Origin of the sequence: Streptomyces sp. NPDC059832 (assembly GCF_042731715.1) — a bacterium.
Classification (GTDB): domain Bacteria; phylum Actinomycetota; class Actinomycetes; order Streptomycetales; family Streptomycetaceae; genus Streptomyces.
In genome coordinates this window covers 428380-512564 of sequence record NZ_JBHWIY010000003.1, presented here as the reverse complement: position 1 = coordinate 512564, position 84185 = coordinate 428380, and the positions used below count along the sequence as shown (strand labels likewise).

Annotated in this window: 80 protein-coding genes and 1 pseudogene; 44 read left to right on the top strand and 37 right to left on the bottom strand. The window is 72.0% G+C overall.

From position 1 onward, the window contains the following. Positions 1-144 precede the first annotated feature (144 nt). Positions 145-1152 (top strand): sensor histidine kinase, encoded by a 1008-nt coding sequence (locus tag ACFV8T_RS07595; RefSeq protein WP_385325469.1) that lies wholly within the window; start codon positions 145-147, stop codon positions 1150-1152. Between the two features lie 25 nt (positions 1153-1177). On the opposite strand, the gene ACFV8T_RS07590 is transcribed toward ACFV8T_RS07595, so the two are convergent. Beyond that, positions 1178-1933, bottom strand: a complete 756-nt coding sequence (locus tag ACFV8T_RS07590) for an SIS domain-containing protein (RefSeq protein WP_385325467.1) — start codon at positions 1931-1933, stop codon at positions 1178-1180. 209 nt (positions 1934-2142) lie between these two features. On the opposite strand from ACFV8T_RS07590, the gene ACFV8T_RS07585 reads away from it, so the two are divergent. Together ACFV8T_RS07585 and ACFV8T_RS07580 are read left to right on the top strand one after the other, a co-directional pair. After that, positions 2143-2835, top strand: coding sequence for a metal-dependent transcriptional regulator (locus ACFV8T_RS07585; RefSeq protein ID WP_266415810.1), 693 nt, complete (start codon positions 2143-2145; stop codon positions 2833-2835). Between the two features lie 763 nt (positions 2836-3598). Next, on the top strand, positions 3599-4492 hold the full coding sequence (locus tag ACFV8T_RS07580; protein WP_385325573.1) for an alpha/beta fold hydrolase: 894 nt from the start codon (positions 3599-3601) through the stop codon (positions 4490-4492). Positions 4493-4573: 81 nt separating this feature from the next. Here ACFV8T_RS07580 and ACFV8T_RS07575 read toward each other — a convergent pair whose 3' ends face one another. From ACFV8T_RS07575 to ACFV8T_RS07565, 3 genes are read right to left on the bottom strand one after another with little or no spacing between them, the layout of a single operon-like run. Next, positions 4574-6220 carry a transporter gene (locus ACFV8T_RS07575; protein WP_385325465.1) on the bottom strand — a complete coding sequence of 549 codons (1647 nt, stop codon included), beginning with the start codon at positions 6218-6220 and terminating at the stop codon, positions 4574-4576. Further along, positions 6217-7047, bottom strand: a complete 831-nt coding sequence (locus tag ACFV8T_RS07570) for an ABC transporter ATP-binding protein (protein WP_385325463.1) — start codon at positions 7045-7047, stop codon at positions 6217-6219. Before ACFV8T_RS07570 ends, ACFV8T_RS07575 begins: the two co-directional genes overlap by 4 nt. A gap of 38 nt (positions 7048-7085) precedes the next feature. Beyond that, positions 7086-7757 (bottom strand): bifunctional DNA primase/polymerase, encoded by a 672-nt coding sequence (locus tag ACFV8T_RS07565; protein ID WP_385325572.1) that lies wholly within the window; start codon positions 7755-7757, stop codon positions 7086-7088. Positions 7758-8110: 353 nt separating this feature from the next. On the opposite strand from ACFV8T_RS07565, the gene ACFV8T_RS07560 reads away from it, so the two are divergent. Next, positions 8111-9493, top strand: a complete 1383-nt coding sequence (locus tag ACFV8T_RS07560; RefSeq protein ID WP_385325461.1) for a transcriptional regulator — start codon at positions 8111-8113, stop codon at positions 9491-9493. Positions 9494-9692: 199 nt separating this feature from the next. Continuing rightward, a complete protein-coding gene (locus ACFV8T_RS07555) occupies positions 9693-11282 on the top strand; it encodes a hypothetical protein (RefSeq protein ID WP_385325460.1) in 1590 nt (529 codons plus the stop codon). Between the two features lie 72 nt (positions 11283-11354). Here ACFV8T_RS07555 and ACFV8T_RS07550 read toward each other — a convergent pair whose 3' ends face one another. Beyond that, positions 11355-12635, bottom strand: coding sequence for an ABC transporter substrate-binding protein (locus tag ACFV8T_RS07550; RefSeq protein ID WP_385325459.1), 1281 nt, complete (start codon positions 12633-12635; stop codon positions 11355-11357). A gap of 117 nt (positions 12636-12752) precedes the next feature. Here ACFV8T_RS07550 and ACFV8T_RS07545 point away from each other — a divergent pair, with 117 nt between their 5' ends. Both ACFV8T_RS07545 and purU read left to right on the top strand, forming a co-directional pair. After that, positions 12753-13256: a hypothetical protein gene (locus ACFV8T_RS07545; RefSeq protein WP_266415798.1), complete on the top strand. Its 504-nt coding sequence runs from the start codon at positions 12753-12755 to the stop codon at positions 13254-13256. A 28-nt stretch (positions 13257-13284) separates the two neighbouring features. Continuing rightward, a complete protein-coding gene (purU, locus tag ACFV8T_RS07540; protein ID WP_385325457.1) occupies positions 13285-14163 on the top strand; it encodes a formyltetrahydrofolate deformylase in 879 nt (292 codons plus the stop codon). 22 nt (positions 14164-14185) lie between these two features. Here purU and ACFV8T_RS07535 read toward each other — a convergent pair whose 3' ends face one another. Both ACFV8T_RS07535 and ACFV8T_RS07530 read right to left on the bottom strand, forming a co-directional pair. Next, a complete protein-coding gene (locus ACFV8T_RS07535) occupies positions 14186-15535 on the bottom strand; it encodes a zf-HC2 domain-containing protein (protein ID WP_385325456.1) in 1350 nt (449 codons plus the stop codon). Beyond that, positions 15532-16110: an RNA polymerase sigma factor gene (locus ACFV8T_RS07530; RefSeq protein ID WP_385325454.1), complete on the bottom strand. Its 579-nt coding sequence runs from the start codon at positions 16108-16110 to the stop codon at positions 15532-15534. The genes ACFV8T_RS07535 and ACFV8T_RS07530 overlap by 4 nt, the downstream gene beginning before the upstream one ends. A gap of 372 nt (positions 16111-16482) precedes the next feature. Between ACFV8T_RS07530 and ACFV8T_RS07525 the strand changes: the two genes are divergently transcribed. Next, positions 16483-16845, top strand: coding sequence for an STAS domain-containing protein (locus ACFV8T_RS07525; protein WP_385325453.1), 363 nt, complete (start codon positions 16483-16485; stop codon positions 16843-16845). 126 nt (positions 16846-16971) lie between these two features. After that, the gene (locus ACFV8T_RS07520; RefSeq protein WP_385325452.1) at positions 16972-17493 is read left to right on the top strand and encodes an EF-hand domain-containing protein; all 522 of its coding nucleotides are present in this window, start codon (positions 16972-16974) and stop codon (positions 17491-17493) included. A 48-nt stretch (positions 17494-17541) separates the two neighbouring features. Here ACFV8T_RS07520 and ACFV8T_RS07515 read toward each other — a convergent pair whose 3' ends face one another. Beyond that, positions 17542-19080, bottom strand: coding sequence for a class I adenylate-forming enzyme family protein (locus ACFV8T_RS07515; RefSeq protein ID WP_385325451.1), 1539 nt, complete (start codon positions 19078-19080; stop codon positions 17542-17544). Positions 19081-19224: 144 nt separating this feature from the next. Between ACFV8T_RS07515 and ACFV8T_RS07510 the strand changes: the two genes are divergently transcribed. The 4 genes from ACFV8T_RS07510 (at position 19225) to ACFV8T_RS07495 (ending at position 23568) form a co-directional block, all read left to right on the top strand. Continuing rightward, entirely contained in the window at positions 19225-20430 is a 1206-nt protein-coding gene (locus tag ACFV8T_RS07510; RefSeq protein WP_385325450.1) for an amidohydrolase family protein, read from the top strand. Between the two features lie 7 nt (positions 20431-20437). Further along, entirely contained in the window at positions 20438-21592 is a 1155-nt protein-coding gene (locus ACFV8T_RS07505; RefSeq protein ID WP_385325448.1) for an acyl-CoA dehydrogenase, read from the top strand. 7 nt (positions 21593-21599) lie between these two features. After that, positions 21600-22553: an acyl-CoA dehydrogenase family protein gene (locus ACFV8T_RS07500; protein WP_385325447.1), complete on the top strand. Its 954-nt coding sequence runs from the start codon at positions 21600-21602 to the stop codon at positions 22551-22553. 517 nt (positions 22554-23070) lie between these two features. Further along, entirely contained in the window at positions 23071-23568 is a 498-nt protein-coding gene (locus ACFV8T_RS07495; protein ID WP_385325446.1) for an ATP-binding protein, read from the top strand. 64 nt (positions 23569-23632) lie between these two features. Here ACFV8T_RS07495 and ACFV8T_RS07490 read toward each other — a convergent pair whose 3' ends face one another. Further along, positions 23633-24559 carry a cyclase family protein gene (locus ACFV8T_RS07490; RefSeq protein ID WP_385325444.1) on the bottom strand — a complete coding sequence of 309 codons (927 nt, stop codon included), beginning with the start codon at positions 24557-24559 and terminating at the stop codon, positions 23633-23635. Positions 24560-24642: 83 nt separating this feature from the next. On the opposite strand from ACFV8T_RS07490, the gene ACFV8T_RS07485 reads away from it, so the two are divergent. The 3 genes from ACFV8T_RS07485 (at position 24643) to ACFV8T_RS07475 (ending at position 27865) form a co-directional block, all read left to right on the top strand. Continuing rightward, positions 24643-25557, top strand: coding sequence for an SDR family oxidoreductase (locus ACFV8T_RS07485; protein WP_266415774.1), 915 nt, complete (start codon positions 24643-24645; stop codon positions 25555-25557). Between the two features lie 65 nt (positions 25558-25622). Next, the gene (locus ACFV8T_RS07480; protein ID WP_385325443.1) at positions 25623-26819 is read left to right on the top strand and encodes an acyl-CoA dehydrogenase family protein; all 1197 of its coding nucleotides are present in this window, start codon (positions 25623-25625) and stop codon (positions 26817-26819) included. Further along, entirely contained in the window at positions 26816-27865 is a 1050-nt protein-coding gene (locus tag ACFV8T_RS07475) for a Zn-dependent alcohol dehydrogenase (protein WP_385325441.1), read from the top strand. The genes ACFV8T_RS07480 and ACFV8T_RS07475 overlap by 4 nt, the downstream gene beginning before the upstream one ends. A gap of 18 nt (positions 27866-27883) precedes the next feature. Here the strand turns inward: ACFV8T_RS07475 and ACFV8T_RS07470 are convergent, their stop codons facing one another. After that, a complete protein-coding gene (locus ACFV8T_RS07470) occupies positions 27884-28867 on the bottom strand; it encodes a GlxA family transcriptional regulator (protein ID WP_385325439.1) in 984 nt (327 codons plus the stop codon). Positions 28868-28925: 58 nt separating this feature from the next. Here ACFV8T_RS07470 and ACFV8T_RS07465 point away from each other — a divergent pair, with 58 nt between their 5' ends. Both ACFV8T_RS07465 and ACFV8T_RS07460 read left to right on the top strand, forming a co-directional pair. Next, positions 28926-30263: an MFS transporter gene (locus ACFV8T_RS07465; protein ID WP_385325437.1), complete on the top strand. Its 1338-nt coding sequence runs from the start codon at positions 28926-28928 to the stop codon at positions 30261-30263. After that, positions 30260-30691: a DUF2809 domain-containing protein gene (locus ACFV8T_RS07460; protein WP_385325435.1), complete on the top strand. Its 432-nt coding sequence runs from the start codon at positions 30260-30262 to the stop codon at positions 30689-30691. The genes ACFV8T_RS07465 and ACFV8T_RS07460 overlap by 4 nt, the downstream gene beginning before the upstream one ends. On the opposite strand, the gene ACFV8T_RS07455 is transcribed toward ACFV8T_RS07460, so the two are convergent. Then, positions 30648-30980 carry a hypothetical protein gene (locus ACFV8T_RS07455; RefSeq protein ID WP_385325434.1) on the bottom strand — a complete coding sequence of 111 codons (333 nt, stop codon included), beginning with the start codon at positions 30978-30980 and terminating at the stop codon, positions 30648-30650. The two genes, ACFV8T_RS07460 and ACFV8T_RS07455, sit on opposite strands and share 44 nt — an antisense overlap. Before the next feature lie 173 nt (positions 30981-31153). On the opposite strand from ACFV8T_RS07455, the gene ACFV8T_RS07450 reads away from it, so the two are divergent. Further along, positions 31154-32497, top strand: coding sequence for an MFS transporter (locus ACFV8T_RS07450; protein WP_385325432.1), 1344 nt, complete (start codon positions 31154-31156; stop codon positions 32495-32497). Between the two features lie 11 nt (positions 32498-32508). Here the strand turns inward: ACFV8T_RS07450 and ACFV8T_RS07445 are convergent, their stop codons facing one another. Both ACFV8T_RS07445 and ACFV8T_RS07440 read right to left on the bottom strand, forming a co-directional pair. After that, positions 32509-33255 (bottom strand): DUF6585 family protein, encoded by a 747-nt coding sequence (locus tag ACFV8T_RS07445; RefSeq protein ID WP_385325431.1) that lies wholly within the window; start codon positions 33253-33255, stop codon positions 32509-32511. An 80-nt stretch (positions 33256-33335) separates the two neighbouring features. Continuing rightward, entirely contained in the window at positions 33336-34430 is a 1095-nt protein-coding gene (locus ACFV8T_RS07440; RefSeq protein WP_385325570.1) for a M20 family metallopeptidase, read from the bottom strand. A 188-nt stretch (positions 34431-34618) separates the two neighbouring features. Here ACFV8T_RS07440 and ACFV8T_RS07435 point away from each other — a divergent pair, with 188 nt between their 5' ends. Continuing rightward, positions 34619-35533, top strand: a complete 915-nt coding sequence (locus tag ACFV8T_RS07435; RefSeq protein WP_385325429.1) for a LysR family transcriptional regulator — start codon at positions 34619-34621, stop codon at positions 35531-35533. A 46-nt stretch (positions 35534-35579) separates the two neighbouring features. On the opposite strand, the gene ACFV8T_RS07430 is transcribed toward ACFV8T_RS07435, so the two are convergent. Beyond that, complete coding sequence (locus tag ACFV8T_RS07430; RefSeq protein WP_385325568.1) at positions 35580-36197, bottom strand: flavin reductase family protein; 618 nt, start codon at positions 36195-36197, stop codon at positions 35580-35582. A 109-nt stretch (positions 36198-36306) separates the two neighbouring features. On the opposite strand from ACFV8T_RS07430, the gene ACFV8T_RS07425 reads away from it, so the two are divergent. The 3 genes and pseudogenes from ACFV8T_RS07425 to ACFV8T_RS07415 all read left to right on the top strand — a co-directional run. Beyond that, positions 36307-36693, top strand: coding sequence for a PadR family transcriptional regulator (locus tag ACFV8T_RS07425; RefSeq protein WP_385325427.1), 387 nt, complete (start codon positions 36307-36309; stop codon positions 36691-36693). Next, positions 36690-37382, top strand: coding sequence for a DUF1700 domain-containing protein (locus ACFV8T_RS07420; protein WP_385325426.1), 693 nt, complete (start codon positions 36690-36692; stop codon positions 37380-37382). The genes ACFV8T_RS07425 and ACFV8T_RS07420 overlap by 4 nt, the downstream gene beginning before the upstream one ends. Before the next feature lie 127 nt (positions 37383-37509). Continuing rightward, positions 37510-38151, top strand: a pseudogene (locus ACFV8T_RS07415) (phosphatase PAP2 family protein); the annotation flags it as partial. Between the two features lie 39 nt (positions 38152-38190). On the opposite strand, the gene ACFV8T_RS07410 reads toward ACFV8T_RS07415, so the two are convergent. Both ACFV8T_RS07410 and ACFV8T_RS07405 read right to left on the bottom strand, forming a co-directional pair. Further along, a complete protein-coding gene (locus tag ACFV8T_RS07410; RefSeq protein WP_385325425.1) occupies positions 38191-38877 on the bottom strand; it encodes a response regulator in 687 nt (228 codons plus the stop codon). A gap of 34 nt (positions 38878-38911) precedes the next feature. Continuing rightward, the gene (locus ACFV8T_RS07405) at positions 38912-40399 is read right to left on the bottom strand and encodes a sensor histidine kinase (protein ID WP_385325424.1); all 1488 of its coding nucleotides are present in this window, start codon (positions 40397-40399) and stop codon (positions 38912-38914) included. Here ACFV8T_RS07405 and ACFV8T_RS07400 point away from each other — a divergent pair. Both ACFV8T_RS07400 and ACFV8T_RS07395 read left to right on the top strand, forming a co-directional pair. Further along, complete coding sequence (locus tag ACFV8T_RS07400; protein ID WP_385325423.1) at positions 40392-40562, top strand: hypothetical protein; 171 nt, start codon at positions 40392-40394, stop codon at positions 40560-40562. The genes ACFV8T_RS07405 and ACFV8T_RS07400 overlap by 8 nt on opposite strands. A 79-nt stretch (positions 40563-40641) precedes the next feature. Continuing rightward, positions 40642-41205, top strand: coding sequence for a Uma2 family endonuclease (locus tag ACFV8T_RS07395; RefSeq protein WP_385325422.1), 564 nt, complete (start codon positions 40642-40644; stop codon positions 41203-41205). A gap of 10 nt (positions 41206-41215) precedes the next feature. Here the strand turns inward: ACFV8T_RS07395 and ACFV8T_RS07390 are convergent, their stop codons facing one another. Together ACFV8T_RS07390 and ACFV8T_RS07385 are read right to left on the bottom strand one after the other, a co-directional pair. Beyond that, a complete protein-coding gene (locus ACFV8T_RS07390; protein WP_385325420.1) occupies positions 41216-42055 on the bottom strand; it encodes an enoyl-CoA hydratase/isomerase family protein in 840 nt (279 codons plus the stop codon). Between the two features lie 94 nt (positions 42056-42149). Then, positions 42150-44381, bottom strand: a complete 2232-nt coding sequence (locus tag ACFV8T_RS07385) for an acetate--CoA ligase family protein (protein WP_385325418.1) — start codon at positions 44379-44381, stop codon at positions 42150-42152. 227 nt (positions 44382-44608) lie between these two features. On the opposite strand from ACFV8T_RS07385, the gene ACFV8T_RS07380 reads away from it, so the two are divergent. Continuing rightward, the gene (locus tag ACFV8T_RS07380; RefSeq protein WP_385325417.1) at positions 44609-45991 is read left to right on the top strand and encodes a hypothetical protein; all 1383 of its coding nucleotides are present in this window, start codon (positions 44609-44611) and stop codon (positions 45989-45991) included. Positions 45992-46114: 123 nt separating this feature from the next. Here the strand turns inward: ACFV8T_RS07380 and ACFV8T_RS07375 are convergent, their stop codons facing one another. Further along, positions 46115-47302 carry a flavin-containing monooxygenase gene (locus ACFV8T_RS07375; protein WP_385325416.1) on the bottom strand — a complete coding sequence of 396 codons (1188 nt, stop codon included), beginning with the start codon at positions 47300-47302 and terminating at the stop codon, positions 46115-46117. Positions 47303-47504: 202 nt separating this feature from the next. Between ACFV8T_RS07375 and ACFV8T_RS07370 the strand changes: the two genes are divergently transcribed. Both ACFV8T_RS07370 and ACFV8T_RS07365 read left to right on the top strand, forming a co-directional pair. Next, a complete protein-coding gene (locus ACFV8T_RS07370) occupies positions 47505-47957 on the top strand; it encodes a DoxX family membrane protein (RefSeq protein WP_385325414.1) in 453 nt (150 codons plus the stop codon). Next, positions 47954-48373: a Zn-ribbon domain-containing OB-fold protein gene (locus ACFV8T_RS07365; RefSeq protein ID WP_385325413.1), complete on the top strand. Its 420-nt coding sequence runs from the start codon at positions 47954-47956 to the stop codon at positions 48371-48373. Before ACFV8T_RS07370 ends, ACFV8T_RS07365 begins: the two co-directional genes overlap by 4 nt. 25 nt (positions 48374-48398) lie before the next feature. On the opposite strand, the gene ACFV8T_RS07360 is transcribed toward ACFV8T_RS07365, so the two are convergent. The 4 genes from ACFV8T_RS07360 to htpX all read right to left on the bottom strand — a co-directional run bounded on the left by ACFV8T_RS07360 (position 48399) and on the right by htpX (position 51412). Then, positions 48399-49100, bottom strand: a complete 702-nt coding sequence (locus ACFV8T_RS07360) for a hypothetical protein (protein ID WP_385325412.1) — start codon at positions 49098-49100, stop codon at positions 48399-48401. Between the two features lie 73 nt (positions 49101-49173). Continuing rightward, positions 49174-49761 (bottom strand): DUF1707 domain-containing protein, encoded by a 588-nt coding sequence (locus tag ACFV8T_RS07355; RefSeq protein WP_385325410.1) that lies wholly within the window; start codon positions 49759-49761, stop codon positions 49174-49176. Between the two features lie 58 nt (positions 49762-49819). Further along, positions 49820-50404, bottom strand: a complete 585-nt coding sequence (locus ACFV8T_RS07350; RefSeq protein WP_266415737.1) for a hypothetical protein — start codon at positions 50402-50404, stop codon at positions 49820-49822. Positions 50405-50488: 84 nt separating this feature from the next. Further along, entirely contained in the window at positions 50489-51412 is a 924-nt protein-coding gene (gene htpX, locus ACFV8T_RS07345) for a zinc metalloprotease HtpX (protein WP_385325408.1), read from the bottom strand. A 298-nt stretch (positions 51413-51710) separates the two neighbouring features. On the opposite strand from htpX, the gene ACFV8T_RS07340 reads away from it, so the two are divergent. Continuing rightward, complete coding sequence (locus ACFV8T_RS07340; protein ID WP_385325406.1) at positions 51711-52907, top strand: cytochrome P450; 1197 nt, start codon at positions 51711-51713, stop codon at positions 52905-52907. 112 nt (positions 52908-53019) lie between these two features. Then, on the top strand, positions 53020-53208 hold the full coding sequence (locus tag ACFV8T_RS07335; RefSeq protein ID WP_385325404.1) for a ferredoxin: 189 nt from the start codon (positions 53020-53022) through the stop codon (positions 53206-53208). 64 nt (positions 53209-53272) lie between these two features. Here ACFV8T_RS07335 and ACFV8T_RS07330 read toward each other — a convergent pair whose 3' ends face one another. Both ACFV8T_RS07330 and ACFV8T_RS07325 read right to left on the bottom strand, forming a co-directional pair. Continuing rightward, positions 53273-53938 carry a pyridoxal 5'-phosphate synthase gene (locus tag ACFV8T_RS07330; protein ID WP_385325403.1) on the bottom strand — a complete coding sequence of 222 codons (666 nt, stop codon included), beginning with the start codon at positions 53936-53938 and terminating at the stop codon, positions 53273-53275. 69 nt (positions 53939-54007) lie between these two features. Continuing rightward, the gene (locus tag ACFV8T_RS07325) at positions 54008-55177 is read right to left on the bottom strand and encodes an acetyl-CoA acetyltransferase (RefSeq protein WP_266415724.1); all 1170 of its coding nucleotides are present in this window, start codon (positions 55175-55177) and stop codon (positions 54008-54010) included. A 203-nt stretch (positions 55178-55380) separates the two neighbouring features. On the opposite strand from ACFV8T_RS07325, the gene ACFV8T_RS07320 reads away from it, so the two are divergent. Both ACFV8T_RS07320 and ACFV8T_RS07315 read left to right on the top strand, forming a co-directional pair. Next, a complete protein-coding gene (locus ACFV8T_RS07320; protein ID WP_385325401.1) occupies positions 55381-56613 on the top strand; it encodes an acyl-CoA dehydrogenase family protein in 1233 nt (410 codons plus the stop codon). Next, positions 56613-57101 carry a nitroreductase family deazaflavin-dependent oxidoreductase gene (locus ACFV8T_RS07315; protein WP_385325399.1) on the top strand — a complete coding sequence of 163 codons (489 nt, stop codon included), beginning with the start codon at positions 56613-56615 and terminating at the stop codon, positions 57099-57101. Before ACFV8T_RS07320 ends, ACFV8T_RS07315 begins: the two co-directional genes overlap by 1 nt. Positions 57102-57221: 120 nt before the next feature. On the opposite strand, the gene ACFV8T_RS07310 is transcribed toward ACFV8T_RS07315, so the two are convergent. Further along, the gene (locus ACFV8T_RS07310; protein WP_124717053.1) at positions 57222-57869 is read right to left on the bottom strand and encodes a TetR family transcriptional regulator; all 648 of its coding nucleotides are present in this window, start codon (positions 57867-57869) and stop codon (positions 57222-57224) included. 323 nt (positions 57870-58192) lie between these two features. Between ACFV8T_RS07310 and ACFV8T_RS07305 the strand changes: the two genes are divergently transcribed. Together ACFV8T_RS07305 and ACFV8T_RS07300 are read left to right on the top strand one after the other, a co-directional pair. Then, positions 58193-59071 (top strand): VOC family protein, encoded by an 879-nt coding sequence (locus ACFV8T_RS07305; protein ID WP_385325397.1) that lies wholly within the window; start codon positions 58193-58195, stop codon positions 59069-59071. Between the two features lie 160 nt (positions 59072-59231). Further along, on the top strand, positions 59232-61598 hold the full coding sequence (locus tag ACFV8T_RS07300; RefSeq protein ID WP_385325395.1) for a PQQ-binding-like beta-propeller repeat protein: 2367 nt from the start codon (positions 59232-59234) through the stop codon (positions 61596-61598). 22 nt (positions 61599-61620) lie between these two features. On the opposite strand, the gene ACFV8T_RS07295 is transcribed toward ACFV8T_RS07300, so the two are convergent. Continuing rightward, positions 61621-62298, bottom strand: a complete 678-nt coding sequence (locus ACFV8T_RS07295) for a hypothetical protein (RefSeq protein ID WP_385325566.1) — start codon at positions 62296-62298, stop codon at positions 61621-61623. Between the two features lie 160 nt (positions 62299-62458). Here ACFV8T_RS07295 and ACFV8T_RS07290 point away from each other — a divergent pair, with 160 nt between their 5' ends. Next, on the top strand, positions 62459-63004 hold the full coding sequence (locus ACFV8T_RS07290) for a hypothetical protein (protein WP_385325393.1): 546 nt from the start codon (positions 62459-62461) through the stop codon (positions 63002-63004). 28 nt (positions 63005-63032) lie between these two features. Here ACFV8T_RS07290 and ACFV8T_RS07285 read toward each other — a convergent pair whose 3' ends face one another. Genes ACFV8T_RS07285 through ACFV8T_RS07275 form a run of 3 tightly spaced genes read right to left on the bottom strand, consistent with a single transcriptional unit; the run spans position 63033 to position 65416 of the window. Next, on the bottom strand, positions 63033-63806 hold the full coding sequence (locus ACFV8T_RS07285) for an enoyl-CoA hydratase/isomerase family protein (protein WP_385325392.1): 774 nt from the start codon (positions 63804-63806) through the stop codon (positions 63033-63035). A gap of 6 nt (positions 63807-63812) precedes the next feature. Then, positions 63813-64253 (bottom strand): Zn-ribbon domain-containing OB-fold protein, encoded by a 441-nt coding sequence (locus tag ACFV8T_RS07280; RefSeq protein WP_385325390.1) that lies wholly within the window; start codon positions 64251-64253, stop codon positions 63813-63815. Positions 64254-64267: 14 nt separating this feature from the next. Next, positions 64268-65416: a lipid-transfer protein gene (locus tag ACFV8T_RS07275; RefSeq protein WP_266425508.1), complete on the bottom strand. Its 1149-nt coding sequence runs from the start codon at positions 65414-65416 to the stop codon at positions 64268-64270. Positions 65417-65507: 91 nt separating this feature from the next. On the opposite strand from ACFV8T_RS07275, the gene ACFV8T_RS07270 reads away from it, so the two are divergent. Continuing rightward, positions 65508-67064: a FadD3 family acyl-CoA ligase gene (locus ACFV8T_RS07270; RefSeq protein ID WP_385325389.1), complete on the top strand. Its 1557-nt coding sequence runs from the start codon at positions 65508-65510 to the stop codon at positions 67062-67064. Positions 67065-67126: 62 nt separating this feature from the next. Here the strand turns inward: ACFV8T_RS07270 and ACFV8T_RS07265 are convergent, their stop codons facing one another. Continuing rightward, positions 67127-67732, bottom strand: coding sequence for an ABATE domain-containing protein (locus tag ACFV8T_RS07265; protein WP_385325387.1), 606 nt, complete (start codon positions 67730-67732; stop codon positions 67127-67129). 80 nt (positions 67733-67812) lie between these two features. On the opposite strand from ACFV8T_RS07265, the gene ACFV8T_RS07260 reads away from it, so the two are divergent. Then, positions 67813-68595, top strand: coding sequence for an MBL fold metallo-hydrolase (locus tag ACFV8T_RS07260; RefSeq protein ID WP_385325385.1), 783 nt, complete (start codon positions 67813-67815; stop codon positions 68593-68595). A gap of 229 nt (positions 68596-68824) precedes the next feature. On the opposite strand, the gene ACFV8T_RS07255 is transcribed toward ACFV8T_RS07260, so the two are convergent. Continuing rightward, positions 68825-69037, bottom strand: a complete 213-nt coding sequence (locus tag ACFV8T_RS07255) for a hypothetical protein (RefSeq protein WP_385325383.1) — start codon at positions 69035-69037, stop codon at positions 68825-68827. A gap of 220 nt (positions 69038-69257) precedes the next feature. Beyond that, positions 69258-72215 (bottom strand): BTAD domain-containing putative transcriptional regulator, encoded by a 2958-nt coding sequence (locus ACFV8T_RS07250; protein ID WP_385325382.1) that lies wholly within the window; start codon positions 72213-72215, stop codon positions 69258-69260. 275 nt (positions 72216-72490) lie between these two features. Here ACFV8T_RS07250 and ACFV8T_RS07245 point away from each other — a divergent pair, with 275 nt between their 5' ends. After that, positions 72491-73723, top strand: coding sequence for an amidohydrolase family protein (locus tag ACFV8T_RS07245; RefSeq protein WP_385325380.1), 1233 nt, complete (start codon positions 72491-72493; stop codon positions 73721-73723). An 85-nt stretch (positions 73724-73808) separates the two neighbouring features. On the opposite strand, the gene ACFV8T_RS07240 is transcribed toward ACFV8T_RS07245, so the two are convergent. Next, positions 73809-74636, bottom strand: a complete 828-nt coding sequence (locus ACFV8T_RS07240) for a MerR family transcriptional regulator (protein WP_385325378.1) — start codon at positions 74634-74636, stop codon at positions 73809-73811. Positions 74637-74829: 193 nt separating this feature from the next. Continuing rightward, positions 74830-75033 (bottom strand): cold-shock protein, encoded by a 204-nt coding sequence (locus ACFV8T_RS07235; protein ID WP_003967102.1) that lies wholly within the window; start codon positions 75031-75033, stop codon positions 74830-74832. Between the two features lie 417 nt (positions 75034-75450). On the opposite strand from ACFV8T_RS07235, the gene ACFV8T_RS07230 reads away from it, so the two are divergent. From ACFV8T_RS07230 to ACFV8T_RS07215, 4 genes are all read left to right on the top strand, one after another. Continuing rightward, positions 75451-76329 carry a menaquinone biosynthetic enzyme MqnA/MqnD family protein gene (locus ACFV8T_RS07230; protein ID WP_266415691.1) on the top strand — a complete coding sequence of 293 codons (879 nt, stop codon included), beginning with the start codon at positions 75451-75453 and terminating at the stop codon, positions 76327-76329. A 358-nt stretch (positions 76330-76687) separates the two neighbouring features. After that, positions 76688-78538: a serine/threonine-protein kinase gene (locus tag ACFV8T_RS07225; RefSeq protein WP_385325376.1), complete on the top strand. Its 1851-nt coding sequence runs from the start codon at positions 76688-76690 to the stop codon at positions 78536-78538. Between the two features lie 72 nt (positions 78539-78610). After that, a complete protein-coding gene (gene mqnC / locus ACFV8T_RS07220; RefSeq protein ID WP_385325375.1) occupies positions 78611-79810 on the top strand; it encodes a cyclic dehypoxanthinyl futalosine synthase in 1200 nt (399 codons plus the stop codon). A 7-nt stretch (positions 79811-79817) separates the two neighbouring features. Further along, complete coding sequence (locus ACFV8T_RS07215) at positions 79818-80444, top strand: hypothetical protein (protein ID WP_385325373.1); 627 nt, start codon at positions 79818-79820, stop codon at positions 80442-80444. 23 nt (positions 80445-80467) lie between these two features. Here ACFV8T_RS07215 and ACFV8T_RS07210 read toward each other — a convergent pair whose 3' ends face one another. Then, the gene (locus ACFV8T_RS07210) at positions 80468-81199 is read right to left on the bottom strand and encodes a DUF3152 domain-containing protein (RefSeq protein ID WP_385325371.1); all 732 of its coding nucleotides are present in this window, start codon (positions 81197-81199) and stop codon (positions 80468-80470) included. A gap of 137 nt (positions 81200-81336) precedes the next feature. Between ACFV8T_RS07210 and ACFV8T_RS07205 the strand changes: the two genes are divergently transcribed. After that, positions 81337-82029 (top strand): demethylmenaquinone methyltransferase, encoded by a 693-nt coding sequence (locus ACFV8T_RS07205; protein WP_385325370.1) that lies wholly within the window; start codon positions 81337-81339, stop codon positions 82027-82029. A 110-nt stretch (positions 82030-82139) separates the two neighbouring features. Here ACFV8T_RS07205 and ACFV8T_RS07200 read toward each other — a convergent pair whose 3' ends face one another. Next, positions 82140-82658, bottom strand: coding sequence for a GNAT family N-acetyltransferase (locus ACFV8T_RS07200; protein ID WP_385325368.1), 519 nt, complete (start codon positions 82656-82658; stop codon positions 82140-82142). Positions 82659-82755: 97 nt separating this feature from the next. Here ACFV8T_RS07200 and ACFV8T_RS07195 point away from each other — a divergent pair, with 97 nt between their 5' ends. After that, positions 82756-84042 (top strand): geranylgeranyl reductase family protein, encoded by a 1287-nt coding sequence (locus ACFV8T_RS07195; protein ID WP_385325366.1) that lies wholly within the window; start codon positions 82756-82758, stop codon positions 84040-84042. Positions 84043-84185: the final 143 nt, after the last annotated feature.

Sequence of the window (84185 nt, the reverse complement as noted above, 5' to 3'; positions counted from 1 at the left end):
GGGGGGGGGGGGGGGGGGGGGGCGGACTCCCGGGGGGGGGGGTGGGTAAGTGGGGGGGGAAGGGGGGGCCCGAAAAAAGGGGGGGGAAGGGGGGGGCCCCGGGCGCCCCCTGGGGGCCCCACCGCCTCCGCCGTCCGGTCGGGCATGGCCACCGCGCCCGCGCTGCCGTCGTCGGACTGGGCGCAGACCGTGGTCATGCAACCCGGGCAGTACGCGGTGGCGCAGAGGGTCACCACCGCGGCCGGGGACGCCGCGCTCAACCAACTGCTGACGGTCTCCGGGGTCTCCCTCGCCGTCTACTCGGCGCTCTCCGTCGCGCTCGCCTGGTGGATGGCGGGCCGGGTGCTGCGGCCGGTCGGCGTCATCACCGCCCGCGCCCGCCGGCTCTCCGGCAGCAACCTGCACGAACGCCTCGCGCTGAAGGCCCCGCCCGGCGAGCTCAAGGAACTGGCCGACACCTTCGACGGGATGCTCGACCGGATCGAGGAGCTGGTCGCCGCCCGGCAGCGGTTCGCCGCCAACGCCGCCCACGAGCTGCGCACCCCGCTCGCCGTGCAGCGGGCCGCGGCCGAGATCGGCCTCGCCGACGACCCGCCGCCCGAGAAGGTCGCCTGGATCCGGGACAAGCTCATCGACACCGCCGCCGACAGCGAGCAGCTCATCGAGGGACTGCTGCTCCTCGCGGTCTCCGACGAGGGCCTGCGGCGGCGCGAACGGGTCGAACTGGACGCGACCGCGGCCACGGTGACCGAGGCGCTGGAGGCGGAGGCGAAGGAACGGTCCATCACCGTCGAGGCGGAGGCCCGGCCGGTGTCGGTCGAGGGCGACCCGGTCCTGCTGGACCACCTCGTGCACAACCTGGTCGCCAACGCGCTGCGCCACAACCACCCCGGCGGGACGGTACGGGTCCGGGTGGGGCCGGGCGGTCTGGAGGTCGCCAACACCGGGCCGGTGGTGGACCCGGCGACCGTGCCCCTGCTGTTCGAGCCGTTCCGCCGGGCGCAGGCCCGCCGCCACGCTCCCGGTGAGGGGGCCGGTCTGGGGCTCTCCATCGTGGCGTCGATCGCGCGGGCGCACGGCGGCGAGGCGAGTGCGACGGCGAACCCGGGCGGCGGACTGACGGTCCGGGCGGTGCTGCCGACGTGCCCGTAGCGGGGCGGCCGGCGGCCCGGCGCGATCAGTGGCGGTAGAAGATCCGGTCCCGGTACTCCGTCATGACGCGGCCGTTCCACTCGTGACCGCCGTCGACGTTTCCCGACCGCAGCATCGGCGGTTCGACCCCCCGCGCCACGAGTTGCTCCACCGCGGCGGCCATCATCGCCTGCATCACCGCACTGGTGACGACCGTCGACGCGGGTGCGAACGGCGCCTCGACCCCCTCGGCGGTCAGCTCCGCGTCGCCGATGGAGATCTTGCTGTCGAGCACGATGTCGCAGTGGTCCCGCAGGAAGCCGCCGGAGCCGTGCCGGGACCGGGTGCCGTGCGCGTACGCCACCGAAGTGACGCCGATGACCTTCAGTCCGAGCGCCCGCGCGTTCATCGCCATCTCCACCGGAAGCGCGTTGCGCCCGGAGAGCGAGATGATCACGAGGACGTCGCCCGCCTTTGCGGGGCTGGAGTCGAGCACCGCGCCCGCCAGCCCGTTGACCCGCTCCAGTGCCGAGCCGAGGGGCGCCGGCATGACATCGACGCCGACGCTCCCGGGCACGGCCAGCAGGTTCATCAGGGCGAGGCCGCCCGCCCGGTAGACGACGTCCTGCGCGGCGAGGGAGGAGTGCCCGGCGCCGAAGGCGAAGAGCCTGCCGCCCGCCGCGACGGTGTCGGCGATTGCCGCACCGGCGGCCGCGATGTTGCCGGACTCCTCGTCGCGTACCCGCTCCAGCAGGCCGATCGCTGCGTCGAAGAACTGACTGGCCAGCTTGCTGTCGCTCATCGAGGAGGCCCTTTCCGGCGGGAGGAAGTGCTCACGGGTGTCCGTGCCGCGGATCACGTTGCGGTCTGGACCAGTGACATGTCAATACCGCCCATGCGGCTCCGCTGCACGGTGTTCGGCCGGTGCGGCACGGTTGTCGGCGGTATGCGTCAGAATTGAGTCAGGGCCAGCGCACGACGTTTTTCATGTCACAGCATCGAGGGGCACGAATGTCCGGACTGATCGACACCACGGAGATGTATCTCCGCACCATCCTCGAACTCGAAGAGGAAGGCGTGGTCCCCATGCGCGCCCGGATTGCGGAACGGCTGGACCAGAGCGGTCCGACGGTCAGCCAGACGGTGGCGCGCATGGAGCGTGACGGCTTGGTGCAGGTCGCGGGCGACCGGCACCTGGAGCTGACCGACGAGGGGCGCCGCCTCGCGACGCGTGTGATGCGCAAGCACCGGCTCGCCGAGTGCCTGCTCGTCGACGTGATCGGTCTGGAGTGGGAGCAGGTCCACGCCGAGGCATGCCGCTGGGAGCATGTGATGAGCGAGGCCGTGGAGCGGCGGGTGCTGGAGCTGCTGCGCCACCCGACGGAGTCCCCGTACGGGAATCCGATCCCGGGCCTGGAGGAGCTGGGCGAGAAGGCCGAGGCCGACCCGTTCCTCGAAGAAGGCATGGTGAGCCTGTCGGAGCTCGACCCGGGCGCCGAGGGCAAGACGGTGGTCGTGCGCCGGATCGGTGAGCCGATCCAGACGGACGCCCAGCTGATGTACACGCTGCGGCGCGCGGGTGTGCAGCCCGGCTCCGTGGTCAGCGTGACCCAGTCGCCCGGTGGCGTGCTGGTCGGCAGCAGCGGCGAGGCGGCGGAGCTGGACGCCGAGGTCGCCTCGCACGTGTTCGTGGGCAAGCGCTGAGCGGTACCACCGTCGGGTGGGCGCCCCTGGGCGGATGCCGCCGAGGGGCGCCCGTCCTGGCCGGATGACGCCGCTGGGGCGCCGCTTGGCGGAATGCCGTCGCCGGAGCGTCCCGGCGTGACGTCCGCTTTCCCTTTTTCCGTCCGGAATTCCAGCGCCCGGACGGATCACGTGCCAGGCTGTGCCTGAGGCATACCTGAGAGTGTCGGCCATCTGGCCGCGCGGTCGGGGAGGGAGCAGGCGCATGTGCCCGTCGTACCGGCGTGTCCGGCACGCGCACCGAAGAGTGGCTGCCACGGCCCCGGCCGTCCGCGCATCGCGCGTCGGTGCCCGGGGAAGCGCCCACGGACGTACGAGTGAATCGCGCACCACTGCCCATGGGCGTACCCGCGCCTGGCGCACCGCCGCCCGCGAGACCCGTGCCGCCGCCCGCCGATGCGCACCGGCGCCGGCGGCTCCCCGGAAGACAGAGGGCCCCGGCGCCTCGCGGCGCCGGGGCCTGTCCTCCCCTGCTTTGACCTGGAGCCCCGAGCTCTCGAGGTCAATCCCCACGGGCCCTCATCCCCGAGTGGCCCGCCTCCCGGAGAAGGTCTCCCCTCCGCTGCCGCGGTCAATCCTTGGAGGCGGTCACTCGAACGAGCGGTGTTGGATGGCGGAACCCGGTTTTCGAATACAAGTTCGATAGTCTGGCGTGACGCGACCACGCGGTGATCGAACAGTGGATCAAGCGGCGATCGAGGACCAGAAGGGGGTGCCAGGACATATGGTGCGGCGCATCGATGTGACCGGGACCGGCGGCGTACGCCTCGCGGCCTGGGAGTTCGCCGACCCGCCCAAGGGGCGCGCGGAGGGCGAGCGCGCCCCCGGGGTCTTATTGCTCCACGGCCTGATGGGCCGGGCCGCGCACTGGGCCCCGACCGCCCGCTGGCTCGCCGAGCGGCACCGGGCCGTCGGCCTCGATCAGCGCGGGCACGGCCGCAGCGACAAGCCGGCCGAAGGCCCGTACACCCGTGATGCGTACGTCGCCGACGCCGAGGCGGCGATCGAACAGCTCGGGCTCGCCCCCGTCACCCTCGTCGGGCATTCGATGGGAGCGCTCACGGCCTGGCAGCTCGCCGCGAAGCGCCCCGATCTCGTCCGGGCCCTGGTCATCTGCGACATGCGGGCCTCCGCGCTCGGCGCGGCCTCGCAGCGCGAGTGGGAGGACTGGTTCAAGACCTGGCCGGTGCCGTTCGCGACGCTCTCCGACGTACGGAAGTGGTTCGGCGAGGACGATCCCTGGGTGGAGCGGCCCAACCCGGCCCGCGGCGAGTTCTTCGCCGAGGTGATGGCCGAGCGGGCCGACGGCTGGCGCCCCGTCTTCTCCCGCCGCCAGATGCTCCAGTCCCGCGCGACCTGGGTGTTCGACGCGCACTGGGAGGAGCTGGCGCAGGTCCGCTGCCCGACCCTGGTGCTCCGCGGCCTCGACGGCGAGCTGGGCCGGGCGGAGGCTCAGGAGATGGTCCGCGTACTGCCGCGCGGGCAGTACGCGGAAGTGGCCGACGCCGGCCATCTCGTCCACTACGACCAGCCCGAGGGCTGGCGCGCGGCGGTCGAACCCTTCCTGGAGCAGTTCGCCGAGGACCCCCAGGACGACCGCGAGCCCGTCTCGACGTAACGGAGCAGCCGAGACGAAGCCGACCGGGCGACGAAGCGACGAGCAGACGGAGCGACGCGGACGGTCCTGCGGCGGCGGCCCTCAGCCCTTGCTGACCGCCGCCAGGATCTCCGGGAGCCGGTCCGCCGTGCGGGGAGCGGCGAGCCGCAGCCCCGCCCAGGAGATCAGCGCCCCGTACACACCGCCCACGGGCAGCAGCAGCCACAGCCACTGCTCCAGGTCGGCGACGTGCAACCAGATCGTCACCGCGATCACGGGCGCGCAGAGCAGCCCCGCCGAGACCATGCCGCCGAAGATCGAGATCCAGGCGAGCCCGCCCTGTCCCGGCGCCACGTTCTTGAACGCCCCGTCCTGCGGGATCGAGTACGGGAAGTTCGCCGACGCCACCGCGCCCGTCGCCAGCATCCCGCCCAGCAGGGCGAACGACAGCCCCATGACCTCCGGCAGGTCGCTCCAGTCGCCGAGCACCGCGGCGGTCACCACCGTCACCATGACCGTGTAGGGCAGCGTGATCAGCAGCAACGCCAGGGCCCGCGCCCGCAGTTCCAGATAGGCGTCACGGGTGGAGGAGATCGTCAGCGCCACCATCCAGAACGCGGAGGTGTCCTGCCCGAACTGGTTGTACATCTGGATGCCGAGCATCCCGGCGGCGAAACAGGCGAAGTACATCGAGCCGGTGCCCTGGAGCGCGTTGAGGATCGGCACGATCAGGCCGATCGCCAGCGCCGTGGTCCAGGCGGCCTTGGTCTTCGGGTCGCGTGCGATGTACCGCAGGCTGCGCTCCATCACCGGACCCGTGCGCCCCTGCGGCAGCAGCGCGGAGAGCCTGGAACCGTCCTTGCCGGCCTTCTCGCGGGCCGGCCCGGCGGCGGCCAGGGTCGAACCGTCCGGGGCCGTCATCAGCTTCACCAGGCTCCGCTGCCACAGCCACAGCAGCGCGACCAGCGCCGCGACGGACAGCAGCAGCTGTGCGAGGGCCTGTCCGTACGAGCCCCGCGACGCCGAGTCCACCGCCCCGACCGCCGAGGCGGGCGGCAGCCAGCGCACCACGTCCGCGGCCGGTTCGAGCGCGGCGAGCCCGCCCGCCTGGCCGAGCCGCTGCGCACCGAAGTTGACGACCTGGAAGCCGACCGCGATCACCAGCCCGCTGAGCACCGCGAGATCGCGGCCCTTGCGTGACGTCAGCAGCCGGGTGTTGGCCGTGGCCACGGCCCGTGTCAGCGCCACGCACACCAGCAGCGTGAGCGGCGCGGCCACCACGGCGAACACCGCGCCGGCCGCCCCGTGCGCCACCGCGAAGGCCGATCCGGCCGCCAGGCAGAGCGTGAACAGCGGGCCGATCCCGACCAGCGAGGCCGTCAGCAGCGCCCCGACCAGCGGGCGCGGCCGTAGCGGCAGCATCACCAGCCGGCTCGGGTCGAGGGTCTCGTCGCCGCTCGGGAAGAACAGCGGCATCACGGTCCAGCCGACCGCCACCACTCCCGCCAGCAGCACGACGAAGGCGCCGGCGTGGGCGTGCCCGTGCAGCGCGATCAGCCCGAGCAGCAGGCCCGCGGCGATCAGCAGGGTGACGACGACGGAGGTGACGTACGCGGCCCGCCGCCCGGCCGACTGCCGCAGCCCGTTGCGCAGCAGGGTCAGCTTCAGCCGTACGAAGACGCCGATGAGCCCCTCGCCGCCGGCGGTCGGTCCGGGGGCGGTCCCCACGGGGGCGTCGAGCACGCTCATCGCTTGCCGCCCAGCCAGTCCAGGGAGTCGCCGGTGGCACGGGAGCCCGCGCCGACGAGTTCGAGGAAGGCGTTCTGCAGCGAGGACGCCTCGCCGCGCACCTGGGCCAGGGTGCCCTGGGCCCGGATCGTGCCGGCCGCCATGACGGCCACCCAGTCGCAGAGGGACTCGACGAGCTCCATCACATGGCTGGAGAAGACGACGGTCGCCCCCGAGCCGGTGTACCGCTCCAGGACTTCGCGGATGGTCTGTGCCGAGACCGGGTCGACGCCCTCGAACGGCTCGTCCAGGAACAGCACTTCGGGGTTGTGCAGCAGCGCGGCCGCGAGCCCGATCTTCTTCCGCATGCCGGTCGAGTAGTCGACGACCAGCTTGTGCTGGGCGCCCGCCAGGTCGAGCACATCGAGGAGCTGGGTGGCCCGCTTGTCGACCTCGGCTCCCGGCAGGCCCCGCAATCTGCCGGTGTACGCGAGGAGTTCACGTCCCGAAAGGCGCTCGAAGAGCCGCAGTCCCTCCGGGAGCACGCCGATCCTGCTCTTCACCTCGACCGGGTCGCGCCACACATCGCGGCCGGCCACCTCGACGGTCCCCTGGTCGGGCCGGAGCAGCCCGGTGACCATCGACAACGTGGTGGTCTTGCCCGCGCCGTTGGGCCCGACCAGACCGATGAACTTGCCTGCGGGCAGCTCCAGATCGATCCCGGCCACCGCGGTCTGTTCCCCGAACCGCTTCCACAGCCCCTGTACGCGAACAGCGGGCGGCGGCGTGGCCGGTCCGCCCGCCTCACCCGCCCGTGCCGCTCTGTCGGTCTCTGTCCGGTCCTGCATGATGCACTGCCTTTCGTGGCCCCGTTTTCGGGACCACCCTACGAAAGGGTGCTCTGCCGGGGGCGTGTGCGTGCGTCGGCGGCTTCCCTGGCGCAGGCGTAGGCGAGCGGGCTGATGAGCTCCTCCGCGTCCGGCAGCCACCGGTTGGCGGGGGTGGGGCGGCGGGCCCACTGCACCGCCCCGCGCCCGCCGACCCGGGTCGGCGGACCGGTCACGTAGTGGCCCTCGCCGCGGCCGACCAGATCGATGGCGGCGGCCCGCCAGCCCAACTTCCGTACCAGCTCGTCCGACTTGGCCGCCGCGCCCGGCAGCACGAAGAAGGACATCCTCCGGTCGGGGCTGCAGGTGACGGGCCCGAGGGGCAGACCCATCCGCTCCATCCGGGCCAGCGCCAGGAAGCCGGCCGACTCCGGTACGTCGATCGCGTCGAAGGCGCGCCCGGTGGGCAGCAGGATCGACGCCCTCGGGTGCCCGGACCACATCCGGCGGGCCGCGGCACCGCTTCCGGTCGCCTGGCCCGCCCAGTCCGGTCCGGCGGGATGGGCTCCGGGAGCGGCACAGCCGGTGTCTCCGCAGGAGCACCGCTCGGCCCCCGCCACCGCCTCCAGCCAGGTACCCGGGCACACGTCCCAGTGCCGCTCCTCCGCGTACCGCACCGCTGCGTCGAGCAGTTGCTCGCCCCGCTGCCGGGGGACCTTCGCGGCTTCCATGACGACGACGGGCTCTTCGACTCCGATGGGCTCTTCCACGCAGAGCACAACTACGGCCAACACTCGGGGTTACGGGCGTGGCGGGTGCGGCCACGGCGTATCGATCCGGCACACGGGGCGCATGGATGCATGGGCGGGGGCGCGCGTGAGGCGGTGCCCCGCAGGGCGGGTAGCCATATACGGGCAACCGCCGGGCAGCCGATGTGCGGGTCCGGAACGGTCGGCCTCTGTCATATGCCGACATGAATGACAAGGAACACGACGCACGTGACGAACACGATGAATCTGTGCATTTTCCGCGTATTCGCCGGGCAGTGATCGGCTCAATGATCACTGCGGCCTCAGGGGGAAACATGGCAGCCAGGCCTCTCGTCGCACGCCAGCCGAACGAACGGCTCCAGGCACTCATTCAGGAAGCCGGATGCTCCAACGCCGGCCTCGCCCGCCGCGTCAACATGGTCGGCGCGGAGCGCGGGCTCGACCTGCGTTACGACAAGACGTCCGTGGCCCGTTGGCTGCGTGGACAGCAACCACGCGGCAGGGCACCGGGAATCATCGCCGAAGCGCTCGGCCGCAAGCTCGGCCGCACGGTCACGATCGACGAGATCGGCATGGCCAACGGCAAGAATCTGGCGTCCGGCGTCGGCCTGCAGTTCGCCCCGACCGTGATCGGCGCGATCGAGCAGGTCTGCGAGTTGTGGCGCAGCGATGTCGGCCGCCGCGACTTCCTGTCCGGTTCGGCGGTCGCCTCCTCCGCGCTCGTCGAACCCAGCCGCGACTGGCTGATCAGCGGAGCCGACCCGCAGGTGGCACGGGCCGCCGGGGCCCGCGTCGGGATGTCGGACGTGGCGGCGGTGCGGGCGATGACGTCCGCGCTGGTCGACCTCGACCACCGGTTCGGCAGCGGACATGTGCGGCCGGTCCTGGTGCACTACCTGAACAGCGTGGTCTCCGGGCTGCTCTCCGGGGCGTACCGCGAATCGGTCGGCCGGCAGCTGTTCGCGGCGGTCGCGCGGCTCACCGAACTCGCCGGGTACATGGCGGTCGACACCGGCCAGCCGGGGCTCGCCCAGCGCTACTACATCCAGGCGCTGCGCCTGGCCCAGGCGGCGGGCGACCGGGCGTACGGCGGTTATGTCCTGGCCGCCTCGATGAGCCATCTCGCCGCACAGCTCGGCAATCCCCGGGAGATCGCCCAGCTGGCGCGGGCCGCGCAGGAGGGCGCGCGCGGGCGCGTGACCCCGAGGGCGGAGGCGATGTTCTACGCGGCGGAGGCACGCGGACACGCCCTGCTCGGCGACGCCCGCACCTGCCAGGCGGTGACCGGCCGCGCGCTGACGGCCCTGGAGCAGGCCGAACCGGGCACGGGCGACGACCCCGACTGGATCGCCCACTTCGACCACGCCTATCTCGCGGACGAGCTGGCGCACTGTCACCGCGACCTCGGCCAGGCGGAGGCCGCCGCGCGCCGGGCGAAGGAGTCCCTGGCCGGCCACCCGGAGTCCCGGGCCCGCCGCCGCGGCATCGGTCTGGTGCTCCTGGCCACGGCCCAGGTCCAGATGCGCGAGGTGGAGCAGGCCTGCCACACGGGCACGCGGGCGATGGAGCTGCTGGGGTCGGTGCGCTCCAGCCGGGGAGCGGAGTATCTGGACGATCTCCAGCAGCGGCTGCTCCCGTACGGGGACGAGGCGGCGGTGCGCGAGTTCGGCGCGCGGCTGGAACTCCAGGCGGCCTGACCGGGGCCGTGGCCGGGGGCCGGGACCGGGGCTTGAATCCGCCGCCGTCGTTCGGTCGCCCCCTTAACTGCGTCTTGAGAGCGCTGAGCGTTACAGCGCTTGTGAAGGGCTGGTGAGTGACAACACACGCTTGGCGAACGGCGGCAACCACCCGATAGCGTGAGCCGACGATTCCGTAGGTTTACACGTAGGAGTCCCGGTGACGCAGAGCGGACAGGGTGACGAGCAGCAGCTCCCTGCTGTACGGCCCGCGCACGAAGGTGTCGTGCTGCCCGCGGGTGGCGGCGAGCCCTGGATACCAGGGGGGCCCGCGGATCAGGCCGCCCCGGCGGGCGGCCAGCCGTGGGGGCAGCCCTGGGGGCCGCAGACGGCGCACCAGGACGCCTCGCATCAGTCCCAGCCGCAGCCACAGCCCCAGGCGCACGCCCAGGGCCAGGGAGCGTACGGGCAGGGACAGTACGGTCAGGTCCAGCCGGGGCAGGGGTACGGGCAGCCGCCCGTGCAGCAGCACGCACAGATGCCGCAGGCCCAGCCGCTGCCGCCCGTCCAGCCCCAGCAACAGCTTCAGCCTCCGCACACCCAGCAGCCTCCGCATACTCAGCAGCCGCCGCACGGCCAGCAGCCCCAGCAGCAGTTTCAGCCTCTGCATACCCAGCAGCCCCCGTACGCCCAGCAGCCCCCGCAGTCGTTCGCGCAGCCGTTGCCGCCCGAGGCCGTGCCCGGGATGAGCATGGGCGGGGACGCGGAGGCCACGCAGTACATCGCGCCGGTGGCCGGTGGGCCCGCACCGGGCGGGCTGCCGCCGGAGAACCCCGCGGAGTCGACCCGGTTCCTCGGCCACGCGGCGCCGCAGCAGCAGGCGTACCCGCAGCAGCCCGGTCAGGGCGGCGAGGCCGAGGCGACCCAGTTCATCCCGCCGGTCCCCGGCGGCGCCCCGTACGGCATCAGGCCCGGAACCCCGGGTGACCGGCAGCCGCCCGCCGAGTTCGACAACCTGTTCCGCAGTGACGAGCCGGCGGGTTCCACCCAGCAGATGCCCCGGTTCGACCCCGGGCAGCAGTACCGGGGCGCCCAGCAGCCCCCGCACTCGCCGCAGGTCCCGCAGCCCCCGTACCAGCCCGTGGACGAGGAACCGCAGGGGCCGGCGGGGCCGCGCAAGAAGCGGGCGCACGTCACGCTCATCGCGGCGGTCGTGGCCGGCTGCGCGGTCGTCGGTCTCGGCGCGGGTGCGCTGCTGAGCGGCGGCGACGACAAGGGCAAGGACGACAAGCAGGCGGTCGCCGCGGCGAGTTCACCCGCCGGGGAGACCTCGAAGCAGGCCCCGGCCGATCCGGCGAAGCCGCAGGCCGAGGCGCTCGACAAGCTGCTGGCGGACAGCAACAACAGCCGTGCCGCGGTTATCGGGGCCGTCGAGAAGACCAAGAGCTGCACGGATCTGGACCAGGCCGTGACCGATCTGAAGAGTGCCGCCCAGCAGCGCCGCGATCTGGTGACCCGGCTCCAGGGGCTGTCCGTCGACAAGCTGCCGAACCACGCGCAGCTGACCTCTTCCCTCACCAAGGCCTGGCAGGCCTCCGCCGCCGCCGACGAGCACTATGCCGCATGGGCCGGGCAGGCCAAGAACGGCAAGAAGGTGTGCAAGCACGGGAAGGCGCGTACGACCTCCGAGACGCAGCAGGCCACCGTGCAGAGCGGCGAGGCGAGCAAGGCGAAGCGGCAGGCGTCGGGGCTGTGGAACTCGATCGCGTCGAAGTACGGGCTGACCCGCCGGGCGGCGACGGAGCTGTGACGGCGGGGCGGGGCGGGCCGACCGCCCCGCCCCGGGACGCCCGCGCCGCGGACGTACGCCCGAGCGCGGTGGTCAGCTCCTCGCGCTGGCGTCCGACAGCGTCTTCGTGACGTCCATGAAGCCCTTCCGGTCCGCGACGAGCCGTCCGTCGCGGACCACCTGGAACGTCACCCCGGTGTTGACGATCCGCGGATACGCGGACGAGCCCAGCACGTCCTTGAAGCCCCAGCGGAGCACCGGGGTGAGGCCGCCGGTTTCGGCCGGGGTGCCTTCGTTGAGGGCGGAGGTGAGCTTCCAGGAGGTGATCTGCGGGGAGTCGATCGCCTGCACGATCTCCTTCAGCACGGTGTACGCGATCCAGGTGGTCTGCACGCCCGTGTCGTCCGGGTCGATCCGGTTGTCGCCGAAGGCGTGCTTGCGGATCACGTTCCGCATCCCGTCCCAGCGGGCGTCGCCCGTGTCCGGGTACCAGCCGGTGATGTAGGCCCCCTCGAACGGGCTGTTCCGGCCGCCGGTGCTGTCGATCAGCGGCTGGTCGACGCTGCCGAGCACGGAGGAGATCCGGACGCTCCCGGACGACGGTTCGAGCCGCCGGAAGGAGTCGAAGAAGGTCCCCGTACGCTTCCCGAGCACCGCCGTCACGCAGCCGTCGGAGGCCCCCGCCGCCTGGAGCGCCGGTCCGGCGGCCGCGTCGTACGAAGTGGCCGACTCCGGCGCCCGGATGTCGGCGGGCGCGGGCCGGCCGGCCTCGGTGAGGCCGGTCCTGAGGAGCCAGGCCTGGTCGTCGCCGCTCAGGGTGTCGGGCCGGACCACGGACACCCGCTCGCAACTGCGGGCCAGCTGTCGGGCATTGCCCGCGAGCAGGGCCGGCTGGCCGCCGTTGACCGGATAGGAGTCGTAGCTGCTGAACTCCTCGTCGGAGGCGCCGTAACCGCCGATGTAGGGGATCTGGGCGGCCTCCAGCGGTGGCATGAACGCCGAGCCGTGCCGGCTGTACGAGCCGACGACCGCGACCGCCTTCTCCTTGACGGCCAGCCGTGCGCAGTTCCCCGCGCCGATCGAGGTGTCGTCCTCGTCGCAGGTGACGACGCGCAGCTTGTGACCGTCCAGCCCGCCGTTTCCGTTGGCCCAGCGGGCGTAGGCGCGCGCCATGGCGGTCACGCCCGCCATGTTCACCGAGTCCGGCCCCGCGACGCCGCTGGGGGCCCACGTCACCACGGTGACGGGCTCCCTGGAGCCCCCCGTGGCCCCAGGGAGTGCGCCGCAACCGGTGACCAGCAACGCCCCGGCCGCCGCCGTACTTGTGAGGAGCCTGTAGGGGCGGGGGGAGGTGGGGCGTCGCCGTCCGGTCATGGGCATGAACATTTCCGGCCCCGGGGTAACGCCGCAGTGTGCCCCGCTCAACGCTCGGTGACATCCGGGTGAATTGCGGGGGTCGGTGCGAGGGGCCGAAAAGGGAACGTACGATCGATGACCGTGCAGCAAGGTTCGGAGAACTCTTCCCGTCGCGGCCGTCGCTCCTCCACCATGGGCGGCATGCCGCTGAATGACATGCCTTGGTGGCGCTGGCGCAGCAACGTGCGCTCGGCGCTGCACATGCTCTCCGACCCCGTCTTCCACCACGAGTGCTGGCTGGCCGGCCGGGAGGGGTACGGCGACGTCACCGACGCCGTGTACCGCCTGGTCGAGGACACCTGGCTGGACAACTGGTCCGCCGAGAAGTACATCGGGACGATCTTCCGCGACACCAACGAGGCCGCCCTCGTGGACGTCGCGGTGCTCCGGGTGCTGCGGATCATGCACCAGGTCGGGGCGGACGCCCCCGTCTCGGCGTATCTGGAGCACCACGGCTGGCCGGAGGCCGTACGGGCCGCCCGCGAGGCCCATGTGCTGCTCGCCGGCAACGACGGCGAGGACCCCGATACGCCGCCGCGCTCCCTCGATGTGCTCCGCATATTGACCAGGTCGGCCTGACGGCGGGCCGGTGTGGCACGCTACGGGGATGACCGCGCCGCAGCCCGCCGAGACCGTCTCCGAGCAGTACGTCCTCACGCTCTCCTGCCCCGACAAAAAGGGCATCGTGCACGCCGTGTCGAGCTATCTCTTCATGACCGGCTGCAATATCGAGGACAGCCAGCAGTTCGGTGACCACGACACCGGCCTGTTCTTCATGCGTGTGCACTTCTCGGCCGACGCCCCGGTGACCCTGGAGAAGCTGCGGGCCAGTTTCGCCGCGGTCGGCGACTCCTTCCGGATGGACTGGCAGATCCACCGCTCCTCGGACCGGATGCGGGTCGTGCTGATGGTCAGCAAGTTCGGGCACTGCCTCAACGACCTGCTGTTCCGCTCCCGGATCGGGGCGCTGCCGATCGAGATCGCCGCCGTCGTCTCCAACCACACGGACTTCGCCGAGCTCGTCGCCTCGTACAACGTCCCCTTCCGGCACATCCCGGTGACCAAGGAGACCAAGGCCGCCGCGGAGGCGCGGCTGCTGGAGCTGGTCCGCGAGGAGAACGTCGAGCTGGTCGTCCTCGCCCGCTACATGCAGGTCCTCTCGGACGACCTCTGCAAGCAGCTGAGCGGCCGGATCATCAACATCCACCACTCCTTCCTGCCGAGCTTCAAGGGCGCGAAGCCGTACCACCAGGCGCACGCCCGTGGTGTGAAGCTGATCGGTGCGACGGCGCACTACGTGACCGCGGACCTCGACGAGGGGCCGATCATCGAGCAGGAGGTCGAGCGGGTGGGCCACGGCGTCACGCCGGACCAGTTGGTCGCCCTCGGGCGCGATGTGGAGTGCCAGGCGCTGGCGCGGGCGGTGAAGTGGCACGCGGAGCGCCGCATCCTGCTCAATGGCCGCCGTACGGTGATCTTCCCGTAGGGACCCGCTGCGGGAGGCGGCCCTACAGGCGGCTGAGCGAGGCCGCGGCGAAGAGCACGTCGCGGATCGCCTCGCGGTCGCCCTCCTGACCGGCCGCCGCCTCCACCGGTGCCACGTGCCCGGCCACCAGCTGGCAGAACTCCACGCCGTCCAGCGCGACCTGCGCCACGGTGTGCGCGGGGGAGCCGAGCGCGGCCGGGGAGTCCAGCGGGATGTACCAGTCGCCGCCGCCCGAGCCCTCGACCTCCAGATGCAGCGAACGGCCCGGTGAACCGGCCGTCACCAGATGGCGGGCGGGCCCGGCCAGCCCGGTCCTGCGGCGCTCGGCGAGGGCGGCGGGCAGCAGCCGGGCCGCCAGGTCGATCATCCGGTTGAGGTGGGCGGCGGACGGCGCCTTGTACGGATAGTCCACCGCGACCGCGATGTCGCCGCCGTGCACCCAGCATTCGAAGGCCCGGTCCAGCAGGGCATCGTGCATCGGCAGGGCGAAGTCCCCGTACGAGACGGAGAGCTCGGAGACCCCGCGGCCGGCGAAGGACACCGTGCGGATGAGCGCGTGGCTCTGCTCGCGCCACGGTTCGTGGATCCGGCGGGTGGGCGGCCGCCGGGCCGCGGACCAGTACTTCTCGGTGCGTGCGGTGGGGGAGAGCGGCCAGTCGCCGCCCCGGCCGAGGGCGCCGTCGCCGAGCGGGACTTCGAGGCCGAGGGCGGAGCCGACCAGCCCGTCGACGGACATGAGATGGCCGATGACGCCCGCGACCGTGGTCTTGCGGGTGGTCTCCTGCTCGCTCTCGAACCACTTCAGCCGCACCGGGGCGTGCCACTCCGAGTCGCCGATGTCACGGAGCAGCGCGTCGAGCCGCGCGGTCTCCGCGTCGTACGGGGCGGCCCAGTCCGGCACCGGGATATTGGCCGGCCGACGGTTCAGACAGGCGTCGATCACCCGGCTGCGCAGGGTCGGATCGAGGTCCAGGCTGCGGTCGGTGTGCAGCAGCCCGACCGCGTCGCGCAGCCGCAGGGCCTCGTCCGCACAGGCGGCGCACTCGGTCAGATGCGCCTCGACGGCCTCGGTCTCCTCCGCCGAGCAGGCCGCCAGGGCCCACGCGCCGAGGAGCGCCTTGAGGACGCGGTGCGCCGGCGGCGGAGGGTCCGATGGGGCCGGTGGTGCCACGGTGGATTCCGGTTCCGGTGTCGTCGGCGGCGGGGCCGGTCGAGGTGCCTCGGGCGGGGACGCGGGGACGGGCGGCGGCAGGGGTACGGCGGAGAGGTCGAGGTCGTCCGCGGCGGACCGCGGGCCCGGTATGCGCCGCGCGCCCCGCACCTCGTCGTTGCCTCCGCCGTCCTCGCGTCCGTCCGCGTCGTCGCCGGTCACAGGGGCCGTCCGTATCCGGGCGGCGACGTCCCTTCGAGCGGGCGGGTGTGCGCGGTGGAGAGCAGTTGCAGGCCGAGCCGGAGCCGCCGGCGGGCCTCGTCCTCGGTGACCCCGAGGTCGGCCGCGGTCTGCCGGTAGTCCCGGCGCTGGATGTACGCGAGCTCCAGCGCGGCCCGCAGCGGGGCGGGCATGGACGCGACGATGTAGTCGGCGCGGGCCGCGACCGTGGCCCGGTGCACCCGCTCCTCCGGCCCGCCGCCGTCGTCGTCGACCGGGCCGTCGCGGAGGCTGTCCTCCTCGCGCAGCCGCCGCACGGACTGGCGGTGCGTGAGCCGGGCGACCCAGGAACGCATCGAGCCCTGCTTGGGGTCGTACGCGCCGGGGTTCTCCCACACGTAGCCGAAGACCTCGCGGGTCACCAGGTCGGCGGCGGTCTCGTCGTCGAGCATCCGGTGGGCCTGGCTGTGCACGAGCGAGGCGAACCGGTCGTAGAGCTCGCCGAGAGCCGCCGCCTCACCGCGTGCCAGCCGCTGCTGCATCTTGCGGTCCCAGCGGGGTGGTGCGTTTTTAGCCATGCGACCCCCAGCCCTGTTCCCCTCGTCACACCGAATGTAGTCGGCGGCGCAGAAGATGCACGTCCCTTTGTGGCAAGTACGCCCCTGGAGAGGCCCGGGATGATAGGGAATGCATCGCCGCGCGTCGGTGGAATCGGGGCCGAAGCGATCATTTCTGCCCGAATCCGGCTGTGTCCTGACAGGTCGCTCGGTGTTTCATAGGGGTGCGGCCGGGGCAGCCGCGAGAAGGAACGGAAACTTCCGGATCGTCGGAATCCCCGGAACGAGAGGGCCAGTCACGTGAGGAAAGCCAGTCCTCCTGGAAACCACCCTCCGGCCGCGACCACCCACGCCCCCTGGCTCACCCAGGAACGTTCCCGGAACACCCTCGGCGTGGCCGAGACCGTGCAGGGTGAATGGACCGTACTGCACATACGCGGCGAACTGGATCTGCTGACGTCGCCCGCCGTGCGCCAGGCCGTCCACGACGCGGTCGCCGCCGGCCGCCACGATGTGGTGCTCGACCTCTCCGAGGTCCTGTTCTGCGATTCCAGCGGCGTCGGCGTGCTGATCGCCTCCCGCCGGCTGATGCGCTCCTGCGGGGGCCGGCTGCGGCTGATCCTGCCGGCCCGGGGCGCGGAGGAGGGCTCCCACGTCAACCGGGTGCTCGCCGCGCTCGGCGTACGCCGTCTCTTCGAGGTCTACCCCGACTGGGACGCGGCCGTCGACGAGCGGTCCCGGCCGCTCTCCGCGTGAAGCCGGTCCGGGACGCCGCGCGCGCACGGGCGCGGCGCCCCGTGGACAGGGCGCGATGACCGGGTTGTCACACCGGCAAAGCGCGTAAGTGACACGTGACGCCTTCCGGCGTCGTACGCTCCCCGCATGGACAGCGCAGAGTATGAGCGCAAGATCGCTTTCCGCTTCGCCGCCTTCGACCAGGACGGCAACGGATACATCGATCGCGCGGATTTCAGTGCCGCCGCCGCCCGTCTGCTCGCCGAATTCGGTACGACGGCGCGCTGCGACAAGGGCCAGGCGCTCTACACCGGGGCCGAGGCGTTCTGGCAGGGCATGGCGGGCATCGCCGATGTCGACGGGGACCAGCGCGTCACCCGTGAGGAGTTCGTGGGCGGGGCCGTCAAACGGCTGCGCGACAACCCCGAGCGCTTCGCGGAGATCGCCCGCCCCTTCCTGCGCGCGGCCATCGCCGTGGCGGACCGGGACGACCGGGGCGCCGCGTCCGTACCCGCCCTGGAGCGGGCGCTCCAGGTGCTGGGCGCGAGCGCCGGGGCGGCGGCGCTCGCGGCGCGGAGCCTGGACGCGGACCAGGACGGCAGGATCACGGAGGACGAGGCGGTGTCGGCGTTCGCCGGCTACTTCACGGTGTTCGCCCCGGACGCGTAGGACCACGGGGGGTGCGGGGGCCCGCCCCGCACCCCCCCCCGCAGCCCGTCAGGCGAACTGCTCGCGCAAGCGGTACTTCAGCACCTTCCGCAGGGCCTCGTTGCGCGGCAGCGCCGCCACCACCTCCAGCCGCTCCGGCAGCTTGTGCACGGAGAGCCCCTCGGCCCGCAGATACCCCGTGACCCCCGCCAGTGTCAGCGGCGCGGCGCCCGCCGGCTGCTCCACGACCGCGCAGACGAGCTCGCCGCGCTCCGGGTCCGGAAGCCCGATCACCGCCGCGTCCCCGACGTCCGGGTGCCGGTGCAGCAGGTCCTCTATCTCCTTGGCGGAGATGTTCTCGCCCTTGCGGATGATGATGTCCTTCAGCCGCCCGGTGAGCACCAGATGCCCGCTCTCCCTGACGTGGCCGACATCGCCGGTGATCAGGAAGCCCTCCGTGTCGAACGCCGCCGCGGACGCCGCCGGATCCAGATAGCCCGCGCAGACGGCCTCCCCGCGCAGCCGCACCTCGCCGTCCGTGCCGTACGGCAGCGGCTTGCCGCCCTCGTCGGTGATCCGGATCTCCATGCCCGCGGGCGGACGCCCCTCCGTCTCGGCGAGGTGTTCCACCGTGTCGTCGGGGGAGCCCATCGTGATCATGGGGACCTCGGTCATGCCGTACCCGTGGGTGAGCTGGACGCCCATCTCCCGTACCACCGCGTGGTGGATCTCCGGCGGCTTCGGCGCCCCGCCGCCCGCCAGCAGCCGCAGGGTCGGGATCACCTTTTGGCCCGGGACCTTGCGCTGCTCGGCCAGGAACATCGAGTAGAACGCCGTGGACCCGCCCGCGACCGTCACCCCGTGACGCCGGTACTCCGCCAGCGCGTCCTCCATCGCGAAGTGCTCGAACAGCACCGCGGGGAACCCGTACAGCAGCAGCATCACCGCGTAGTCCGGCCCGCCGACATGGGCGAACGGGAAGGCCACCGAACCGATGTCGTCCGCCGACAGCCGCAGCGCGTGGGCCAGGCAGGAGCCGCCCGCGATCAGGCTGCGGTCGGTGTGCAGGACCCCCTTCGGGTCGGAGGTGGTGCCCGAGGTCCAGTAGATCCAGCGCACCGCCGTACCGTCGCCGGGCGGCGGCGGGAGCACCGAGGGATCGCCGTCCGGCAGCGAGGCGTACGGCTCGAACACCACCGGCGGCCGGTCCGTCGCCAGCCGTCCGGCCATCGCCGTGTGGTCGAAGCCGCGCCAGGTGCCCGGCACCGCGAAGAACTCCGCCTTCGACTCGCGCAGCGCGAACCCCACCTCGCGGTCCCGGTAGAACGGGATGACCGGCGACTGCACCGCCCCGATCCGGGTCAGCGCGAACGACAGCAGCACCGTTTCGATCCGGGTCGGCAGCTGCCAGGCGACGACGCCGCCGGGGCGTACGCCCATCTCCCACAGCCCGGCCGCGACCCGCTCGCCGCGGGTGCGCAGCTCGCCGAAGGTCAGGGTGCGGTCGTCCTGGATCAGGAACGGGCGGTCCGGGGTCAGGCCGGCCCGGCGTTCGACGAGTTCCCAGAAGGTGCCCGATGCACCCAGGGCGTGCGCGGTCTCGGTCACGGCGAACCCCTCACAGCTGACGGACAGTCAGATAGTGCGGAGAGCGTAGAGCGCCGCGCCTTGTCGGTCCAGGGGTGCGGGGCTAGCCTGAGGACGACGTCAATCTGACGGGTCATCAGAAATGAGCGCGCCGAAGGGGACACCATGACGGAACTGCCTCGGATCGTCAGCGTCGACGACCATGTGATCGAGCCGCCGCATCTCTTCTCGACCTGGCTGCCCGCCAAGTACCGCGAGCGCGGCCCGCAGCCGCTCACCGCGGGCATCGGAGAGCTGGCGTACACGGGCGGCAAGTACGTCATCACGATGGACCCGGACGGCCCGCCGACCGACTGGTGGATCTACGAGGACCTGAAGTTCCCGTACAAGCGCAACATCGCCGCCGTCGGTTTCGACCGCGACGACATGACGCTGGAGGGGATCACCCGGGCGGAGATGCGGCCCGGCTGCTGGGACCCGGCCGAGCGGCTCAAGGACATGGACCTCAACCACGTCGAGGCGAGCCTCTGCTTCCCCACCTTCCCGCGCTTTTGCGGCCAGACCTTCGCCGAGGCGCACGACAAGGAGGTCGCGCTCGCCTGCGTCCGCGCCTACAACGACTGGATGGTGGAGGAGTGGTGCGGCGACAGCGGCGGCCGGCTGATCCCGCTCTGCATCATCCCGCTCTGGGACATCGGCCTGGCCGTCGCGGAGATCAGGCGGAACGCGGCGCGCGGGGTGCGGGCGGTGACCTTCTCGGAGATCCCCACCTACCTCGGGCTGCCGTCGATCCACACCGGCTACTGGGACCCCTTCTTCGCCGCCTGCCAGGAGACCGGCACGGTCGTGAACATGCACATCGGGTCCAGCTCGCAGATGCCCGCCGCGTCACCGGACGCCCCGCCCGCCGTCCAGGCCAGCCTCTCCTTCAACAACGCCATGGCCTCGATGATGGACTTCCTGTTCAGCGGGGTCCTGGTGAAGTTCCCCCGGCTGAAACTGGCGTACAGCGAGGGCCAGATGGGCTGGATCCCGTACGCCCTGGAGCGCGCCGACGACGTCTGGGAGGAGCACCGGGCCTGGGGCGGGGTGCGCGATCTGATCCCCGAGCCGCCGTCCACGTACTACTACCGGCAGATGTTCTGCTGCTTCTTCCGCGACAAGCACGGCGTCGCCTCGCTCGACGTCGTCGGACGGGACAACGCCACCTTCGAGACCGACTACCCGCACGTCGACTCGACCTTCCCGCACACCAAGGAGGTCGCCCTCGACCACGTCAAGGGGCTGGACGACGAGACCGTCTACAAACTGATGCGCGGAAACGCGATCCGGATGCTCGGGCTGGACCTGGACCGGGACCGCGAGAAGTAGGCGCGCGATGGACCTCGCGTACACGGAGGAGGAAGAGGAGTTCCGGGCGCAGCTGCGCGAGTGGCTGGCCGCCGTGCTCCCCCGACTGCCCGCGAAGCCCGGCCCGGACGACTGGCCGGGGCGCCGCGCGTACGACACGGCCTGGCAGCGGACGCTGTACGACGCGGGCTACGCGGGTCTGCACTGGCCCGTCGACGCGGGCGGCCGGGGCGCGACCCCGACCCAGCACCTGATCTTCCTGGAGGAGACAGAGCGGGCCGGGGCCCCGTACGTCGGCGCGAATTTCGTCGGGCTGCTGCACGCCGGGCCGACGATCGCGGCCGAGGGCACGGCCGGACAGCGGGCCCGCTGGCTGCCGCCGGTGCTGCGCGGCGACGAGATCTGGTGCCAGGGGTTCAGCGAGCCCGGAGCCGGTTCGGACCTCGCCGCGCTGCGGACCAGGGCGGTGCGCGACGGCGACCACTACGTGGTGAGCGGCAGCAAGATCTGGACCTCGCACGCGGAGGTCGCCGACTGGTGCGAGCTGCTGGTGCGTACGGACCCGGCGGCGCCCAAGCACCGGGGGATCAGCTGGCTCGCGATGGAGATGGACGCGCCCGGGGTCACCGTCCGCCCGCTGCGCACCCTCGCCGGATCCACCGAGTTCGCCGAGATGTTCCTCGACGAGGTGCGGGTGCCGGTCTCCCACCGCGTCGGCGCGGAGAACGACGGCTGGCGGGTCACCATGGTCACCCTCTCCTTCGAGCGCGGAACGGCGTTCGTCGGCGAGGTCGTCGCCTGCCGCCGCACCCTGGCGGCACTGGCGGCCGAGGCCCGGCGCGGCGGACGCTGGGACGACCCGGTCCTGCGCCGCAGGCTGGGCAGGCTGAACGCCGAATTCCGGGCGCTGTGGCGGCTCACCCAGTGGAACGTCAGCGAGGCGCAGAGCACCGGCGGCGTCCCCGGAACCGGGGGCTCGGTCTTCAAGCTGCGGTACTCGCACGCCCGCCAGGAGCTGTACGAGGCGGCTGCCGAGGTGCTCGGCGCGGACAGTGCGGATCTGGACCGGGAGTGGGTGCTGGACCGGCTCTCCTCGCTCTCGTACACCATCGCGGCCGGTACCTCGCAGATCCAGCGGAACCTTGTCGCCGAGCGGATTCTCGGCCTGCCGAAGGGGCGGTGAGCGGACTGTGGACTTCCAGCTCTCGGACGACCAGCGGGCCCTGCGGGCGGGGGTGCGGGAACTCCTCGCCGGGCGCTTCGGCAGGGACCGGATGCGGGCCGCGCTCGACGCCGGTACCGGTATCGACCGGGCGCTGTGGCGGGAGCTCGGCGAGGCCGGGTTCTTCGCGCTGCGGCTGCCGGAGGCGGAGGGGGGTGTCGGCCTGGGGCTGCCCGAATCGGTCCTCCTCTTCGAGGAGGCGGGGCGCTCGCTGCTGCCGGGGCCACTGATCGCCACCCATCTCGCGGCCGGTCCGGTGAAGGGCGCGGCGCAGGGCGAGGCGGTGGTCGCCGTGCTCGACCCGGGGCAGCCGGTGGCACACCTGGGGGAGGCGGACGCGCTGCTCGTACTCGGCCCCGGGGGCGCACCGCGGGTGTCCGGCGGCGCGCTGCGGGACGCCGCGCGGGTACGGGACGCGGCCGGCCCCGTACGTTCGCTCGACCCGTTCACGCCGCTGTGGCGGGTCGCGGGCCCCGCGGAGGCCGGCGAGCCGCTGCCCGGGGGCGAGCGGCTGCGCGACGAGGGGGCCCTGCTCGCCGCCGCCGAACAGCTCGGCAGTGCCGCCCGGACGACCGAGATGGCCGTCCAACACGCCGGTACGCGCGAACAGTTCGGATCGCCGATCGGGTCCTTCCAGGCGGTCAAACACCTGTGCGCCGGGATGCTGGTCCGCGCCGAGCTGGCCCGCTGCGCCGTGTACGCGGCGGCCGTCACCGCGGACCCGGTCGAGATCGCGGGCGCCAAGCTGCTCGCCGACGACGCGGCAGTCCGCAACGCGCGCGACTGCCTCCAGGTGCACGGCGGCATGGGCTTCACCTGGGAGTCAGATGTTCACCTGCACCTCAAACGGGCCTGGCTGCGGTCCGGGCAGTGGCTGACGGCGGCGGCGGCCGAGGAGGTGCTTGCGGGGGACCTGTGCTGAAGCCGGACGGGTTCCGTGCAGGCTTCGGGCACCCGGAAGCGGGCGAATGCCCGGTGCATGAATGTGACAGGCAGAGGCAGGAGCCTCACGCTGCGGAGTTACACAGTGCAGTCGGCGGGTGTAGGTTCCGGCCCGCGCCCTTCACGTCTTCCGTCACGGGGCGGAGTCGGCGCCGCGCTCGGGTACGCTCCGTTGGATGCGACAGGAACTGGAACCGGGCGATCCGGGTGTTGCCCGTGCGGCGACTCCGGACCGGAAGAGGTGCCCTGCTCGCGTTCCAGGCAGAAGTGCCGGGCGTGCCCGGGAGGCGGCTCCCGCGGCCTCGACGCGCCTCTGTTCGACTTCCCGCAGCGAGCGTCGCACAGTATGCACTACGCGTACTCCTTCGCGCTGGAATATGCCCGAAGCGCTTGTTGCGGTGACTGTACGTCAACCATGCTGTCTCGCAAGGGAATCACGTTCCGTGACCCTGAGGAGGCGCGAGGCGATGTGTCCGCCGGTTCGGATGGTGTGAGCGGTGCAGGTGCTTCAGGTTCAGCTGGAGGTCGGGCCGGATCCCGCGGAGGTCGGGCGGGCCCGTAGATGGGCCCGGTCGAGACTGGTCGGGTCCGGGATAAGGGACGACGAGCCGCTGGCCGAGACGCTCATCCTGCTGATCTCGGAGCTGGTCACCAACGCGGTGGTGCACACCGGGTGCCCGGCCGTGCTGCGCATGCTGTTCGGCCTGACGGGCACGGCCGGTGCGGCCGGGACCGTCCGGGTCGAGGTGGCCGACACCAGCTGTCGCCCGCCGCAGCAGCGCCACGCGGCGGGCGAGGACACCAACGGCCGGGGTCTGGAGCTGGTCGACGGCCTCGCCGACCGCTGGGGCTGGCAGCCCGAAGGTGCGGGCAAGCGCATCTGGTGCGAGGTCGACCGGGGCGCGCCGCTGATCCAGCGGCCACTGCACTCCGGCGCGAAGGGCGCGGACCGCGATGTGCGCAAGGCGTCGCAGGTCGCTACGCATCTTGCATAAAGGTTAAAGCAGTTGTTCCGGGCCGCTGTGTGGCACCGGCCGGTCCCCCCCCGGGGACGGCCGATCAGAGGATGGCGACCGGTGCGACCGGGGTGCCGGTCGCACCGACGAACGGCTCCGGCATCGCGGAGAGCAGGAAGGCGTACCGCTTCTCCTGCGCACAGGCTGTGGACAGTGCTTCCAGGTTCCAGTTCTGGCCCTGCGGCATGCCCATCTCGACCAGGTCCAGCGCGTGCACCCCCAGCCACAGGTCGTCGATCTCCGGCGGGAAGATCTCGAAGGTCAGGGTGTCATTGGCGACCGCCGCCACATCGCGCGCGCGAAACCACTCGGGCGTCCGGATCGACAGGCCGGGCGAGGGATAGCCGTACGCCTGCTTGTCGCCCGCCAGATGGACCTGCACCTGCCCGGTCCGTACGAGCACGATGTCTCCGGACCGGACCCGCACCCCCGCCAGCTCCTCGGCCGCGTCCAGGTCCTCGGGGGTGACGGCGTGGCCGCCGGGCAGCCGGTCCGTGCCGAGGGCGCGCGCCACATCTAGCAGCACCCCGCGCGAGACGATGTGCGGCGCCTTGTCGATCCCGCTGAACCGGGCGCCGTCGTGTGCGGTGATCGTCGCGGCCGGGCGGCCGTTGTAGATCTTCCCCGAGTGCGAGGCATGGGTGAGGGCGTCCCAGTGGGTGGCCGTCTGCAGGCTCAGGACCGCCGTGTCGTCGCTGGTGGCGACGGTGCCGGGGCCGAAGAGCTCCTGGTTGATCTGGACCATGGTGTGCAGCGGATTGATCCGCCCGGGGATCAGCCCGCTCTGTACGCCGTCCTGCTGGAGGGGGAGTGCGAGCGGGATCCGCACGCCGGTGCGGACGGTGGCCGCGGCTTCGCGCACCACGGCGTCGGTGATCAGGTTGAGCGTCCCGATCTCGTCGTCGGCGCCCCAGCGGCCCCAGTTGTTGACCCGCTTCGCGATGTCGTGGAACTCGGCCGGCAGTGACATGGCGCCTCCTGGGGCTTGTGCTCGTGGACCTGATGGCCCATAAAATCTAACGGTCCGTCAGAAACCGCGGGAAGGGGCCGGGCATGGGGAACTTCTTGGCAGGCAAGGTGGTGGCCGTGACGGGTGCCGGTCGCGGCATCGGGCGGGCGGTCGCGCTCGCGGCGGCGGCCGAGGGGGCGAGGGTCGTCGTCAACGACTACGGCGTCTCCATCGGGGGCGGCGAGCCGAGCAGCGAGGTGGCCGAGTCGGTCGTCAAGGAGATCGAGGCGGCGGGCGGGGAGGCGGTGGCGGTCGCCGACGACATCTCCACGATGGCGGGCGGCCAGCGCATCGTGGACACGGCGCTCGCGCGGTTCGGGCGGATCGACGGAGTCGTCTGCGTGGCCGGGATCCTGCGGGAACGGATGCTGTTCAACATGTCCGAGGAGGAGTGGGACCCGGTGGTCGCCACCCACCTCAAGGGCACCTTCACCGTCTTCCGGGCCGCCTCGGCGGTGATGCGCAAGCAGGAGGGCGGCGGCACCCTGATCGGCTTCACCAGCGGCAACCACCAGGGCAGCGTCGCCCAGGCCAACTACAGCGCCGCCAAGGGCGGGATCATCTCGCTGGTGCGCAGCGCGGCGCTCGGCCTGCACAAGTACGGCGTCACGGCCAACGCCGTCGCCCCGGTCGCCCGGACCCGGATGTCCGCCAACGTCCCCATGGAACTCAAGGAGATCGGCGAGCCGGAGGACGTGGCCGCGCTCGTCGTCTACCTGCTCAGCGAACGGGCCCGCCAGGAGAAGATCACCGGCCAGGTGTACACGGTCGCGGGGCCGAAGATCGCGGTCTGGGCCCAGCCGAGGGAGCTGCGGGCCGGTTACGTGGAGGGGGCGTGGACCCCGGAGCGGATCGCGGACTTCCTGCCGGGGACGGTGGGCACGGACCCGATGCCGATGCTGGCGCGACTGGAGGAGATGGCCGCGGCGGCCGCGGCGAAGGCGCGGCCGAACGCATGAGCCCCGCCCGCCGGGGCTCCGCCCCGGACGGGCTCGATGGTGAGCGGCAACGGTCAGGAGGCACCGTGGACTTCAGCTTCGGCCCCGACGACACCGCGTTCCGCGAGGAAGCCCGTGCCTGGCTGGAGGCACACCTCGTCGGGGCGTACGCGGCGGCGGCCGGCACCGGCGGCCCCGGCAGCGAGCACGAGGGCGTCGCGATCCGCCGGGAATGGGAGCGCGAACTCGGCCGCGACGGCTGGATCGGCCTCGGCTGGGAGAACCGCGGCGCCGGCCACGGCAACCGCCGAGCGAGCCTCACCCAGCAGGTCGTCTGGGCCGAGGAGTACGCCCGCGCCGACGCCCCCGCCCGGGTCGGCCACATCGGCGAAAACCTTCTCGCCCCGACCCTGATCGCCTACGGCAGCGAGGCACAGCAACGGCGCTTCCTGCCCGCCGTGGCACGCGGCGACGCGCTCTGGTGCCAGGGATACAGCGAGCCGGACGCCGGATCGGACCTCGCCGCGGTGCGCACGGCCGCGGTGCCCGACCGGAGCCGCGGCGGCCACCGGGTGACCGGGCAGAAGATCTGGACGTCACTGGCGAAGGAGGCCGACTGGTGCTTCGTGCTGGCCCGCACGGAGCCCGGTTCCCGCCGCCACCACGGCCTGTCGTTCCTGCTGGTGCCGATGGACCAGCCCGGCAGGATCGAGGTGCGGCCGATCCGTCAGATGTCGGGGACCAGCGAGTTCAACGAGGTCTTCTTCGACGGGGCGCACGCCGAGGAGTGCGTCGGCGGCGAGGGCAACGGCTGGACGGTCGCCATGGGCCTGCTGGCCCTGGAGCGCGGCGTCTCCACGCTCGTCCAGCAGATCGGCTTCGCCGCCGAACTGGGCCGGGTGGTCCGCGCGGCCGTCGACAGCGGCGCCGTCACCGACCCGGTCCTGCGCGAACGCCTCGTACGGCAGTGGGCCCAGCTGCGGACCATGCGCTGGAACGCCCTGCGCACCCTCGGCTCCACGGGCGACCCCGGCGCGCCCAGTGTGGCGAAACTGCTCTGGGGCGGCTGGCACCAGCGCCTGGGCGAACTGGCCGTGCAGGTCAGGGGCGCGGCGGCGGCCGTCGGCCCGGACGACTGGTCGGCGAAGGCACCGTACGGACTCGACGAGGCACAGCGCCTGTTCCTGTTCACCCGGTCCGACACCATCTACGGCGGCTCGGACGAGATCCAGCGGAACATCATCGCCGAGCGGGTGCTCGGCCTACCGAGGGAGCCGAGATGAGAGGCGTCGTCTTCGACGGCAAGCGGACCGAGGTCGTCGACGATCTGGAGATACGCGATCCGGGTCCCGGCGAGGTGCTGGTGGCGGTGGCCGCGGCCGGGCTGTGCCACAGCGACCTCTCGGTGATCGACGGGACGATCCCGTTCCCGGCGCCGGTGGTGCTCGGGCACGAGGGCGCGGGCGTGGTCGAGGCGGTCGGCGCGGGCGTCGCGCATGTGGCGCCCGGCGACCACGTATCGCTGTCCACGCTGGCCAACTGCGGGGCGTGCGCCCAGTGCGACCGGGGGCGCCCGACCATGTGCCGCAAGGCGATCGGGCGGCCGGGGCAGCCGTTCGCACGGCGCGGGAAGCCGTACTACCAGTTCGCGTCCAACTCGGCCTTCGCCGAACGGACCCTGGTCAAGGCCGTGCAGGCGGTGAAGATCCCGGCGGACATCCCGCTGACCTCCGCGGCCCTGATCGGCTGCGGGGTGCTGACGGGCGTCGGAGCCGTGCTCAACCGGGCGAAGGTCGACCGGGGCGACACGGTCGTGGTGATCGGCACCGGCGGCATCGGGCTCAACGTGATCCAGGGTGCCCGGATCGCGGGCGCGCTGACGATCGTCGCTGTCGACGCCAACCCGGCGAAGGAGGCGGCGGCCCGGCGGTTCGGCGCGACGCACTTCCTGACGTCGGCGGACGGCGTGCGGGAGATCCTGCCGACCGGCGCCGACCACGCCTTCGAGTGCGTGGGCCGTACGGAGCTGATCCGTAGCGCGATCGACCTGCTGGACCGGCACGGCCAGGCGATCCTGCTGGGCGTCCCGGCGGCGACGGCGGAGGCGTCGTTCCTCGTCTCGTCGATGTACCTGGACAAGTCGATCCTGGGCTGCCGGTACGGCTCCTCGCGCCCGCAGCGGGACATCGCGCTCTACGCGGAGCTGTACCGGGAGGGCCGGCTGCTCCTGGACGAACTCGTCACCACCACCTACCCGGTGGAGGACTTCGCCAAGGCGGCGGACGACGCGCACCACGGCCGGGTGGCACGGGGCGTGCTGGTGTTCTGACCTCCCGGACGCGCCCCCTCAGACCCTCCCGGCGCGGAAGGTGCGCCGGTACACCGTGGGGGACACCCCCAGCGCCGCCTGGAGGTGCTGCCGCAGCGACGTGGGCGTCCCGAAACCCGCCTCCCGCGCCACCTGGTCGATCGACAGGTCCGTCGACTCCAGCAGGTGCCGGGCCCGTTCGACCCGCTGCCGGGTCAGCCACTGGACGGGACTGACCCCGACCTCCTCCCGGAACCGGCGGGTGAAGGTCCGCACGCTCATCGACTCCTGCTGCGCCATGTCGCGCAGCAGGATCGGCCGTTCCAGCCGCCCGAGCGCCCAGGTGCGCGCGGTGGTCGTGGTCGCGAACCGGTTCTCGGGCACCGGGCGTTGGATGTACTGCGCCTGCCCGCCGTCCCGGTGCGGGGGCACGACCGTGCGGCGGGCGACGTCGTTGGCGACGGCGGTGCCGTGGTCGCGGCGCACGATGTGCAGGCAGAGGTCGATCCCGGCGGCGACCCCGGCGGAGGTCAGGACGTCCCCGTCGTCGATGAACAGGACGTCCGGGTCGACCCGGACCTCGGGGAAGAGCTGCTGGAAGTGGTCGGCGTGCCACCAGTGGGTGGTGGCGGGGCGCCCGTCGAGATATCCGGCGGCGGCCAGCACATAGCTGCCCGTGCAGATCGAGACCATCCGGGTCCCCGGCCTGATGTGGGCGAACGCGGCGGCCAGCTCCTCGGTGAGCCTGCCCTCCGAGTGGACCGGGCCGAGTTCGTAACTGGCGGGAATCACCACCGTGTCGGCGGTGGCCAGGGCCTCGGGCCCGCGCTCGACGGTGATCGTGAAGTCCGCGTCGGTACGGACCGGGCCCGGCGGGCGGACGGAACAGGTCACGACTTCGTACAGACTGCGGCCCTCGTTGTGCGGCTCGACGCCGAACGCGCGGCCGAAGATCCGCTGGGGGATGCCCAGTTCGAAGGGGAGCAGCCCGTCGAGGGCCAGGACGGCGATTCGGTGCGGCATTGGCGGACTCCCTTCACCCCTAGTGGTATAGACCTCAAGCCTGATACATGTCACTCCTGTGAAGGAAAAGTCAGCGGAGCACCCGCGCATTCCCGCCGTCGAACGCGATGGTGTGCAGCCCCTTTTGCCCGGTTCACCCAGTTTGCGCGCGAGGGGCGGCGGACTCGGTGACGGCCTGGGGGACGGCCTGGGCGATGGCCGGTCGGAAGGGCTCTGGAACCGTAACTTCCGGCTCTTCTTCGTCGCCCGCACCGCCGCGCTCTTCGGTGACGGCATGATCCCGGTGGCGCTCACCGCGGGACTGCTGGGGGCCGGCCGGCCGCACTCCTCGGTGGGCTTCGCGCTCGCGGCCTGGATGGGGCCGCTGGCGCTCTTCGTGCTCTTCGGCGGCGTACTGGCGGACCGGTTCACCCCCCGCCGGATGATGATCCTAGCGGATGCGCTGCGGCTGGTCGGGGCCTCGGTGCTGGCGTTCTCCTTCGCCACCGGGAACCCGCCGCTGTGGGTGGTGTACACGCTCAGTTCGGTGGCCGGGGTGGGCGCCGCGCTCTTCCAGCCGGGCGTCGCCTCGACCGTGCCCCGGGTGGCCTCGGACGTGCAGCGGGGCAACGCGGTGCTGAGGGTCTCCGAGGCGCTGATGACCATGGCGGGCCCGGCCTTCGCGGGCATGCTCGTCGGGCTGGCCAGCGCCGGGGCGGTCTACGCGGCGAACGCGTCGACGTTCCTGGTCTCCGGCCTCTGCCTGTTCCTGCTCCGGCTCGCCCCGGCCCCGTCGGACGACGCGCAGCGCGGCGGCTTCGTCGCCGAACTGGTCGACGGCTGGCGGGAGTTCCGGGCCCGCAGCTGGCTGTGGGGGGTGATCGCGATCTGGACGGTGTACGGCTTCATGGTGCTCGGCCCGATGCTGCCGCTCACCGCGGTCGAGGTCACCGAGGCGCACGGCTCGGGGACGTACGGCGTGATGATGGCGGTGAACGGCGCGGGCAGCGTCGTCGGCGGGCTGCTCGCCCTGCGCCTGAGGCCCCGCCGCCCGCTCGCGGCCGGGGCCGTCGCGCTGACCGGGGTCTGCGTGAACCTGCTGGTGCTGGGCCTCGGGCTGCCGGTGCCCGCGCTCGGGGCGGGGCAGTTCGTGGCGGGTGCGGCGTTCGCGTTCTGGCTGGTGATGTGGTCGACGACGGTCCAGACCCATGTGCCGCCCGAGGCGCTGAACCGCCTGCACGCGTACGACGTGGCGGGCTCGTTGCTGATGCTGGCGGCGGGCCGGGCACTGGCGGGACCGGTCGCGGACCAGGTGGGGGCGCCCGAGGTGCTGCTGGCCGGAGCGGTGATCAACATGGTGGTGGTGGCGGTACTGCTGGTGGCCCGGCCGATCAGCCGGCTGGAGCGGATCGCGTGACCGGGGGACCGGTGGCCGCGCCCCGGACGGGCCCGCGCGCACGCGCGGTCGCGGCCGGGGCCGCGGTCCTGACCGTCCTCGCCGGGCTCGGGGTCAGGGCACTCGCGGACGGCGCCTTCGCCAAGTACGCCGGGGACGCGCTCTACACGGTACTGATCTGCGCCCTGGCCGCCGTGATCGCGCCCGGCGCGCGGCCGGTCGTCCGGGCCGGGGCGGCGCTGGCGTTCAGCTGGGCGGTGGAGCTGCTGCAACTGACCGGGGTGCCCGCGGAGCTCTCCCGGCACAGCACGGTGGCGCGGCTGGTGCTCGGCTCGACCTTCGGCGCACCCGATCTGCTCTGGTACGCGGTGGGGGCGGGGTTCGCCTGGGCGGTGACGGCCCTGGTCACTTCTCCCGGCTGCGTTCCTCGGACTTCTGCATCTCGATGACCTCGAAGACATGGGCGCTGGTCTGCCTGCGCACACTGCCGGCGACCAGCAGTCCCGCACCGAGGACGGACAGGGGCGCGGAGATCCCCAGGACGGTCAGCTGCTTCGGCACGTCGCTCTCCACCTCGCACACCGACGACATGCCGCGGTAGCAGTACATGCCCTGCGGGTCCGCCAGCAGGAAGCCCAGCCGGACCCACAGGGCACAGGCGATGAGCAGCAGTACGGCGCCCCAGGTCTGCATCAGCGCGGAGCGGTGGTGGAAGTGCTGGCGTGCTGCCCACTGCATGGAATCCCCCGGATCGGTGCGTGACGAGGCCGGCGGGCCCGGCCCGTCGGCCGACTGGCGATCGTACGCGCACACCGGCCCGCCCGTCCGGGCCGCGGGGCGACGATCCCGGTGGCCCGATCCCTGCGAACGGTGTCCTTCCGGCCACTCGTGAGGAGAAGTGCCGCGGCCCGATGCTGAATGACGTGACCCAGACAACCGAAAGCGCCGCCCGGGACGACGACCGGCAGGCCACCCCCGCACCCCCCGGCCGCCCCTCCCGCCGACGTGTTCACCGCGCCTGGATCGTCGCCGTCGTCACCTTCGTGACGATCATCGGCGGCGCCGCCTTCAACTCCCTCCCCGGCCTCCTCATCGACCCGCTCAACACGGAGTTCGGCTGGTCACGCGGGGAGATCGGACTCGCCGTCTCCATCGACATGGCGCTGTACGGGCTCACCGCACCGTTCGCCGCCGCGCTGATGGACCGCTTCGGCATCCGCCGGGTCGTCGTCGTCGCCCTCAGCACCGTGGCGGCCGGGGCGCTGGCCAGCGTATGGATGACGGCCTCCTGGCAGCTGATGATCTACTGGGGCCTGCTCGTCGGCCTCGGCACCGGCTCCATGGCGCTGGCGTTCTCCGCCACGGTCACCAACCGCTGGTTCGTGGCCCGGCGCGGCCTGGTCACCGGCATCCTCACCGCGGCGGGCGCCTCCGGGCAGCTGGTCTTCCTGCCGCTGTGTGCCTGGATCGTCGAGGAACACGGCTGGCGCCCGGCCTCGGTGACGGTGGCGCTCGCGGCCCTGGTCGTCGTCCCGTTCGTCTGGTTCCTGCTCCGCGACCACCCGGCCGACGTGGGCCTCGCCCCGTACGGCGGCACCTACACGGAGAAGCCCGCACCCGCGCGCGGGGCGGCGCGGCGGACCGTACGCGTACTGATCGACGCGGCGCGCACCGGACCCTTCTGGCTGCTGGCCGGTACGTTCGCGATCTGCGGGGCCTCGACCAACGGTCTGATCCGTACGCACTTCGTGCCCTCGGCCCACGACCACGGCATGCCCATCACCGCCGCGGCCTCGCTGCTCGCCGTCATCGGGGTCTTCGACATTATCGGCACCGTCTTCTCCGGCTGGCTCACCGACCGCTTCGACGCCCGGCGGCTGCTCGCCGTCTACTACGCGCTGCGCGGCGTCTCGCTGCTCTTCCTGCCGATGCTGATGGCGCCGTCGGTGCATCCGCCGATGGTGTTCTTCATCGTCTTCTACGGCCTGGACTGGGTCGCCACCGTCCCGCCGACGCTGGCCCTGTGCCGTGAGCAGTACGGGGAGGACAGCGCCATCGTCTTCGGCTGGGTGCTGGCCTCCCACCAGGTGGGGGCGGCGCTGGTGGCGTTCCTGGGCGGAGTGGCGCGCGATGTGTTCGGCTCGTACGACATGGTCTGGTACGCGTCGGGGGCGCTGTGCGCGACGGCGGCGCTGATGGCGCTGGTGATCCGCCGGGTCCGGGAACCCTCGGACGCCGCCGTCGGGCTCGGCTGACGGCAGGCTCTTCAGGCTGCCGGGCCGTGGGCGGCGGAGAGGCGCTCGGCGACGGTCAGGAAGACGTGGAGGTTCGCGATGTCGCTGACCGCGACGCCGCACCAGAGGCCGGAGCCGCCGGTCCTCATGACACGGACCCGGCCCGCCGCGACCTGGATCTCCTGGACCTCGGACCAGGAGAGGTCGCCCTTCCCCCTGGCGGTCAGGCCGGTCCGGGAGAGCGACAGGTCCCCGAAGCCGACCGTCTCGCCGTCCAGGGCCGATTTCAGGACCGCCGGTCCCTGGGCGCGGAGAATGGCCTGCTGCATATGGGGTCCCCAGGTCTCGGGGTCTTCGTAGAAGTGCGTGATCCTCGCGCCGGTACGGCCCGGACCCACCGCGGAGTAGGCGTACTCGGTGGGTCCGGGGATACCGTTGATGATCTTCTGGGTGATGTCCTGGTAGAGCCGCACGGAATCCCAGCGGATGACGACCACGCCGTCACCGGACTGCGGGTGCACGATCATTCCGTTCTCGAACAGATGGAGACGCTTGGCGGCCTGTCTTCGGCTGAAGTCCGGATTCCGGCGCAGCCACCAGAAGAACAGCAGGCCGGGTATCACGAGCATCGCCAGCAGGTAGAGCGTCGTGAAGATGTAGAGGGCGAAGAGCAGTCTGTTCAGGCGCTTGGGGGCGAACGTGCCCTCCAGTGCGCCGAGTCGGTGGGTGGAGGCCAGTTCGGCGGCCTCCGCGGACAGGGCGTTCGGTGCTGCTGCCATGGACTTCTCCTTCGGGTGTGCGCCGGATGCGGTCGCGGTCCGGCCGTTTCCGCGGCCGGACCGCGTGCGGGGTGCGCGGGTCATCCCCTCGTCCGCGCGATCAGCCGGGCGAGCAGCCGGGCACGGGGGACCATCTGCCCGACCGCGACATGCTCGCTGTCCGCGTGGGCGCCGCTGCCGACGGCACCGAGGCCGTCCAGCGTCGGGACGCCCGCGCCCGCGGTGTAGTTGCCGTCCGACGCGCCGCCCACGGCGACGCCCCGCAGTGGTTCCTGCCCCAGCTCCGAGGCGATCTCGCGGGCGAGGGAGAACAGTTCGGCGGAGGAGCCCGGTTCCATCGGGGGCCGCCTCCTGCCGCCCAGTACGCGCAGCCGCGCCCCGGGTGTCCGGGCGGTCAGCCCCCGCATCAGGACGTCGATCCGGTCCTGCGCCGCCGTGGTGGGCACCCGCACGTCCACCGACACCTTCGCTCGGGCGGGCACGGTGTTGAGGGTGCTGCCGGCCGACAGCAGCGTCGGTGTGACGGTCGGGTCCCCCAGTACCGAACCGGTGGGGCCCATCGAGGCCGCGAGACCGGCGATGGCCAGGACCTGGTGGGCGGCCTCGATCGCCGCGTTGACCCCCTTCTCCGGTTCCTGACCGGCATGGGAGGCCCTTCCGTGCACCTCGACCTCGTACCGCGAAGTGCCCTTGCGGGCGGTCTTGAGGGCGCCCTCCGCATCGGCGGACGCCTCCAGCACGAAGGCCGCCGCGCAGCCGCGCGCGGATTCCTCGACCAGTTCCCTGGAGGTCGGGGAACCGACCTCCTCGTCCCCGTTGACCAGCACGCACACGCCGTCCGGGGACGGCAGGGAGGCCAGCGCGTGGAACATCTGCACCAGGCCCGCCTTCATGTCGAGGACCCCGGGGCCCCGGGCCGTCCCGTCGACCACCGACCAGGGATGTGTTTCCAGCGAACCCGTCGGCCACACGGTGTCGTGGTGCCCCAGCAGCAGCACCCGCGGTGTGCCGAAGACCCACCGCAGATGGGGCACCCCGGCGACCACGATCGTCTCCGGTGCCCGGCCCAGCAGTCTCTCGCCCTGGGCGCCGACGACCTCGGCGCTGCGGGCCAGCGCCGGGTGGTCGGACGAGAAGGACTCACAGACCACGAGCTCCTTCAGATCGGCCAGCATCGCGGACAGCGAGTCCGCGGCTCCCGCGGTCACCGGCCCCGCCCGGACCGGGTGTCAGACAGTAACGACACTTCTCCTCCTGGGAGTTGATACGGGGAAGTCCATGGGGCGGCACAGCTCTCCGGCCCCGTTCCTCGACGCTAGGGCCGGACAAGGCATTCCACCAGCGACTAGATTGCATGTGAGCCATGCATGGGGGGAATGTGTTCGAGATCGACGCACTGCGTCTGCTGGTGACGGTGGCCGACACCGGATCGTTCACGAAGGCCGCGGTCCGCCTCGACTACACGCAGTCCGCGGTGTCCCGGCGCATCGCCTCATTGGAGAAACGGGCGGGCGGTCCGCTCTTCGAACGGCTCGCCCGGGGCGTACGGCTGACCCCGGCCGGCCGGGCGCTGCACCGGCACGCGGTGGAGGTGCTCGCGCGGCTGGCGAGCGCGGAGCACGAGATGGCCGTGATCCATGCCGGGCGGGGCGGGCGGCTGCGCGTGGGGGCGTTCGCCACGGCCAACATCTCGCTGGTGCCCGCCGCGCTGCGGGCGTTCGTGCGGTCCAGGCCGGAGGTCGAGGTCGTCGCGGCCGAGGGCCGGACCGGTGAGCTGATGCGGCGCCTGGCGGAGGGGGCGCTGGACCTGGCGGTGGTCAGCGACTATCCGTCCGGTCTGCCGTCGGTCGACGCCGTCACGACGGAGGTGCTGCTGGCGGACGAGCTGTTCGTCGTCCTCCCGCGCGACCACCGCCTGGCCGGGGCCGGGACGATCGATCTGCGCGAACTGCGCGACGAGACCTGGCTCCAGGACGTGTCCGCCGACCGGCCGATGATGCTTGCCGAGGTGTGCGAGCGGGCCGGCTTCGAGCCGAAGCGGATCACCAGGATCGCCGAGTGGACCGGCAAGTTCGGCTACGCGGCGGCCGGGCTGGGGGTTGCGCTGGTCCCCTCGCTCGCCACCTGGGCGGTCCCCGCCGAACTCGCCGTCTGCCGGCTGGGCGACCTCGCCCCGCGCCGGACCGTACATGTCGCGCTGCCCGCCGTCCCGCTTCCGGCGGCACTGGCGCTGCGGGACCTGCTGCACGAAGCCGTCCCGCGCGACCCCCTCGGCTGAACAGCCGGTCCGCCGGGGCGGAACGGGGCGGAGCCGTGGTGCGCGCTCACCCGTCGAGCGGCCCGAACCGCCCGAACGCCCCCCGGTGGAACAGCAGCGGATCGGCCCCGTCCGCCGCCGCACCCAACGCCTCCACCCGGCCGACGACGATCAGATGGTCGCCCCCGGTGTGGACGGCCTGGACGCGGCAGTCGACCCAGGCCGCCACGGAGTCCAGCAGCGGCGACCCGGTCACCGGGGCGGCCTCGTACGCCACCCCCGCGAACTTGTCCGCGCCGCTCACCGCGAAGCCCCGGCACAGCGCGCCCTGGTGCGCTCCGAGGATGTTGACGCAGAAGGCCCCGGCGCGCGCGATGCGCGGCCAGGTCGTCGACGTACGGGCGACCATGAACGTGACCAGCGGCGGGTCGAGGGAGAGCGAGGCGAACGACTGGCAGGCGAAGCCCGCCGGGCCCTGCGGGTCGTCCGGGTCGTGCGCGGTGACGACGGTGACGCCGCTGGCGAAGCTCCCCAGCACGCGGCGGAATTCGCCCGGGTCGACGGGCGACCGCTCATCGGCGGCGACGGCTCGCAGATGCGGGCGCGGCAGCGCATCGACCGGTGCCGGTCCTGCGGTGGTGGCGGCGCCGACGGACCTGAGGTACCGGACGGCGATGGCGGCCATGCCTGCGTGTCCCATCACCCTTCGATTAGAGCTGACGACCCATCAGTTGGGAAGGGCCGGGGACCGGCAGCTTGGACATGCCTGTGCGCGGCAAGGTACATTGCATTGCATGGAACCAGGTGGTCCGAGCAACCGCTCTGCGAGCAAGGCCGAGAGCCAGCTCCGCAAGGGCGTGCTGGAGTACTGCGTGCTCGCCCTGATGCGTGACGGGGCGCGGTACGGGGTCGAGCTGCTGCGGGAGCTGGAGGAGACCGGGGCACTGGCGACCAGTCAGGGCACGGTGTATCCGCTGCTGTCACGGCTGCGACGGGACCAACTCGTCGTCACCACCTGGCAGGAGTCCGCCTCGGGCCCCCCGAGGCGCTACTACGAGCTGACCGAGGCCGGACGCACCGCGCTCGCGGAGTTCACGGGAACATGGCCCGCTTTCCGGAATGCCGTCGATCACCTTCTCGCGCCGAAGACGCACCCGCAGGTATCTGGAGAGACCGAATGATGAACACCGAGAAGTCGCAGAGCGTCGGGAGTGCCGGGACCGCCGGAAGCGGCGGGAGCGGCGCCGGGAGCGAATTGGTCCGGGACTACCTCGCGGCGGTCGAGCGCGAGGCGTCGGCGCTGCCGGCGGACCGCCGGCAGGAGCTCGTGGCCGATCTCGCCGAGCACATCGAGATCGCGCTCGCCGAGCGGCCCGACGGCAGTGACCGGGACGTTCTGCGTGAACTGGGCGACCCGCGCACCATCGCCGCCACCGCGCTCCAGGAGTCCGGGTTCGGCCCCGGGCCCGCTCCCGGTGCCGTCGCCGGTCCGGGTGCCGTCGCCGGTCCCGGCACCGGGGCGGGGAAGACGCCCGCGCGCCGCTCGCCCGCGTGGCTCGTGGTGCTGCTGCCGGTGCTCGCCTTCGGCCTCGGCTACCTCTGGGTGCCGCTCGGCTTCGCGCTGAAGGTCGCCGGAGCCGTCGTGCTGTTCAGATCCGGGCACTGGACGAAGAGCCAGAAGTGGACCGGCTTCGGCCTGACCGTGCTGGCGCCCTCGCTGATGAACGTCGCCTGGTTCCTCTTCAGCTACCCCAACGATCCGTCGCAGTCCGCGTACTGGACGGCGATTGCCGCGACGGCCGTCGTGACACTCGCCGGTGCGGGTTGGCTCTGGCGGGTGCGGAGCAGCGCGGACGCCGCGGCCGCGTAGTCCCGAGTGGGGCTCAGCCGTCACGGGCAGCCGTCACGGGCAGGGCCCACCCCTGACGAACGTCAGGGGTGGGCCCTGCCGTTCGGCCCGGGTCCGCGACCCCTCGCCGCTTCTAGGTTCACATCCCATGAGACGAGAAACCGGAAGCAGAACCCGGACCGGGCGGCCACTGCTCGCCTGCGTCGTCCTGGCCTCGGGGGCGGCGGCCGTCCTGGCGCTCGCCCCGGGCGGTCTGGGCTCGGCCCGTGCCGTGGAGGTGACGGACGGCGCCTCGGCGTCCCTGTACCGATCGGTGACCGGGGCGGTGGCCGAGGCGCCCTCCTGGGCGGGACCCCTGCTGGAGGCGGCCACCGACGGCACCCTGGTGGTCCTCGGCCTGCTGCTGGTGTGGGCCTGGTGGAGCGCCGAACGCCGCGGGGACACCCGGATGTCCGCGGGCACCGTGCTCACCGGCATCGGCACCGTGGCGGCGTACGCCGTCAGCGAGGCGGCGAAGCTGGTGGTGGACGAGGAACGCCCCTGCCGGGCCCTGCGCTCCATCGCGGAGACGGCCGCCGAGTGCCCGCCGCCGGGCGACTGGTCCTTCCCGAGCAACCACGCCACCCTGGCCGCCGGCCTCGCGGTGGGCCTGGCCGTGCTGCGCCCGCGCCTCGCCGCCGTCACCCTGCCGGTGGCCGTGGCGGCGGCCCTGCTGCGGGTCGTGGTGGGGGCGCACTACCCGCACGACGTGCTGGCCGGCGCGGTTCTCGGGGCCTCGGTGGTGGCGGCCGTACTGCTCGCGTTCCTGCCGCTCGCCCGGACCGCGGCGTCAGCGCTCGGGAGGCGGCTGCGGGGGCGCGGCGATCCCGGCCTCGTGGGCGACGACGGCCGCGGCGGCCCGGTTGTCCACGCCCAGCCGGGCCAGGATGGAGCTCACATGCGCCTTGACCGTCCCTTCCACCAGATGGAGCCGCCGGGCGATCTGGCCGTTGGACAGCCCGCTGCCGAGGAAGGCCAGTACGTCGCGTTCCCGGCCGGTGAGCGCGCCGACCCGTTCCCGGGCGGCGGTGCGGCGGCCGGCCAGGGCGCCCGCGCCCGTCGCCGAGAGATGGGCGACGACCCGCGCCGCGACCTTCGGTGACAGATAGGCGGCCCCGTCGGCCACCGCGCGGACCCCCGCGATCAGCTCCTCGGGCTCGCCCGACTTGATCAGGAAGCCGGCGGCGCCGCCTCCGAGCGCCTGGAGGATGTAGTCGTCCTCACCGAAGGTCGTGAGCATCACGACCCCCGTCCCCGGCGCGGTGCGCCGGATCTCGGCCGCTGCCTCGATGCCGTTCATCCCGGGCATCCGGATGTCGAGCACGGCGACGGCCGGGCGGTGGCGGCGGACCAGCTCCACGGCCTCGTGTCCGTCGGCGGCCTCGGCGACGACACCGATCTCCGGATCGGTGGACAGCACGGAGCGCACCCCCGCGCGGATCATCGGCTCGTCGTCGGCGATCAGCACCCGGATCACCGGCCGCTCACCGTTCCTTCCCCGCGTGGCGCACTCATGGGGTCAGGGCCTCCTTGGACATCAGCCGGCCGTCCCGGAAACAGAGCCGGTAGGCGTCCCCGGACCGGTCGTCGAAGCGGTCCGCCGTCATCGCGTAGTACGCGCATGTGATGCCTGCTCCCCTCGGTTCCCCGGCCACCGGCCGCTGGGTGGTCTCACGGTCGGGCAGCAGCCGCCGGACCGACTCCCGATCCTGTCCCACCCGCAGCCGGGCGTAGTCGCCCGGGTCCAGTACGGACTGCCGGGCCGAGCGGATGTCCCAGGCCATCAGGGCGGCACTCAGCACCGCCCATGCCACCAGGGGCAGTACGACCGCGAGGGCCAGCGCCCGGCGGGCGCGGCTGCGGGCGTGCCGGTGCTCCGGCGGCAGGGCCGGGGGAGCGGGCCTCGGTACGGCGGGCGGCCGGTGGGCGGGCGCGGTGTGCGGTATCCGCGCGGTGACCGCGAAGCCGCCCTCGTACGGGCCGTAGGCGAAGGTGCCGCCCGTCAGCCGTACCCGCTCGTCGAGCCCGATCAGCCCCCGCCCGGTGCCCGGGACGTCCTCGGCGCGGGACGGCGCGGGCGCGGGCCCGTTCTCCACCCGGATCGTCGTCTCCCCGGCCGTGTGCGTCACCCGTACGTCCACCCGCGCCCGCGGCGCGTGCTTGGCCGCGTTGGTCAGGGCCTCCTGGACCACCCGGTGGGCGGCCCGCGCGGCCGACGGGGGCATGGTGCCGGCGTCCCCCTCGATCCGCAGGCCGACCGCGAGCCCGGCAGCCGCGGCCTCCCCGACCAGCCGGGGAATGCCGGTGCCGGGCGGCTGCGGAGGTTCGTCGTCCGCCTCCTCGCGCAGCAGGCCGATCACCTCGCCGAGCCGCTCCACCGACGCCGCCGCGCGGGCCCGGATCTCCCCGGCCGCGGCCCGGTGCGCCTCGTCCAGGCCGGGGGCCAGTTTGAGGGCACCGGCCGACAGGGCGATGAGACTGAGGTCGTGCCCGAGGACGTCGTGCATGTCCTGGGCGATCCGGGCCCGTTCCCGGGACCGCGCCTGCTCGGCGACGAGCCGCTGTTCGCGCTCCAGCCGGCCCGCCCGTTCCCAGCCCGCCCGGACGAGCTCCTGGTACTGGCGCCAGAAGCGCCCCGCGAACCACGGCAGCATCGCGGCCACCGCCACCACCGCGACGAACCGCCCCGCCATCAGCAGCCAGGAGGGCACCAGCGCCACCGCCACCACTCCGCCGGCCACCACCGCGACGAGCACGAGGACCGGGGGCCCGGTCCTTCCCGGCTCCCGGCCCGCGAAGAACGCCGCCACGGCGGCGGGCAGGGCCCACCACGGGCTGACCGCGCTCAGCCCGACACAGACCGCCGCACCGACGGCCAGAAGATTCCCCGGCGCGACGACGGCCCGCCGGACCGCACCGCTGATCACCACTCTGTCCACCCGGACGACCGTACGCAGCCGGGGAGCGCCCCGACACTGCCGAAAGTCACCGTTGCCCATTCCCTCGCACGGGGCGCGCCGGGTCGCCCAGGCCGTGATCCCCCACCTGCGCGCGCGGGGCTCCGGGCGCCTCCTCCAGTCCGACGCCGTCCTGGCGATGGACCGGGCCCGCGAGGAGCAGTACCGCGCCTGGGAATCCCTCAGCCGCATGGCCCCGGGGTGAGCGCGAGCGACTGCGACCGCACCTGGTCGCAGGCCGCTACTCTGAGTTGTCGGACCGGCTGAGCGGGAGGACACACCCAATGACCAGTGCGCCCGACTACAGCCAGGGCATCGATTCCGAGCGCGCCCTGAAGTTCGCGGTGCAGCGGATCCGCGGGGACCGCGCCCAGATCATCGAAGGGATCATCGAGCCCGTGACGCCGACCTGGGACCACGAACGGGCGGCCCGAGTCGTCCGTCGGCAGATCGAGGACCGCGTGGACGAACTCGGCTGCGTCGAAGGCTCGGGCAATCTGGACCTGCCCGGTTCGTCGAACTGGTACGTCCCCGACATCGCCGTCGTGCCCGAGGGACTGGCGAAGGGGGGCGGGGCCCTTCTCCCCGATCAGACCCTGCTCGTCGTGGAGGTCACGTCGGAGTCGAATGCGGAAACCGACCGTGTCGTGAAGCGGCGACGCTACGCCGAGTACCGTGCCCCGCTGTATCTCCTCGTCGACCGGATCGAGGGCAGCGTGACCCTGTTCTCCGAGCCGGGTCACCTGGGCTACACCCATGTGGACGGTCCGCACCCGTTCGGTGCGGTTCTGAGGCTGCCGCACCCGTTCGACCTGGACCTGGACACCGGAGGCCTGTCGCCCGCGTGATCGCTCGGAGCTAGATCCCCCGGTACTTCGGCACTCGCCGTTCCACGAAGCTCGCCACGCCCTCGTTGGCGTCCTGCGTCGTCATGTTGATCTCCTGGGCCATGGCCTCGGCGGCGAACGCCGTCGACCGGTCGGTGTCCATCGACGCGTTGACGAGCTGCTTGGTGAGGGTGATCGCACGGGTCGGCCCCTCGGCCAGCCGTTGCGCCCACGCCCGCGCCGTCCCCGCCAACTCCTCGTCCTTCACCACCCGGTTGACCAGCCCCAGGCGTTCCGCCTCCGCCGCCGGGAGCGAGTCGCCGAAGAACATCAGCTCCTTGGCGCGCTGCGGGCCGATCAGCCGCGGCAGCAGATACGCACCGCCGCCGTCGGGCACGAGACCGCGGCGTACGAACACCTCGATGAACTTCGCCGATTCGGCCGCCAGCACCAGATCGCAGGCGAACGCGAGGTGGGCGCCGAGGCCGGCCGCCGTGCCGTTGACGGCCGCGACGACGGGCTTCTCGCAGTCCAGGACCGCGGCGATCAGACGCTGTGCGCCGAGCCGGATCGTCCGGGCCACATCGCCCGGCACCCGCTCGCCGGCCGCCGGGGCGCCGCGCAGGTCGGCGCCCGCGCAGAAACCGCGGCCGGTGGCGGTGAGGACGACCACCCGGACCGCCGGGTCGGCGGAGGCCTCGGCGAGCAGGCCGATGACGCGTTCCCGCTGCTCCCAGGTGACGGCGTTCATCGCCTCGGGCCGGTTGAGCGTGATCCAGGAGACGCCGTTGTCAGTGGCGTGGAGTACCAATGAATGGAGCGGGTCGGCGGACTCGGCGGACTCGGTGATGTCTTCGGGGGAGGACGGCATGGGGCAGCTCCTGGGCGGTCGCAGTGATGAGCGCGGTAGCGGGTGCGGCAGTGGCCGCGAGGGCGAGCGGGTCGGGCGCGGGCGGCGCGGTCGGTCAGCGGCAGACGGCGAGCGCGTCCAGCGCCACGGCGCCCTGCCCCCGCCCGAGCACCATCAGCGGGTTGATGTCCAGCTCGGTGAGGTCGTCGCCCAGCTCCAGCGCCATCCGCTGCACCCGCAGCACGACCTCGACGAGCGCGTCCACATCCACCGGCGGACCGCCGCGCACGCCTTCCAGCAGGGCCCGGCCGCGCAGTTCGCCCAGCATCGACCGCGCCTGGTCCTCGCCGAACGGCGGCACCCGTACCGCCGCGTCGTGCAGCACCTCGACCAGTACGCCGCCGAGCCCGACCGTCACCGTCGGTCCGAACAGCGCGTCCTGCGTGACGCCGACCATCATCTCGACCCCCCGCTCGACCATCTGGCAGACCAGGATCCCGTCCAGCTCGACGCCCTCGTACCGTGCGATGTCGGTCAGTTCGCGGTACGCGTCCCGCACCTGGCTCGCGGAGGTGAGCCCGACCTTGACCAGGCCCAGTTCGGTCTTGTGGGCGAGCCGGGCGCCCGACGCCTTCATGACCACCGGGTAGCCGACCAGCCCCGCGGCCCGGACGGACGCCGCGGCGCTGGTCACCAACTGCTCGCGCGGTACGCGGATTCCGTACGCCCGCAGCAGCTGCTTCGCCGCGTGCTCGCTCAGCTGGTGGCCCGGACGCATCAGTGCCTGCGCCTTGCGGAACGAGGGCGAAGGCGTGCGGGGCGCCTCGTCGAAGGGGGAGCGGTAGGAAGCGGCGAACCGGTGGTGGTCCAGGTAGGCCTTCACGGCGGTGATGCAGTTGCCGAAGGTACGGAAGGTGGCGACGCGGGACGAGCCGAGGAGCGTCGTGCGGTACGCCTCCTCCGTGCCGACGGGCGAGCCCCACACCACGCACACCAGCTTGTCCGTGGTCTCCGCCGCGTCCACCAGGTCCTGCGCGAGCTTGTCGCTCATCGGGGGGAAGGGGCCGGTGATCGGACAGATCAGCACCCCCACGCCGGGGTCGGCGAGTATCGCGTCGATGATCTTCCGGCCGCGCCAGTCGCCCACCGGATGGCCCCCGTTGTCGACCGGGTTCGCCACGTTCAGGTAACCGGGGATCCACTCGTGCAGTTCGCGCTGCTTCGCCTCGGACAGGGTGGGCAGGCTCAGCCCGGCGCCGGTGGCCAGGTCCGAGAAGTGCGCGCCCGTGCCGCCCGAGATCGAATACACGACGACCCCTTCGGCCTGCGGTTTCCGTGCCCGTGCGAGCAGGGCCGCGGTGTCCTGGAGCTCGTCGAGCCCGTCGACCCGGATCACGCCGAACTGCCGCATCGCCGCGTCCACCACCTGGTCGGCGCCGGTCAGCTTGCCGGTGTGTGACGCGGCCGTTCTGGCCCCCGTCTCCGTACGCCCCACCTTGACCGCCACGACCGGAACCCCGGCCCGTGCCGCCCGGTCCGCGGCCAGCAGAAAGGAGCGCCCGTCCTTGAGCCCCTCCACATAACAGGCGATGGCCCCGACCTCGGGACGCTGCGAGAAGTACGAGATGAAGTCGGCGGTCTCCAGATCCGCCTCGTTGCCCGTGGGCGCCCAGTGCGAGAGCCGCACGCCCAGCTCCTGAAGGGTGTAGACGGGGCGGCCCTGGTGACCGGACTGGGTGATCAGCGCGATGGCCGGCCCGTCCAGATCGTCCCGGAACTTCTCGAAGGCGTTGAGGTTGGTGTTCGGCCCGAGCAGCCGCAGCCCGGACCGCTCCACCGCCGCGGCCAGCCGTGCCTGCGCGGCGGCACCCTCCTCGCCGGTCTCGGCGAACCCGGAGGCGAAGGCGACGGCGAACCGCACCTTGGCCTGCGCGAGTTCCTCGATCACCGGGAGCGGATCGCCGACCAGCAGCACGGCCAGATCGACCTGCTCCGGCAGCTGTGCGACGGAAGGAGAACAGGCCCGCCCGAACACGGACTTCCTGGTGGGGTGCACGGGATACAGCCGAGCCCCGACCCGCTCGGCCCAGCCGATCAGCTGCCGGGTGATGCCGGTGTTGGGCCGTCCCTCGGTGTCGGAGGCGCCGATGACGGCCACGGAACCGGGCCGGAAGAACCGGTCCAGATCCGGCACGGCCGCGTGCAGCGGCCGACCGCTGACGTCCAGGACGCACTCCGTGGCGGCGTCGACCGTCATGCTGTGGACGGCGGCATGCGGCTCTTCGCCGCAGGCCACCACCCTGGCGCGGAAGTCGGTGGTGAGGGTGCCGTGAGTCGATCCAAGCATCGTTCCGCCCACTCCTGCTCGAGGTCCGTCGGGTGATCGTGCCCGGCCAGCCCAAAGCTGACGCTCTGTCAGGTTACTGAACTGACGGCTCGTCAGGAATGGGTGTGCAGGCAAAGGCTGGACGAGGGCCGGCCGCCGTACAACCTCCGGGCGATCTTGGGAGTCGAACGGGCTGGCCGGACGCACCGGCCGTCGTTCGCCATCCACGGCTCACCCCTGGGGAAAACATGAGACCTGTCGGACCCGTCAGACCCGTCTCCGCCCGGCGCACCGTACGCCTCGGTGTCCGTGCCGCCGCGGCTGCCGCGGCCGCCGGACTGCTGACTGCCGGACTCGCGGCCCCCGCGTTCGCGCAGGAGCAGTCCGACCAGCTCTGGATACAGGCGCCCAGCGAGCAGAAGCTGCTGCTCGGTGACGGTGCGTCGCAGGGCAGCCCGCTCGACATCGGGCTGTACCACGACAACGACAACTTCGCCGTCACCGACGGCCGGCTCTCGGTCGACATCTCCGGTGTCGCCGGGGTGGCCGATGTGACCTGGCCCGACAACTGCGCCCCGACCGGGACCACGGCCGTGTGCACCGTCCCCGAGGTGCCCGTCATCGGTGACGCGTACAGCCCGCAGGTCCACCTCACGGTCCGCGCCGCCGACGGTGCCGCGCTCGGCGCCCAGGGCCGGATCACCTACGCCGCCGTGGCCACCGGCGGCCCCGACGGCACCCTGGAGGCCCCGCACGACTCCTTCGACACCATGGTCACGGTCGGCTCGGGCCCCGACCTGTCCCTCGGCGAGATCGCCCCGGTGAAGGGGCTCCGGCCGGGCGCCGTCCGGACCGTCCCGTTCGCGGTGACGAACAAGGGCAGCGAGCGGTCCGAGGGCCTCACCGCCACCTTCACCGCTTCGTACGGACTCGGCTTCCTCAACAAGTACACCGAGTGCACGTACGGGACGACCGGCGGCGACTACGCCCCGATGAACCAGGCCACCTGCTCCTTCGACCAGGTGATCGAGCCGGGTGACTCCTTCACGCTGCCCGCGCCGATGCGGGTGGCCCTCGCCGCGCACGCGTACGGCGAGCGGCTGGACATCAGCGTCGAGCCCGGCAACGGAGCCACCGACCTCGCGGACGAGGACAACTACACCATCGCCGGTTTCACCGCGGTGAACACCGCGGACTTCGCCGCGCAGGGCGCCCGGGTCACGGGCGGCGCCGGTGAGACCGTCACCGCCGAACTCGGCTTCCGCAACAACGGACCGGCCTGGATCGGCAACCTCGGCTCCGGCGACCCGGTCGCGGCCGTCGACTTCACCGTCCCCGAGGGCGCCACCGTCGTCTCCGCCCCCGCCGACTGCGTACCGCGCACCCTGAGCGGCGGCTACTACCCGCAGCGGACCGGCGCCCCGCGCTACAGCTGCGAGCTGCCGTACTGGACCCTGCCGGACACCACACGTTCCTTCCCGTTCCAGCTGCGCATCGACCGCGTCGTCCCCGACGCCACCGGCCGGGTCATGCTCACCACCGGTGGATCCGGCGCCGCGTCCTTCCCGTTCGACCCGCAGCCCGCCAACAACACGACCCAGCTCGTACTGAACGCCACGCCCGGGGCCTGACCGGCACCCCCGAAGCAGGAGTGCGGGGCGCGGCCGGTCCTCCCGGGCGCGCCCCGCGCGGGATCACCAGCCGACGTGTGCGTCGATGCACCGGCCCAGGCCGTCTTCGTCGCCCGCGCGGTCTCAGCCCCTGCGTGCCGCCCTCTTCGCGATCTTCCGTGCGTCCAGGGCCAGTTCGCGCAGCATGCCGCTGATCGGGTTGGTGAAGCCGGTGAAGTACAGGCCGGGTGCCCGCTTGGGGGTGCGGCCGCCGTGGACCACCGGCCGGCCCCGGGCGTCCAGCACGTCGAGGTGGCCGACCAGTCCTTCCAGGCCCCGCCGGTAGCCGGTCGCCGCGATCACCGCGTCCGGGGTGATCCGGTCGCCGTCGGCCAGTACCACCGCGTCCCCGTCGAAGGACTCGACGGCCGCCACCGGCACCACCCGGCCGCGCTTCACCGCGTCGGTCAGCCCCACGTCCTGCACCGGGACGGCGCCGTCCTTGACCCGTGAGTACAGGCCCGTGTCCGGGCGCGGCAGGCCCTGCGCGGCGAGGTCGGGCACGGAGATCCGGCACATCAGGCCCGCGGCCCGGTCGACCAGCCGGACCGGCAGCCTGCGTACCAGGACGGCGGTCGACTGGGCGGGCCAGCCCGCGGTGGAGCGGCGCACGATGTGCGGCACGGTGCGCACGGCGATCCGTACCCGGGACGCCCCGCCCTCGACCAGGTCGACGGCGATCTCCGCGCCCGTGTTGCCGATCCCGACGACCAGGACGTCCTTGCCGGCGTACGGGGCCGGGTTGCGGTAGTCGGAGGCGTGGACCAGATCGCCGGTGAAGGTGTCGAGGCCGGACCAGTCGGGGATGCGCGGGGTGTGGTTGAAGCCGGTGGCGACGACGACGGCCCGGCCGGTCAGCACCCGGCCACCGGTCGCGGTCAACTGCCAGTCCCTGCCGTCCGGGGCGCGGTCGATCCGGGACACCTCGACGCCCGTCACCACCTCCAGCTCATGGTGCTCGGCGTACTTGTCCAGATAGCGCACCACATCGTCCCTGGACACCCAGCGTCCGAACCGGCGCGGCATCGCGAGCCCCGGCAGCGCCGAGCGGCGCCGGGTCGTGTGGAGGTGCAGCCGGTCGTAGTGACGGCGCCAGGACGCTCCCACGTTCCCGGACTTCTCCAGCACGACCGCCCGTACGCCCTGCTCACGCAGGGCCGCCGCGGCGGCGAGACCGCCCGGACCGCCACCGATGACGTATACGGGCCGGTCCTCGGTGAGGTCGGTCTGGGCCGATATGGAGCTACCGGCGGTAGGCGAGCTGTCGGGCATGGTTCGGAGCGTAATCGCGCACCCGGTTGATGGGTCTCGGTCAAGACCGGAATCGATTGCGAATTGATCACGAGCGTACGTCTGTTGTCCGTTTTCCGCTCACCTTCTGCGCACTCCTTGCGCGCCTCTTGCGCGAGTTGCCCGCCATCAGGTGAACTGACGTACCGTCAGATTCAGTGAACGGGAGGCCACGGGAGGCCCCATGCAGACGATCTGGCTCGGCGGAGCCGAGTGGCTCGCCGTTCTCCGGATAGGCCTCGGCCTGTGGTGGCTGGAGAGCTGGCGACACAAGGACAAGAAGGGCTGGTTCGAACGCGGTACGGGCATCGCCTGGGCCGCGGACGTCGCGGGCAAGCACCGGTGGCCGGCCGTGCGCACCGGCTTCCGGAGGGTCGTCGCCCCACGACCCAAGGTCATGGCCTACGTCGTCGTGTACGCCGAACTCGCCCTGGGGCTCGGCCTGATCGCCGGATTCCTCACCCCCGTCGCGCTGGCCGCGGGGCTCCTCCTCAACCTTCTCTATCTCGTGCTGATGATCCACGACTGGGCCGAGCAGGGGCAGAACGCCATGATGGCGCTCATCTCGTTCGTCGCGCTGTTCGCGATGTCCTGGCAGACCTGGTCCCTCGACGCGGCGATCGGACTCTTCCCGTGACCGAGGCCCCCGTACGTTTCGACCTTCCCGAACCCGACGCCTTCACCCGCCCGTACTGGGACGCCGCCGCCCGGGGGCAGTTGCTGCTGCGCCGCTGCCGCGCCTGCGGGCGCGCGCACCACTACCCGCGCGAGTTCTGCCCGCACTGCTGGAGCGAGGACGTCACCTGGGAGCGGGCGAGCGGAGACGCCACGCTCTACACCTGGTCCGTCGTGCACCGCAACGACCTGCCACCGTTCGGCGCCCGCGTCCCGTACGTCGCCGCCGTGGTCGACCTGGCCGAGGGCCCGCGGATGATGACGGAGATCCTGGGGTGCGAGGAGTCCGCTCTCGCCATCGGCATGGCGCTGCGGGTGGCCTTCCGGCGGGAGGAGGGGAAGGAGGCCGTTCCGGTCTTCCACCCCGGAGACTGCTGAGTGCGCTCCGCCGGACAGGTCCGCCCTACTTCCGCAGCGCGGGCCCGAGAGCGGGCGGCGTCCGGTCGACCTCTGCGGGGCCGGAATCGCCGCCCTTCCACTCGGGGTCGTAGGCGCAGGGCACGGAGGCGCGGCCGATGAAGTACTCCCGGTCCTGGTACCAGGTGAAGGACATGCTCTCGGCCCCGTTGTCCCGCTGGACGTACAGGTCCCAGGACTGGCTCTTTCCGCCCTCACGGTAGGACGTGACCTCCCAGCCGTCGTCCTTGAGTTGCCGGTGCAGCCTGCCGAGGCCGGAGACGGCCTGGCTCGCGGGCACGTGGTCCAGCGCCCAGACGTGGCTCATCTGATAGGCGCCGTCGATGGTCTTGTCCTCCAGCCCGAGCAGGCCTCCGCCCCAGCAGTAGCCTGAGTCCAGGGTGTTCTCCGTGCTGACGCCGATCTTCTCGACCCCCGGTTCCACGGTGCGTTTGAACCCCATGAGGTCGTACGCCTCCTGGGAGCGCTGGAAGGCGCGGTCCGCCATCTCCTCGGGCGCGACCCGGGGCGTGTCCGTCGACCCGGACAGGAACCATGCGAGCAGGGCGACCAGAGCGATAACGGGTACGACGACGAGCGCGACGCAGCCGCATCCGAGGGCCCCGAGGACGGATGAGGGGGACCTGGACCCGGTCGGGGCGGGGGTCGGAGCGGGCGTGGTGTCGGTGGGTGCGGTCTCCTCGGGCATACGAGGGACGGTATGCCGCCGGGGGAACGCGCCGGATGGGCGAGGTCACCCGGCAAGGACTAGGTAGGCGTACTCAGGACTCGATGCCGCGCAGCTTGCGCCGCTCGCGGAAGTTCGGGTGGCGTACGACCACGCCGCCCATGCCGCAGGAGCCGGTCAGCCGCAGGAGCGGGGCGCCGGGGGTCCGCTCGTCGGTGGTCCGGTCCTTCAGGCCGCCGAGGCCCTGATCCAGGCTGTCCGTGTGTACGGTCCAGCCCTCCGGGATCACGATCTTCACCCCGGCCATCTCCCCGCGCACTTCCAGCGCGATCTCACGCAGTCGGCACTCGGCGCGGGTGAAGTCGATCCGGACGCCGCCGATGCCGCCCTGGGCGCGTATCACCGGGGGCACCTTCCAGACGCCCGAGCGCGTCACGCCGTGCATGCCGCCCTTGAGGACCAGCGGCTCGCCCTTCGCCACCTCGATGGGGACCAGGTCCTCGGTGAGGGGCGCCAGTTCGGCGTAGGTCTTGGCGGAGAGCGCCTGCCCGAGCCGGGTGTCCAGCTCGTCCATGTCGATGCGGCCCTCGGCCGCCGCCTCCCGCAACTGCTCGACCACCGCCTCGCGATCGGCATCCGAAGCGCGCATACGGTCGGCGGAACGGGCGGGCTCAGCAGTCATGGAAACGATGATACGGGCGGGTGCGCCGCCGGGCCCCCTGTCATCGGAGCTCCCCGCGTCACAGCCCCGGCGCCCCCCACACCGGGAACCAGCGGGCCAGGTCCTTCTCCATCCTCAGATCGTCCCCGAGTACCGCTCTGACCTGCAACTCCAGCTGGTTGTCCCGCTTCTCGGCGCCGCCGGGCACGGGGGCGAAGGGGTAGAACGTGCCGCGCTTGTAGAGGTAGACCAGGGCCAGCGGACGGTCCCGCTCGTCCCGGAAGCCGATCAGGGAGCAGAGCAGGTGCGGCCCGAACCCGCCGTCCTGGAGCAGGGTGTTGACCGCGTGCAGGTCGTTGACCAGCGTGGCGGTGTCGTCGGCCGGGCGGCGGGAGAGCAGCCAGGTGTAGCCGTACGTGTCCTGGCTGAACTCCACGGGGATTCCGCCGCGGCCGGTGTCGGCGTCGAGCAGTTCGCGTACGTCCTGCTGGAGGCGGGCGAAGGTGCCGCCCTCGACGCCCGCGAAGCAGACCGAGCCGAGACCGGTCGGTGTGAAGCCCGCGCCCGCCTGGAGGGTGAGGGCGGCGGAGGGGACGGCGAAGAGCTGGTCGAGGTCGGGGCGGACCGGCTTGCTGCGGCCGAGGATGGTGTCGAGAAGACCCATGGGCGTGCCTCCGGGCGTTGCTTGTCGGGGTGTTCCTCCGGGTGTTCCTTCGGGTGCCGCTTCGGGTGTCGCCTCGGGCGTTCCTCACGGACGGGCGAGGTCGGCGGAGATACGGGCCAGCTGGTCGAGGCGCTGTTCGAGGGTCGGGTGGGAGGAGAGCAGCCGGCTCAGGCTCTCCTTGGAGGAGAACGCGGGGACGAAGTAGAAGGCGTTGTACGGCTCCGCCTTGCGCAGGTCCTCGGTCGGGATGCGGGCCATCTGGCCGCTCACCTTGGTGAGGGCGGAGGCGAGCGCGGAGGGGCGGCCGGTGAGCAGCGCGGCGGTGCGGTCGGCGGAGAGCTCGCGGTAGCGGGAGAGCAGCCGGGTCAGCAGGAAGCTCAGGGCGTACACGACCGCGCTGACCAGCGGGATCAGCATGATCGCGATGCCGATGGGGTCATTGCTCCGGCTGTTGCGGGAGAGCCCGCCCCACAGGGCGACCCGGGTGATGATGCCGGCGAGCACGCCGAGGAACGAGGCGATCGTCATGACGGCGACATCGCGGTGCGCGACATGCGACATCTCGTGCGCGAGCACACCCTCCAGCTCCGCGGGTTCCAGTCTGCGCAGGAGCCCGGTGGTGGCGCAGACGAGAGCGGTCTTCTCGCTGCGGCCGGTCGCGAAGGCGTTCGGCACGTCGCTCTGGGCGATGGCCACGCGCGGTTTCTGCATATCGGCAAGAGCGCAAATCCGGTCGACGGCGCCGTGCAGCTCCGGCGCCTCCTCCGGGGTGACTTCACGGGCTCCCATGCTGAACGCCGCGATGCGGTCGCTGAACCAGAACTGCGCGATGAACATGCCACCGACGAGAATCAGAATGATCGGCCAGGCGCCGCGCAGCACGGCGAGCAGTACGCCGACCAGGACCACGTACAACAGGCCGATCAGGAACATGGTGCCGACCATGCGTGTGGTCAACCCGCTGTCCGGGGCGTAACGGGAACGGGTTCGGGAACGGGTTCGGCTCATCGTCGCCTCCAGTCGCCCTAGTGCCTTCCATCTTGCCCCTTTCGTATGGAAAGCGGAGATAAGAGATGCGGGGAGATGCGCGGGGGAGGCGCGGGGGCGCGGCGGGGCGGAGATTCCGTGCGGTGGCTCGGTATGTGCCAGGCGAATGGGTGTCTCGAAATGCCCGCTCGGCCCGACGGACGGAGAATGGAGTCTCTCCGAGGACATTTGGCCGAACAACACCTAGACCCATTAGGTGCCTGAGGCATCTAGTGGTCGGAGATCGGTAGGACTCCCCCATCTCTTTGCGAGGTCCGCCATGGCAGACGCCGAGACTGTCTCCTTTCCGCAGAACCGCACCTGTCCTTATAACCCGCCGACGGGATATCGCAGTGAGCACCGGGGGCAGCAGCCGGTGTCCCCCGCTCGGCTCTTCGACGGCCGTACGGTGTGGCTGGTGACCGGGCACGCCGAGGCACGTTCGCTCCTGGTGGACCAGAGGCTGTCGTCCAACCGGGAGAACCCCGCGTTTCCTTTCTTCGCCGAGCGGCTGGCCGGGACCACCCTGCGGCGCGTCGAACTGCTCGGCGTCGACGATCCGGAGCACAACGTCCAGCGCCGGATGCTGATCCCGAGCTTCACGGTCAGGCGGACGGCCGCGCTCCGGCCGCAGATCCAGGAGACCGTGGACCGGCTGCTCGACACGATGGTCGAGCAGGGCCCGCCGACCGATCTGGTCGAGGCCTTCGCCCTGCCCGTGCCCTCCATGGTCATCTGCGCGCTGCTCGGGGTGCCCTACGACGACCACGAGTTCTTCCAGGCACAGTCGCGCAAGCTGCTCCGCGGCCCGGCGTCCTCGGACGTCGAATCGGCTCGGGAAGCGCTCGACGAGTACTTCCGTGTGCTGATCGAGAAGAAGCGGGCCACCCCCGGCGAAGGGCTGCTCGACGAGCTCATCGTCCAGCAGCTGGAGACCGGGGCCGTGGACCACGACGAGCTGGTGCGGCTGGCCCAGATCCTGCTCATCGCCGGGCACGAGACGACCGCGAACATGATCTCGCTCGGTACGTTCACGCTGCTCCAGCATCCCGACCAGCTGGCCCGGATGCGCGAATCCGACAGCCTGATGCCTTCCGCGGTCGAGGAACTGCTCCGGTTCCTGTCGATAGCCGACGGGATTTCGCGGGTGGCCGTTCAGGACATCGAAGTGGGCGGGGTGACCATCCGTGCGGGGGACGGCGTCATCCTGACCACGGCAGTGATCAACCGGGACGAGACCGTGTATCAGTCACCGGACGAGCTGGACCTCGGCCGGAACGCGCGCAATCACGTCGCTTTCGGGTTCGGAGTTCACCAGTGCCTGGGTCAGAATCTGGCACGGGCCGAGCTGGAGATCGCGCTGCCCGCGCTTTTCGACCGCCTTCCCGATCTGCGGCTGGCGGTACCCGCCGAGGAAATCCCGTTCAAACCGGGTGACACCATCCAGGGCCTGCTCGAACTGCCCGTGACCTGGTGATCGGAAACCTGGTGATCGAAACACCGTGATCGAAACGCGGTGTCGAAACGCGGTGTCGGAACATGGTGATCGGAACATGGTGATCGAAATGCGACCGGAAGGTTCTGCTGGGATGCAGATCAGTATCGACAGGGACCGGTGCATCGGCGCCGGCCAGTGCGCGCTCACCGCGCCGAAGGTGTTCACCCAGGACGACGACGGGTTCAGCGAGCTGCTGCCCGGCTACGAAGCGGCTCTCGACGGCGCCACGGTGAAGGAGGCCGTCCGCGTCTGCCCGGTACAGGCGATCTCCCTCGACTGACGGGCCGCCGGACCGTGCCCGTACGGCCGGGGCCGCGCGGGCACGGGCGGGGCGGGGACAGGCCTCAGGGCCAGAGCAGTTCCCGGGTCCAGGCCGTGCCCTGCCCGCGGTAGCGCAGCCGTACGTGCCGGCGCGCCGCGTCGCCCTGGAAGAACTCGACCTCGCGTGCCTCGACCACGTACCGGGTCCAGCTCGCGACCTCCGCGTCCGGCTCGGCCCGCGCCCGCTCCCAGGCGGCGTCGGCGGTGCGGGTCAGTTCCTCCCGCGAGCCCAGCACCTCGCTCTGCGACCCGGTCAGCGCCGATGCGAGCGCCCCGGTCGAGCGGGCGTGCAGATCGGCCCGGCTCTCGGCGGGCGCGCAGGCGGTGACCGGCCCCCGCACCCGTACCTGCCGGCCCTGCGCCGGCCAGTAGAAGCCCAGCGCCGCGTACGGCCGGGCGGCGAGCTGGCGGCCCTTCGCGCTGGTGCGGTGGGTGGCGAAGTGCCAGCCGCGCTCGTCCGCGTCGTGCAGCATCAGCGTCCGCACGTCGGGGTGCCCCTCGGTGTCCGTGGTGGCCAGCGACATCGTGTGCGGCTCCGCCTGCCCGGCGGCCACCGCCTCGGCGAACCAGCGGTGGAAGAGGGGGAGCGGGGCCGGGGGCGCGGTGGCCGGGTCGAAGCCGGGCAGCTCCACGTCCCAGACGCGCTGGGCGTGGAGCAGGTCCAGGAAGCTCTGGTGTGCGTCGGTCATGCCCCCATTGCAGCGCATGGCCGGGTACGGGGCGGGCCCCGCCCCGTACCGCTGCGGGAGCCCCGCCCCTCACCCCCGCCCCAGCACCACCGTGGCCGACGAGCAGAACCAGCCGCCCGTCCCCGATGCCACCGCCAGTTCGGGGAGCCGGCCGCCGGCCCTGCGCACCTGGCGTTCGCCCGCCTCGCCGCGCAGTTGGCGTACCGCCTCCACCAGCAGGAACAGCCCGCGCATCCCGGGATGGCAGGCGGACAGGCCGCCCCCGTCGGTGTTCACCGGCAGCTCGCCCGTCAGCCCGGTTCGACCCTTCTCCACGAACGCGCCGCCCTCGCCCTTCGCGCAGAACCCCAGGTCCTCCAGCGTCACCAGCGTCATATAGGTGAACGCGTCGTAGATTTCGGCGAGATCGATGTCCGCGGGCCGCACCCCCGCCCGTTCGAACGCCAGCCGGCCCGAGACCGCCGCGGGGGAGACCGTGAAGTCGTCCCACTCGGACATGGTGGAGTGCGAGACGTGCTCACCCGTGCCGAGGATCCACACCGGCGCCCTGGCCGTGTCCGGCACGTACTCCTCGGCGGCCAGCAGCACCGCGCAGCCGCCGTCGCTGCGGATGCAGCAGTGCAGTTTGGTGAACGGGTCCGCGATCATCGGCCCCGACAGCACGTCGTCCACCGTGACCGGGTCCCGGAACATCGCGTCCGGGTTGGCCGCCGCGTTCGCCCGCGCCTGGACCGCGACCTCCGCGAGCTGCTCCAGGGTCGTCCCGTACTCGTGCATGTGACGGCGGGCGGCCATCGCGTACTTGGCGATCAGCGAGTGCCCGTACGGCACCTCGAACTGGAGCGGGCCGCGCGCGCCGAAGGAGAGGTTGGAGGTCCGGCGGCCCGCCTTGATGTCCGCACGCGCCGTCGACCCGTACACCAGCAGTACGGCATTGGCGTGGCCCGCCGCGATGGCGTCCGCCGCATGGGCCGCCATCACCTCCCAGGTCGAGCCGCCGACCGCGGTGGAGTCCACCCAGGTGGGTTTCAGGCCCAGGTACTCGGCGACCTCGACCGGGGCGAGCGTGCCGAGTCCGGCGGAGGCGAAACCGTCGACGACGGACCGGTCCAGCCCCGAATCGGCCAGCGCCCGGCGGGCGGCCTGGGCGTGCAGGGCGTACGGCGTGGCCGTGTCGACGCGTCCGCAGTCGGCGAGGGATATGCCGACGACAGCGACCTTGCGGTGGGAAGAAGGCATGAATCTGACGGTACATCAGATCAGTGATGGGGGGACCGTCCGGTGGAACGGGGATCCTCCGAATCCCTCCGGCCCCGGGCCGGGGATCCTCTGCCCCCCATCGCCCCTCCCGTGCGCGACTCTGGGCATCTCGGGGATTCGCCCCTAACATGACGCACCGTCAGATCAGGGGCCGGAGGCCCCTGAGGGGAAGGAGTCCGACGATGGATGCCGCCTTCACCGCGGAACAGGACGAGATCCGCCGCACCTTGCGCGAACTGCTGGCCGCACGCTGCGCACCCGACGACGTCCGGAACGCCGTGGGCGCCGCCGACGGGTACGACGCGGACCTGTGGCGACGGCTCGCCCAGGACCTCGGGCTGCCCGGACTCGCCCTCCCGCAGGAGTACGGAGGCGTCGGCTGCGGCCTCACCGAGCTCGCCGTCGCCTGCGAGGAGGCCGGCCGCGCCCTGCTGCCCTCGCCCCTGATCGCCACCGCCGCGCTCGCCGCGCCCCTGATCGCCGCACTCGGCACCGACGCCCAGCGCGCCGCCCTGCTGCCGCGCATCGCGGCCGGTGAGCCGACCGTGACCCTGGCCGTCCCCGGCGGCTCGCTCGCCACCGCCCTCGGCCTCATCGGCGACCCCACCGACGGCGCCTGGGCGGGCGGCGGCCGGGCGGGCGGCATGCAGGCCAGACAGGTCGCCGGTGCGGAGGGCTGGCGGTTGTACGGGGAGGCCGACCGGGTCCTCGACGGGCACAGCGCCGGACTCCTTCTGGTCGCGGCCCACGCCGGAGGCTTCCCGCGCAGCCGTACGCTCCTCTTCCTGGTCCGCCCGGAGACGGCGGCCGGAGTCGTCCGTACCCGCCGCACCTCGCTCGACGAGACCCGCCCGCTGGCCCGGATCGAACTCCGCGACACCGAGGCCGAACTCCTCGGCGCGGACGACACCGCGGACGTCACCGGCGCACTCGCCTCGGCCGGCCACCCGGTTGCCGCGCTGCTCGCCGCGGAGGCGGTGGGGGCGGCGGCGGGCGCGCTGGAGCGGACGGTCGAATACGTCAAGGCGCGCGAGCAGTTCGGCCGGGCGATCGGCTCCTTCCAGGCCGTGAAGCACCGCCTCGCGGATCTGTACGTACAGGTGCAGGCGGCCCGCTCCGCGGCGTACTACGCGGCCTGGGACCCGGCCGCCGCCGGGGGGCTCGCCCTCGCGCAGGCCCTGGAGGCGCTCCGGGTCACCACCGCCGAGGCCGTCCAGCTGCACGGCGGACTCGGCTTCACCTGGGAACACGAGGCGCATCTGTACTTCAAGCGGGCCGCGGCCGACGAACTGCTCTTCGGCCCCGTCCACCGGCTCCGCGACCATGCGGCGCAGCGGGCCGGGCTGTTCGCGCCGTCGCCGTCGGGAGCGCAGCTGCCGGGAGCGCCGGGACCGGCCGAACAGGTGGCGGTCTGATGGCGCCCGGCGTCCGGCTGATGCAGAAGGTCTCCGCCACCCGCGCGTTCGCGAGGGTCGCCCCGCATGTCGTCCCCGCCATGGACCGTACGGTGCACCGGCTCACGCGCGGCAAGGTGCTGCTCAGCGCCCGGATGCTGCCGGGGCTGATCCTGACGGTGCCGGGGGCGAGGAGCGGGCAGCTCAGAACCACTCCGCTGGCCTGCATGCCGGAGGAGGGGGCGGAGCAGAGCTGGATTCTGGTCGGCAGCAACTTCGGCCGTACGGGGCACCCGGCCTGGACCGCGAATCTGCTCGCCGGTCCGGACAAGGCGGTCGTCAACTGGCGGGGCCGGGACATTGCGGTGCACGCCACGCTGCTGGAGGGTGCCGAACGTGAAGCGGTGTGGCGGGCGGCGCTGAAGTTCTGGCCGCCGTACGCGACTTACCAGGCGCGGATCGACCGGGAGATCCGGCTCTTCAGGCTGCGCGGACGGGACGGCTCCTGAACGCGGTCCGGGTGCACCGACGGCGGACCACATGCGTGGCCCGCCGTCGGTGTGACAGGACCTGGAGTGCCCGGGACGGCCGCGCGATACCCGGTGGGGAAGGGGCCGTCGGCGCCGGTGCTACCTCGTCGGCTTCTTGCCGGTGATGCCCAGATGCACCAACAGGGCGAGATTCGGCTTGAGTTCGGCCTGCTTCACGCCCCAGGTCGTGAAGCCCTTCTGGTGCGAGGCGACGGCGGCAAGCATCGCGACCAGGGAGCCCGCCATCGCCGCGGCGCTGACCTCCTTGTCGACCTTGCCCTTGGCCTGGAGCTCCTTCACCGAATCGGTGAGGGAGTTGGTGACCGAGTTCAGGATCTTCATGCGGATCTTGTAGAACCGCTTGTCGCCCTCGGCCGCACCGAGGTCGACCACGCGCAGGATCGCGTCGTGGTGCCGCCAGAAGTCGAGGAATCCCTCGACGAGTTCTTCGGCCGTCTGCCAGCCGGCCTTGCCGACCCAGGAGCGGCCGGCGACCAACTCGGTCAACCCGGCACCCTCCTTGGCCATCTCCTCGGCGATTTCGAGGACGGCGCCCTCGACGTCGGGGAAGTATTGGTAGAAGGTCGCGGGTGAAGTCCCCGCCTTCCGGGCGACGTCGATGACTTTGACGTCCCGGTACGGCGAGGAGCTGAGCATCTCGCTGAGGCAGTCGAGCAGCTTCTGCCGCGTCGCCTGTCCGCGTCGACCGGCCACGCGGCCGTCGACGGTGCGCACTTGTCCTGTCATGCCGTCAGCTTACCGAGGGGTGATCGGAGCGCGATTCGGCCGACTGCAAATGGGGATCACCGCAGACGCGGTGGGGGGAGTGGCCGGATTTCGACGTATGCGCACCACGGAGCGATAAGTCTTATCAACAGCCTGTGGATAACTTCCGTGGATAACTTTCCGTGATGCCGTGAGCATGAAACTCTTGCGTCGAGGTTCTGTCGAAAATCAGTTCGATGCGAACGGTCGGAGCGCGATGCGGGCGACCCCCGGTTACGTTTGCTGTGACGAGCGTCACTGCCACGTACCGCGAGCGACGCGGGATCACGGAAGGACCCGGGCCCATGGCCGCATTCGCGCGATCCGCGCCGTGCTGGGTGGATGTGCAGCTGCCCGACCTGGAAGCGGGCAAGCGCTTCTACGGCGAGCTGTTCGGCTGGACCTTCCGGGCCGGTGAGGGGCCGTACGCGGACGCCTTCAGCGGTGGGAAGCTCGTCGCCGCGCTCGCCGCCAAGCAGGACGGCCGGATGCCCACCGCCTGGGGGATCTACTTCGCCACCGACGACATCGTGGCGTCCGTCGCCCGGATCAGGGAGGCGGGCGGCCAGGTGATCACCGAGCCCGTCCGGGCCGGCCGGGCCGGGGTGTTCGCCCAGGCGGCCGACCCCGGCGGAGCGGTCTTCGGGCTCTGGCAGGCCGGTGACCGCGAGGGCTTCCAGAAGCAGAACGAACCCGGCTCCTTCTGCTGGACCGAGGTCTACACCCGCCAGAAGGACCGGGTGGACGATTTCTACGAGCAGGTCTTCGGCTTCCAGGGCACGGATCTCTCCCCGGGCCCCGAACGCGACGACTCCGGTACGGGCGAACCGGGCGAGGGCGAACCGGGCGGAGACGGACCGGGCGGAGACGAACCGGGCGCGGCCGGGTCCGGTCCCGGCTTCCGCATGTGGTCCCCGGCGGGCACCGAGCCCGGACCGGACACCGCGGTCGGCGGCCGCAGCGTCATCACCGACGCGTTCCCGGCGGAGATGCCCAGCTACTTCCTCAGCTACTTCGCCGTCGAGGACTGCAACAGCGCCGCCGGCAACGCCGTACGCCTCGGCGGCCGTATCTCCGAGCCGCCGTTCGACATCCCGTACGGGCGGATGGCGGTCCTCCAGGACGATCAGGGCGCCGTTTTCGCCGTACTTCAGCCCCCTGTGTCCGAGAAGGCGGCAGAGTGAGCTGTGACACCCCGATCCGCCCCCGGGTTCGCAACCAGGGCCTCAGCCAGGAAGAATCGGGGGTGCGCACCGCCGGGTGGTGCCCAGTGGTGAGACGCCGTACAGGGCGGGTTTTCGCGGGCTTCTGTTCCTGAGGCCCGTACGGGGAGGTGGCAGGCAAGTGGTGGAGCAGCTGACGCAGCACGACCCGAGGCGGATCGGCCCGTTCGAGGTGCTGGGACGGCTCGGTGCCGGTGGCATGGGGCTGGTCTATCTCGCCCGCTCGGCTTCGGGCCGACGCGTGGCGATCAAGACGGTCCGTACGGAGCTCGCCGAGGACCAGCTGTTCCGGGTCCGCTTCACGCGCGAGGTGGAGGCCGCCCGCGCCGTCAGCGGTTTCTACACGGCCGCGGTGGTGGACGCCGACCCGCGCGCCGCCGTGCCGTGGCTGGCCACCGCCTATGTGCCGGCCCCCTCGCTGGAAGAGATAGTGAGTGAGTGCGGGCCCATGCCGGTCCAGGCGGTGCGCTGGCTGGCCGCCGGGATCGCCGAGGCGCTGCAGTCGATCCACGGCGCGGGGCTCGTCCACCGCGACATGAAGCCGTCGAACGTGCTCGTCGTCGAGGACGGGCCGCGGGTGATCGACTTCGGGATCGCGTCCGGGGTCTCCAACACCCGGCTGACCATGACGAACGTCGCCGTGGGCACGCCCGCGTACATGTCGCCCGAACAGGCCCGGGACTCGCGCAGCGTCACCGGTGCCAGCGATGTCTTCTCGCTCGGCTCCACGCTGGTCTTCGCCGCCACCGGCCACGCCCCGTTCCACGGTGCCAACCCCGTCGAGACGGTCTTCATGCTGCTGCGCGAGGGCCCCGACCTGGAGGGCCTGCCCGGCGAGCTGCGGCCGCTGATCGAGTCCTGCATGCAGATGGACGCCGGGCTGCGGCCCACCCCCGCCGACCTCCAGGCCCAGCTCGCCCCGCACCTCTTCGCCTCCGGCGGCGACGACAGCGGTACGGCCTCGGCGTGGCTGCCGACCTCCGCCACCGCGATGATCGAGCTGCGCCGCGGCGGACGGAAGACCGCCGCCCCCGCCCCGGTGCCGCCGCCGCCCCAGCAGCCGCCGGGCGCCGACCGGGACCCCGCCTGGCGCAGCGGCGCCGATCTGCGCTCCTCGGCCGCCGCCGGACCGCCCGACGCGGGCGGTCCGGTGCGGCTGCCCGGTGCGAAGGTGCCGATCGGCCCCGGCCCGCGGGCCCAGGACGTACGGGCCGCCGCCACGGCCACCACGGACGCCGGTCCCGCGACCGGCTGGGTGCGCCCGCCCGTCGGGGTGACCGGCTCCGCCCAGGCCGCCCCCGCCCCCGTGCCCGGACCGGCGCATCCGCCGGAGCCCCCGCCGCCCGGCCCGGACCGCTGGCGGCCCTGGCGGTTCCGGATGTCCAACGACGTGTGGGGGACGCCCGTCGTCGCCGGGGACCTCCTCTACGTCACGTCGTTCGAGGTGCACGCCCTGGACGTAGGCAACGGGCGGCGCCAGTTCAAGACCCGGGACGTGGCCTGGGTGATGGCCGTCGAGGGCGGCCGTATCCACGCCTCCGACGGGCCGTCGCTGTATGCCCTGGACGCGACGAGCGGTGCCGAGCGGTGGCGGCTCCAGACGGATGCCTGGGTCTACTCCCTCAAGGCCGACCGAGGCACCGTCGTCACCGGTACCCGCGGCGGCGGCGTCCAGGCCTGGGAGGCGTCCACGGGCGAGAAGCTGTGGGAGAGCGCCGGCGTACAGACCGACTTCGAGACGGCGGAGGCCGGACCCGCGATCCACGACGGCACGGTCTACCTCTGGCAGAACGCCCGGCTGCGCGCCGTCGACGCCCGCACCGGCATCGAGCGCTGGTCGTACCCCATCGGCGACGCGGCCTCCTGCGGCGGTGTGCCGGTCCGGGTGACCGCGGCGCCGGACGGCTTCGTCTACGTCAGCGCGGGGGCCCGGGTCCTGGCCGTGGACAACGCGTCCGGGCACGTGCGCTGGCACTTCGAGTCGCCCGCCGTCTTCCTCTCCCCGCCCGCGTTCGCGCCCGGCCCCGCCGTCACCGGCGGCGGCGTGTACCTCGCCGACTACCTCGGCACGGTGTACGCGATCGACGCCTCGACCGGCAAGGACCGCTGGCGCATCGCCACGGAGGCCCGCCAGTCGATCGAACCGGTCCTGGTGACGGCCGGAAACGTCCACGTCGGCAGCGGTAGCGCGCTCTACACGCTCGACGCGGTCACCGGCACCCCGAAGTGGCGGTTCGCGGCGGGCGGCGAGGTGGTGGGCGCCCCGGTGGTCGCCGACGGCCGGGTGCACTTCGGCTCCGCCGACCATGTCCTGTACACCCTGGACGCGGCGGGCGGCCAGCTCCGCTGGAAGCTGGCGACGGGCGGCGAGATCACCGGTTCGCCGGTGGCGCAGGGCGGTGTCGTGTACGCGTGCAGCAAGGACCGCTGCGTGTACGCGCTGGACGCGCTGAAGGGAACGGGCACGGGCAACCGGGCCAGGGCGTAGGCCGCATCGGGCCCGGCGGGCCTCAGCGGCGCGGGCGCCCGTCCGCGTCCGGGCCCTCGTCCGGCACGACGGGATACGGGGCCGTGTCCCGGTCCTCCGGAGCCGGAGCGGGGGCGCGCCGGTCCGCCGGATCCGGGCCCGTGTACAGCTCAGGTTCGGGCTCCGGCAGCGTGCTCGTCTGCACGGACGGTCCCGGCTCCTGAGTCGGCGGCCAGGTGTCCGGGTTCTCCGAGCCGGGCGCCGCGTACGGCTGCTTACGTGCCCCGCGGGCAGGCCGGCGCCCGGCACCGTGCCGCCCGGACATCACCACCGCCCCCAACAGCAGCAGCACCCCGCCCGCCGCCGCCTCGGCCACGCCCCACCTCAGCCCGGAACCGTCGCCCGCGACCGTCAGACTGCCCTCCGACTCCCCCTGGCGCACCATCCACAGCACGGTGAACCCCAGCACCACCACACCCGAGGCCGCCACCAGCAGCCGCGACCGCAGCACCACGCCCACCACTGTCAGCACGGCGGCGAAGAGGAACGCGACCAGGGTCGAACCCAGCGGTCCGGGCCGGCTGTCCGTGATGCCGGTGAACAGTTCGTCGATCCGGTAGTGACGCCCGAGGCGACCGTCGTACCAGTCACGGAAGGGGCTCAGCACGGCGGACGCCGCTCCGGCGAGAGCGAGCACCGAGCCCAGGACGTTGCGGATCATCATCGGCCTCCTGCGCGTGCGCGGACCGGCGTCACAGCTCTGCACCGCTCTCGGGCTCGACGCTACGCCCGGCCCCGGGCCCTCGCCACCTTGCGCTAGCGTGACGCACGGTCGTTCGACAACTGCAGAAACGGACAACAACACAAGGGGGGCTGCATCGATGATGCGGCAGCACATAAAGCTTTCCGCGGTACTGGTCGTGGTGGTACTCGCCCTCACCGGATTCTCGACCTCCAGCCACGGCGGTCGCAGCGGCAAGAGCAGGAGCGGCGGTTCGGACAGCAGCAGCGGCGGTGGCTGCTCCAACTCCGAGAAGAGCAACGGCAGCTACCACAGCAGCGACTACGACGACGATGACGACTCGTCGAGCAGCTCCTCCGGCGGTACGGACTACGCGACGCAGACCCCGAACGCCACGGCGTCCGATGAGCCCGAGGCGTACGTCTTCCGCTGCGCCCAGCCCCGCAAGGGCAAGCGCAAGGCCGTCACCACCTCCACCGTCAGGCTCACCGCCAACGCCACCGGCTCCCACACCTACAAGGTCGAGGTGGCCTTCCTCAACGCACGCGGCAACGCCATCGACATCGGCTACGCCACCGTGGACGTCGTGGGCGGCGAGACCGAGACCGTCTCCGTACGGATGGACGACCCGCGCAAGGTTTCCAAGGTGAAGAATTGCCGGGCCGAGGCCGAACTGACCTACTGACCCGCAGGCCGGCCCGTCATGCGACCCGTCAGCGCGTCCGGAATTCGCTGCCGCCCCGCCCCCGGAACAGTCCGGCCTGCCGCTCCGGTGGCAGATTCCCGAGCGCGATGAGGTGCGGGGCGTGGGCCATGGCCTGCGCCCTGGCCGCCTCCCGCGCGGACCACACCGCCCGTACCGTCCCCTGCACCGCCTCCGTCGGGTACGAGGCGATCACGCCCGCCGCCCGCAGCGCCGCGTCCACCGTGCCGCCGGGCGCCGTCACCTCGCTGACCAGACCGGTCTCGTACGCGCGGCGGGCGGAGATCCGTTCGGCCGTCCCCATCAGCGACATCCGGGCCACCTCGCCGAACGGCATCCGCTGCGCCATGGAGATCGCCTCGTACGCGCTGACCATGCCGTACGTCGTGTGCGGGTCGAAGAACGTCGCCTCCTCGGACGCGATCACGAACTCCGCCTCGCCCAGCAGATAGAACGCCCCGCCGCAGGCCATCCCCTCCACGGCCGCGATCACCGGCTTCCACAGGTCGTTCGCCTTCGGCCCGATCGTGAGCAGCGGATCGTCGATCGTGTACGGGGACGAGGGCTGCGGCACGTCCGCGCCGCGGTCGATCCCCGTGCAGAAGGCCCGGCCGCCCGCACCGGTGAGGACCACGGCACGCACCCCGTCGTCGAAGCGGAAAGCCCGCCAGGCGGCGGCCAGTTCGGCGGCCGTGGCCAGGTCGATCGCGTTGTGCTTCCCGGGCCGGTCGAGGGTGACGAGCGCGACCCCGGTCTCCTTGTCCGTCTCCGTGCGCAGCGCCATCGCCCCTCACCTCTCCAGCAGCCAGCGCACCAGGGTCGCCCCGGGACCGGCCGGGCAGAACACCGCCCGCACCGGCGCACCGATCCGCAGCCGCGCGGGATCCACCGAGTCCAGCGGGGCGTCCGGACCGCTCACCACATTCCCGACCAGCCGGATCTGCGGGGCGTCCGCCAGCTCGACCACGACGGCGTTGTACGGGGCCTGCGCGGCGTACGCGGGCAGCAGCGGCGGATGCGGCAGCACGTAGGACCAGATGCGGCCGCGTCCGCTCATCGGCCGCCACTCGCTCTCGAAGGACCGGCAGTGCGGGCAGCACGGCCGGGGCGGGAAGCGGAGCCGTCCGCACTCCGGGGCGGCGCACGCCTGGACGCGGAGTTCACCGCGGGCCGCGTACTCCCAGAAGGGGGCGCCGTCCTCGTCCACGACGGGCAGCAGCAGAGCATCCATCCCGGTCAACTCCCTCAGCTCCTCAGCAGTACGGCGGATGTGGGAACGCCCTCACCGGCGGTGACCAGGCACGTCCCGGCGTCCGGGACCTGGGCGGTGGAGATGCCGCGCAACTGCTTGACGCCCTCGTTGATCAGGTTGAAGCCGTGCACGTACCCCTCGCTGAGCCCGCCGCCCCCGGTGTTGATGGGCAGCCGCCCGCCGCTCTCCAGCGCCCCGCCCTCGGTGAACGCGGCGCCCTCGCCGCGCCCGCAGAAGCCGTAGCCCTCCAGGGAGAGCGGGATGAGCGGGGTGAACGCGTCGTAGATCTGCGCCACATCGACGTCGTCCGGGCCGAAGTCGGCCTGCTTCCACAGCTGCCGGGCGGCCGTCCAGGCCGGGCCGGTGAGCGGGTCGTCGTTCCAGTAGTTGACCATCCCGTGGTGCTGGGCGGGCAGCCCCTGGGCGACGGAGTGGATGTACACGGGCTTCTGCCGGCAGTCGCGGGCCCGCTCGGCGGAGACGATGACACAGGCCAGCGCCCCGTCCGTCTCCAGGCAGTTGTCGAAGAGGCAGAGCGGCTCGCTGATCCAGCGCGAGGTCATATACATGTCGCGGGTCAGCGGCCGTTCGTACATCACCGCGTCCGGGTTCTGGTTGGCGCGGTTGCGGCAGGCGAGGGCGACGTTGAAGAGGTGGTCGCGGGTCGCCCCGTACTCGTGCATGTACCGCCGTGCCAGCATCCCGATCTCGTCGGCCGGCCGCAGCAGTCCGTACGGGCGGGTCCACTGGGCGGGGGTGGGCAGCTGCACGGCGGTGTTCTTCCAGGGCCGGGGGCCCGACCCCCGCTTCCGTGACCGCCAGGCGACCCCGACGCCCGCCTGCCCCGTCGCCACGGCGGCGGCGAGATGGGCGATCGTCGCGCAGGAGCCGCCGCCCCCGTACCCCACCTTGCTGAAGAAGGTGACATCGCCCGCCCCGATGGCCTTGGCGATCTCGACCTCGTCGGTCTCCTCCATCGTGTACGAGGCGAACGCGTCCACCTCCGACGCGTCGATGCCCGCGTCGTCGAGCGCCGCGACGATGGCCCGGCAGGCCAAGGTCTTCTCGGATTCCGGCAGTTGTTTCGCGAAGGCCGTCTGTCCTATGCCGGCTATCGCTGCCGCGTCCTTGAGTGCCGTCACCGCCACCTCCCAGGCCGTCATGACTGCTGACAGCGGCTGAGGCTACAGCTAATCTGACGGATAGTCAGCTACTGCGTCAGGAGGGCGAACGATGCGCGGCGACGAGGAGTGGGGCAGCATCCCGGAGCTGGTACGGGCGGCGGCGCGGCGGTACGGGGACCGGGAGGCGGTCGTCGACGGCCGTACCCGGATCTCGTACGCCGAACTCGGCGACCGCGTGGAGCGGGCCGCCGCCGCGTGCATGGCCTCGGGCGTCGAAGCGGGGGACCGGGTCGCGGTCTGGGCCCCGAACACCCTGGACTGGATCGTCTCCGCGCTGGGGGCGGTGACGGCCGGTGCGGTCCTCGTCCCCCTCAACACCCGCTTCAAGGGCACCGAGGCGGCGTACATCCTGCAACGCAGCCGGGCGAAACTCCTCTTCGTCACGGGCACCTTCCTCGGCACGTCGTACGTGGCGTCGCTGCGCCGGGCGGAGGCCGAACTCCCCTGCCTGGAAAAGGTGGTGGTGCTGGCGGACGCCGCCCCCGACGACTACGTCGCCTGGAAGGACTTCCTGGCGTCGGGGGAGGGGGTGTCCGGTGCGGCGGTACGCTCCCGCGCCGACGCCATCGCCCCCGCGTCCCCCTCCGACATCATCTACACCTCGGGGACCACGGGCCGGCCCAAGGGCGCTGTCATCACCCACGCCCAGACCCTGCGCTGCTACGCGATCTGGAGTGAACTGGCGGATCTGCGCGAGGGCGACCGCTATCTGATCGTGAACCCGTTCTTCCACACCTTCGGCTACAAGGCGGGCATCATCGCCTGCCTGATGCGGGGCGCGACGATGGTCCCGCAACCGGTCTTCGACGTGGACACGGTTCTGGCCAACATCGCCGCCGAACGCATCTCGGTCCTGCCCGGCCCGCCCACCCTCCACCAGTCCCTCCTCGACCACCCGGCGCGCTCCGCCCACGACCTCTCCGCCCTCCGCCTGGTGGTGACGGGCGCGGCGGTGGTCCCGCTGAAACTGGTGGAGCGCCTGCGCGCGGAACTCCACATCGCCACGGTCCTCACCGCGTACGGCCTCTCCGAGGCGAGCGGCATCGTCACGATGTGCCGCCGGGGCGACCCGGCCGGGACGATCGCCTCGACGTCCGGCCGGGCGATCCCGGACACCGAGATCCGCGTCCTGGCCGCCCCCGGCATGCCCGGCGAGGTCCTGGTCCGCGGCTTCCACGTGATGCAGGGCTACTTCGAGGACCCGGAGACCACGGCCGCCGCGATCACCCCGGACGGCTGGCTGCACACCGGCGACGTGGGCGTCCTCGACGAGGCGGGCAACCTGCGGATCACCGACCGGATCAAGGACATGTTCATCGTCGGCGGCTTCAACGCGTACCCGGCCGAGATAGAACAGCTCCTGGGCCTGCACCCGGACGTGGCCGATGTCGCGGTGATCGGCGTCCCCGACCCCCGCCTCGGCGAGGTGGGCAAGGCGTACGCGGTGCGCAGGCCGGGCGCGACGGTGACGGCCGACGACCTGATCGCCTGGTCCAGGCGCGAGATGGCGAACTACAAGGTCCCCAGGGCGGTGGAGTTCGTGACCGAGCTTCCGCGCAACGCCAGTGGCAAGGTGGTGAAGGGGGAGCTGCGGGGGCGGCGGTAGCAGGGGGAGGGCTCAGGGCGACGGCCGGACCCGGCGAGGACGAGAACCCCGCGGAGCGCTGGTCAGTCCGTCGTGGGCCGGGTGCGCCGGGCGTAGGCGCGGGCTGCTCGGGCGCGGTCGCCGCAGCGGATGGAACACCAGTGGCGGCGGCCGTGCCGGAGAAGGTAGCGGTTGCAGGGGGCGGAGCCGCAGGCGGTGAGCCGTTCGGCGTCGGGGCCGGTCAGCAGGTCGGCGGCGTCGGCGGCGAGGACCGCGAGGGCGTGCTCGACGATCTGGGTGATGGGGTGGGCCGTCTCGCGGTACAGGCCACGGGTGGGATCCCAGTGGAGCAGGGAAGCGGCGGGGGCCCGGGTGAGCGCGTCGTTGACGGCGGTCAGTGCCCCGGCGGGGGCGGGCAGCCCGGCGGCGTGGGCCGCGAGCAGGGTGCGCACCTGTTCGCGCAGGGAGCGCAGCAGGGTGGTGCACATCTCCATCATTCCGGTGTCCGCCGGGGCGAGGCCCCGGTCGACGAGCCACTGTTCGGCGGCGCCCGGGGTGCCGAGGAGATCGATGCAGTGCCCGCCGGGCAGGGCGATGGTGCTGTTGGCGAGGTCGAGGGCGGGGTACTGCTCGGCACCCGGTGCGGGCGGCAGCGGTTCGGCGGTCACGGTCTCCTTCATGGTTCTCATGGTACGGCTTGCCTGTATACGTGAGAAGTGCTTAGAGTGACTCACGGATAAGCCACCCTCTATCCGTGAGGATCTCTTTCGTGTCTGCCACCGGCCCCACCAGCGAGCAGTTCCCCGTCCGCCTCTTCGGCGGCCCGACCGCCCTCTTCGAGTACGGCGGCCTGCGGTTCCTGACCGACCCGACCTTCGATGCCCCCGGCGACTACCCGGCACCCGACGGCCCGCTCCTGGCCAAGACCGCGCCCTCCTCCGGCAGCCCCGCCGACCTCGGCGGCGTCGACGTGGTCCTGCTCTCCCACGACGAGCACCCCGACAACCTCGACAACTCCGGCCGGGCCCTGCTGGCCGACATCCCGCTCACCCTCACCACTCCCGGTGGCGGGCAGCGCCTGGGGGTCCGCGCCAAGGGGCTGGCCGACTGGGAGTCCATCGAGCTGGACCGCCCCGGCGGCGGCACCGTCACCGTGACGGGCGTACCCGCCCTCCATGGGCCCGGGACGCGCGAGGAGGTCGAGACGATCCTCGGCCAGGTCGTCGGCTTCGTGCTGACCGGAGAGGGTCTGCCCACCGTCTACGTCAGCGGCGACAACGCCTCCCTCGCCCTGGTCGAGCAGATCGCCGAGCGTTTCGCCCCCGTGGAGACCGCGATTCTCTTCGCCGGTGCTCCCCGCTTCCCCATGATCTTCGACGGCGAACCGATCGTCCTGGACAGCGCACAGGCGGCCGAGGCCGCCAGGATCCTCGGTGCCCGCCGAGTGGTCCCCGTCCACTACGACAGCTGGGCCCACTTCACCGAGGGGCGTGACGAACTGGTAGCCGCTTTCACCGCCGCCGGTCTGGCCGACCGCCTCCGGATGGACTGAGCGGACGGAGCTGTCTTTCGGCAACAGGCGACCCGGGCGTCGTGAGACCGAGCGGTGGTCCGACGCCGCGGGGGTGCTGGTCCGGGGGCCGTAGCGGTGAACGCGCAGAGGGGCACGAGCCGTGGCTCGTGCCCCTCTGCCGGTGGTGGCTGTACGTCCCCCCGGACGTACAGCGGCCGCGACGGCTCCCCCTCCGCGCCGCCGCGGCCGCCTCCCCGTCGAATGACGTTCAGGCCTTCTCGGAACCCGCGTGGTTCTCCTGCGTCTTGAGGAGGTCCTTCGGCGTGCTGCCGGCGTGGTTCTCCAGGGTCGTGATGTCCTCGGCCACGCTGCCTGCGTGGTTCTCCAGCGGCTTGACGGCGCTGTCACCGCTGCTCGGGCTGCCGGCGTGGTTCTCCTGAGTGGTGGCGCCACCGGTCTTCGGCTTCAGTGCGTCGCTCATGCCTGTCAACTCCCAGAGATCTTGCTTGCTCGGTCGGCGATGCCCGTCCGGCGACTCCCCCGTGGGCCGTCGGACGGGCATGTCAGGGCCGTTCACCCTAGCGGTGTGGTCCCCCGTACAACCCGCCTGCCCCCCGACGCGACGGATCGATGGGCTTAAGAATGACGAGTGGCGATAAACGTTCGATGAACGCCGACGGCTCTCCGCCGGTTCCGGTGCCTCAGGCGGCACTGACCGGGTTGAGGAGTGCCCGGACCTTGTCCGCCTCCGCGGCTCCGAACTGCTCGTGGATGGCCAGTGCTTCGGTCCAGCATGCATGTGCCCGGTCGATCTGACCGAGGCGTTCGAGGGCGTGTCCCAGAGTGATCAGAACATTGCCCCGCATCCATTCGCCTCCGATGACGCGCAGAGCCAGTGCCTGCTCCGCGTGCTGAGCCGCCTGCGCGGGGCGCTCGTCGGCCAGGTGCGCCTCCGCCATGCGGAAGTGGGTCGAGCCTTCCCAGAGCCGTTGACGGTTGCCCTGGAACACGCGCAGCGCCTCGTCGAGCTCCTTCAGGGCCTCGGTCGGCCTTCCGGCCTGAGTCAGCGCGATGCCCAGCGCGAAGCGACCGTTGGCCGTGCGGAGACTGAGTCCCACCCCGTCGAAGATGGCCGTGCCCTGCTGGGCGAGCTCGACCGCGCTGGCCGTGCGGTTCATGTTCACGTGGATGCGCGAGAGATTGCACAGTGCGGATGCCTCGCCGACCAGGTTCCCGTCCGCGCGGTAGTTGTCTATTGCCGCCTGCAGGAACTTCTCGCCCTCTTCGTGCCTGCCCTGGTAGAACGCGATGATGCCGCGATCGTTGGGTGCCCAGCACGCGGGGATCGGGTCCTTGGTGCTCTCGGCCAGATCCATTGCGTGCCGTGCCTCCTCGTCGGCCAGCGTGAAGCGGCCGGAGACGAGGTAGACGGTGGACAGCGAGGCACGGGCCCGCCCCTCGGAGTGAGGGTCGGCGGCAGCCCTCGCCGCGTCGCGCAGGGCCGCACCGGTGGTTTCGTACTGGCGGGAGTTCGCGCCCGACTCGGCGAGGTCCTTTGCCGCGCAGAGCAGGTCGACGGCACGCTGCAGCATTCCGCTCGACGCACTCTGATGGGCGCAGGCAAGCAGCGAATCGGCCTCGCTGTACAGCCAGTCCACGGCCTCCGGCCCGTCGGTGAATTCGAGCCCCGGGTGCTCGGTGGCCACCAGGTGGTCGACGGCACGGTCCCCCGGCCGCTCCAGCGCGTACACCCCCGCCGCCGTGGCCAGATAGAAGTCCAGCAGCCGCGACAGCGCCGACTCCCGCTCCTCCGGGGACTCCTCGCCCCGTTCGGCGCAGGAACGCGCGTAGAGGCGCACGAGGTCGTGATAGCGGTAGCGGCCGGGGGCGGCCGATTCCAGGAGGCTGGTGTCGACCAGGGCCTCCAGGAGGTCCTCCGTCGCGTGGGCCTCCAGGTTGAGCAGGGCCGCCGCCGCGGCGAGGGAGATGTCGGGGCCGTCGGCCAGGCCGAGGAGGCGGAAGGCGCGGGCCTGGGCGGGTTCCAGCTGGCCGTAGCCGAGTTCGAAGGTGGCCTTCACCGCGAGGTCGCCGGCCTGGAGTTCGTCCAGGCGGCGGCGTTCGTCGGCGAGCTTGGCGGCCAGGACGGAGACCGTCCAGGTGCGGCGGGCGGCCAGGCGGGAGGCGGCGATGCGGATGGCCAGGGGGAGGAAGCCGCAGGCGGCGACCACGTCCAGGGCGGCCTCGCGCTCGGAGTTGATGCGTTCCTCGCCCGCGATGCGGGTGAAGAGCTGGAGCGCCTCCTCGGGGGACATCACGTCCAGGTCGACCAGATGGGAACCGGCCAGGTCGACCATCCGGACGCGGCTGGTGATCAGCGCCGCGCAGCCCGCGGTGCCGGGCAGGAGCGGGCGGACCTGCGCCGCGTCGTGGGCGTTGTCGAGGAGGACCAGGATGCGGCGGCCGTCGAGAGTGGAGCGGTACAGGGCGGCGCGTTCGTCCAGGGAGTCGGGGATCGCCGAGTCCGCGGTGCCCAGGGCGCGCAGGAACGCGCCGAGGACCGTCTCCGGTTCGGCGGCCCGTGCGCCCGCGCCCTGGAGGTCCACGTACAGCTGGCCGTCCGGGAAGTGCTGGCGTGCCTGGTGGGCGACGTGCACGGCGAGGGTGGTCTTGCCGACGCCGCCGATGCCGGCCAGCGCCGAGACGGCCATCACCGAACCCTCGGCGGTCGCCAGCCGGCCGCCCAGTTCGCGTACGAAGGAGGCGCGGCCGGTGAAGTCCGGGACGGTGGCCGGGAGCTGGGCGGGACGCACCGGCGCGGGGGCCGGGGCCGGTTCGTCCGCGGGGTGGGCGAGTTCCTCGTCGGCCCGCAGGATGCGCTGCTGGAGCTGGGCGAGCTCGGGGCGCGGGTCGACGCCCAGTTCGTCGGCGAGCAGCCGGCGGGTGTCGGCGTAGACGGCCAGCGCCTCGGCCTGGCGGCCGCTGCGGTACAGGGCGATCATCAGGAGTTCGCGCAGCCGTTCCCGCAGGGGGTGCGCGGCCGTGAGCGCGGTCAGTTCGGAGACCGCCTCCGCGTGGCAGCCGACCTCCAGATCCAGGTCCAGGCGGGACTCGGTGAGCTGGAGCCGCCATTCCTCCAGGCGGGTGCGCTGGTTCTCGGCGTACGGTCCGGGCACGGAGGCCAGGGCCTCGCCGTCCCACAGCCCGAGTGCCTTGTCGAGCAGGGTCCGGGCCTGGTAGCGGTCGCCGGACGCGCGGGCCTTCTCCGCGTCGGCCGCCAGTTCCTGGGCCACCGTCACGTCCAGGGTGTCGTGGCCGGCCCGGATGGCGTATCCACCGGCGTCGCTGACCAGCGTCTGCGGGTCGAGGACCTTGCGGAGCCGGGAGGCGTACGTACGTATGGTGGCGAGCGCCTGCGAGGGCGGTTCGTCGCCCCAGATGGCGTCGATGAGTTCGGCGGCGGTGGCCGTCCGGCCGCCGCGCAGGAGCAGCGCCGCCAGCAGGGCCCGCTGCTGCGGTGAGCCGGAGGACAGCGCTTCGCCGTCCCGCCATGCCCGTACCGGACCGAGCACGGAAAAGCGCAGATCGACGCCGCCCGCCGACCGCTGTCGCGGAGCGCGCTGCTCCGGAACACGCACGTGCGGTCCGTTGTCACGGTCCATTGCTGCCCCCTGCCCTGCTCGCCCCGCCGGTGCTGCCCATCGTGCCGATGCCGCCTGTTGATGCCGTCCGCCTGGATTGCCCGCCCGTGTGCCGGTACGGGGCGGGTGGATCCGGATTGCTCGGTACCGCTGGTATCGCGCTCAACAGTCTGCCTTGTCTTGGGTGGGCACGTCAGCAGTGGGTGACTCTCTGCACAAGCCCTCGACAACGATTACGGAACGGGGTCCGGTCCAGATGGCTGACGGTTCGTCAGATCGACGCTACCGTGGAGAACATGGAGACCTTCCCGAAGATCATCTCGGTGGACGACCACACGGTGGAGCCCGCTCATGTCTGGCGGGACCGGCTCCCGTCCAAGTACCTCGACCGCGGCCCGCGGATCGTCCGCGCACCGCTCAAGGAAATGACCTTCATGGGCGGAAAGTTCGCGCCCGTGATGGGTGCGAAGGGCGACGACGGGCCGATCGGCGACTGGTGGGTGTACGAGGATCTGCACCGCCCGCTCACCCGGCTCGACACCGCGGTCGGCTACGACCGGGACGAGATCAAGCTGGAGATCATCACGTACGAGCAGATGCGTCCGGGTTCGTTCTCGGTCCCCGACCGGCTCGCCGACATGGACGTCAACCACGTCCAGTCCGCCCTCTGCTTCCCCACCTTCCCGCGCTTTTGCGGACAGACCTTCACCGAAGCGAAGGACCGCGAGCTGGGGCTGCTCGGGGTGCGCGCGTACAACGACTGGATGGTCGAGGAGTGGTGCGGGCCCGAGGCGCGGGGCCGGCTCATACCGCTCACCCTGATCCCGCTCTGGGACGCACAGCTGGCCGCGGACGAGGTCCGGCGGAACGCGGCGCGCGGCGTGCGCGCGGTGGCGTTCTCCGAGATACCCCCGCACCTCGGGCTGCCGTCGATTCACACGGACGAGTGGGATCCGTTCCTGCGGGCCTGCGACGAGACCGGGACGGTGATCGCGATGCACATCGGCTCGTCCTCGAAGATGCCGTCCACCTCGGCCGACGCCCCGCCCGCAGTCGGGTCCACCATCACCTTCGCCAACTGCTGCTTCTCGATGGTCGACTGGCTGATGAGCGGCAAGTTCGAACGGTTCCCGAACCTCCGGATCATGTACGCGGAGGGCCAGATCGGCTGGATCCCGTACATCCTCGAACGCGCAGACGTGGTCTGGGAGGAGAACCGGGCCTGGGGCGGCGTCGCCGACAAGGTCCACCGCCCGCCGTCGGAGCTGTTCGCCGAGCACATCTACGGCTGCTTCTTCGACGACGCCTTCGGGCTGAAGAACCTGGACTCGATCGGCGTCGGGAACGTCCTGTACGAGACGGACTACCCGCACTCCGACTCCACCTGGCCCAAGTCGCGCGAGGTCGGCGAGGCGCAGATGGGACATCTGGACGCCGATGTGGTGGACCGGATCGTGCGCCGCAACGCGATCGATCTGCTGGGGCTGACCGACGACGGGCTGTGGGCGGGGCCCGGAGGAGGACGGTAGGGGACAGTCCTCAGGGAGAAAGGAACGTGACACTCCAGGCATCGAGTGTCACGTTCTTCTCCCACCCATGTGTCTTTGGAGCGGATCAGGCCTTGGTGACCGGCTCCTGGAGCTCCGTCACCCACTTGTCCCGGTCCTCGGGGCACTCCAGGCTGATCTCACGGGTGTATCCCGCCGACCGGTAGCCGTTGGCGTCGATCCAGCGGGCCAGGGTCTGGGCGGTCGGCAGCACGCCGTCCATCGAACCCCGGTGGACGATGGTCGCGGCCTCGAACGGGGGCAGCTCGACCACCGTGATCCCGGTGTCGCCCAGCGGGCCCACCGGGGCGGACACCGTGACCCCCGCGTGGACGACGACCGCGCCGCCGCCTTCCGGGGCGTCCTCGTAGTACGCGATCCCGGGACCGCTCGGACTGACGCCCGCCTCGCCCAGCAACGGGAACAGCCGGTCGTACAACGGTCCGATCACCGGAGTGATGTCCTCCGGCTCGTAGCCGGCCGCGGTGCCGGCCAGCTCGGCGACCCGTACCGCGGCAACCTTCTTGACGACGACATCGTCCACGGACATGCGTCCCTCGCTCTCGATCGACCGGAGCCTCGCCTCGACCTGCGCCAGCCGTGCGGCCGCCGCCCGCATGGCCTCCTCCAGCTCCGCCCGGCGCAGCCGCAGCATCCCGCGCAGCTCCTCCGGCCCCACCTGCTCGTCGAGGATGGCCTGCACCTGCTGGAGCGTGAAGCCGAGATCCTTGAGGGCGATGACGCGGTTGAGACGGGCGAGCTGGGCGGCACCGTAGAAGCGGTAGCCGGTGGCGGGGTCGGTGCGGTCGGGGTGCAGCAGCCCGATGGCGTCGTAGTGGCGCAGCATCCGGGCCGACACCCGTCCGTACCGGGCGAAGTCTCCGATGGTGAACATGATGTCTCCCAGCGCACCGCTTCACACGGTGTCAAGGTCAAGCGTCGCGGCCCTGCGGCCGGGCATCGGAAGAAAAGGCGGGCGTCGGAAGATGAGAAGGAACGGAAAAGGCAGGAGCCCCGTTCCCCGCCGAGGCGGAGGAGCGGGGCTCCTTGGGTACTACTAGCCGGCCGCGATCGGCCGACCCGGGCAACTAGGCCGGGGTGACGTTCTCAGCCTGCGGACCCTTGGGTCCCTGAGTGACGTCGAAGTTCACGACCTGGTTCTCCTCGAGAGAGCGGAACCCGGACGCGTTGATCGCGGAGTAGTGGACGAAGACATCCGGGCCGCCGCCGTCCTGGGCGATGAAGCCGAAGCCCTTTTCAGCGTTGAACCACTTGACGGTTCCGGTAGCCATAAGCCCTCCTTGGGCCAAAGGGTTGCCCTGCTCCAGAACCTGCAAAGAAGTCTGAAAACTACAAAAGCCTGCGGGTTACATGCTCCGCAGGCTCTGTACTGCAAGGGAAACCAAACTGCAACTTGCGTCGAGCCTAGCACGCAGCGTGTATCGAACGGTAGAGGGAAAGATCACTTCACTCGGATGTTTGATTGGCGTGCCGATGAGCCGGCGAAGTGGGCGTACCGGCGGGTGTCGTTGCGGCGACTTCGCGGGGTACGGAGGACGCCTTCGGGGTGCCCCGGAAGCGGTTCCGGGGCAGCCCGGGACGACACCCGCGTATTCGCACGGTGGGATGCGCACTCCCGGGGAGTGAGACCGGGTACGCCCCGCGCCCCCGGTGCCGTCCGGATCGCGCCACGGGTCTAGCCTCGCGATGTGGACAATTCAAGCGTCTCAACCGTCGCAGGCGACGACCGTCGCATCCGGCCGCGCGTCGGCCACATCCAGTTCCTGAACTGCCTCCCCCTGTACTGGGGACTGGCACGCACCGGGACCCTGCTCGACCTGGAGCTCTCGAAGGACACCCCGGAGAAGCTCAGCGAGCAGCTGATCGGAGGCGATCTGGACATCGGCCCCGTCACGCTGGTGGAGTACCTGCGCAACGCCGACGACCTGGTCGCCTTCCCCGACATCGCGGTGGGCTGCGACGGGCCCGTCATGTCGTGCGTGATCGTGTCGCAGGTGCCGCTGGACCAGCTGGACCGGGCCCGGGTGGCCCTCGGCTCGACCTCGCGCACCTCCGTCCGCCTGGCCCAGCTGCTGCTCGCCGAGCGCTACGGGGTCAGCCCGGACTACTACACCTGCCCGCCGGACCTCGGCCTGATGATGCAGGAGGCGGACGCCGCCGTGCTGATCGGCGACGCCGCGCTGCGCGCCAACCTGCACGACGCGCCCCGGCTCGGCCTCCAGGTCCACGACCTGGGCCGGATGTGGAAGGAGTGGACCGGGCTGCCGTTCGTCTTCGCGGTCTGGGCGGCCCGCAAGGACTATCTGGCGAGCCGGCCCGACCAGGTGAACAAGGTGCACGAGGCGTTCCTGGCCTCGCGGGACCTCTCCCTGGAGGAAGTCACCAAGGTCGCGGAACAGGCGGCGCGCTGGGAGGCCTTCGACTCGGAGGTGCTGGAGCGGTACTTCACGACCCTGGACTTCCGCTTCGGCCCGGACCAGCTGGCGGGCGTGCAGGAGTTCGCGCGCCGGGTCGGTCCGACGACCGGCTTCCCGGCGGACGTGAAGGTCGAGCTGCTCGGCGGCTGACCGGACGGCGGGGCGGGGGTGCCCGGGATATGCGGGGTATAGGTGAATCCTGTACTTCTCCGGGTCGCTTATCCCTCCCCGCCCTTCTCTCCTTGCTTCTCCCGGCGCTTCTGCCGGTCCGGCCTCGATTCGGGTTAATTCGCGTCGAATAGCCGATTCCCGGATGGTGCTCGCGGTGCATCCCGGGCGGGAACCCGGAATCGCTCGGGTGAACGACGCATTCACGCCTTTTGTTGTGTCGAAAGCCGTTGTTCGTTCCCTTAGGGGCGAAATAGGCGGATGGTTTCCTCTGTGACCCGATGACCTTCGCCCCCTAGGCTTCGGTCGGAGGTCAGGCCGGTCCACAGGGGGAGTCCATATGCAGCCGCTGGAAGCCGGCGAACCGCTGACCATCGGTGCCTATCGATTGCTCGGCAGGCTCGGTGCGGGCGGCATGGGCCGGGTCTATCTGGGGCGCAGTGCCGGCGGGCGCACCGTCGCGGTCAAGGTCGTGCACCCGCATTTCGCTCTCGATGAGCAGTTCCGCGCGCGCTTCCGGCGCGAGGTGGACGCGGCACGGCGGATCGGTGCGCAGTGGACGGCCCCCGTTCTGGACGCCGACCCGGACGCGCCCATTCCGTGGGTCGCCACCGGCTACGTGGCCGGCCCGCCGCTCTCCGCCGCGGTCGCCGAGCACGGGCCGCTGCCCGAGAACGCGGTACGGACGCTGGGCGCCGGTCTCGGCGAGGCGCTGGCCGCGGTGCACGAACAGGGCGTCATCCACCGTGATGTGAAGCCGTCCAACGTACTGCTGGCCCTGGACGGCCCCCGGCTGATCGACTTCGGGATCGCGCACGCGATCGGCGCCACCGCCTCGCTCACCTCCACCGGGGTCTCGGTCGGCTCGCCCGGCTACATGGCGCCGGAGCAGATCCGGGGCACCGACATCTCGGGCGCGTCCGATGTCTTCTCGCTCGGCGCGGTGCTCGCGTACGCGGCGACCGGCACCGCTCCTTTTCTCGGCGACTCCTCGGCCGTGCTCCTCTACAAGGTGGTGCACGAGGAGCCGGAGCTGGGGGAGTTGGAGGGTGACCTGCGGGAGGTCGTCGCCGGATGTTTGGAGAAGGAGCCCGAGGACCGGCCCACGCCCATGGAACTGGCCCGGCGGCTGGCGCCGGGCGGGGCCGCCGCGCTGGTGGCGGCCGGCTGGCTGCCCGGACCACTGGTGCGCGAGGTCAGCCGGGCGGCGGTCGCGCTGCTGGACCTGGAGCCGCAGGACGCGCCGGTGCAGTCGGGGCCGGTGCCGTTCAGCAGCGCGGCCTGGGATGCCGGCGGCGCCAACGGTGCCTACGGCCCGGACGGCGCCGATGGGGCGAACGGGGCCGGGGTCGTGGGTGGCGGGTTCGGGTCGCCGGCCGAGCCCTTCCCCACCCACGACCCGACCCGGCTGTCCCATCCGGGCGTACTGCCCTCGTGGCCCGTGACCGCGGGCGCGGCCGAGCCGGCCAGGACATGGGGGGCGTCCGGGCCGTCGCCGCGGACCGGTGTGTCCGGGCTGCCCGGACAACGCGCGTCCGACCCCCATTTCTCCGTCACCGTCAGCGCGGACTCCGACCCGGCCCGGCCGGACGCGGACCGGGGCCGGAGGCTGAGCTGCACCGTCGCCCTCGCGGTGGCGGGCGCGCTCGCCGCCGTGACCGTGGGCAGCGCGTTCGTCTTCGACCTGATGCCGGGCGGTGGCGGCCGGAGCAACGCCGAGCACGGGAACGTCGGCAGCACCCCGCCCGCCGCCACCCCGTCCGACCGGCCGTCGCAGCCCGCGGACTCGGGCACCAGCAGCCCGGAGCGGATCACCGAACTTCCGAAGGAGTTCATCGGCACCTGGAAGGGCCCGGTCACCGAGAAGACCACCGGGCAGCCGCACGGCACGCTCACCGCCGTCTTCACCGCGGGGAGGACGGGCACGGACGTGGTCCGGATGAACACCGAGATCACCAGCCTCGGGGTCACCGTCAGCTGCAACAGCGTCGCCAGCCTCACCTCCGGCACCGCCGAGCAACTGACACTCCACGAACGCACCGACCCGGACCGGCCCAGCACCCCGGCCCTGTGCACCTCCACCACCACCGACGTCCACTTCACCCGGGCCGCCGACGGCACCCTGCGTTTCCGGTCCGAGGAGCGGGGCGCGGGGCTGCCGTACGGCACGCTGAGCCGGTCCGGCGGCTGACCCCGAGAGGGGCTGGCGTACGCTGAACCGGTCCGTAGATCCGTTGAAAAACCGCCGAAAGGTGACAGCCCGGTGACCGAGAAGGCCGACCTTCAGCCCATCCTCGACCGAGCCGCCGAGGGCGGTCGGATCTCTCCGGAGGAGGCGCTCGACCTCTACCGTTCGGCGCCGCTGCACGCGCTGGGTGCCGCCGCCGACGCCGTACGCCGCCGCCGTTACGCCGGTACGGAGCACATCGCGACGTACATCATCGAGCGCAACATCAACTACACGAACGTGTGTGTCACGGCCTGCAAGTTCTGCGCCTTCTACGCCGCGCCGAAGGACACCGCCAAGGGCTGGTCCCGCGACCTCGACGACATCCTGCGCCGCTGCGCGGAGACCGTCGAACTCGGCGGTACGCAGATCATGTTCCAGGGCGGGCACCACCCGGACTACGGCGTCGAGTACTACGAGGAGCACTTCTCCGCGATCAAGAAGGCGTTCCCGCAGCTGGTCATCCACTCGCTGGGCGCCTCCGAGGTCGAGCACATGGCCCGGATCTCCAAGGTCTCCGTCGAGGAGGCCGTCCAGCGCATCCACACCGCCGGCCTCGACTCCTTCGCGGGAGCCGGCGCCGAGCTGCTGCCGGCCCGGCCGCGTACCGCTATCGCCCCGCTCAAGGAGTCCGGCGAGCGCTGGCTGGAGATCATGGAGATCGCCCACCGCCTCGGTGTCGAGTCCACCTCCACCATGCTGATGGGCACCGGCGAGACCAACGCCGAGCGCATCGAGCACCTGCGGATGATCCGCGACGTGCAGGACCGGACGGGCGGCTTCCGCGCGTTCATCCCGTACACGTACCAGCCCGAGAACAACAAGCTGAAGGGGCAGACGCAGGCCACGCTCTTCGAGTACCTGCGGATGATCGCCATCGCCCGGATCTTCCTCGACAACGTCGCCCACATCCAGGGCTCCTGGCTGACCACCGGCAAGGAGGTCGGCCAGCTGTCGCTGCACTACGGCGCCGACGACCTCGGCTCGATCATGCTGGAGGAGAACGTCGTCTCCTCGGCCGGTGCCAAGCACCGCTCCAACCGGCTGGAGATCATCGACCTGATCCGCAAGGCGGACCGGGTGCCGGCCCAGCGCGCCACCACGTACGAGCACCTCGTCGTCCACGACGACCCGGCGAACGACCCGGTCGACGAGCGCGTGGTCTCGCACATCTCGTCCACCGCGATCGAGGGCGGCACGGCACACCCGGAGCTGAAGCTCCTCAACGCCAACTGAGGCAGTCTTGCTGACGGTTCATGCCGCCGACGCGGTGCACGGTGCCCCGGACGGGGCGGACGCCGTGGCCGTGGACGGCGGTGTGGTCGTCGCCATCGGCGCGTACGGGGAGCTGACCGCCGCCCGTCCGGGGGCCCGGACCCGGCGGTGGTCCGGGCTGATCACCCCGGGGCTGCTGAACGCTGCGGCCCCCGCCCTGCTGGAGGCCGCCTACCACCCGGACCCGCGCGAGGCCGACGAGCTCGGCACCGACCCGCTGACCGGCGACGCGCTCACCGCACTCTCCATGGACGACGCCCGCTGGGGCGCGAGTGCCCGGCGCGGCCTGCAACGGATGCTGCGGCACGGCACGACCGCCGTCCGGGGCCCCTTCGCCCGCCCCGCCGTGCGCACCGCGGTCGCCCGCTCGGGACTGCGCGTCCACGCCCCCGGCCCGGTGCCGGAACACGTGTCGCTCGACCCGCTGGCGTCCGTACCGGAGCCGGCCGAGGCGTTCGCGACCGCACTGGCCGTCGGCGGGCCCGCGGATCTGGCGGTGTTCGGCGTACCGGACCCGGCGGCGCTGCGCACCGAGGGCGCCGGGAGCTGCGTGGCGACGGTGCTCGGCGGGCGGCTGGTCTTCCGCCGCAGCTGACGCGTCCGTACGGCGGGGCCGGTTCACGGCACCGCAGGGCCGCCCAGGTAACGGCCCTTGGCGTCGTACGGCCAGGCGTTGGAGACGCACCCCTTCAGCCCGTAGATCTGCTGCATCATCGCGGGCGCGGGGCGGCCCCTGCCCGGACAGGTCTCGTGACCGTGGCCCAGCCAGTGGCCGACCTCGTGGTTGATGATCAGGGCCCGGTACTCGGCGAGCGGGCCGTGGAATTCGGGTGATCCCTGCTGCCAGCGCTTGAGGTTGACCATCACGTCGGTGCCGACCCGGCAGTTGACCTCGCCGTGGGTGTCGAGGCCGCCCTTCCCACAGATGGCGTCGGTGGTCGCGGGGGTGGCGATACGGATGACGAGCCCCGCCGGTCCTTCGGAGACCCGGCGGAAGGTGTGCTCGCCGTGGTGCGACCAGCCCCGTGGCGCGGCCAGGATCCGGGCGATCTCGGCGGCGGCCCGGTCCGGGTCGACGCCCGAACCGTCCTCCACCTCGACGCGGTACGCCCTGGCTCCGCCCTTGCCCTTGCCGGGGTCGGGGGCGCCCGCGCGGGCGACGGTGAACGTGCCGGTGGCCGGCGAACTCCCGGACGCGGACGGCGTGGACGCCTTGCCGTCGGCACCGCTGCTCCACCGGGGCCCCAGCACGGCGGCGGCACAGATCAGCGCCGCCGTGACGACGACGGCGAACAGGCGTCCTCGGCGGCGCTCCGGCTCCGGCCGGAGGCGTGCACCTCGTGCGGACATCTGGGCTCCCCCCTGGATCCCGGCGGCTCCGTGCCCCCTCTGTACTGACTGTCGAGGGAAGCGATTGGTTCAGTCCACCCGGATAACGACTTGTGACCTGCGCGGAGCACCGCGGACCGGGCTGCTTGAATGGACGGGTGACCCGAGCCTCCCTGGACAAGCAGCCGCACGAAGTCGCCACGATGTTCGACGACGTGGCGGCGAACTACGACCTCACCAACGACGTGCTGTCACTCGGCCAGGCCCGGCTGTGGCGCAAGGAGGTCGCGAAGGCGGTGCACGCACGGCCCGCGGAGAAGATCCTCGACCTGGCCGCGGGCACGGCGACGTCCTCGCTGCCGTTCGCCGCGACCGGCGCGTACGTCGTGCCGTGCGACTTCTCCCTCGGCATGCTCCAGGAGGGCAAGAAGCGCAACTCCTGGCTGCCCTTCACCGCGGGCGACGCCACCAGGCTGCCGTTCCGCGACGAGACCTTCGACGCGGTGACCATCTCCTTCGGGCTGCGCAACGTCCAGGAGACGGACTCGGCGCTGCGCGAGCTGTACCGGGTGACCAAGCCGGGCGGCCGGGTGGTGATCTGCGAGTTCTCGCAGCCGACCTGGGCGCCGTTCCGCACGGTCTACACCGAGTACCTGATGCGGGCGCTGCCGCCGGTCGCGCGCGCGGTGTCGTCCAACCCCGACGCGTACGTCTATCTCGCCGAATCCATCCGCGCCTGGCCCGACCAGGCGGGACTCGCGGCCGCGCTCCAGCGGGCCGGCTGGTCGAAGGTCGCCTGGCGCAACCTCACCGGCGGTGTGGTGGCGCTGCACCGGGGTGTGCGTCCCTGAGGCAACGGTTGCGGTGACTTCCGTCGAGGGACCGGGCGGCCCCGTGCCCGCCCGGTCCCTCGACGTCATCGGCCGACGCCCGCGCCCACGGCGGCAGGGGCGCGGCAGCGTCACAGGGCCAGCCGGAAGCAGACCACTTCCTGGCCCGGCCGCGGCGTCGTGAAACTCTCCGCGCGCTCCATCCCCAGTCGCCGGGCCACGGCGATCGACCGCTCGTTCCCCGCGTCGACCGTCGCCACCACCCGTTCCACCCCGGCCGTGCGCAGCCGCTCCAGCGTCAGGCGCGCGGCGGCGGTGGCGTAACCCCGGCCCCAGGCCGACCGGGCCAGCCGCCAGCCGATCTCGATCTCGCCCACCGGCCCGTACTCGGTCCGCGGCCAGGGCTGGGCGCCCGTGAAGCCGGCCACCTCGCCGTCCTCGCCCAGCACCGTCCACAGGCAGTAGCCGAGTTCGGCGTCGAGTCTGCGCTGCCGGGCGGTCCACTCCTCGTACATCGAGAGCTCCTCCGACGCACCGCCGAAGAACTCCATCACCTCGGGATCGTCGAAGGCACGGTGCCAGGACAGCGCGTCCTCGTCGGTGGGGACGCGCAGCTGTACGGAGGGAGCGCCGGGAAGCACGGTCGACATCTGGGAACCCTTCGGAAAGTCGATCAGCGAACCCCCATAGACTGCATGGGACAGGTGCCGCGCGGCACGCGATTTCGAGCCTTCGGGAGATCCGACCGTGACCGAGCAGCCCCTCTCCGAGCACAGCGCGGATGTGATCGTCGTCGGGGCAGGCCCGGCCGGCTCCACCACCGCGTACTACCTCGCCAAGGCCGGACTGGACGTCCTGCTCCTGGAGAAGACGGCCTTCCCCCGCGAGAAGGTCTGCGGCGACGGCCTCACCCCGCGCGCCACCAAGCAGCTCGTCTCCATGGGCATCGACATCTCCGAAGAGGCCGGCTGGCTGCGCAACAAGGGCCTGCGCATCATCGGCGGCGGCGTCCGCCTCCAGCTGGACTGGCCCGATCTCGCCTCGTACCCGGACTACGGGCTGGTCCGCAAGCGCGACGACTTCGACGAGCAACTGGCCCGCCAGGCGCAGAAGGCGGGCGCGCGGCTGCACGAGCGCTGCAACGTCGGCGCCCCGATCGTCGACGACCGCACCGGCCGCATCACCGGCGTCAACGCGAAGCTCGGCGAGGAGAAGACCCCGGTCACCTTCCACGCCCCGCTCGTCGTCGCCGCCGACGGCAACTCCACCCGGCTGTCGCTCGCCATGGGCCTGCACCGCCGCGAGGACCGCCCGATGGGCGTGGCCGTGCGTACGTACTTCACCTCGCCCCGCCACGACGACGACTACCTGGAGTCCTGGCTGGAGCTGTGGGACCGGCGCGGCCCCCAGGACCGGCTGCTGCCCGGCTACGGCTGGATCTTCGGCATGGGCGACGGCACGTCCAACGTCGGCCTCGGCATCCTCAACTCCTCCTCCGCGTTCAAGGAGCTGGACTGGCGCGAGGTCCTCAAGGCGTGGTGCGCCTCGATGCCGGAGGACTGGGGCTACACCCCCGAGAACATGACGACGCCGATCCGCGGCGCCGCCCTCCCGATGGCCTTCAACCGCCAGCCGCACTACACCAAGGGCCTGCTGCTCGTCGGTGACGCGGGTGGCATGGTCAACCCGTTCAACGGCGAAGGCATCGCGTACGCCATGGAGTCGGGCCAGATCGCCGCGGACGTCATCGTCCAGGCCCATGCCCGCGCGACCCCGGCCCAGCGCGAACTGGCGCTGAACAACTACCCGAAGGTGCTCAAGGAGACCTACGGCGGCTACTACACGATGGGCCGCGCCTTCGTGAAGCTGATCGGCAACCCGAAGGTCATGAAGATCGCCACCCAGCGCGGTCTGACGCACCCCCTGCTGATGAAGTTCACCCTGAAGATGCTCGCCAACCTCACCGACCCCACGGGCGGCGACGCGATGGACCGCATCATCAACGGGCTGTCCAAGGTGGCCCCGAAGGCCTGAGCCGCCCCCCTTTCCCGGACCGGCCACGGCCGCGCTCAGTCGGTGAGCGCGGGCGTGGTGGGTGTTTTTTTTGTTTGGGCGCTCACAGAGGGGGGGAGAGAGGGTGGGGGGGTTTTTGTGGTGGTTTCTCCCCCTCCTTTTGT

What these genes read in the sequence shown, in the direction of transcription:
- ACFV8T_RS07255 (WP_385325383.1), bottom strand. Translation starts at nt 69,037, where the DNA reads ATGAGCGACGCACTGAAGCCGAAGACCGGTGGCGCCACCACTCAGGAG.
- ACFV8T_RS07225 (WP_385325376.1), top strand. Translation starts at nt 76,688, where the DNA reads ATGCAGCCGCTGGAAGCCGGCGAACCGCTGACCATCGGTGCCTATCGA.
- ACFV8T_RS07420 (WP_385325426.1), top strand. Translation starts at nt 36,690, where the DNA reads ATGATGAACACCGAGAAGTCGCAGAGCGTCGGGAGTGCCGGGACCGCC.
- ACFV8T_RS07355 (WP_385325410.1), bottom strand. Translation starts at nt 49,761, where the DNA reads ATGACTGCTGAGCCCGCCCGTTCCGCCGACCGTATGCGCGCTTCGGAT.
- ACFV8T_RS07295 (WP_385325566.1), bottom strand. Translation starts at nt 62,298, where the DNA reads ATGATCCGCAACGTCCTGGGCTCGGTGCTCGCTCTCGCCGGAGCGGCG.
- ACFV8T_RS07310 (WP_124717053.1), bottom strand. Translation starts at nt 57,869, where the DNA reads ATGACAGGACAAGTGCGCACCGTCGACGGCCGCGTGGCCGGTCGACGC.
- ACFV8T_RS07240 (WP_385325378.1), bottom strand. Translation starts at nt 74,636, where the DNA reads ATGTTCACCATCGGAGACTTCGCCCGGTACGGACGGGTGTCGGCCCGG.
- ACFV8T_RS07335 (WP_385325404.1), top strand. Translation starts at nt 53,020, where the DNA reads ATGCAGATCAGTATCGACAGGGACCGGTGCATCGGCGCCGGCCAGTGC.
- ACFV8T_RS07350 (WP_266415737.1), bottom strand. Translation starts at nt 50,404, where the DNA reads ATGGGTCTTCTCGACACCATCCTCGGCCGCAGCAAGCCGGTCCGCCCC.
- ACFV8T_RS07595 (WP_385325469.1), top strand. Translation starts at nt 145, where the DNA reads ATGGCCACCGCGCCCGCGCTGCCGTCGTCGGACTGGGCGCAGACCGTG.
- ACFV8T_RS07565 (WP_385325572.1), bottom strand. Translation starts at nt 7,757, where the DNA reads ATGGAAGCCGCGAAGGTCCCCCGGCAGCGGGGCGAGCAACTGCTCGAC.
- ACFV8T_RS07315 (WP_385325399.1), top strand. Translation starts at nt 56,613, where the DNA reads ATGGCGCCCGGCGTCCGGCTGATGCAGAAGGTCTCCGCCACCCGCGCG.
- ACFV8T_RS07380 (WP_385325417.1), top strand. Translation starts at nt 44,609, where the DNA reads ATGAGACCTGTCGGACCCGTCAGACCCGTCTCCGCCCGGCGCACCGTA.
- ACFV8T_RS07550 (WP_385325459.1), bottom strand. Translation starts at nt 12,635, where the DNA reads ATGACCGGACGGCGACGCCCCACCTCCCCCCGCCCCTACAGGCTCCTC.
- ACFV8T_RS07435 (WP_385325429.1), top strand. Translation starts at nt 34,619, where the DNA reads ATGCATGGGGGGAATGTGTTCGAGATCGACGCACTGCGTCTGCTGGTG.
- ACFV8T_RS07210 (WP_385325371.1), bottom strand. Translation starts at nt 81,199, where the DNA reads ATGTCCGCACGAGGTGCACGCCTCCGGCCGGAGCCGGAGCGCCGCCGA.
- ACFV8T_RS07440 (WP_385325570.1), bottom strand. Translation starts at nt 34,430, where the DNA reads ATGCTGGCCGATCTGAAGGAGCTCGTGGTCTGTGAGTCCTTCTCGTCC.
- ACFV8T_RS07340 (WP_385325406.1), top strand. Translation starts at nt 51,711, where the DNA reads ATGGCAGACGCCGAGACTGTCTCCTTTCCGCAGAACCGCACCTGTCCT.
- ACFV8T_RS07325 (WP_266415724.1), bottom strand. Translation starts at nt 55,177, where the DNA reads ATGCCTTCTTCCCACCGCAAGGTCGCTGTCGTCGGCATATCCCTCGCC.
- ACFV8T_RS07245 (WP_385325380.1), top strand. Translation starts at nt 72,491, where the DNA reads ATGGAGACCTTCCCGAAGATCATCTCGGTGGACGACCACACGGTGGAG.
- ACFV8T_RS07320 (WP_385325401.1), top strand. Translation starts at nt 55,381, where the DNA reads ATGGATGCCGCCTTCACCGCGGAACAGGACGAGATCCGCCGCACCTTG.
- ACFV8T_RS07575 (WP_385325465.1), bottom strand. Translation starts at nt 6,220, where the DNA reads ATGAGCGTGCTCGACGCCCCCGTGGGGACCGCCCCCGGACCGACCGCC.
- ACFV8T_RS07450 (WP_385325432.1), top strand. Translation starts at nt 31,154, where the DNA reads ATGCTGAATGACGTGACCCAGACAACCGAAAGCGCCGCCCGGGACGAC.
- ACFV8T_RS07285 (WP_385325392.1), bottom strand. Translation starts at nt 63,806, where the DNA reads ATGGCGCTGCGCACGGAGACGGACAAGGAGACCGGGGTCGCGCTCGTC.
- ACFV8T_RS07520 (WP_385325452.1), top strand. Translation starts at nt 16,972, where the DNA reads ATGGACAGCGCAGAGTATGAGCGCAAGATCGCTTTCCGCTTCGCCGCC.
- ACFV8T_RS07510 (WP_385325450.1), top strand. Translation starts at nt 19,225, where the DNA reads ATGACGGAACTGCCTCGGATCGTCAGCGTCGACGACCATGTGATCGAG.
- ACFV8T_RS07470 (WP_385325439.1), bottom strand. Translation starts at nt 28,867, where the DNA reads ATGCCGCACCGAATCGCCGTCCTGGCCCTCGACGGGCTGCTCCCCTTC.
- ACFV8T_RS07270 (WP_385325389.1), top strand. Translation starts at nt 65,508, where the DNA reads ATGCGCGGCGACGAGGAGTGGGGCAGCATCCCGGAGCTGGTACGGGCG.
- ACFV8T_RS07545 (WP_266415798.1), top strand. Translation starts at nt 12,753, where the DNA reads ATGACCGTGCAGCAAGGTTCGGAGAACTCTTCCCGTCGCGGCCGTCGC.
- ACFV8T_RS07250 (WP_385325382.1), bottom strand. Translation starts at nt 72,215, where the DNA reads ATGGACCGTGACAACGGACCGCACGTGCGTGTTCCGGAGCAGCGCGCT.
- htpX (WP_385325408.1), bottom strand. Translation starts at nt 51,412, where the DNA reads ATGAGCCGAACCCGTTCCCGAACCCGTTCCCGTTACGCCCCGGACAGC.
- ACFV8T_RS07590 (WP_385325467.1), bottom strand. Translation starts at nt 1,933, where the DNA reads ATGAGCGACAGCAAGCTGGCCAGTCAGTTCTTCGACGCAGCGATCGGC.
- ACFV8T_RS07385 (WP_385325418.1), bottom strand. Translation starts at nt 44,381, where the DNA reads ATGCTTGGATCGACTCACGGCACCCTCACCACCGACTTCCGCGCCAGG.
- ACFV8T_RS07390 (WP_385325420.1), bottom strand. Translation starts at nt 42,055, where the DNA reads ATGCCGTCCTCCCCCGAAGACATCACCGAGTCCGCCGAGTCCGCCGAC.
- ACFV8T_RS07235 (WP_003967102.1), bottom strand. Translation starts at nt 75,033, where the DNA reads ATGGCTACCGGAACCGTCAAGTGGTTCAACGCTGAAAAGGGCTTCGGC.
- purU (WP_385325457.1), top strand. Translation starts at nt 13,285, where the DNA reads ATGACCGCGCCGCAGCCCGCCGAGACCGTCTCCGAGCAGTACGTCCTC.
- ACFV8T_RS07375 (WP_385325416.1), bottom strand. Translation starts at nt 47,302, where the DNA reads ATGCCCGACAGCTCGCCTACCGCCGGTAGCTCCATATCGGCCCAGACC.
- ACFV8T_RS07530 (WP_385325454.1), bottom strand. Translation starts at nt 16,110, where the DNA reads ATGGCTAAAAACGCACCACCCCGCTGGGACCGCAAGATGCAGCAGCGG.
- ACFV8T_RS07305 (WP_385325397.1), top strand. Translation starts at nt 58,193, where the DNA reads ATGGCCGCATTCGCGCGATCCGCGCCGTGCTGGGTGGATGTGCAGCTG.
- ACFV8T_RS07290 (WP_385325393.1), top strand. Translation starts at nt 62,459, where the DNA reads ATGATGCGGCAGCACATAAAGCTTTCCGCGGTACTGGTCGTGGTGGTA.
- ACFV8T_RS07330 (WP_385325403.1), bottom strand. Translation starts at nt 53,938, where the DNA reads ATGACCGACGCACACCAGAGCTTCCTGGACCTGCTCCACGCCCAGCGC.
- ACFV8T_RS07280 (WP_385325390.1), bottom strand. Translation starts at nt 64,253, where the DNA reads ATGGATGCTCTGCTGCTGCCCGTCGTGGACGAGGACGGCGCCCCCTTC.
- ACFV8T_RS07580 (WP_385325573.1), top strand. Translation starts at nt 3,599, where the DNA reads ATGGTGCGGCGCATCGATGTGACCGGGACCGGCGGCGTACGCCTCGCG.
- ACFV8T_RS07360 (WP_385325412.1), bottom strand. Translation starts at nt 49,100, where the DNA reads ATGCCCGAGGAGACCGCACCCACCGACACCACGCCCGCTCCGACCCCC.
- ACFV8T_RS07430 (WP_385325568.1), bottom strand. Translation starts at nt 36,197, where the DNA reads ATGGCCGCCATCGCCGTCCGGTACCTCAGGTCCGTCGGCGCCGCCACC.
- ACFV8T_RS07425 (WP_385325427.1), top strand. Translation starts at nt 36,307, where the DNA reads ATGGAACCAGGTGGTCCGAGCAACCGCTCTGCGAGCAAGGCCGAGAGC.
- ACFV8T_RS07200 (WP_385325368.1), bottom strand. Translation starts at nt 82,658, where the DNA reads ATGTCGACCGTGCTTCCCGGCGCTCCCTCCGTACAGCTGCGCGTCCCC.
- ACFV8T_RS07585 (WP_266415810.1), top strand. Translation starts at nt 2,143, where the DNA reads ATGTCCGGACTGATCGACACCACGGAGATGTATCTCCGCACCATCCTC.
- ACFV8T_RS07370 (WP_385325414.1), top strand. Translation starts at nt 47,505, where the DNA reads ATGCAGACGATCTGGCTCGGCGGAGCCGAGTGGCTCGCCGTTCTCCGG.
- ACFV8T_RS07395 (WP_385325422.1), top strand. Translation starts at nt 40,642, where the DNA reads ATGACCAGTGCGCCCGACTACAGCCAGGGCATCGATTCCGAGCGCGCC.
- ACFV8T_RS07475 (WP_385325441.1), top strand. Translation starts at nt 26,816, where the DNA reads ATGAGAGGCGTCGTCTTCGACGGCAAGCGGACCGAGGTCGTCGACGAT.
- ACFV8T_RS07485 (WP_266415774.1), top strand. Translation starts at nt 24,643, where the DNA reads ATGGGGAACTTCTTGGCAGGCAAGGTGGTGGCCGTGACGGGTGCCGGT.
- ACFV8T_RS07560 (WP_385325461.1), top strand. Translation starts at nt 8,111, where the DNA reads ATGGCAGCCAGGCCTCTCGTCGCACGCCAGCCGAACGAACGGCTCCAG.
- ACFV8T_RS07445 (WP_385325431.1), bottom strand. Translation starts at nt 33,255, where the DNA reads ATGGCAGCAGCACCGAACGCCCTGTCCGCGGAGGCCGCCGAACTGGCC.
- ACFV8T_RS07455 (WP_385325434.1), bottom strand. Translation starts at nt 30,980, where the DNA reads ATGCAGTGGGCAGCACGCCAGCACTTCCACCACCGCTCCGCGCTGATG.
- ACFV8T_RS07405 (WP_385325424.1), bottom strand. Translation starts at nt 40,399, where the DNA reads ATGGGCAACGGTGACTTTCGGCAGTGTCGGGGCGCTCCCCGGCTGCGT.
- ACFV8T_RS07570 (WP_385325463.1), bottom strand. Translation starts at nt 7,047, where the DNA reads ATGCAGGACCGGACAGAGACCGACAGAGCGGCACGGGCGGGTGAGGCG.
- ACFV8T_RS07505 (WP_385325448.1), top strand. Translation starts at nt 20,438, where the DNA reads ATGGACCTCGCGTACACGGAGGAGGAAGAGGAGTTCCGGGCGCAGCTG.
- ACFV8T_RS07265 (WP_385325387.1), bottom strand. Translation starts at nt 67,732, where the DNA reads ATGAGAACCATGAAGGAGACCGTGACCGCCGAACCGCTGCCGCCCGCA.
- ACFV8T_RS07490 (WP_385325444.1), bottom strand. Translation starts at nt 24,559, where the DNA reads ATGTCACTGCCGGCCGAGTTCCACGACATCGCGAAGCGGGTCAACAAC.